The organism is Nocardiopsis ganjiahuensis DSM 45031, from assembly GCF_000341085.1.
GTDB classification, from domain to species: Bacteria; Actinomycetota; Actinomycetes; order Streptosporangiales; family Streptosporangiaceae; genus Nocardiopsis; species Nocardiopsis ganjiahuensis.
Genome location: NZ_ANBA01000017.1, coordinates 56,668 through 172,010, shown reverse-complemented (window position 1 = coordinate 172,010; position 115,343 = coordinate 56,668). Strand labels below are relative to the sequence as shown.

Below are 115,343 nucleotides of genomic sequence, written 5' to 3'. Positions count from 1 at the left end.
CACACCCCACACCAGACATGACCACCCTCCACGGCCGGCTCCCAGGCCACGCCACCGTCCAGTGTGAAGCCCCGCGGCTTCTCCCCCATCGCATGCCGCCACCCTCGTACCGCATCCCCAGCGATACCGAGCCGTGTCCCTCCCTGCCCCAGGGGGCTTCGCCCCGTGTGTCCACCTCGCGCCGTGACCCGTTCCGGGCATGGACGCTTCGAGGGCCAGGCGCCAGTCCAGCCCTGCCCTCGAAAACACATCCTCGGGGAGTGAACCCTCTTGTGTGAGACCGCAGCCCCTCGTTCCGCGCCTTCGCACCCGCTCCAGACGACGTCGGTCCCTCTCCACCGTCCCCAACGCCCGGCGAATCCCATGGAAGAGTCCAGCCGTACCCCGCCCCGAACCGACACCGCGCACCGTCCGGCCCGCAGACGGTTCCCGGGACTGCCCAGCCAGATCGCCTACGCGCGAAGATTTGTCGCGCGACAGCTGGCGGCCTCGCCGGAACAGACCACCGCGACGCTGTTGACCAGCGAGCTCGCCACCAACGCCATCACCCACAGCGCTTCGGGCCGTGCCACCGGGAAGTTCGAGGTGTGCGTGCAGCACGCGCCCGGGTGGGCTCGGGTGGAGGTGCGGGACCTCGGCAGCACGACGGAATCCCCGCAGCCCCAGCACCGGGACCCCTACGACACGGCCGAGCACGGCCGCGGCCTGGACCTGGTCGAGGCGCTCTCCAGCAAGTGGGGCACCGAACCGCGCCGTGACGGCCGGGGCCGCCAGGTGTGGTTCGAGCTCGTGTGGGACGGCGACGACCGGGATGCGGACCGGCCCGAGTGAGAGCCGGTTCGGTCCTGGAACGGGGTGCTGCCGGTCGTGGTGTCCGTGCGTCGCCGTACCGGGGGCGTGCGTCGTCCCTACTCCTCGGGCCCGGTGGTGTCAGCGGGCGCCGCGGCGGCCCCCGCGGTGTCGGCGGCGGGCACGTCGGTGCCCGTGGCGGGTAGTTTGTAACGCTCGTAGAGCTGACGGGCGTAGTCCTTCGCCTCCTGCGACGGCTCGTCACCGAGCTCGTCGCGGACGAGGTCATCCAGGCTCTTCTTCGAATCATCCATGTGAGGCAGCCTGCCTGGACTGCGCGGATAGCACAAATCGACATCCCGGTGACACAGAGGAAGGGACCGGAATCCCCCGTTTCACGGCCCTTTCCGCCCTTCACGCCCACCCCCGCGCCCGGGCGTGTCACCGTCCCCGACCCGATGGGAAAGTGACGATGCGACAGACCCACAGCGGACGACTACCCCTGCTCGTGGCCCCGGCCTTCGCCCTCGTGGCGACGCTGTTGCTGGTGGCCCTCGCGGAGCGGACCGGCCCGGTCCTGCTCTGGGGCGGCCTGGCCACCCTCGTCTCCGCGGTCCCGTTCGCGGTGCCGCAGCGCCACCTCCACCCGGCGGTGTGGGCCTGCGCGGCCCTGGTCACGGTCCTGGTGGTCCTCGGCAGCGCCTCGATCGGCTTCTTCTACGCCCCGGCCGCGATCGCCCTGCCCCTGTCCCGCTACCTCACGGCCGAGCCGGACGGCGGACCCCGGCCCCGTGGTGACGACCCGTGCGACCGGAACCCCCGCGAGAACGCCCTGCGCGACCGGGGCTGACCCCGGGGCGGAACCCGCCTGAAGCTCCGGAACGGCGAAGGGCGCCCCGCACGGATCCTGTCCGGTGCGGGGCGCCCTCGTATCGCGCGGTGGTGGAGCCTACTTGTCGGCGTGCTCCTCGGAGGACTCCTCGGCGTCCTCGTTCCTCCGGACCTCGCCGGCCCCGCTCTCGGCGGTGCTGCCGCGGCCCGACGCGTCGGCCAGGCCCTTGGCCTCGGCCTTGGCGCGGTACCTGGCACGGCGCCGCTCGTGGCGGGCTGCCGCCTTGGCCTCGCGCTTCTCGCGGCGCACCTCCACGAGCTGGTAGAGGACCGGGACCAGGACCAGGGTCAGCAGGGTCGAGGTCACCAGGCCGCCGATCACCACGAGGGCGACCGGGGCGGAGACGAACGCTCCGCCGCCGGCGAGGCCCGTGGCCATCGGCACCAGCGCGGCGATGGTGCCGGCCGCGGTCATCAGGATGGGCCGCAGGCGGTGCCGCGCGCCCTCCACGATGGCCTCACTGAGGTCCATCCCCTTCTTCCGGTTCTGGTTGATCAGGTCCATCAGCACGATGGCGTTGGTGATCACGATGCCGATGAGCATCACCATGCCGATCAGTGCCGCGGCGCCGATCGGGGTGTTGGTCAGCATCAGCAGGCCCAGCGAACCGGTGGCGGCGAACGGGACCGAGACGAGCAGCATGAGCGGCTGCATCAGGCTCTTGAACGTCGCGACCATGATCAGGTAGCAGATGATGATCGCGGCGAGCAGCGCCAGCCCCAGCTGGGCGAAGCCCTCGGTCTGGTCCTGGCTGACACCGCCGAGGCTGGCGGCGGCACCCGAGGGCAGGTCGACGCTGTCCAGGGCCTCGGTGATCTCCATGCTGACCGCACCGAGGTCGGAGGCCGTGGGGTTGGCCGACACCGTGGTGCTGGTGACACCGTCGATGCGCGTGAGCTCCGGCGGCTGCCGGACCTCGGTGACCTCGGCGACCTCGCTGAGTTCGATCTCCTGCCCGGTGGGCGTGGGGATCGGCAGCTCCTCGAGCTCGGCCACGGTCTGCGGCGCGTCCTGGACCAGGACGACGACGTCGCGGCGGATGTCCTCGATGGTGGCCTTGCCGACGTTCTGGCCGTTGAAGGCCGCGGAGACCGTCTGGCCCACCATGGCCTCGCTCAGGCCGAGCTCGGCGGCCTCCTCGCCGTCGACGTGCACCTCGAGCGCGGGCTGCGACTCGGAGATGCCGCTGGTGACGTCCTCCGCGCCGTCGATCCCGCGCAGCTCGTCCTCGATGATCCCGGCGGCCTCGGCCAGGGTGTCCTGGTCCTCCGCGGTCACACGGACCTCGATGCCGGAACCGCCCATACCGCCCGTGGCGTCCAGGCGCGGCTCGTACTCGGTGTCGAGGTCGGCGAAGGTGTCGCGCAGGACGTCGCGGTTGCGGATCTGGTCGGTGTCGGGGTCGGCGGTGATCGTGTAGTCGATCTGGTCGCCGCCCCCGCCCATCATCGGGTTGCCGCCGATGTTGACCTGGTAGGTGTCGATCCACGCCATCCCGGCCAGGGCTTCCTCGACCTTGGCGGCCTCGGCGTCGGCGGCCTCCAGGGACATGCCCGGGTCGAGTTCCTGGATGACCGTGTAGGTGTTCTCCTCGGCCTCGCCCAACCAGTCCGTCTCGGAGTTGGCGGCCATGACGGCGGTGCCGCCGAAGATGGCCACCGAGGCGGCCAGGGTGACCACCGTGGCGGTCTTGCGCTTGGTGGTGATCCAGCGGATGACCGGCAGGTAGGCGCGCTGCAGCGGGGTGCGCATCTCGCGCTTGTAGGCCTCGCGCTCGATCTCCTCGAGGCCGGCGTCCCCGACCTCGGCGGGCCGCAGGAACCAGTAGCACAGGACCGGGGTGATGGTCAGGGCGACGAGCAGCGAACCCCCGAGGGCGAGGCTGCTGGTCACGGCGAACGGCATGAAGATCTCGCCGACCATGCCGCCGACGAACGCCAGCGGCAGGAACACGGCGATCGTGGCCAGGGACGAGGAGGCCACGGCGGTGGCGACCTCGCGGACACCGTCCTTGACGGCGGCCATCCGATCCTTGCCGTAGTTCATGTGTCTGCGGATGTTCTCCAGGACGACGATGGAGTCGTCCACCACCCGGCCGATCGCGATGGTGATCGCCGCGAGGGTGAGCATGTTCAGGGTGAACCCGAACGCCTGGATGCCGATGAAGGCCACGAGGACCGACACCGGGATGGACACCGCCACCACCAGGGTGGAGCGGATGGAGAGCATGAAGACCAGGATCACGATGACCGAGGCGGCCAGACCGTAGGCGCCGGCCTCGAACATGTCGGTGATCGAGTCGTTGATGAAGGGCGCCTGGTCGAAGACGACGGACAGGCTGATGTCGTCACCGAGCAGGTCGGACTGCTTGTCGAGCACGTCCTGGACACCGTCGGAGACCTCGACGGTGTTGCCGTCGGGGGTCGCCATGATCATGAGCGCGACGCTGGGGTTGCCGTCCAGGCGGGCGATGGAGGAAGAGTCCTCGGTCACCATCTCGACGTCGGCGACCTCGGAGAGCTGCACCGGGGAGGGTGCCGGGGCCGGCGGGGCGCCGGGCACGGCCGCCGACGGGTCGACGCCCTGCGAGGGCTGCACCCACACGTCCTCGATCTCCTCGAGGGCGGTGAGCTGGTCGCCGGTGGTGACGCTCAGGCTGCGTCCGTCCTCGTCGATGGTGCCGCCGGCCATGAGCAGGCCGCTGGACTCCAGCGCGTCGGACAGGTCCTGGGTGGTGATCCCGGCGTCCTCGAGCTCGTCCTCGTCGGGAGTGACCTCGACCCGCTGGTCGGGGACGCCCGCCAGGTTGGCCGAGCGGACGCCGGGGACCGACTCCAGCTCCGGGATGAGGACGTTCTCGATCGAGGAGGCCATCGCCTGCTGATCGCCGCTCTCGGTGCTGGCCGCGAGGAGCATCACCGGCATCATGTCCGTGCTCATGGCCATGACGGAGGTGTCGACGTCCTCGGGGAGCATCCCGGAGATCTGGTCGACGGCGACCTGGGCCTCGCGGACCAGGGCGTCCTGGTCGCGGCCGTAGTCGAACTCCGCCATGATCTGCGCGGAACCGGTGCTGGAGGTGGAGGAGATCGAGTCGACGCCCTCCACTCCCTGGAGGGCCTGCTCCAGGGGTTCGGTGACCTGTCCCTCGACCACCTGGGGGGTCGCGCCCTGGTACTGGGCGGAGACCATCACCATCGGGAGGGACATCTCGGGGAAGAGCTCGCGCTTGGCCGAGACCGCGGCGAGGACGCCGAAGAGCAGGACGGCCAAGGTGATGAGGAGGACCAGCGCCCGGTTGCCGAGCGACATGACCGATAGGCGGTTCACGCGTTCGTCCCTTCCGCCTGGTGGACGGAGGCCCCGCGCGTGGGGTGCTCCGCGCAGAGGGCCGTTGAGGCCGTTCTGGACATGAGAGGTGCTCGCTCCTAGCTCGCCGTGTGTGGGACGGCCGGACCGGGATGTGCGGCGTTCGTCTTCGAGCGCGCACTCACTGGCTCGGTCTCGGCACCGATCCGCGAGGACGTGTGTGGGGGGATGCAAGGGTGTTCATCCGCGTGGTGCGGCCCTTGTCGAAGGGCTGCGCATCCGCCGGGCGCACCACTCACCATACGTCGCGTTATATCGGAAGTTCAGCCGACCCAGCCCGGTTCAGGGAACTCTCAGGGACATGTCAGCCTTCTGTCAGGGTTCCCTCCGACCAAAGTTAGGGACGCTCGCTGGAAGTCGGAGATTCCCCGGCCTGAAGTGGGTCTTCGCACCCTCCGAACGAGCCGGGTCCTGTAACGGACATCACATGGCCAGTTTTGGCCCACCGGAATAGTGCACACGGGGTGAGCGCGGCACGGGTACACGGAGCACCGCCCTCCGTACCCGGGGTGACCACACGGGCCCCGGAGGGCACACCCTCAGCAGGCGCCACGGGGAGGGCGGAAGAGGCGGGGGGAGAGCACTCGGCCCGGGCGCGGCAAGGAACCCGGAGGCGGCCCCGGCGGAGTGGTTTCGGACCGGCGCGGCGCGGTGACTCAGACAGCCGGGGCCTGTTCCCCTGGTTTCCTCTGGAGCTCCGGGGCCTCCTGAAGGCCCTGATCCTCCGGGGCCGCCAGGGGCTCGTGGGGCTGCGTGGTGCCCCAGACGACACCGAGGAGGTCCTCCAGGGCGTGGGCGAGGGAGGCGTCGACGAGTTCGTAGCTGACCTGGCGGCCGCGGGCGTGGGTCCGCACGAGGCCGCAGTCACGCAGGCAGGCGAGGTGGTTGGAGACGTTCTGCCTGGTGAGCCCGAGCCGGTCGGCGAGCCCGGCGGGGTAGTCCGGCCCCTCCAGCAGAGCCAGCAGGAGACGGCACCGGGTGGGGTCGGACAGGGCGCGACCGAGACGCTGGATCGCGGAGAGGCGCTGCTCGGAGGTCAACATGAAAATCATTGTACACCGCTTGCTGTATAGACAGCCTTCGCTGTATAAACAGTGAAGGCTGAACTATTGGCCGGGGGCATCAGGGGCGCCGAAGCGGGCGGCACCGAAGCGGCATCCAGAATCGAGGAGGGAACCCATGGGCGCGGGACACGACCACGGACCGATCACCGCCGGGGCCGCCAACAGCAAACGGCTCGCCCTGGTACTGGGCATGATGCTCGTCGTCGCGCTCGTCCAGGTCACCGGAGCCGCCTTCAGCGGCAGCCTCGCCCTGCTCGCCGACGCCGGCCACACCGTCACCGACTCCTTCGGCGTCGCCCTGGCCCTGGCCGCGGTGTGGATCGCCGCTCGGCCCGCCACCAGCAAACGCACCTTCGGCTTCCAGCGGGCCGAGATCCTCGCCGCCGCCGTCAACGCGATCGTGCTGTTCGCGCTGTGCGGGTTCATCGTGATGGAGGCCGTCGACCGGCTCCGTGAGCCCGCCGAGGTCTCCGGGCTCGGGATGGTGGCGGTGGCCGCCTTCGGCCTGGTGATGAACGTGGTGGCGCTGTTCGTCCTGCGCTCGGGGGCCGAGGAGAGCCTCAACGTCAAGGGCGCCTACCTGGAGGTCATGAGCGACGCGCTGGCCTCGGTGGGTGTGATCGCGGGCGGCCTGGTCGTGTGGCTCACCGGCTGGCAGCAGGCGGACACCCTGGTCTCCCTGGGCATCGCCGCGATCATCGTGCCCCGCGCGTGGTCGCTGCTGAAGGAGGCCGTGCACATCCTGCTGGAGGCCACCCCCAAGGGGATGGACCTGAGTGAGGTCCGCGCACACCTGATGGGCCACCCCGCGGTGATCGACGTCCACGACCTGCACGCCTGGACGATCACGTCCGGGGTCCCCGTGATGTCCGCGCACGTGGTGGTCTCCGAGGAGGACCTGCGGGACGGCGGGAGGATGCTCGACGAACTCCACGAGTGCCTGACCGGGCACTTCGACGTGGAGCACTCCACACTCCAGCTGGAGCCGCCCGGGCACGCCGACCACGAGGGCGCCCGGCACCCCTGACCCCGTGCTCCGCCCGGCCTCCGTATCCGAGGTCAGGCGCACTGGAGCCTCGACCGGACCAGCCACCCCGTCTGGCAGAATTGCGCAGGTTCGGTAAGACCCCAGCTAGTGACGACAGGTGAGCACGGGATCATGTGGTGGAGATCCACCACACCCAGGCCGACCAGGACCCGGGTGTTCATGGCAGTATTCGAACGGGTGAGAACCCTCTGGGACCGGCTCCTCCCTCTCCGGAGCAGGCACCAGGGTATGCCGGCGACCCAAAGGGCCCGCACCGCGTGGGGAAAGCCCGCGCGTGCCTTCCTGTTGATGTTCGTCCTGGTCGACCTCCTGGGCACCGGACTCCTCCTGACCCCCGCCGCGACAGCCGGCGACGAGCGGCTGACCCTGGTCGAGGCGATGTTCACCTCGACCACCTCGCTCGCCGTCTGCGGGCTCAGCGTGATCTCCATCGGCCACGACCTCTCCGTCTTCGGTCAGCTCGTGGTCCTGGCCCTCATCCAGGTGGGCGGGATCGGCATCATGACCCTGGCCTCGCTGCTGGGCGCGGCCCTGATCCACCGCTTCAGCCTGCGCATGCAGCTCAACGTCCAGGCGGAGAACCGGGCCCAGGCGGTCGGGGACGTCCGCAGCATCGTGAGCCGGGTCGTCATCGTGTGCCTCACCATCGAGGCCGTGGTCTTCCTCGTCATCACCCCGCGCATGTGGCTGAGCCACGGCCTGGGCCTCGGCGAGGCCCTGTACTCCGGCCTCTTCCACTCCGTGTCCGCTTTCAACAACGCCGGGCTCTCCCTGTACGACGAGAGCCTCACCCGGTTCTCCGGTGACTGGATCATCCTGTTCACCGTCGCGATGGCCGTCATCCTCGGCGGGATCGGCTTCCCCGTCCTCCTGGAACTGCGCCACCACTGGCGGAGCCCCCGGGCCTGGGGGCTGCACACCAAGATCACGATCATCACCAGCGCCCTGCTCTTCGGCGTGACGGCGTTCCTGGTCATCCTCATGGAGTGGAACAACCCGAGGACCCTCGGCGAGCTGCACTGGTGGGCCAAGATCTCCGACGGGTTCTTCCACGGGATCATGCCGCGGAGCGGCGGCTTCAACGTCACCGACACCGGCGCGATGTACGACTCCACACTGCTCCTGACGATCATGATGATGTTCGTGGGAAACGGCAGCGCAGGAACCGCGGGCGGGATCAAGGTCGCGACCCTCGCCGTGCTCTTCCTCGTGGTGTGGTCCGAGGCCAGGGCGCACACCAGGGTGCACGTGTTCGGCCGCAGGCTCGCCCCGGACGTGATCCGGCAGTCACTGAGCCTGATCTTCCTGTCCATGACGGTGGTGGCGATCACCACGGTGTTCTTCCTGCACACCACACCGTTCACCTTCATGCAGACGCTCTTCGAGGTGGTGTCGGCCGTGGGCGTGGTCGGCCTCTCGACCGGGATCACGCCCGACCTCGCCCCCTGGGCGCAGATGACGCTCTCGTTCCTCATGATCGCGGGGCGCATCGGGCCCGTCACCTTCGTCACCGCGCTGGCCTTCCGGGAACGCAAGCGCCGTTACGATCTGCCCGAGGCCCGACCGATGATCGGCTGACGCCGCTCCACCCGCAGGAGCGCCCCACACACAAGAGGTAGGACAGTGCCACAACGCAACAAGGTCTCCGACAAGCGCATCCTGGTCGTCGGGCTCGGCCGATTCGGCAGCTCGTTGGCCCTGGAACTGGTCAACCACGGCTGGGAGGTCCTGGGGGTGGACTCCAACCCCCGTGTCGTGCAGATCTTCGGGGAGTCGCTGACGCACACCGTGATCGCCGACTCCACCGACGACGAGGCGTTGAGGCAGATCGGCGCGGCCCAGTTCAGCAGGGCCGTGGTGGCCATCGGCACCCATCTGGAGGAGAGCATCCTGACCACCTCCCAGCTGGTGGACCTGGGGGTCAAGGACATCTGGGCCAAGGCCACCAGCCGACGGCACGGCCGCATCCTCGAACAGGTCGGAGCGCACCACGTCGTCCTGCCCGAGCACGACATGGGTGAGCGTGTCGCCCACCTGGTCTCGGGCCGCATGCTCGACTACGTGGAGCTCGAGGAGGGGTTCTCCCTCATCAAGACCAAGGCCCCCCAGGCACTGGTCGGCCGCTCTCTCAGGGAAACCAAGGTCAGGCAGCGCTTCGGCATCACGGTGGTGTCGGTGAAACGGGTGGGGGCGTCCTTCACCTACGCCACCGAGGAGACCGTGCTGCACAGGGGAGACGTGATCGTGGTGGCCGGCCGCACGAAGGACGTGGAGGGCTTCGCCGAGAGCGACTGAGCGCCGGACCGGGCGACCGGAGGCGCGCCGTCGGGCCCGAACGCGGCAGGGAGGGCCGGGGGACGGGCCGACGGCGGGCCGAGCGGGGCAGGAGGAACCGGCGGCGGCCCGGGGCGCACCGGTCGTACCCGAGCAGGTCAGGGCGGCCCGGGCAAAGAAGACAAATTGACAACCGTTTTCATTTTCCCGATGATGGACCCATGAGAACTCCCATCGTGCGAGCCGCCGCCCTCGGCGCGGCCACACTCATGATCGCCACCGGGTGCGGAACCGACGGAGGCGGGGCCGACGACAACGGGACCTCCCCCGCCGACGCCGCCCTGACCATCGTCACCGGCGTCTACCCGCTGGAGTGGCTGGCCCAGGAGATCGGCGGAGAGGACGTCGCCGTCGTCCAGCTCACCGAGCCGGGCACCGAGCCGCACGACCTGGAGTTGACCGGACGGCAGATCGCCGAGGTCAGTGAGGCCGACATCGCCTTCTACGTCGAGGGCCTCCAGCCCGCGGTGGACGAGGCGGTCGGCCAGGAGGCCGCCGAGGCCGGCCTCAACGTCGCCGACGTCGTCGAGCTCCGCCCCGCCGAGGGCGCGGACGAACACGACGACGAGCACGCCGAGGAAGACGACCACGGCCATGACCACGGCCACGAGGACGAGGGCGACGAGCACGCCGAGGACGAGGAGCACGCCGAGGAGGACGACCACGACCACGGTGACCACGACCCGCACTTCTGGCTGGACGTCGAGCTCATGACGGAGACCGCCGAGGCCCTCGCCGAGCGGATGGGCGAGGTCAACCCCGACGGCGCCGACCTCTACCAGGAGGGTGCCGAGCGCGTCACCGCCGAGCTCGCCACCATCGGCGATGCCTACGAGGAGCGCCTGGCCTCCTGCGAGCACCGCGAGGTGGTCGTGGGGCACACCGCCTTCACCTACCTCACCGACCGCTACGACCTCGAGCAGATCGGGGTCAGCGGAGTGGACCCCGACAGCGAGCCCTCCCCCGCCCAGATCGCGGCGATCACCGACGTCGTCAACGAGCGTGACATCAGCACGATCTTCACCGAGCCGCTGATGCCCGCCGCCACCGCGGACACCATCGCCGCCGAGACCGGCGCACAGGTGGAGGTGCTCGACCCGCTGGAAGGCGTCACCGACCAGTCACCGGGCGACGACTACCCGTCGATCATGCTCGGCAATCTCGACGCGCTGACCACCGCGCTCGCCTGCGAATAACCCCGTCCCTCCGCGTAACACCAACCCCCGGGGAACATCCCCGAACGTCCCCGAAAAAGCATCGGAGAGAGCGTTCAGGGGGTGTCGTCACCCTCGGGCCCCAGGCCCCGTCGGCACACCGGCGGGGCCTTTTGGTACCACAGGGCATTCGGTACGGGGTGCCCTTTCGGACGTAGGTCCCAAGACCGCTGCTCGCCGTCTGACCTGCGGCGGAGAAGGATCGGACGGGTCCTCGCTCCGCATTCCGATTACATGGCGCTTACATCCTTCCAAACCCCCGGACAAGTGGCTATGGTCACGCTATGCTCGTGAGAGTGGCGGTGCTGATGCACGTGCATCTGTTAGTGCATTAGCACGCCCGTCCCCTCAGAGCAAAAGTCAAGGAGCCAGACAAAAATGACCGCACACAACGGCATCCGCGCGACCGAGCTGACCGAGGCCTCCTGGCAGAAGGCCAAGCGCAGCAACTCGCAGGGCGCCTGCGTTGAGATGGCCCGCCTGACCGACGGTTCGATCGCCATGCGCAACTCACGCTTCCCGGGCGGCCCCGCCCTGGTCTACACCCAGGAAGAGATCGACTGCCTCATCCTGGGCGCCAAGGACGGCGACTTCGACAACCTGCTCGGCCAGTGAACCTCAACTTGTGAGCAGCGCGCCATGGGGTGGCGTGTCATTCGCGGCCTGGTAAGCCGTAACCATTGCTCTCTCCCAGGCCGCAGGGGGGTTCCACACCACTGGAGGGCTCCGCCCGGCGGGCGGGGCCCTCTGCTTGACGCACACCCCGGTCCGCACGAACACGGTCCCGCACGCCCAGGCCCCGCGTCCGGGTTCCCACGCTCGGGTTCACACGAGCTCTCGGACCCCGCGCCCCCGGGTCCACGCACGCGGACCGACGCCCTCCCGGGCCGAGACACGAAAACAGCGCCGGTCGGTACCCGAGGCGCCGCTTCTGAGCTCTTCTGGGGCCAGCCCTCTCGATCAGCCCTCTTCGAGGTCCTTCAGCATGTCCTTGAGCATGGAGAGTGTCTCGTCGGGAGTGGCCGCCGAGACGCTGAGCCTGGTCATGGCCTTGGTGTAGGCCTCGACCGTGGCCGGCTTGTCCATGACCTCGCCGTCGGTGAGCTGTTCGAGGTAGACGATGTCGGAGAGCTCGAACTCGGAGTAGCGCAGGATGGTGAAGGAACCGGCCTCCGCCGCGTGCGCGCCCACCTCGAAGGGGACGATCTGGAGCGTGACGTTCTCGAAGTTCTCGCAGAGGTGGATCAGGTGGCGCAGCTGACCGCGCATGATCTCCCGGCCGCGCTCCTTGCCCCCGATGGGACGGCGCACGGCCGCCTCGTCGAGGATGATCCACATCCGCTTGCCGGCCTCGAGGTGCTTCTGTCTGGTGAGTCTGGCCTTGATCCGCTGCTCGGTCACCTCGTCCGTCTGAACGCCGCCGGAGATGATCTCCCGGGCGTACTCCTCGGTCTGCAGCAGACCGGGGACGAACTGGGACTCGTAGATCCGGATCTGGTCGGCGGCCTCCTCGAAGCCCACGTAGCGGATGAACCACTTGTGGAGGGCGTCGCCGTACTCCTTCCACCAACCGGGCTTGTTGGATTCGGCCACGAGTTCCCGAAATTGCTTCTGGACCTTGCGGTCCGTCACGCCGTACATCTTCAGGAGGTCCTCGATATCGCGGATCTTGAAACCGACCCGGCCGAGTTCCATGCGGCTGATCTTGGAGGCGGAAGCACGAATCCTCTCGCCCGCGGCCTCACTCGTGAAGCCACCGCGCTCGCGATACTGCCTCAGCTGGAACCCGAGGAGCATACGGCGCACGGTGGGGCCACTCCCCTGACGCAATTGAGCGATATCCACCTTCGCCGCCTCTCTGTCATTCTCCGAACAAGGGTATCGGGTCGCTCGGACCCCTTTGCCGTGCGCTCAGGACACTACACGTACACGATATAGCCAGTGCCTCGTTCTGCCCACGGATCGTCCCCGTTCGCCCCTTCGGCCCTCCGGACCGCTGGGTGAGCCGCCCTCGGTGCCCTCCCGCGGGGGGTCACGCCCGAGAACGGGCCTCCTGTCATCGACTCACACGAATTGCGCCCAAACGAACTTTCCGCCGGGCGGTGTGGGAATCACACCCCACTCTCGCGCGAAAGCGCTCACCAGGGCAAGTCCTCTGCCGCCCTCCATGCTCGGATCGGCTTCCCTTCTGCGGGGCAAGCGATCTCCGCCGTCGCGAACGGCGCAGATGAATTCACTACCGCTGCGCATGAGGGAGAGCTGAATACCGGCGTCGCCCTGCCTGGTCAAGGCCAGCGGTCCTCCATGGCGCACCGCATTGGTGACCAATTCGGAAACAACCACTGCCACGTCACCGGACAAGTACTCCATCTCCCATTCGAGGAGCAGAGCCGCGGAAATCTCACGGGCGGCGGAGACCGCCATGGGACGGGGCTCGAAGGTCCACGTCACGGCGTCGTGCCGGTCGCCGCAGACCGGGGTGTTCCAGCGGCGCGAGCCGTGGGTCAGGACCCTGAGCCACCAAGCACCGGTCGGCTTCGACACCGCCTCCGCACACTCCATGCCCTTCACTCCTCACTGACGCTTCGTGCGCCGGGCCGCCAACGAACAGGCGGAAGGCTCGTGCTGGTGCACGCCCCGAATGCACGTGCATCTCGGTCTTGGAGGCAATCGTAGGCCACGCTTGGACAAAGTGCAGGCAAACGCGGACACGAACCCGAAAGGTTTACCGGCCCGCAGGTGAGAGGTATCGCGAAGCTGCTGCGGAAGCGTTACCGCGGCGTTTCGAAAGAGGTCCGCAACCGCCCCCCGGGCACGTACCGACCGGTAGGCATGCGGATAGGATTCCTCCGCGCCCACCACGTGAATTATGGAGGTAACACCATGTCCCCAACGCCTCGTGTGGCGATCGTGACCGGCGCGGCCCGCGGTATCGGTGCCGCGACGGCCGAGCGCCTGGCCCGTGAGGGCCGCGCCGTGGCCGTGCTGGACCTGAAGGAGTCCGACGCCCAGGAGGTCGTGGACCGCATCAAGGCCGACGGTGGCCAGGCCATCGCGGTGGGCTGCGACGTCTCCGACGCCGACCAGGTGACCGCCGCGGTCGACACCGTCGCCGAGCGGCTCGGCCCGCCCGCCATCCTTGTCAACAACGCCGGTGTGCTCCGCGACAACCTCCTGTTCAAGATGTCCCCGGACGACTGGGACACCGTCATGAACGTCCACCTGCGCGGTGCGTTCCTGATGAGCAAGGCCGCCCAGGCCCACATGACCGCCGCCAAGTGGGGTCGGATCGTGAACCTGTCCAGCTCCTCGGCGCTGGGCAACCGCGGCCAGGCCAACTACTCGGCGGCCAAGGCCGGTCTCCAGGGTTTCACCAAGACCCTCGCGATCGAGCTGGGCAAGTTCGGCATCACCTGCAACGCGGTCGCCCCCGGGTTCATCGAGACCGCGATGACCCGCGCCACCGCCGAGCGGGTCGGTGTCGACTACGACGACATGAAGGCCTTCAAGTCCGCCGAGATCCCGGTCCAGCGGGTCGGCTACCCGGAGGACATCGCCAACGCCGTCGCGTTCTTCACCGCTGAGGACGCCGGCTTCGTGTCGGGCCAGGTCATGTATGTCGCCGGTGGTCCCCTGGACTAGGTCTTCCAGGTTCCAGGGGTTCCCACGACCCCGGGACGACCGTGCGAGGCGCCCCGTCGGAGTGTTCCGGCGGGGCGCCGCCGTGTGCGGGGGCGGAGGCCCGGCCCTGCGGCGGACCCGCCTGGCCGGAACCGGCCACCCCCGCCGGTGACGGGTGCGTTCGGTGGTTCGGCGAACATGAGTGTCCGCGGCGCGGGGTACGGTCGCAGACCGACAGGATGAGGAGTGGTTCCATGGCAGTGCGTTGGTACTCCACCGTGATCGAGGCGCGCGACCACCGGGCGCTGGCCCGTTGGTGGGCGGAGGCGCTCGGGTGGCAGACGGCCTTCGACACCGATGAGGAGGTCGTCCTGTGGCCGCCCTGGGCGCAGGAGCTCGGGCCGAAGCTGCCCTTCCACCAGGTACCTCCGGGCCTGGTGTTCGTGCCGGTCGGGCACGACAAGCAGACGAAGAACCGGATCCACCTGGACTTCGCCCCGCATGTGGACGACGACCGGGACGCCGAGATCGAGCGCCTGCTCGCCCTGGGAGCCACCAGGACGGACGTGGGCCAGGGCGACGGGGTCACCTGGGACGTCCTCGCCGACCCCGAAGGGAACGAGTTCTGCGTCCTGTCCTCCCGCGACGTATGACCGCATCGGTCCGGCCCCGTCTCCCCCGTCCGGCTCACCCCCCGGGCATCTGATGAATGCCCTGTAGGAGCTCCCCATGGCAAGCGATTCCACCCCCACGGACCGCGCGCACAGCGTCACGGTCGACACCTCGGTTCCGCACTCCGCCCGGATCTGGAACTACTGGCTGGGAGGCAAGGACAACTATCCGGTCGACCGCGAAGTAGGCGAACAGATCCTGCGGGTCGCACCGGTCGTGGGCGAGATCGCCCGCGTCTCGCGGGCCTTCCTGGTGCGTGCGGTCAGCCACCTGGCAGGAGAAGCCGGGGTTCGCCAGTTCCTCGACGTCGGCACCGGACTGCCTACCTCCAACAACACCCACGAGGTCGCACAGTCCTTGGCCCCGGAGTCCCGCATCGTGTACGTGGACAACGACCCCCTCGTGCTCGCCCACGCGCGCGCCCTGTTGGTCGGCGCCCCCGAGGGCTTCACCACCTACCTCGACGCGGACCTGCGCGAACCCGAGAACATCCTGCGCGCGGCCGCGGACACCCTGGACTTCGAACAGCCGATCGCGCTCATGCTCATGGGCAGCGTGGAGCACGTCACCGACGACGAGGAGGCGTACTCCGTCGTCAGCCGCCTCGTGGACGCCCTGCCCTCGGGGAGTTACCTGGTGTTCAACGACGCCACCAACGTCGTGCACCCGGAGGAGATGGCCAAGCTCGAACAGTTGTGGAACAGCGAGGGGTCGGCGGCGATCGCCCAGCGCACACCGGAGGGCATCGCACATTTCTTCAAGGGGCTCGAACTACTGGAGCCCGGTGTCGTGTCGACCCCGCTGTGGCGCCCCGACTCGACGGACATCGGTGAACCCCGCGCGGTCGACGCCTTCTGCGGTGTGGGACGCAAACCGTAGGTCTTCTCCGAACAGGCCCGTCCCCGGCGGCCGAGGCTGTGACCGGCCCCCGGTACCTACTCGGCGGGCAGGGTCTCCGAGAGATGAACTTGGTCCGCGTCGTCCCGGCTACTGGCGGGCCCCAGGGGGGATCGCAGGCGGGCAACAGCAGCAGCGGAGCAGCGAGTGCGAGGCGGAACCTGCTGGGCGTCATGTGCGGCACCGGTCTCTGGCTGGTTCTCACGGGCGGGTGGGGGACAGAGGTTCCTCCACCGCCCTTCAACGGGTGGGAAGGGCGGCCTCGTCGTGGGCGCCGGGCGCGTCGGCGGTGAGGCCGCCCTCGATGGCTTCGGTGACCTCGGCGACCACCTCCTCCACCAGGCTGACCCCCGTGACGTAGTCGGAGTTGCCGTCGCTGAGGACCGCGATCAGGTACTCGTGGTCGGGGCCGCTGACGTACCCGACGCTGTTGACGTTCCACAGGCCGCCGTTGGAGGGGCGCGGAGTCCAGCCGTTCTTGTTCCCGACGGTGTCCTCGGGGCCGGCCGCCGCGGAGACGCCCCAGGCCTGTTCGGGGGCGACCGCCTCCATGAGCCCGCGGACGTAGGCGCGGCCGTCGTCGGAGAGCGGACCCTCGTCGGTGTACAGGGCGCGCAGCAGACGGACCTGGTCCGACGGGGTGGTCATCGTCGAGCCCCAGCTCCCGCCCGGGTGGGGTTCGGTATCGGTGAACCCGAGGTTGCCCGCGTGGCGGAGGAACCCGTCGGTGAAGCCCATCCGGGAGTAGAGCTCGTCGGTGACGGAGTTGTCGCTGTACCGGATCATCCGCTCGGCCTGGGCGCGTTCTCCTGTGGTGAGTTCACGGTCCTCCTCCTCCGCCCGCATGAGGAGCATGGTGAGGACGGTCAGCTTGGCGACGCTCGCGGTGGGGAACCGCTGGTGCGCGTTGTAGCTGAAGGTCGTCCCGGTGCGCAGGTCCTGGACCGCGATCCCGAACTCCGCTCCGTGCTCGGCGTCGATGCCCTCGATCCGTTCGGTGAGGGCGGCCCGCTCCGTCGCCGGCAGGGCGCTACCGCCCTGCGCGGGCGCGGTGACCGGGGCGAAGGGCACCAGCGGCAGCTGGGTCGGGGCGGCCAGCTGGTTGAGGAACGCCGTGTCGGGGGTCAGGGCGACGTCGTTCGCGGAGAGCGCCCCGGGGAGGGCGAAGGTCATGAGTAAGGCGACGAGGGTGGCCGTCGCGATGGACCAGACTCGTCGGTCGGCGGGGAGACGCCGGATCACACGATCACCGGTTCGTTTACACCGTGGGGGATGTCCTGTGCCGGATATTATTCCCTCGCGCCTGGCGAAAATCACCCATCCGATACTGAATCGGTACCGAGTTCCGCATGCGCACTCACACCCGTGCCCCAGGTGCGGAGCGGAACAAGCGGCACGTTCGCCACGAGGGGATTTCCCGCCACATACGGCACGGTGACCCGGGGGTGCGCAGGGGTGTCCGGAGCCGCGTAGGGGTGTCCGGTGCACGCAGGGGCGCAGAGGAACAGGGGCACAGGGGCGGCGTCCGGCCCCGGAGCCGGTTCAGTCCGTCCGGACCCGGGTGTCCTCGTCGATCCCTCGGGCCACGAGGGCCTCACCGGTGGCGTCGGCCATCCGGAGCAGCTGGACGATCACCGGCACCACCAGCAGGTGCGGGCGGCCGGAGAGCCCACGGGCGCGGTACCCCTCGCGGGCGGCGTGCCAGGCGGTGGCGACCATCGGGATGGAGCGGATGGTCAGGGCCAGGACCAGGGCGACCCGGTCGGGGTTGACGCCCACGTGGCGCAGCGGCCGGGCGAGGCGCTCGAAGAGGTCCAGCATCTCCCGCACACGGGTGGTGAGGGTGACGGCGTTGGCGAGCAGGACCAGCGCGGCGAGCTGAGCGCAGAGCCGCGCTCCTTCGGCCCAGGCGCCGACGAACAGGGTCTGGAACACCCCGATGGCCAGCAGGAACGGCCACAGGGCACGCAGCACCCCGAGCGCACGGCGCGGGTGCAGGCCCACGAGCGGGTACAGGAGCAGGCTCGCGGCGAGGGCGCCCAGGGCCGCCCACAGGTGGGCGGCGATCAGCAGCGCGGCACCGGCGACCAGCAGCGCAAGGAGCTTGGGTCCGGCGGCGATCCGGTGCAGGGGGCCGGTGCCGGGGACGTAGAGGCCGATCACGCTCACTCGCCGGTCCCCGCTCGGGGTGCGGTTGCGGGGCCGGGCTCCCCCGGTTCCAGGGGCTCGCTGTCCATGAGCTCGGTGTAGAAGGCCACCGCGTCGGCGGGGAGGCCGTCGAAGGCCACCCGTCCCTCACTCATGACCAGGACCCGGTCGAAGCCGGTGAGCAGGTCGAGGTCGTGGGTGAAGAGGACGACCCGCTGGTCGAGCCCGGCCAGGGTGCGGTGGACCATGCGGGTGTTGCGCAGGTCGAGCAGGGTGGTGGGCTCGTCACAGACCAGGATCTCGGGCTCGGTGACCAGGACCGAGGCCAGGGCGAGGAGCTGTTTCTGGCCGCCCGACAGCAGGTGCCCGGGGTGGTCCCGGTGGTCGGCGAGGCCGTACCGCTCCAGGACGGCGTCCACCCGGCGGGCGGTCTCGGCGCGGCCCAGTCGCAGGGCGCGCAGGCCGATCTCCACGTCCTCGGCGACCGTCGGCATGATGATCTGGTTGGCGGCGTCGGAGAAGACGAAACCGACGCGGCGCCGGATGTGCTTGGCGTGCCGCCGGGTGTCCCACTCCCCCAGCGACACACGGCCCCGGTCCGGCAGGACGAGCCCGTTGAGGGTGCGGGCGAGCGTGGACTTGCCCGATCCGTTGGCCCCGATCACGCCGACGCGGTGCTCGGCGAGGTCGAGGCTGATGTCGCGCAGGACCGCGCGGCCTTCGTAGGAATGGGAGACCCCCTCGAGACGGAGCATCAGGCGTTCTTCTCCTCCGGGCCCCCGGCGGCTTCGGCGGCGGCGTCCGCGCTCTCGTCGGCGACCGGCCGGCCGGCGGGCGGGATCGGGTAGGCGCGGAAGACGGCGGCGGCGATGGCGGCGGTGACCACGGCCTTGACGATGTCACCGGGGAGGAAGACCGCCATGGACAGGAGCGACGCGAGGACGGCGTCACCGAGGACCAGGGCCATCCAGGGGACACCGATGGCGTAGATGACGACGATGCCGCCGAGGGCGTTGATGACCAGGCCCTGCCAGAAGCTGTACTTGCCCTTGCGGACCATGAGGTCGGTGAGCAGGCCGATGACGAGGGCGGCGAAGACCCAGCTGACGATGAACCCGGCGGAGGGGCCGGCGAGGACGGCGAGTCCGCCGCGACCGCCCGCGAAGAGGGGGAGTCCGGCCAGGCCGAGGGCGAGGAAGGTGACCACGGCGAGGCTGCCGCGCTTCCAGCCGAGGAGGCTGGGGGCGAGCATGACGCCCAGGGTCTGGAGGGTGATCGGCACCGGGGAGAAGGGGATGGGGATGGCGACGGTGATGCTCAGCGCGGCGATGAGCGCGGCGAACACGGCGACGAGTGCGAGGTCGCGCGACGTCAGACCCCGGTAGCGGACGTGGGTCGTCACAGTGGTGGGCATGCGTGGTTCCCCTCGGGGAGGTGTCGGGAGCGGATCACCTTCCATTGTCCGTTATGAGGGGTTGCCGGGGAGGCGGCGGGGCGCACAGAAGAGGAGCGCCGGAGTTGTAGGGGTACGCCTGAGAGCCAGGTCACAGGTGCGGGTGACGCCACCGCCGCCGCCAGCGGCTCCTCCCGCACCCTGGCCCTCGCCGTCCTCCTGACCGTCGGCGGACGGCTCGGGGACGTGTTCGGCACCGGCGTGTGCTGGGAACCGGCATGGCCGGGTTCGTCGCGGCCTCGGTGCTGTGTGCGACGGCCCCGACGGCCGGGTGGCTGGGCGCCGTGACCGCCGTCCGTCGGAGGCGGCGGTCACGGGCTCGCTAGCGGGCTCCCTCGGCGTTGCGGATGCGCTTGATGGGGACGGGCAGCACGCACACGGGGACCGGGATCTCCAGGCGGTGGCCGGTGTCGGCGGGGATCCCGGTGTCGGGGTCGATGCGCAGCGACATCAGGGAGTCGCCGTTCTGGGCCGCCGCGACCAGGTGGTCGGGCTGGCCGTTGTGGCCGCGGACCACGGTGAAGTGGCGGGGACAGGCGCCCACGGGGGTGTCGGCGAGGTGCTCCAGGCGGGCACCCTCGTCGCGCACGGCGAAGGTCGAGATGACGTCGGCGCCCCGGTTGGACAGGTACACGCGGCCCTCGTAGGTGTTGGTCATCGGCAGGGCGTCGCCGTCGGCGATCGCGCGGCCCTCGACCTTGAGCCGGTGCAGGGTGATCTCGGCCGGGAAGTTGGCCTCGGTCACGGCGGCGGTGTGCGCGCCGAGGGCGGGCAGGGAGCCCAGGTGTTCGCCGGTGCCGTTGCGGGGGTTCCAGCGCACGGTGTGCACGCGGGAGTCCAGTTCTCCGGCGACGTAGACGTAACCGCCGTTGACGGCCATGTGCCGGGGACCGGTACCCGAGGGGAGCTGGACGGTGCGGAGCAGCCCTTCCTCGGCTTCGGGGGCCGGCCCCTCGTTCTCCGGGCTCAGGGGCGTGGCGTAGTGGTAGACGCGCAGTTCGTCGGTACCCAGGTCGGCGGCGAGCAGGTAGCGCAGCCGGGGTTCGTGGGAGTCGAGGACGATCGCGGTGCTGTGCGCGTGCGGCCCCTCCTGGCGGTCGGTGACCGGTCCGTGGCCGCGGTGCGGGAGTTCGCGGCCGGGTCCGGTGGGGGTACCGTCGTCCGCCGTGGGCTGGAAGGTCACCACGCCGTTGGCGTAGTTGGCGACCGCCACCTGTTCGGGGCCCAGGTAGCGCACGTGGCAGGGCGAGCCGCCGCCGGTGGGCACGGAGCCGAGTTCGGTGAGGTCGGCGTTCCCGTCGATCCGGAAGGCGGTGAGTGAGCCCTTGGCCTGCTCGTTGACCGCGTACACCGTGGGGGGTTCGGGCCGGAAGGCCAGGAACGAGGGCCCTGTGGTGCGGGCGGCGACACCGTCGGCGCCGAGTTCGCCGGTCTCGGGGTCGAACCAGACCCGGTGGATGCCCTGGCCCTCCCCCGGCGGTTCGGAGTCGGGGGTGTAGGTCCCCACGAGCAGGAGCCGTCGCGGTGTGTCCACCGGGTGCCTCGTTTCCGTCGCCGATCAGCGGGATGCGGTCCATACCACCGGCGGCATGTTACCGTCCCGGTTCCGGCCGGGGAAGGCGATACGCGCACCAGCGGGAATTGTCACCAGGCGTAACCACAGGGGTCCCAAAGCTACTCACCAGTCGCAGATGAGGGCTCTCCGCTACGTAGCGAGTCTGTTACAGTTCCTCCCCAATAGCCCGAGTCGGGCAGGCCAGGGCCGCCTACAGACCATGTGACCCGATTCGGGCCGCCGCGGGACCTCCCGCGCGCCCCGCGGAACAATGCCCGTCCAAGGCCCCGCACCACCCCCGGAAACCGAGAGCGCGCCGCAGCTCTCCCCCTCGGTCCGTGGTTCCCCGCTCACCCGAACACTGGATCAGCCTTGTCCCTTCGCCCGATATCGCAAGTGCCGTTGCCCGACCAGGAGATCATCGACCTGGTCCGTCAGTCAGCCGTCGACGTCCCCCAGGGATCGACGCGACTGGCCAAGAGCTTCTACGACAACCTCTTCAGCATGGTCCCCGAGGTGCGGGCCATGTTCTCGGAGGACATCAAGCCGCAGCAGCAGCGGATGGCCGACGCCCTCCTGGCCGTGGTGCAGCACCTCGACACCCCTGACGAGGTCGCGGACTACCTCCGGCGCCTAGGGCTGCAGCACCGATTGGAACTCGGGGTCCTCCCGGAGCACTACCCGCACGTGGGGCGCGCCCTGGTCCGTGCCGTCAGCGAGATCTCCCCCACCTGGTCCTCCTCGATGAGTTCGGCCTGGGTGCTGGTCTACCAGTGGATCACCGCGAACATGCTGGCCGGGGCGGAGCAGGCCGAGGCCGCCTCCCCGAACTCCGCGGCCCCCTCGCGCGCCCGTCACGCCTCGAGCTCCCCGAACTCCGCGGCCCCCTCCCCTGCCCGTCACGCCTCGGCCTCTCCGCGCTCCGCGCCCTCCTCGTCGCCCTACCGGACGCGCTGACCGGAACCGGCACCGTCCCTGCCCCGTACACCGTCGAAAGCCTTCTTCATGTCACACTCCGATCAGCACCACAGGCCCGGAACAGAAGGGGAGCACTACGTACAGGAGGTCCTGGGCACCAAGGACAGGGCCGACCGCTTCTACCGCGACCAGATGCTGGACCACCTCAACCCGGCGATGAAGGAGTTCATCGCACGCCAGGAGATGCTGTTCATCGCGACGGCGGACCTCCAGGGCGAGTGCGACTCCAGCTTCAGGGCCGGGCCGCCCGGTTTCGTGCACGTCATCGACGACCGCACCCTGGCCTACCCGGAGTACCGGGGCAACGGCGTGTTCGCCAGCGCGGGCAACGTCGTCCAGAACCCGCACATCGGCCTGATGTTCCTGGACTTCGAGCGGGAACGGATCGGCCTCCACGTCAACGGCCGGGTGAAGATCACCGAGGACGAGCGCCTGCGCTCCCACGTCCCGGACCTGCCCCTGCCCCAGGTGCCGGGACAGCGCGCGCTGCTGTGGATGGTGGTCCAGGTCGAGGAGGCCTACATCCACTGCCGCAAGCACATCCCGCACCTGCGCAAGGTCGGCGCCGACGAGTCCTGGGGCACCGACGACGTGCTGCGCAAGGGCGGGGACTTCTTCGGCACCAAGCAGGAGCGCGAGGACCGGGAACGCGCGGCCCGGGAACGCCAGGCCCCCACCCGTACCACCGCCGGAACGGGCTGGCGGTAGGCGCCACCACTCGGCTTGTTCCGCTCAGCGGAGCGTGCCTGCCCCGCCCGGGCTGAGCGGGGCAGGCCGCGGACAAGGGCGTGCCTCGTCTCGCTGCAGGACAAGGCCCCCTTCTCACTTCCGCATTAATTCCGTACAAGTGCCGTACAATCGAGAGCACTCCGGTCTGGGGAGGGAAGCCCGAGCCGGAGCTCCACCGGAAAGGCCCGCCCATGAGCACCGCAACGGAACGGATCGAAGTCAGGGTGACGCCCGAGGACAAGGCACTGTTCCTCGAGGCCGCACGCATCAACCACGAGTCCGCTTCCAAGTTCGTCGCCCGAGCAGCCCGGGAAGCGGCCGAAGAGGTCGTGGAGCGTGAGCAGACCACCAGGGTCCCCGCCGCGTTCTTCGACGCCATGGTCGAGTCCCTGGAAGAGCCCGCGGAGCCGATCGAGGAGCTGGCCTCGGCTGTGCGCAGGCACCGCTCCACAGTGAAGAAGAGGTAGCCCGACCGTGTTCGTCTGCCAGCCCCTCAGTCGGGAGCACGAGCTCGAATCCTTCTCCTGTGGGAAGGAGGAGCTGGACACCTGGCTACGCAGAAGCGCGCTCCACGCGCGTGCGAACAACACCGCCGCCACGTTCGTCTGGTGTGAGGAGGGCAGCAGAGAGGTCGCCGCCTACTACTCCTTCACCTCCACGTCCCTGGAGAAGGAAGAACTGCCCAGGAACCTGGCTCGGGGCAGTACGCACACGATTCCGGCGGTGCTGCTGGCGAGACTGGCGTTGGGCACGCGTTACCAGGGGCAGGGTCTAGGTCCCGTTCTCCTGGTGGATTCCTTCGAGCGGGCCCTGGCCGGGAACGAGATCTTCGCCGTGCGGTTCTTCGTGGTGGACGCTCTGGACGATGACGCCCGCACCTTCTACGAGAAGCACGGTTTCCGCGGCATCCCCGGCAGCATGCGGCTCTATCGCAAGATGAGCGACATCGCCAGGACCATGGTGTAGGCACCGCCCGCGCCCTCAGGAGCACGGAGTGCCCCCGGACCGAGGTCCGGGGGCACTCGCTGGTTCGGGCTACTTCCCGGGCTTCCTGACGGCCTCCAGGGCCTTCATGATGCGTTTGTCCGAGACCGGGTACGCGGTGCGCAGCTCCTGGGCGAAGAGGCTCACCCGGTACTCCTCCAGCATCCAGCGCAGCTCGACCACGTCCGGGTCGTCGGCGCGGCCGGCGGGCAGAACGCCCTTGACCTTGGCGACGGCCTGGCGCATCTGTTCGACCTTGGACATGCCGACCTGGTCGCGGCGCGGGTTCTCCGGGAGCTTCTCCAGCCGGTACTCGATACCGCGCAGGTAGCGGTGCACGTCGTCCAGGCGGGACAGGCCCGCGCGGGTGACGAACCCGTCTCCGACGAGGTCGCCGAGCTGGCCCTGGACGTCGTTGAGGGACGGCAGGACCGCGAGGGACGTGGTGCCCTTGACCTTCTTGGAGACCTTGCGCCACAGCACGAGGATGCGGGCGGCCTTGCCCAGGATCTCGGCGAGGGTATCGCCGAGGTCGGCGCGGACGCGGTCGGCGAGCCGGGCGAAGTCCTCACCGTTCCACACCGGGCCGCCCTCACGGGTGAGCAGGTGGTCGACGGCGGCGGACTCGGCGTCCTCCAGCATCTTGCGGATGGAGCCGTGCGGGTTGTCCGCCAGGGCGAGCTTGTCCGGGTTGTTCAGGCCCTTGCTGACCGCCGTCGCCGGGGACGGGATGTTCAGCATGAGCAGGCGCCGGGTGCCCGCGCGCATCGCGGAGCGCTGTTCGGCCTGGGTGTCGAAGATGCGGATGGCGACGCTCTCGCCCTCGTCCACCAGGGCGGGGTAGCCCTTGACCTTCGGGCCCAGGGCCTTGCGCTCCAGGGTCTGCTCCAGCGGACCGAAGTCCCAGGAGGTGATGCCCTTCCTCTCCACGCCCTTGGCCTCGGTGGCGATCGCCTCGCGCAGCCGGGGTTTGAGTTTGGCGCGCAGCTGTTCGAGGTCCTTGGACTCGGCCAGGGTGCGCCCCCGGTCGTCGATCGCGCGGAACGTGATGCGCAGGTGGTCGGGGACCCGGTCCAGCTGGAAGTCCTCGGCGCGGACGCGCTCGCCGTACGCCATCACGGTGAGTTCGGCGGCCAGCGCCTCGGTGAGCGACCCCTCGTAGGGCGTCAGACCGCCCCGGGCGCGGGCCGCGTTGTCCGGGACCGGCACGAAGTGGCGGCGCAGCGGCTTGGGCAGCGAACGGATCAGCGCGGTGATGAGTTCGTTGCGCAGACCGGGGATCTGCCAGTCGAAACCGGTGTTCTCGACCTGGTTGAGGAACTTCACCGGGATGTGCGCGGTGACGCCGTCGGAGTCGCTGCCCGGCTCGAACTGGTAGGTGAGCGGGAAGACGAACGCGCCCTGACGCCACACGTCCGGGTAGTCGTCCTCGCTGACGATGTCCACGCCGTCGTTGATGAGCTCCTCGCGGGTGAAGTCGAGGAGCGCGGGCTCGTCTCGGCGGGCCTTCTTCCACCAGGAGTCGAAGTGGGCGGCGGAGACGGCGGAGTCCGCGACGCGGCGGTCGTAGAACTCGAACAGGGTGTTGTCGTCCACGACGATGTCGCGGCGGCGGGCGCGGTGCTCCAGGTCCTCGACCTCGTCGAGGAGCTTGCGGTTGTCGTGGAAGAACTGGTGCCGGGTCTCCCAGTCGCCCTCCACGAGGGCGCGGCGGATGAACAGCTCGCGGGAGAGCTCGGGGTCGATCTTCCCGTAGGACACCTTGCGCTGCACGACGATGGGCACCCCGTACAGGGTGACCCGCTCGAACGCCATGACGGCGCCGCGCTTGCGCTCCCAGTGGGGTTCGCTGTAGCTGCGCTTGACGATGTCGGCGCCGAGCTCCTCGGCCCATTCGGGCTCGATCCTGGCGACCATGCGGCCCCACAGCTTGGAGGTCTCGACGAGCTCGCCGACCATCACGAAGCGGGGCTGCTTCTTGAACAGGGCCGAGCCGGGGAAGATCGCGAAGCGCGCCCCCCGGCCGCCCAGGTACTCGTGCTTGTCCGGGTCCTTCAGGCCGACGTGCGAGAGCAGCCCGGCCAGCAGCGACATGTGCACCGAACGCGGGTCGGCGGCCTCCTCGCGCAGCGGCGGGACCTCGATGTCCATCGTGCGCAGCACCTGTTTGAGCTGGCCGTGGATGTCCTGCCACTCGCGTACGCGCAGGTAGTTGAGGAACTCCTCGCGGCACATCCGGCGGAACTGGTTGCCGGACAGCTCCTTCTGCTTGTCGCGCAGGTGGTTCCACAGGTTGAGGAACGCCAGGAAGTCCGATTCCTTGTCGGTGAACCGGGCGTGGGACTGCTGGGCCTGCTGCTGCTTCTCCGTGGGCCGCTCGCGCGGGTCCTGGATGGACAGGGCCGAGGTGATGACCATGACCTCGGCCAGGCAGTCGCGCTTCTCGGCCTCCAGGACCATGCGGCCCAGGCGCGGGTCGATGGGCAGCTGGGCGAGGCGGCGGCCGATCGGGGTGAGGCGGCGCTGCTTGGAGCCCCGCCGGTCCGAACCCTCCTGGCTGTCGGCGCCCTCGCGCTCGGAGGGTTTGGTGGTCTTCGTCTGCGGCGTCTCGGGCTGGAGCGCGCCGAGTTCGGCCAGGAGGTTGACGCCGTCCTTGATCTGGCGGTGGTCGGGGCCGTCCACGAACGGGAAGGCGGCGACGTCGCCCAGGCCGAGGTGGGCCATCTGGAGGATGACCGAGGCGAGGTTGGTGCGCAGGATCTCGGGGTCGGTGTACTCCGGGCGGGAGAGGAAGTCCTCCTCGGAGTACAGGCGGATGCAGATGCCCTCGGACACACGGCCGCAGCGGCCCTTGCGCTGGTTGGCGGAGGCCTGCGAGACCGCCTCGATGGGCAGGCGCTGGACCTTGGTCCGGTGGGAGTACCGGGAGATGCGCGCGGTGCCGGGGTCGATGACGTACTTGATGCCGGGGACCGTCAGCGAGGTCTCGGCGACGTTGGTGGCCAGGACGACGCGGCGGCCGCTGTGCCTGGACCAGACGCGTTTCTGTTCGCCGACCGACAGCCGGGCGTAGAGGGGCAGGACCTCCAGGCCGCGGATCTTCTTCTTCTCCAGGGCCTCGGCGGTGTCGCGGATCTCGCGTTCGCCGCTGAGGAAGATCAGGATGTCGCCGGGCGCCTCGCCGGAGAGCTCGTCGACGGCGTCCAGGATCGCCTGGGTCTGGTCCTTGTCGGTTCCCGGGCCCGGGTTCTTCTCCTCCGGATCGAGGATGTCGTCCGAGATGGGCCGGTAGCGGACCTCGACCGGGTAGGTGCGCCCGGACACCTCGACGATGGGGGCGTCGTCGAAGTGGCGGGAGAACCGCTCGGGGTCGATGGTCGCCGAGGTGATGATGATCTTCAGGTCCGGCCGCTTGGGCAGGAGCTGCTTGAGGTAGCCGAGCAGGAAGTCGATGTTGAGGCTGCGCTCGTGCGCCTCGTCGATGATGAGCGTGTCGTACTGGCGCAGCATGCGGTCGTGCTGGATCTCGGCGAGCAGGATGCCGTCGGTCATCAGCTTGACGAGCGTGCTCTCGTTGGAGGAGTCCGTGAAGCGGACCTTGTAGCCGACCGTCTCGCCCAGCGGGGTGCCGATCTCGTCCGCGATGCGCTCGGCGACCGTGCGTGCGGCCAGTCGGCGGGGCTGGGTGTGCCCGACCGTGCCCATGACGCCGCGCCCCAGCTCCAGGCAGATCTTGGGCAGCTGGGTGGTCTTTCCGGAACCGGTCTCACCGGCGACGATGACGACCTGGTTGTCGCGGATGGCCTCGGCGATGTCCTCGCGCCGGGCGCTGACCGGCAGCTCTTCGGGGTAGCTGAGCTCGGGCACGGCTTCGCGGCGCAGGCCCACACGGAGTTCGGCGCGGTCGATGTCACCCGCGATCTGCGTGGTCACGGAGGCACGGCGGCGCTCGTCGCGGATCCGGGCGAGCCCGTCGATACGACGACGGAGCCGGTGCCGGTCCGCGGGCATGAGGTCGCGCAGCCGGGAACGGAGTTGGTCCGCGGCGGGCGCGGGCGTGGTGGTGCTCATCAGTACTCAAGGTTATGAGGGTCGGCAACCGGTTTTCCCGGCGGGCGGGTTTTCAGCGGGCACGCGTCGGGGCGGGCACGGTTGAGGACGGCAGGGATCGGCGCCGCCGGGCCGGACGGGGAGGGTCCCGGGCGCGCCTTCAGGTGAACGCCGCGGACGGCGGGGTTTGTTCCGGAAAGCGCTGGTGTGCCTCGGTCCTCGCTCGGCGGTCCGAGCGACGCCCGGCTGGGCCCCGACTCCGTCGGCAACGCGGTGCCGCTGTGGCCGGCTCACATGGCGGGGAGCGGCTTGGTGAGCCATTCCTTGAGAACGGGGATCCACGGGCTCTCGGGGGGCAGGTGGGCGTCGTGGAACTCCTCTTCCAGGTCGGCGCGGTGGGTGGTGGGGCGGCGTTCGAACAGTTCCCGTACCTGGGAATCGGTGAAGAGACCGCACTCGGCGAAGACGGCCAGGGTAGGGACCTCCAGCCCTTCCCATTCAGGCCAGCGGGGCTTCTGGAGCCCCTCCATGATCGCTTCCATCACGGCGGGGTCGAAGAGGGGGACGAACCCCTCGGGGGTTTCCTCCAGGTCGGCGGCCCAGGCCTCGCTGAGGACGTCCGGGCCGAGGAAGGCGCGGGCCGCCTCGCGGTTGGGGAAGGGCACCGGCCAGGAGGCGAGGGACCTGCCGATGCGCCGGGCCGTTTCGGGGTCGTCGCCCCCGGCGTGGCCTTCGAGCATCACCAGCCGGTCCACGAGGTCGGGGCGGGCACTGGCGGTGAGCAGGGCGGTGTGGGCGCCCATGGAGTGGCCGACCAGGCGCACGGGCCCTTCGGCCAGCTCCTCGATGACGGCGACGGTGTCGGCGACGAAGGCCGCTCGGGAGGTGTCCCCGGGCCGGGTGGTGCTGAGGCCGTGGCCGCGCTGGTCGACCAGGAACACCCGGAAGAGGGGTGCCAGGGCGCGGGCGGTGGGCAGGAACTCGCGGGCGCTCCCGGCCAGGCCGTGCAGGACCACGACCGGCGGGCCCGCCCCGGCGGTGTCCAGGACGTGCAGGTCCACGCCCTCCCGGTGGACCCACCGGGAGGGCACGGGGGTGTTCCCGGCTACCACAGCGTCCCCTCGAGCCAGGCCTCGACCAGGGCGGCGGTGGCCTCGCCGTGCTCCTCGAGCATGGTGATGTGGTCGCCGCGGGCATCGGCCGGGGTGTGCGGCAGAGGCCACTCGAACCGCCAGTCGTCGCCGCCGATCCGCGTGCCGTCGGCGGTGTGCATGGGGCCGCCGGGGCGCACGGCGAGGGTGGGGACCTCGGTGGGTTCGGGTTTCCAGTCGGCGAAGAGGTGGATGTAGCGGCCCATCGCGGTGACCCGGGTGCCGTCCATCAGGCCGAATCGGGTCTCTCGTTCGAGCACGCCCGCCTGGATGATCGGGCCGGCGGTGGGCTCGTCCGGCATGGGGGTGTCCATGAGGACGACCGCCTCCGCGGGCCTGCCCTGAGCCTCCAGCCGGGTCGTGACGCTGTGCGCCATCCACCCGCCCGAGGAGCGGCTCACGATGACGAAGGGCTCGTCGCCGACGGCTTCGAGCACCGCGCGGGCCTGGGCTCCGACGGCCGCCTCCAGGGTGGCGGGCAGCGGGTCGCCGGGGGTGAAGCCGGGTTGGGGCAGCACCACGACCTCGCGCCGGCCCTGGAAGTGCGCGCCGAAGCGGGCGTACTCCTGGACGCCGGAGACCATCACCAGGGACGGCAGGCAGACCAGGCGGGGAACTCCCGGCCCCCTGGCGATGGTGACCGGGCGGGGGCTCGCTCCGAACTCCTCCGCGGTGCCGAAGGCCGGCCGCAGGTGGGCGGCGGCCTGGATCAGGGTGATGCCCTGGGCGACCCGGCCCTGGAGGCAGGCCTCGCGGAACAGCGGGACGGTCGCCTCGACCGGGTCCCCGCCGTCTCCGGAACCACTGTCCTCCGATGCCGGGCCCGTCCCCGGACCCGCGTCCGGCGCCGCACCGCCCGCCGCGGGGAGTGCGCCGTCGAGGTAGCGGGCGAGCCGGTTCGGGGTGGAGTGGTTGAGCACCACCGACGCGGGCAGGCGCAGTTCGGTGGCGGTGCGCAGTTCGTTGCGCAGCTCCACGGCGGTGAGTGAGTCCATGCCCAGTTCCAGGAAGTCCTGGTCGGGGTCGAGCTCCTCGCCCGGGGGCCGCCCCAGGACGTCCAGCGTGCGGGAGCTGACCAGCGCGAGCAGGGCCTTCTCCCGGGCGGGACCGGCCAGCCCGGCCAGGTCGGAGCCGGTGGCGCCGCCGGAGGACGCCCGGCGGCGCGGCGGGCGGACCAGGGTGCGGAACAGGGGCGGCAGCTGGCCGGTGCGGGCCGCGCGGCCTCGCAGGGCGCCCAGGTCCAGGGGCATGGGCACGAGGTAGGGGTCGCCCGCGGCCAGGGCCGCGTCCAGCAGGTCCAGGCCCTCGGCGTGGCTGAGCGGCCGGGCCATGCCCAGGCGCCGCAGCCGGGAGATGTCGGTGTCGTCCAGGTGCGCCCCGGCCTCACCGACCTGCTCCCACAGCCCCCAGGCGAGCGACTGCCCGGGCAGGCCCAGGGCCCGCCGGTACTGGATCAGGCCGTCGAGGAAGGTGTTGGCCGCCGCGTAGTTGGCCTGGCCCGGGCTGCCGAGCACCCCGGCCGCGGAGGAGAACACGATGAACGCGGCGAGGTCGAGGTCGCGGGTGAGCCGGTGCAGGTGGAAGGCGGCGTCGGCCTTGGGCCGCAGGACCGTGTCCACCCGCTCGGGGGTGAGCGCGGTGAGCACGCCGTCGTCCAGGGTACCCGCGATGTGCACCACGGCGCGCGGCGGGTACCGCCCGATGACCCGTGCGAGGGCTTCGGGGTCGGTGACGTCGCAGGGCACGAAGGTGCCGCGGGCCCCGAGGGAGGACAGTTCCCGCCCCAGTTCCCCGGCGCCCGGGCTGTCCGGGCCGCGGCGGCTGAGCAGCAGGAGGTCGCGGACGCCGTGCCTGGTGACCAGGTGTCTCACGAGCGCCGAACCCAGGACTCCGGTGGCGCCGGTGACCAGGACGCGGCCGTCGGCCAGACCCGGGGCGGCGGGGTCCGACGGGACGTGCGCCGGGGTGAAGCGCGGTGTGCGCGCGACCGCGCCCGGTGCGGACGGGTCGTGCCCGGCGGCGGCGGGGTCGGCCTGCGGGTCGGCGCGGAGCGCGATCTGCGGTTCCCCGGTGGCCAGGGCGAGCGGCAGGAGGGCGGTACCGGCTCCGTCGGGGTCCAGGTCCACGAGGGTGAAGCGGTCGGGCTGCTCGACCTGGGCGGAGCGCAGCATGCCCCAGAGCGGGGCGTGCACCGGGTCCTGCACCCCCTCGTCGCCGGTGGCGACCGCGCCCCGGGTGACGACGGCGAGGCGGTGGTCGGCGGTGCCCTCGTCGGCCAGCCAGGCCTGGAGGAGGTCCAGGGCCCGGTGCAGGGCCAGCCGGGCCTCGCCGGACAGGTCCGTGAGGTCGGGCAGCACCGACACGAACGGGGCCAGCACGGTGGTCCCGCCGACGAGGTCGCGCACCCCGGCGAGGTCGGCGACCGAACGGACCGGGACCCCGGCGCGGGCCAGGTCCTCGGTGAGGCCCGTGGGGTCGGGGCCGAGCACCGCCAGGGCGGTCGTCCCCGGGGCGGAGGGCAGCGCGGTGCGCGGCCAGGAGAGGGCGTACAGCTCGCGGGGTTCCGTCAGCCGGGCCTCCTCCTCGATCCGGTCGGCGGAGACCGCCCGCACCTCCAGGGCGTCGACGGTCAGGACGGGGTCCCCGGCCGGGTCGGTCACGGTGAACCGGTACTCGTCCTCGCCGGTCCGTGCGGCACAGACCCGGACCGAGGTCGCGCCGGAGGCGTACAGGCGGACCCCGGACCAGTTGAACGGCAGGCGGACCTGTTGGTCGCCGTCGTTGAGGACGGCGACGGTGTGCAGGGCGGCGTCCAGCAGGGCGGGGTGGACGCCGTACCCGGCACCGGAGTGGGAACCCGCACCGGACCCGCTGCCTCCGCTGCCCCCGCCGTCCAGCGCGGGCACGGCGGGCAGTTCGACCTCGGCCCAGGCCTCGTCCCCGTCCCGCCAGGCGGCGCGCAGCCCCTGGAAGGCGGGCCCGTAGCCGTAGCCGTGTGCGGCCAGGCGGGTGTAGAGGTCCTCGACGGGGAACGGCTCCGCGGACGGCGGCCACGGGACGGGTCCGGGTGCGGGGGCTCCGGTGTCCGGTCCCGCCTCGGCGGTGAGGAGGCCCTCGGCGTGCACCGTCCACCGGTCGCCGACCCGGGCGTGCACCCGGACCGGACGCGAACCGCCCGGGTCACCGGGGACCGGGCCGTCAGGGCCCGGTTCCCCCGGACCCACGCTGACCCGCAGCACCGCGTCCTCGTCCGGGCGCAGCACCAGGGGTTCGCGCAGCGTCAGTTCGGCCACCTCGGCCAGACCGGCGTGTTCGGCGGCGTGCAGAGCCAGGTCCAGGTGGGCGGCGCCGGGCAGGATCACGGTGTCGCCCACCGCGTGGTCGGCGAGCCACGGGTGGTCGCGCAGGGACAGCTGACCGGTGAAGACGCTGCCGCCGTCCTCGGGGAGGTCCACGACGGCGCCGAGGAGCGGGTGCCCGGAGGGGTCGGCCCCGGTGCCGTGGACGTCGGCAGGGCGGGCCGGGGCCAGCCAGAACCGGCTCCTCTGGAACGCGTACGTGGGCAGGTCCACCAGGCGGGGCGCGTACGGGGCGTGCACCCGCGACCAGTCCACCGCCACGCCGCTCACGTGTGCGCGGGCCAGGGCGAGGAGGAAGTCGGTGCGGGTGCCGTGGCCGCGGCGCAGGGTGGGCAGCACCGCCGCGGTGTCGTCACCGGCGGCCTCCACGGTCTGCTGGATGCCGTAGGTGGTGACGGGGTGGGTGCTGACCTCGACGAAGGCGCTGAACCCGGCGTCGTGCAGATCCCGGACACCGGGCTCGAACAGCACCGTGCGGCGCAGGTTCTCGAACCAGTACCCGGCGTCCAGTTCGGTGCCCTCGATCCGCCGGCCGGTGACCGTGGAGTGCAGGGGTGTGCTGGTGGGCCGGGGCGTGATGCCGGCGAGGGCCGCCAGCAGGTCCTCGCGCAGGGCGTCCACGTGCGGGGAGTGCCCGGCGACGTCCTCGTGCACGCGGCGGACGCGCACCCCGTCGGCCTCGCAGGCCTCGATGATCTCGGCGACGGCGGGTTTGTCCCCGGCGACCACCACGGTGGCGGGGCCGTTGACCACGGCGACGCCCACCTTGCCCTCCCAGGGGCCGATCCGCTCGGCGGCCTCCTCGGCGGAGACGGACAGGGTGGCCATCGCACCCTTGCCGACCAGGCGGGTCAGCAGGCGGCTGCGGGTGATGACGACCAGCGCGGCGTCCTCCAGGCTGAGCGCCCCGGCGACGTGCGCCGCGGCGATCTCGCCCTGGGAGTGCCCGATCAGCGCGGAGGGGCGCAGGCCGTGTGCGCGCCACAGGTCGGCGAGGGCCACCATGACGGCGAAGAGCACCGGCTGGACGACGTCGATCCGGTCCAGGCCGGGCGCACCGGGCTCGCCGCGCAGGACGGCGGTGAGCGACCAGTCCAGGTGGGGGGCGAAGGCCTTCTCGCACTCGGCGATCCGGTCGGCGAAGGCGGGCACGGCGTCCATGAGGGGGACCGCCATGCCGACCCACTGGGAGCCCTGACCGGGGAAGACCAGGGCGGTCCTGGCCTGTTCGCGGACGCGGCCGCGCACGATCGGGCCCGGCCGGTCGCCCGTGTCCGGGTCCCTGCCCTCGGCGAGGGCGCGCAGTGCGGTGCGCAGCTCCTCCGGGTCGGTTCCGACGACCACGGCGCGGTCGGGCAGGTCGGCGCGGGCGGTGTCCAGGGTGTGGGCGACGTCGGCGGGACGCAGGTCGGGGCGGGCGTCCAGGTGATCGGCGAGGCGGGCGGCCTGGGCGGCGAGGGCGTCGGTGCCGCGGGCGGACAGCGGCCAGGCGACCGGCCCCGGTCCGGTCTCCGGCGCCGCCTCCGCGGGTTCCTCGGCCGGTGCCTCCTCGAGGATGGCGTGGGCGTTGGTGCCGCTCATCCCGAAGGAGGACACACAGGCGCGCCGGACGCGCCCCTCGCTCCGGGGCCACGCGCGGGCCTCCATGAGCGGGACGACGGTACCCGCCGACCAGTCCACCCGCGGGGTGGGTTCGGTGAGGTGGAGGGTGCGCGGCAGGGTCTCGTGCTGCAGGGCCAGCACCATCTTGATCACGCCGCTGATCCCGGCGGCGGCGACGGTGTGTCCGAGGTTGGACTTGAGCGAGCCCAGCCGCAGCGGGTTCTCGGGGGTGCGGGCGCGGCCGTAGACGCCGATCAGCGCCTCGGCCTCGATCGGGTCGCCCAGGGCGGTGCCGGTGCCGTGGGCCTCGGCGGCGTCGATCTGGTGCGCCTCCAGCCCGGCGTTGTCCAGGGCCTGGCGGATCACCTTGCGCTGCGCGGAGCCGTTGGGTGCGGTCAGGCCGCTGCTGGCACCGTCCTGGTTGACGGCGGCCCCCCGGACGAGGGCCAGCGCGGGGCGGCCGTGGCGGCGGGCGTCGGAGAGGCGCTCCACCATGAGGACGCCGCAGCCCTCGCTCCAGCCGGTGCCGTCGGCACTGGCGTCGAAGGCCTTGCTGCGTCCGTCCGGGGACAGGGCGCGCTGGCCGCTGAGCCCGGCGAAGAGCGAGGGGTCGGTGACGAGGCTGACCCCGCCGACCAGGGCGCGTTCGCACTCGCCGCGCCGCAGTGACTCCACGGCGGTGTGCAGGGCGGTCAGGGAGGAGGAGCAGGCTGTGTCCACGCTGACCGCCGGGCCCTCCAGGCCCAGGGTGTAGGCGATCCGGCCCACGGCGACGCTGGGCGCGGTGCCGGTGACCAGGTGGCCCGCGCTGCCGTCGGTGGTGTCCACGGCGCGCGGCCCGTACGGGGTGGCGATCACCCCGGCGAACACACCGGTGCGGGTGCCGCGCAGGGTGGTGGGGTCGGTACCGGAGCGTTCGATCGCCTCCCAGGCGCACTCCAGCAGCAGCCGCTGCTGGGGGTCCATGGCGGTGGCCTCCTTGGGCGAGATGCCGAAGAAGGCGGCGTCGAAGTCGGTGGCGCCGTCGACGAAGGAGGCCACCCGTACGTAGCTGCGGCCGGGCTGGTCGGGGTCGTCGTCGAAGAGGTCGCGCAGGTCCCAGTCGCGGTCGTCCGGGAAGCCCGAGACGGTCTCACGTTCCTCGACGAGGAGGTCCCAGAGCTGCTCGGGGGTCTGGACCCCGCCGGGCAGGCGGCAGGCCATCGCGGTGACGGCGATCGGTTCGGTGGCGGCCTCGACCAGGCGCCGGTTCTGTTCGCGCAGGCGTTCGTTGTCCTTGACGGAGGCGCGCAGGGCCTCCACCACTCGGCCGTCGGGACGGCCGCCAGCAGTGTCGTGCATCGTGTCCTCGATCGCTCGGTCAGTCCTGGCCGTACACCATGCGCACCAGGTCGTCGACGTCCATGTCGTCGACCCCCCGGTCCGCTTCGGGCTCCGTCCCGACCCGGTCGGCGGCGGGTTCGGCGGCGGCCGCCCCGAAGGAAGCACCGGGCTCGCCGCCCGGGTCCAGGGCCAGCAGGGCCTCCAGCAGCCCGGCGGCGCGCAGCCCGGCCACGGGGACGCGGGCCAGTGCCGCGCGTACCCGCTCCTCCTCGGCTTCGGGGTCGCTCTCGCGGGCACGGCCCGGGTCGAGCTCCTCGGCCAGGTGGTCGGCGAGGACCCTCGGCGCCGGGTGGTCGAAGACCTTGGCGGCCGACACCTCCAACCCGGTCAGCGCGCTCAGGCGCACTCCGAGGCGCACCGCTCCGAGGGAGTCCAGGCCCATGTCCAGGAACCCCTGGTCGGCGGGGACGTCCCGGGGCGAGGGGTGGCCGAGCAGTGCGGCGGTCTCGCGCCGCACCGCTTCCAGCAGCGTCTCGGCGCGCTCCCGGGCGTCCGTCCCGGCCAGGTCGGCACGGGCCGGCGCGTGACCCGTGGGGCTCGTGAGCCCGGCGGCGGTTCCGGTCCCGGAGCCGTTCACGGCCTCGGCCGTCCGGGCCCCGTCCGGGGCGCCCGTTCCGGTCTCGATCACGATCCGCCCAGCCGCCGGCGGGTTCATCCAGAACCGCCTGCGCTGGAAGGGGTAGGTGGGCAGGGGCACGGTCCCGGCGGTCTCGGGGAACAGCGCGGCCCAGTCCACGTCGGCACCGCGCGTGTCCAGGGCGGCCAGGCCCTCGGCGAGCTGGCGGGTCTCGGGGCGCTTCCCGCCGACCAGGGCGGTGACCTCCGCGTCCCGGTCACCGCTCAGGCAGGCCTGCACCATGGAGCTGAGCACGCCGTCCGGGCCCACCTCCACGAACTCGCTCACGCCCTGGGCGCGCAGGTGGGCGACGCCGTCGGCGAAGCGGACCGCCCCGCGCACGTGCCGCACCCAGTAGTCGCCGGTCAGGATCTCGTCCCCGGCCCGGCCGCCGGTCAGGTTGGACACCAGCGGGACACGCGGCCGGCGGTAGCGCACGTCGGCGGCGACCCGGGCGAAGGGTTCGAGGACGGGGTCCATCAGCGCGGAGTGGAAGGCGCGGGTGACCGCGAGGCGGCGGACGCGGCGCCCCTTGGCGATGAACTCCTCCACGACGGCCAGGACGGCGGCCTCCTCACCGGACAGCACCACGCCCTCGGGTGAGTTGACGGCGGCCACCGACACCACACCCCCGGCCCGCTCCAGGGCGGTGCGCGCCTCGTGCTCGTCCGCCTGGACCGCGACCATCACCCCGCCCTCGGGCAGGTCCTGCATGATCCGGCCGCGGGCGGCGACCAGCGCCACGGCGTCCTCCAGGGAGAACACCCCGGCCGCGTACGCGGCGGCCAGTTCGCCGATGGAGTGGCCGACCACGTAGTCGGGGGTCAGCCCCAGGGACTCCAGCAGTCGGGTCAGGGCCACCTCGAAGGCGAACACGCCCGCCTGGGTGTACAGGGTCTCGTCGAGCAGGGCGGCCTCGGCGCTGCCCTGCTCCGCCCACATCACCGAACGCAGCGGGGTGTCCAGGTGGCGGTCGAAGCCGTCGGCGGCCTCGTCGAGGGCCTTGGCGAAGACGGGGTGGTGCCGGTACAGGTCACGGCCCATGCCCAGGCGCTGGGAGCCCTGCCCGGAGTAGACGAAGGCGGTCACCCCGCCGCCACCGGACCGGCCGCGCACCACGCGCGGGTCGGGGGCACCGGAGGCCAGCGCCTCCAGGCCGCTGACCAGTCCCTCGGCGTCCTCGGCGAGGACGACCGCGCGGTGTTCCATCCGGGCCCGGGAGAGGGCCAGGGAGCGCGCGGTGGCCACGAGTGACCCGTGGCCCGTGCCGAGGTGCCCGGCACCGCTGCTCCCCGGGCCGACCCGGCCCTGGTTCCCGTGAGCCGGCGCGCGCGTGTGCTCGTGCAGGCGCACGGCCTGGTCCCGCAGGGCCTCCTCGGTCCGTGCGGACACCACGAACGCCAGGCTCCCGGGGGCCTCGGCCTCCGGCGACGCCGCGCCTGGGACGGGTCCCGCGGTGGTCTCCGGTGCCGCCTCCACGATCACGTGCGCGTTGGTGCCACTGATCCCGAAGGAGGACACCCCGATCCGGGAGGGCCGGCCTGCGGCCGGCAGCTCGTGCGGCCGGGAGGCCACCCGCAGCAGGCTCTCGTCCCAGTCCACGTGCGGGGTGGGCCGGTCCGCGTGCAGGGTCGCGGGGAGCGTGCCGTGGCGCAGCGCGTACACGGCCTTGAGCACCCCGCTCACCCCGGACGCCGCCTGGGTGTGGCCCACGTTGGACTTGAGCGAGCCCACCAGCAGCGGGTGCTCGCGCTCGCCCCGGTAGGCCTCCATGAGGGACTGCGCCTCGATGGGGTCGCCCAGCGTGGTGCCGGTGCCGTGCGCCTCGACCGCGTCGACCCCTTCGGGGCCGATCCCGGCGTCCCTGAGCGCGGCACGGACCACCCGGACCTGGGAGGGGCCGTTGGGAGCGGTCAGGCCGTTGGACGCACCGTCCTGGTTGACCGCGCTGCCGCGCAGCAGGGCCAGGACCGGGCGGCCGTGGCGGCGGGCGTCGGAGAGGCGCTCCAGCAGCAGGACCCCGGCGCCCTCGGCGAAGCCGGTGCCGTCGGCGTCGGCCCCGAAGGCCTTGCAGCGGCCGTCGGCGGCCAGGCCCTGCTTACGGGTGAACTCGGCGAGCAGACCGGGGCTGCACATGACCGAGGCTCCGCCGGTGACGGCCAGGGAGCACTCCCCCGCCCGCAGCGCGCGGACGGCCAGGTGCAGGGCGACCAGCGAGGACGAGCAGGCGGTGTCCACGGTCATGGAGGGGCCCTGGAGCCCCAGCGTGTAGGAGACCCGGCCCGAGGCGACGCTGAGGGAGGTCCCGGTGAGCAGGTGGCCCTCCTCGGGGCCCTCGGACAGGCGCGGACCGTACTCGGTGGCCGAGACGCCCATGTACACACCGGTGTCGCTCCCGGCCAGGGACGAGGGGTCGATCCCCGCGCGTTCGACCGCCTCCCAGACCACCTCCAGCAGCAGCCGCTGCTGGGGGTCCATGGCCACGGCCTCCTTGGGGGAGATCCCGAAGAAGGCGGCGTCGAAGTCGGCCACGCCGTCGAGGAACCCGCCCCGGTCCATGGCGGACAGGGGGTCCTCCCCGCCGAGCACGGCGTCCAGGTCCCAGCCGCGGTCGGCGGGGAAGGGCCCGACGGCGTCGCCGCCCCGGGCGACCAGGTCCCACAGTCCTTCCGGGGAGTCGATCCCACCGGGCAGGCGGCAGCCCGCCCCCACGATCGCGATCGGCTCGGCGGCGGCCTGGTCGAGTTCGGTGTTGCGCGCCTTGAGCTGGGCGTTCTCCTTGAGCGCCGCGCGCAGGGCCTCGACGAGCCTGGTGTTCTTCTCGCTATCGGTAGCCATCGGCCGCCTCCTGTTCACCGTCGGGTGCGGGAGCCCCTGTCCCCAGGGCCAGCTCCAACAGGCCGTCCACGTCCATGTCGTCGATGCCGGCCCCGTCCTCTTCCGCCCGGTCCTGCGGGGGATCTTCCTGTGCCGGGACCCGCGTCCGCGGCGCGGCCCCCCGCGGCCCCTCCTGTTCCTGGTCCCCTTCCTCGGGGAACATCGTGGCCGCGACGAGCCGGGCCAGTGCCTGGGGCGTGGGGTGGTCGAACACGGCGGTCGCGGGCAGGCGCAGACCGCAGGCGGTGCCCAGGCGGTTGCGCAGCTCGACCCCGGTGAGGGAGTCCAGGCCCAGTTCCTTGAAGGGCCGGTCCGCGGGTACACCGCCGCCGCCGTCACGGCCCAGGACCACCGCGGTCTGCTCGCGTACCAGTGACAGCAGCAGGCGGTCGCGTTCGGCCGGGGTGAGCCCGGCCAGCCGCTCGGCGAGCGCGGGGCCCCGGTCCGCGTCCCCGGTTCCGGGCGCGGCGGCGTCGCCGGCGCCCCCGGAGGTCCCGGAGGACCCGGCGTCGGCGGACCGGTCGACCCCGGCGGTGAGTTCGCGCAGCACCGGCAGGTCCGGGCCGTTCACCAGGTCCAGCAGGGCGGGGGCGAGCACCGCCCGGTCGAGGTACAGGGCGGCGTCCAACCGGGCCAGGGCGCGGTCGGTGGGCATCGGCAGCAGTCCGCCGCGCCCCAGCACGCCCAGGTCGGCGCTGTCCAGGTGAGCGGTCATCCCGCTGGTCTCCCCCCACAGCCCCCAGGCCAGGGAGGTGGCGGCCAGCCCGCGTTCGCGGCGGTGCTGGGCCAGCGCGTCGCAGAAGACGTTGGCCGCGGCGTAGTTGGCCTGCCCCGGGTTGCCCAGGGTGCCGGTCACCGACGAGAACATCACGAACGAGGCCAGGCCGAGGCCGGCGGTGAGCTCGTGCAGGTTCCAGGCCGCGTCCACCTTGGGGCGCAGGACGGTGTCGAGCCGTTCCTTGTCCAGGGACAGGACGGTGGCGTCGTCGAGCACGCCCGCCGTGTGGACCACGGCCCGCAGGGGACGCTCGTCCGGGACCCGGTCGAGCAGTCGTGCGAGGGCGTCGCGGTCCCCGGTGTCGCAGGAGGAGACCGTGACCCGGGCGCCCAGCGCCTCCAGTTCGGCGGTGCGGGCGTCCTGGCCCTCGGCGGCGGCGCCCCTGCGGCTGACCAGCAGCAGGTCGCGCACCCCGTACCCGGTGACCAGGTGGCGGGCGACCCGGTGGCCCAGGGCTCCGGTGCCGCCGGTGATCAGGACCGTGCCGCCGGGAGGGAAGGGCGCCGGGACCGTCAGGACGATCTTGCCGATGTTCTCACCGCGCTGCAGCACCCGGAAGGCCTCCTGGGCCTCGCGCAGTTCGTACACGGTGACCGGCAGCGGCTTCAGGGCGCCGGACTCGAACAGCTCCATCAGCCGGGTGAGCATCTCCCCGATCCGCACCGGGTCCACGTCGGGCAGGTTGAAGGCAGTGTAGGCGCGCCCCGGGTGGGTGGCGGCGACCTCCTCCTCGTCGCGGATGTCGGTCTTGCCCATCTCGACGAACCTTCCGCCCACGCCCGCCCCGTCGGAGGGGGAGCGCAGCAGGCGCAGGGAGGCGTCGACGAACTCGCCGGTGAGCGAGTTCAGGACCACGTCCAGACCCCGGCCCTGGTTCGCGGCGCGCAGGGAGGTCTCGAAGTCGAGGGTGCGTGAGGAGGCCATCCGCTCCCGGGGCACCCCGAGCTCGGCCAGCGCGGGCCACTTGGCGGGGCTGGCGGTACCGAACACCCGGGCGCCCATGTGCTGGGCGAGCTGGGCGGCGGCCATCCCCACCCCGCCGGCGGCGGAGTGCAGCAGGACGCTCTCCCCCGGGCGCACGGCGGCCAGGTCGACCAGGGCGTAGTAGGCGGTGAGGTAGACGATCGGGATCGCCGCCGCCTGCTCCAGGGTCCAGTCCTCGGGGACGCGGACGAGCTTGCGGCGGTCGGCGACCGCCATCGGCCCGAACGCGCCGTCGAACATCCCGGTGACCCGGTCGCCGGGGGCGAGGTCGTGCACGTCGGAACCGGTCTCCAGGACGATCCCGGCGCCCTCGATCCCCATGCCGGTCTCGTTCTCGACCAGGCCCAGGCTCACGACCACGTCACGGAAGTTGACCCCGGCGGCGCGGACCGCCACCCGGACCTCGCCGGCGCCGAGCGGGGCCGCGGCCTCGGGCGCGGGGAGCAGGGCCAGGTCCTGGAGCGATCCGGCCTCACGGGTGTCCAGACGCCAGACGGGGGCGGGCGGAAGCGCCGTCTCCCCCGCTTCCGCCGACACCAGGCGCGGCACCAGGACGCGCCCCTCGCGCAGGACCACCTCGGGTTCGCCCAGGGCCACCGCGGCGGGCAGCACCCGGTGGGAGTCCTCGGAGCCGTCGGAGTCCACGAGCACGAACCGGTCCGGGTGCTCGCGCTGGGCGGTGCGCAGCAGACCCCACACCGGGGCGGCGGCCAGGCCGCTGAGCCGGTCGTCGGGGAGCGCCGCCACCGAACGCCAGGTCACCAGGGCCAGCCGGGCGTGGGCGGTGCGTTCGTCCTCGAGCCAGGTCCGCACGGTCTCCAGCATCGACTCCAGGCCCTCACGCACCGCGACGGGGAGGGTCTCGTGGTCGGCGTAGACAGCGCGCGGCGGGAGTTCGGTGTAGACGACGTCGGGGACGGGTGCGGCGGGGTCGAGCCGGTCCGGGGAGGGCAGCCCCGTGGGGATGTCCTCCGCGGCGGGCGAGACCTCGACCTCGTCCCAGCGCAGCCGGTACAGCCCGGGTTCCTCCCCGGGCACGGCGGGCAGCGCCTCGGCTTCCAGGGGCCGCAGCACCAGTTCGTCCACTCCCGCGGCGAAGCGGCCGTCGGTGTCGTGGGCGGTCAACCGGTAGCGGTCCCCGCCTCGCGGGTCCAGCCGCACCCACAGCTCGGTGGCCGGCTCCTCGGTGGCGGCGACCCGGACCCCGCTCCAGGCGAACGGGACCAGGGGGGCGGACCCGGAGTCCCCGTTCCCGAAGAACAGGGCCGGGTGCAGGGCCGCGTCCAGCAGAGCGGGATGGGGGCCCTGGAAGAGCGCGGGGACAGGCCCCTCGGGCAGGGCGACCCTGGCGAAGAGGGTGTCCTCGTGCCTCCAGGCCTGGCGCAGCCCCCGGAAGAGCGGGCCGTAGGTGTAACCCCTCCGGGAGAGCCGGGTGTAGTCGGCATCGGGTTCGAAGGAGAGCGCGGTCGCCCCCTCCGGAGGACGGCCGCCCTCCGTGTCCGTGTCCGCCGGAGCACCGGCGCCTGACGGGGCGCCGGGGGCCGTGGGTTCGAAGAGGCCCCGGGCGTGGCGGATCCAGCCCTCCTGGACGGGGCCCCGTGAGTACACACTCACCTCGCGGCGTCCTCGGGTGTCGGGTTCGGCGACGCTCACCTGGAGCCTGGCGGTGGTGGCACGGGCCAGCACGAGGGGGGCTTCCAGGGTGAGGTCGGCGATGGCGGGGGTGCCGGTGCGGGCTCCGGCGTGCGCGACCAGTTCCACCAGGGCGGTGCCGGGGACCACGGTGCGGCCCAGGATCCGGTGGTCGAGGACCCAGGGGTGCTCTCCGTCACCGACGCGGCCGGTGAACACCGTGCTGCCGTCCGCCAGTTCCAGTCCCTCCTCGCCGAGGAGGCGCGGGGCGCTCACCACGGGGGCGGGTTCGGGGGCGACCGGGGCCGTCCAGTGCCTGCGGCGTTCGAAGGGCAGGTCCGGCAGGATCACCGGGGCGCCCTCGTCGGCCACGCCCTCGAGGACCAGGTGGGCGTTGGTCCCGCTGATCCCGAAGGAGGACACCGCGGCGCGGCGGGGCCGTCCGGTGTCGGGCCAGGCCTCGGCCTCGGTCAGCAGGCGCACCCCGCTGTCCTCCCAGTCCACCTGCGGGGTGGGCCGGTCGGCGTGCAGCGTGCGGGGCAGGCGGCCGTGCCGCAGAGCCTGCACCGTCTTGATCACCCCGGCCACACCGGCGGCGGCCTGGGCGTGCCCGATGTTGGACTTCAGCGAACCCAGGCGCAGCGGCTCGGCGTCGCCGCGGTCCCTGCCGTAGACGGAGATCAGCGCCTTGGCCTCGATGGGGTCGCCCAGGCGGGTCCCGGTGCCGTGGGCCTCCACGGCGTCGACCTCGCCCGGGGTCAGGCCCGAGGCGGCCAGGGCGGCCTCGATCACCCGCTCCTGGGCCCTGGGACTGGGCGCGGTGAGTCCGTTGCTCGCGCCGTCGGAGTTGACCGCGCTTCCCCGGAGCAGGGCCAGTACCGGCCGGCCGGCGCGGCGGGCGCGGGAGGCGCGCTCCAGCAGGAGGATCCCGGCGCCCTCGGCCCAGGCGGTTCCGTCGGCGTCGGCGCCGAAGGCCCGGCAGCGGCCGTCCTCGGACAAGCCGCGCTGGGCGGAGAACTCCAGGAACATGCCGGGTGAGGCCATCACCGTCGCGCCGCCGGCCAGGGCCATGTCGCACTCACCGCGCCGGAGCGCGCCCGCCGCCTGGTGCAGGGCCACCAGCGAGGCCGAGCAGGCGGTGTCGATGGTCAGCGCGGGCCCGTTGAGGCCGAGCACGTAGGCGATGCGGCCCGAGGCGACGCTGAGCGTGGAACCGGTCAGCCGGTACCCGCCGTCGGTACCGGACGCGGGGTCGGCCAGCCGGGGGCCGTAGTCGCTGGGCATGGCCCCGACGAAGACCCCCACGCGTTCGTCGCGCAGGGCGTCGGTGGACAGCCCGGCGCGCTGGACCGCCTCCCAGGAGGTCTCCAGCAGCAGACGCTGCTGGGGGTCCATCGCGTCGGCCTCGCGCGGGGAGATGCCGAAGAAGTCGGCGTCGAAGAGGTCGGCGTCGTAGAGGAAGCCGCCCCTGCGGGTGTAGGTACGCCCCGGCGTGCCCGGTTCGGGGTCGTACAGGGCGTCCAGGTCCCAGAAGCGGTTGTCGGGGAAGTCCCCGGTGGCGTCCACGCCCTCCTCCACCAGCCGCCACAGCTGTTCCGGGGAGGCGGCCCCGCCGGGCAGGCGGCAGGCCATCGCGGTGATGGCGATGGGGTCGTCCTCCGGCGCGGACGCCGGGCGGGGGGCGGGCGCGGCCGGGACCGCGGTCGCGGCCCGGGCGGCCGGTTGCGCGGCGGGCGCCGGGGCGGTGGCGACCGTGTCGCCGCCGAGCTCCGCGGCGAGGAACTCGGCCAGCGCGGCCGGGGTGGGCACCTCGAACAGGACCGTGTCCTCCAGGCGGACCCCGGTCGCCTCCTCCAGCCCGTCACCGAGTTCGAGGGTCATGATGGAGTCGAAGCCGAGGTCGCGGAAGGCGCGCCCGGTGTCCTCCGGGGCCAGCTCCTCCTGGTCCAGGACTCGCGCGGTGTGCTCGCGGACCAGGTCCAGGAGCGAACCGGTGTGCCCGTTCTCCCGCGGCCCGGCGGCCGCGGCGCCCTCCGGTTCGGCGGCACTCTCCGGTTCGGCGGCACCGCCGGTCCCCGTGGCGGACCGCTGCGCCCGGGACGCGGCGACCAGCTCGTCGGGCCAGTAGCGCTGCCGCTGGAACTGGTAGGCGGGCAGGTCGGTCCGACGCGCCCCGGTGCCCTCGAACAGCATCGACCAGTCGATGTCCACGCCCGCCGTGAAGGCCTGGGCGGCCGCGGTGAGCAGCTGCGCCTGGTCGCCGGCGCCCCGGCGCAGGGTCTCCAGGACGTGTCCGGACACCCCGGCCGCGTCCAGTGCCCGGCGCACCCCGAAGGAGAGCACCGGGTGCGGTCCGACCTCCACGAAGGTCCGGCGCCCGCCGCGGATCAGGGCGTCGACCGACGGGGCGAACAGCACCGGGTTGCGCAGCCCCTCGTACCAGTACCGGGCGTCCAGGGCGGGGCCGTCCGCGCCCAGTTCGGTGCCGGTGAGGGTGGAGTGGAAGGGGATCTGCGGCACGCGGTGGCGCACCTCCCCCAAGCTCTCCAGGAGCTGGTCGCGGATGCGCTCCACGTGGGCCGAGTGCGAGGCGTAGTCCACGTCCACCAGGGCGCCGTGCACGCCCCGGTCCACGCAGTGCTCCACGGCGTCGCGCACCGCGCGGGCGCCGCCGGAGACCACCACGGCCTCGGGTCCGTTGACCGCCGCCAGGTACAGGTCGGGGTCGGCGCCCACCAGCTCCTCGGCCTCCGCCACCGACAGCCCCAGGGAGGCCATGCCCCCGCTGCCGGACAGCTCCGTCAGCGCCCGGCTGCGCAGTGCCACGACCCGGGCCGCCTCCTCCAGGGACAGCGCCCCGGAGACCACCGCGGCGGCCAGCTCGCCCTGGGAGTGCCCGACCACGGCCGAGGGGCGCACCCCCAGCGCCGACCACACCCGGGCCAGGGAGACCATGACCGCCCACAGGGTCGGCTGCACGACGTCCACCCTCGCCCGCGCCCCGACCAGGGGCGGAGCCTGGGCGTCCCCGCGCAGCACGGCCCGGACCGACCAGTCCACGTGCGGTTCCAGCGCCCGCTCGCAGGCCCGGAGCCGGGCGGCGAACACCTCCGACAGCACACCCTCGCCGCCGAGCAGTTCACGGGCCATGCCCGCCCACTGGCCGCCCTGGCCGGGGAAGAGCAGGACCGGTCCGAGGCTTCCGGTGTCCGGGGCGGCGTCGGTGCGGTCCTCCAGGCGGACCGACTCCAGTTCGCGGGCGCCGCCGTCACCGGAGGCGAACACCACCGCGCGGTGCTCGAAGACGTCGCGTGTGGTGGCCAGGGACCAGCCCACGTCGCGGGCCAGCACCCTCGGCCGCGAGGACACGTACGCGTGCAGCGCCGAGGCCTGGGCGCGCAGCGCCTCGGCCGAGCGGGCCGAGAGCACCCAGGGCACCGGGTCCAGCGAGCGGGTGGCCGGGGCGGTGGCGGGGGCGTCCGTGCCGCTGCGGTCCGCCGAGGGCCGGGGGCCCAGGACCAGGTGGCAGTTGGTGCCGCCCATCCCGAAGGACGAGACCCCCGCCAGCGGGGCGTGGGCGGGCCAGGGCTCGTTCCGGGTCTGCACGTCGATCCCGAGCCCGGCCAGGTCGATCCCGGGCGGGGCCTCGGTGAAGTTGAGGGTGGGTGCCAGCTGCCCGCGGTCCAGACTGAGCACCGCCTTTACCAGGCCGACGATCCCGGCGGCGCCCTCCAGGTGGCCGACGTTGGTCTTGGCCGAACCCACCCGGAGCGGTTCGCCCCTGCCGTTCCCCCCGCCGCCCCGGCCCCTGGCGAAGGCCGCGCCCAGGGCGGCGGCCTCCACCGGGTCGCCCGCGGGGGTTCCGGTCCCGTGCAGCTCCACGTAGGCGACCTGGTCGACGCTCTTGCCCGCGTCCTCGTAGGCCGCCCGGATCACCGCCTCCTGGCCGCGGGTGGTGGGCCGGGTCAGGAACTCACCGGAGCCGGAGTGGTTGACCGCGCCGCCGTGCAGCACCGCGTGGACGCGGTCGCCGTCGGCCAGGGCGCGGGTGAGCGGCTTGAGCACCACCACGGCCCCGCCCTCACCGCGCACGTAGCCGTTGGCGCGGGCGTCGAAGGTGTGGCAGCGGGCGTCGGGCGAGAGCCCGCCGAACCGGACCACGCTGCGGGTGCTCTCCGGGACCAGGATGAGGTTGACCCCGCCGGCCAGCGCCACGTCGGCGTCACCCCGGCGCAGGCTGTCCATGGCGAGTTTGACGCCGACCAGGGAGGAGGCCTGGCCCGAGTCCACGGTCAGGCTGGGGCCGCGCAGTCCCAGGAAGTGCGAGACGCGGTTGGCGATCATGCCGCGGTTGGTGCCGGTGAGGGTGTGGTGGGTGATCGCCTCGGGGCCGCCCCGGTCCTGGAGCAGGGCGTAGTCGGAGGCGATGGCTCCGGTGAACACGCCCACCTTCGACCCCCGGAGCGAGCTCGGGGCGGTGCGCGCGTTCTCGACCGCCTCCCAGCTGAGCTCGAGCATCAGCCGCTGCTGCGGGTCCATCGCCAGGGCCTCGCGGGGGGAGATCCCGAAGAATCCCGCGTCGAAGCTCTCCGCGTTGTCGAGGAAGCCGCCCCAGTCCGGGCCGCGCGAGGACGCGCCCCCGGGGTCCGGGTGCCCGGGCGCCAGGCGTTCGGGCGGCGGGGTGATGGCCTCGCGCCCCTCGGTCAGCAACCGCCAGAACGCGTCGGGGGTCCTGGCCCCCGGAAGCCGGCAGGAGATCCCGACGACAGCGACGGGTTCCCAGGTGTCCGGGGCAGTGTGCCCCTCCGATCCATCACTCACGATCGCTGCCTTTCACGTTCGACCGCCCTGCTCGGCCCTCGGGCACCGTGTTCCGAACACGGGTTTCGAACGCGGTGCGCGCCCGTGCATCTGCACGAGATACACCTCTGTGACCAGGCAGGAAACGATATTGCGATGCGATACGGGAGTGCTCACCCACCGGGGCGGGCTACGAACGGGGGCACGAGGAAAACTCCCAGCACCGGCTATTGAGGACTAACGGGCACCAACCAGAAGGATCGTAACGCTTGCTCAGAGGCGACCACAACGGCGGGTGCATTTCGGTCGAGTAATTCGGACATTAACTGGAGCACGTCGGCCCGGACTTCAACAAGTTCCAGTGAGGAATCCCCGTCGTTCACGGCCAGGAGGAATCGCCGAGCTCGCCGGCCCGTGCAAGTCTGACAGCAATGGGTGCTGCGGGCCTTGGGAAGTTTTCTGGTTCGCCCCCGCCCGTCGGGGCGTCGGCGTTAGTGTTTTCGATCATGAAGATCGTCGTGCAGATCAAGCTGCTCCCCGACGCCGCCCAGGAGACGGCGCTGTGGGAGACGTTGAAGCTGTGCAACCAAGCAGCCAACCACGCCTGTCGGCGCGCCCACGAGAGCGGGGTGATGGCCAAAGCGCCGTTGCAGCGGCTGGTCTACGGCGAGCTGAAGGCGATGGGCCTGTCCGCCCAGCCCGCGATCCACTGCGTTCGCAAGACCGCCGGGGCCTACGCCACGCTGAAAGCCAACCTCAAGGCCGGGAACCACGGCCGCCAGGGGTCCAAGCGCCGCAGGAGGGTGGAGAGCACGCCGGTGCGGTTCCGCAAGGACGCCGCGCAGCCCTTCGACGACCGGTCACTGTCCTGGCAGCTGGACGCGCGCACCGTCTCTATCTGGACCCTTCAGGGGCGGATGAAGGGTGTGCCGTTCACCGGCTCCCCGGACCAGTTGAAACTGCTGGCCGAGTACAGGCTGGGCGAGTCCGACCTGATCAGGCGCGGCAAGAGCTGGTACCTGTACGCCACGTGCGAGGTCCCCGAGGCCGAGGAGTTCACCCCGGAGGGGTTTCTGGGGGTGGACCTGGGCATCGCCAACATCGCCACCACCTCCGACGGCACGGTCTACTCGGGCAAGCACCTCAACCACGTCCGCCACCGTCACCGTCATTTGCGCCGAAGGTTGCAGCGTAAGGGCACCAAGTCCGCCAAACGGGTGCTGCGCCGGTTGTCGGGCCGCGAAGCCCGCTTCGCCGCCAACACCAACCACCGCATCTCCCAACGCATCGTGACCGAGGCTCAACGCACCTGCCGCGGTATCGCCCTGGAAGATTTGGGCGGCATCCGCGGCAGGGTACGGCTACGCAAGCCCCAGCGGGTCACGCTGCACTCCTGGTCCTTCGGCCAGCTCGGGGCCTACATCGCCTACAAGGCGAAGCGGGCCGGGGTACCGGTGGTCTACGTGGATCCGGCCTACACCTCCCAAGGGTGCAGCGAGTGCGATCACATCGACAAGAAGAACCGGCCGGACCAGGCCACCTTTGTGTGTACGTCGTGCGGCTTCGCTGAGCACGCCGACGTCAACGCAGCCTGCAACATCTCCTCGCGGGGTGTTGCGGGTTGGGCAGTGAGTCACGCTGCCGACGACGCGGCCTGAGGCGTACCTGCCAGGTATGTGTTGGAGCTGCAAGCTCGGCCCTTCAGGACCGAGAAGCTGACCATGCGTGTAACACAAAGGGCCCGGCGCCCCGAGGGGAACCGGGCCCGCTGCGCGGGGAAAGGGATCTCAGTCGCCGTTCCGGGCCTTGACCTCGGCGATGTAACGCTGTGACACCTCGGGGTCGAACAGCCAGTTCTTGTAGTCCGTGGGAAAGTCCCAGCCCTGAATCCACCGGTCGGCGATCTCCCGGTACTGGCCGGCGGCCGTCATGACGTTGGCGAAGTGCTCGGGAAGGTCCTGCTCCCACATGGTGGAGGCCTGCTCGGCCCAGGCCTGGTTGTCCTGGCCGAACTCCCAGAAACGGTCGAAGGCCCTGACCAGGAACTCCTCGTCGAACTCGCCGTCACCGTGCTCGGTGATGCTCTCGAGATAGGCCTGGGCGCACCGTGTGGAGTTGTTCCACGTCTGGCCGACGAAGGGGTCCATGGTCACCACCACGTCCGCCATCCCCAGCACCAGTCCACCCGAGGGCAGCTTGCCGACCGGGTTGCGGACCTGCGGGGTCAGGTCCTCGACCAGGGTGCTGCGACCGTCGATGAGCACGGCGTCCCGCACGCGCTCGAAGAAGTCCGGGGCGTACTTGCGGGTCAGGTCCTTCATCCTGCGGAGCTGCTCCTCCGGGCCCGGCCGGTCCGGCCAGGCGTCCATCGGGCCGCCCTTCTTGTCCACCATCAGCAGGCTGTGGCAGGGGCCGTCCTGGCTGAGGATGGGGATGAAGATGATGTTCCCGGCCTCCTGCGTGACCGCGGACCAGCCGATGTTCTCGGGCTGCCCCGGGTCCGGCCACACGTCGTACATGTAGGCCTGGGCGATCGCGCGCGGCCGGGCCCCGCTGAACCGGCTGGTGTCGTTGTCGAAGAGCTGACCGAGCTCGCCGTGGCCGACCGCGACGATGATCAGGTCGAACATGCGGGAGAAGTAGTCCAGGTCCGTGACGGTCACGCCGTGGATCACGACCTTGCCGCCGCGGTCCTCGAAGAACTCCAGCCAGTCGGCCATCTTGACCCGGCGGTCGACCGAGACGGTGTAGCCGTTGCCGGGGTGCGAGCTGCCCTGGAGGGAGGCCACCACCTGGCTCTGCATGTACATGAAGAGCTTCTGTTCGCGGATCTGCGGGGACAGCGCGCTCCAGAAGTCGAGGTCGAACTCGCGCTCGCACTCCAGTGCCGTGGGCAGGGTGAACTGGGAGATCGAGGGTTTCCCCGTCCTGATCTCCGGTGAGGACTGCCCCGTGATCACCGTGACGTCGTAGCCACGGGTCAGGAGACCGTGGGCCAGGTGCAGGCCCGCGTGGCCCGCTCCGACGATAAGGATCTTGCGCATTGTGTCGCTAACTCTCCTGGGGAATCTACGGGGCCGTGGGGAGACCAGGGTTCCAAGGGCTCCCCACCCGTCAGGCGACGGGCTCGCTCGCTCGGTTGTGCTCCAGCGCGTACCGCAACAGTGTCTTGAGTACGTCGCCGCCGGACATCCTGTGCCTGGCGTCGAAGTCGATGATCGGGACCTCCGGGCTGACCTCCAGGGCCTCGCGGACCTGCTCGGAGGTGTAGTCCAGGCGCCCCTCGAACTTGTTCAGCGCCACGATGTAGGGGATGCGCTTGTTCGTCTCGAAGTAGTCGACGGCGTCGAAGGAGTCCGCGAGCCTTCTGCAGTCGACCACGACGACGGCGCCCACGGCACCCCGGACCAGCTCGTCCCACATGAACCAGAACCGGGCCTGGCCCGGCGTACCGAACATGTACATGACCAGTTCGTCGTCGATGGTGATGCGGCCGAAGTCCATCGCGACGGTGGTCGTCGTCTTGTCGGGTGTGACCGAGGTGTCGTCGTGCCCGACACTGGCCTCGGTCATGATCGCTTCAGTCGTGACCGGCGGAATCTCCGACACCGAGCGCACCAAGGTCGTCTTGCCGGCGCCGAAGCCACCGGCGATGACGATCTTGCTCGACATCTTCTTGCGATTCGACCTGTTGTCACTGGAAAAGTCGTTCGAGACCACGAAGAGCCCTCTCCAGAACCTGGTTTTCGGACGGACTGCTGCCGGTGATGGTCGGGTGGATGTACACCAGGTCCTGCTCGGCCAGGTCACTGACCAGAACCTGGGTGACGCCCAGGGGGATGTTCAGCTCGGCCGACACCTCGGCGAGAGACCGTGTCTCCCGGCACAGTTTGTAGATACTGATCGACTCCGGCATGAGGGTGCCAGGAGGTTCCTGCCCGGGCTCGGACGTCGAGACCAGGGTCTGCACCATCAGCGGATGCCGTGACCGCGTCCGCCCACCCGTGAAGGTGAACGGGCGAACACGGTTACTCCTTCGCCTGCGGAAGCTCATAGCCGCGGCAACCTCATTCCTGCCGAACCGTTACGGGTCACCGTCGTCAGTTCTGGATGACCTCGCGCAGCTGCGAGCGCAGCTGCGGAGTGAGCACGTGGGCGACGTTGTCCACGAGCTTGGCCATCTGGAAACCGACGATCTTCAGCTCCGTACCGGGTGCGGTGAGCACCGCCATGCAGGAACCGTCACTGATGGCCATGATGAAGAGGTGGCCGTGGTTGAAGCGGACGAGCAGCTGCTCGCACTCTCCCCGCTGGAACAGGCTGGCCCCGCCGACGGCCAGGCTGTGCAGACCGCTGGAGATCGCCGCGAGCTGCTCGGCGTGCTCCTCCGGGAAGTCGCTCGAGTGGGTCAGGACCAGGCCGTCGGAGGAGACCACCACGGCGTGCTCGACACCGCGCACGTCCCGGACGAACCGGTCGATGAGCCACGAGAAGTTCTCAACACTGTCGTTCGTGGATTCAGTCATGCTTGTGCTCTACCTGCCTCGGCCGAGTGTCGGGTTCGCTGGGGGTATGGGGTGTGTGGGCCCGCGCCGGGGGCGCGAGCCGCAGCGTTCGGGGTCATTCCTTGTCGCCCTCGAGCTCCTCGCCCTCGAGAGCGGCGCGTTCCCCGTCGAGGAAGTCGCCGATCTCGTCACGGATCTGCTCCGCCCGGGCTTCACCGGTGAGCTTGGGAGGGGTGTCCTCCCGGCCCTTCGGCGAGGACGGCGGGTTCTCCGAGAGCGCTCCGGGGTGCGGCATCATCCTCAGCGGCGAACCGTGCGGGGTGGCGCTGCGCCGGGGCAGACCGGCGGAGGTCACCGCGGAGTTCCCCCCGGTCTGGGGCGGCGGCGAGGCCTTGGGACCGCCGGACCCGTTGGCCCCCTGGCCGTTGGTGCTCTGCTGCGGGATCGGTCCGGTCGTCGTCACTGGAGCGCTCGCGCTGGGAATCGTGGAGGTTCGGGACTGGCCGGGCTGCCGGGGCGTGGCCACGCGCAGGAGCCCCTTGGGGATGATCGTGTAGGCGCTGACCCCGCGGAAGGACCGGGACTCCAGCCGGGTCTCCAGCCCGTGCTTCTGCGCGATCCGGCTGGCCACGTACAGGCCCATGTGCTTGGGCACCTCGTCGTCCAGGACCGGCTCACCGTTCAACCGGTTGTTGAGCTCGGACAGCTGGGCGTCGGGGATGCCCACCCCCTCGTCCTCGACGACGATCATCAGGCGGCCGTCGTCCATCTCCTGGGCGCTGATCACCACCTGTGAGTGCTCGGGCGAGTTCGCGGTGGCGTTGTCCAGCAGCTCGGCCAGGAGGTGGCTGATGTCGTCGGCGGCCAGACCGGTGATGGAGGTCTGCGGGAGCTTGCCCAGGCTGACCCTGGGGTAGTCCTTGATCTCCGAGGTGGCGGCGCGGGCCACGTCGAGCAGGGGCACGATCTCGTCGTGGGCGTCGGACTCGCCGCCGTCGTGCCCGGTCAGCACCAGGAAGTTCTCCCCGTTGCGCCGCATGCGGGTCGCGAAGTTGTCGATCTGGAAGAGCTTGTCGAGCAGGTCGGGGTCCTGGGCGTCGGTCTCCAGCTCCTCGACCATCTCCAGCAGGGCGTCGACCAGGGAGAGGTCGCGCATGGCCAGACCGGCCAGTGCCTCGTTGAGGAGGTCGCCCTCGGAGCCGCGCAGCGCCTCGGAGACGGCCTGGGCCACCTCGGCTCTGGCTGCCTCCCTGGCGGCGGTGCCCTCGGTGGCGCCCCCGGCCGCGTCCGGGGACCCGCTCGTCCCGTTCTCCCGCTGTGCCGCCTGCGGCCGGGCGGTCTCCCGCTGGGCCGTGTCCTGCTCCGACGGCCCCGCCGTCGTCTGCGTGCCCGGCCCGGTCCCGGTCCGGGCCTCCTCCTGCTCCCGGGCCGGCTCGGCGGCGCTCTCCTCCTCCGTCTCGGTCCCGGAACGGGTGAGCGCCTTGTCCTGGCGCACCTCCTGGGAGACGGTCGGTTCGGTGCGCTCCGCGAACAGTGTGGCGGCCGACTCCGCGGTGACCACCTGCGGCTGCTGCCCCGCGGTGAGCACGATGACGTGCTGGACCGGCTGGCCGTACGGGTTGAACTGGCCGTAGGGGGCGATCTGCCCCGGGTAGGCCATCGGCTGCCCCGGGAGGACGTAGCCGGGCGGCTGGTAGGGCAGCGGGTACGCGCTCTGGTAGGGCAGCGGATGCGGATGCGGATGCGGGTGCGCGTAGGGCACCGGGTAGTGCGGCGCGGGCTGCGGCGGGTACTCGGCCTGCGGGTAGGGGTAGGGCGCGGGCGGCCGGCCCTCGTGGGGCGGGCGCTGGTAGCCGTGCGGGGCGGGTTCGTGGTGGCCCTGGTAGTCGGGGCGACGCTGTGCGCCCTGGTAGCCCTGGGGGTCCTGGTACCCCGGTGCGCCCTGGTTCCCCCGGGGGTCCCGGGGGCCCTGGTGGCCCGGCGTTTCCCGGTAGCCCTGGTCCCGGTACCCGGAGTCCTGGTAACCGGCTTCCTGGTACCCGGAGTCCTGATGACCCGGGCCCTGGTAGCCCTGGGGTTCCCGGTAGCCGTTCTGGTCCGGGTGGCCCTGGTGGCCACGGGGGGCGTAGGGGTCGTACCCGGCGGGTTGCTGGTCCTGTCCCCGCTCCGACCCCTGGGGGTGGGCGGGCGCGGGACGCGGCGGCTCGTAGGGGGCCTGCGGCTGCTGTGCGTAACGCTGCGAGTCGTAGGGTGCCTGCGAGGGCGCCCACTGCCGTCCGGGCGCCGCGGACTCGGCCGCGGGCCACCGGGGTTCGGGCAGCGCCTCGGGGCGCTGTGGCGGGCCACCGTGCGCTTCGGACGTGTTCGCCGCGATCCCGGGCGCTTCGGCCCGGTGGGGTTCTTGGGCCGTGTGCTGTCCCGGCGCGGACCGGTGGTCGGCCGCGGGTTCGGGGGCCGCCGGGGCCGGTGGGGACACAGGGGCCTCGGGCCGCTCTGTGTGCTCGGGCGAGAAGGGGGTGTCGGTCATGGTGTCCGTGGTGGCGGGGATGTGCGGGCTGCGCGGTTCGGGCTCGTCGAGGCCGACGCCGCGCCACTGGCCGACCTGGTTGGCGCCGGTGTCGACGTCGTCGACCTCGACGTTCCTGGTCGTGTAGGGGTTCGGGACGCTCACCCGGGAGGTGGGACGGTAACCGTTCTCGGCGGACGCGGAGAAGGGTCCGGTGGGGGGCTCCGTCGCGGCTGTCTCCTCGCCGTCCGACGTTCGGTCGGGGTTCTGCGAGTGCGGATGCACGGGCTGATGCACGGGATGTCCTTGCTCGGTCTCCGGTGACGGGGGTTCCTGGGACTTGACCATCCGGGAGATGGCCCGGCGGAACCGTCCTTCACGCCTGGCTCCACGCCCATCCTCCGTCGACATCATCTTGGCCAGGGAGTGGTCATCGCGCTCGTGCGGTGACTGCGCCTGTGCCACAATCTCGTCTCCTCGAATCAGGTGGGCGGATTGGCGATGGCCCCGCACCACCGCCCTGACCAGGGAGGAAGTCGTTTCTCGGACCCTTTGCGGCCCTTGACACGACCAGACGCCCCGAACGCCGGGGGGACGCCTCGACGGCTTTCGCGGCGGCGGGAACATGTGTCGCGGCACTTGAACGTGATCGGCGAACAGTACCCGATCCGGAGGACAAGTGTCCGTGCTCCACACAATTCCGGTTCTTCCACCGAGAACCGTCGTTCGGTTCGTCAGACTAACAAAGGACGCCCAGCTTGACAGAAGAATCGGAGAAGCGCCGAAAAAGCATCTGACGGCACCCTTGTGACGTGCGGGAACACTGACAAATAGGCAGCTCGACCCATACGCCACATGGTCGTTTTGTGGCGCTTTGTCCGATTATTGCCGGGTGTCACCTCTCTCACGACGACACCCGGCGTTCGGGGGCGGACCCACCTCAGAGGTCGAGGCCGACCTGCCCCGGAGCGGCGTTGACCAGCGCCGCCATGTTCCCCGGAGGCTGCCGGTTGTCACGCAGCATCTGGTGGGCCTCGCCGATCTCGTCGAAGGCCACCGTCTTGGTCACACACGGATCGAGCTGGCCGCCCGCGACCAGGTCGATCACCATGCGGCACTGCGCGGGAGAGGCGAAGTGCGAACCCTGGAGGCGCTTGAGCCGCATCCACAGGAAGCGCAGGTCGACATCGGCCTGGAAGCCCGAGGTGGCGCCGCAGATCACCACCATCCCGGAGTTGTCGCACAGGTAGAGCGAGGTCGGCAGGGTGTCGGCCCCGGTGTGCTCGAAGACGATCCGGGGAGAGCGCCGCTCCCCCAGCTCCTCCCAGAACTTCTTGCCGAAGGCCCGGGCTCCGCGCATCCACGCGGAGAAGGCCTGGGTGTCGCTCTCGTCGGGGACCCGGCCCCAGTGGTCGAACTCGGTGCGCAGGATCGTGCCCACGGCGCCGAGTTCGCGGCACAGCTCCGCCTTCTCCGGAGTGGAGACCACGGCGATCGGCTTGCCGCCCGCCTGGCGGGCCAGCTGGATCGCCGAGGTGCCCAGACCGCCCGCGCCGCCCCAGATCAGCACCGGGTCCCCCGGACGCACGACGTTGGGGTACCAGCCGAAGAGCTGCCGGTAGGAGGTGGCGGCGCTGACCAGGAAGCCGGCCGCGACGTCCCAGGTCAGGTTCTCCGGCTTGCGGTGGCACTGGACGTCCTGGACGAGGGTGAACTGGCCGAAGGAACCGAAGTTGTGCTCGTAGCCCCACACCCGCATGCTCTTGGAGGCGATGGGGTCGCCGCCCATGCGGATGTCGTCCGAGCTCTCGTCCCACTGGCCCGAGGCGATGATGACGTGGTCTCCGACCTCGACCCCGCGCACCCCCTCCCCCACGGCCCAGACCACGCCGGAGCCGTCGGAACCGCCGATGTGGTACTCCTCGGGCTCCCCGGCCTTCTCCCGCGCGGCGATGACGTCCGCCGGGTGGCCCATGGCCGCCCAGATGTTGTTGTAGTTGATGCCCGCGGCCATCGTGTAGACGAGGACGTGGCCCGGCTTGAGCTCCGGCACCGGGACGATCTCGTGCGCGAAGGCGTCGCGGGGCTCTCCGTAGCGCTCCCGCCGGATGGTGAAGGCGTGCATCCGCTCGGGCACGTGGCCCAGTGGCGGCACCTCTCCGAGTTCGTACAGGTCCTTGGTCATGGCACACCAGTCCTTTCGAGGGCCGGGGGCAGGGGGCGAACGGGGGTGAGAGGGCACCTGGGGTTCGGGGGAGGAGTGCTCCAGGGGCGGCCCGGGGCAGGGGCGGGGTTCGGGAACGGCTACGGGCAGGGGTATCCGCGACGACGGCACGAGTGCGCGTGCGAATGCACGGGAGACTACATTCCCCGGGGCCGAACGCGTACAAACGGACCACGGCACGACAAACTCGCGCATGCCCGTAATGCCCAGGATGCGCGTGCAGGGGCGAGGCCCGAAGGCACTCGCCCCTGCAGAACCCCGGTGCCCCTCCCCCGGGCCGGCCCCGCCGACGCGGGGAGCTCGTTCGGGGAGGGCTGTTCAGGGTCCCCGGAGGCTGGAACCCCCGGGCGGCCCTGAGCGGTCCCGGATCAGTTCCCGACCGCTCCCTGTCAGCTCCGGACCGGGGGCAGCTCGCCCTGGATCAGCGCCAGGATGACGTGGTTGTCCTGGTACTGCTCGTTCTGAGAGGTGGGGGTCTCCGTCGGGAACTCCTCGACACGGATGCCCTCGACCGCCGGGGAGAGGTACTTGTAGGTCCAGATCGGGATACGCGGCAGGAGCTCGTTGAAGACGATCGACAACGTCTTCAGGGCTTCGATCTGCTCCTCCTCGCTCTCGGCGCGCTGGGCGGTCTCGACCAGCTCGGCGATGTCGACGTCACCCTGGGAGGGGCTCTCGACCTGGAGGTCGAACCCCTGGCCCGGGGACTCCTCGGTGCCGGCGTTCTCCGTCAGGAAGTTCATCTGGAAGGCGCCCCAGTAGTCGGGGATCTCCGGGTTGCCCCAGTGGCGGACGGCCACCTCGAAGTCGCCCTCGCCCCAGATGCCCCACGGGTTGTCCTCGGGGACGTTGCGCGCCTCGGTCTTGATCCCGAAGTCGTTCCAGGCCTCCTCCACCTGGGTGGCGGTCAGCTCGAAGTCGCCCCAGCCCGCGACACCGATGACCTCGAAGCTGGCCTCGTCGCCGTTGGGGAGGTACCACTTGCCGTCCTCCTTGGTCCAGCCGGCCTCCTCCAGCAGCTCCGCGGCCTTCTCCTGGTCCTGGTCGAAGGTCTCGAAGTCCGCGAGCTCCTCGGCGCTGAAGATCTCCTCGGCCTGGATGTCGGCCAGGCCCGCGTAGTGCGTGACCCGGCTGTAGGCGTCGCCGCGGGCCACCTGGCCGATCTGGTCGCCGTCGAGGACGTAGGCGAGCGCCTTGCGCACGCGCACGTCCTGGACCTCCGGCTTGGCCTTGTGGTTGAACATGATGCCGGCGCCGTCGTAGCCCGCGTGCTCGATCCAGCGGAAGCCCTCCACGCTCTGGAAGGCCTGCTGGTCGGCGGCGGAGGGCGCCAGGGTGGAGTAGTCGACGTCGCCCGACTGCACCAGCAGGGCCGACTGGCGGTTGTCGCCCTTGTGGATGACGACCTCGTCGAACGCGACCTCGGTGCCCTGGTAGCCGTCCTCGTTGCGCACCAGCGTGATGCGCGCGTCCGACATCTGCGCCTCGTCGAACTTGTACGGGCCGCTGCAGACGATCTCGTCCGGGTTGTACTCGATGAACTCGGCGTTCCACTCGACGTGCTCGTCGTCGCCCTGGCGGACGCCGTCGTTGACCATCTCGACCGCGCGCTCACCGAAGTTCTCGTAGGTGACCTTGGAGACGATGCGGTGCTTGATGATGCTGCGCTCGATGTTCGGGAAGGGGTTCTCGAAACCGAGGCGGACGGTCAGGTCGTCCAGCTTCTCCAGGTCCTGGACCTGGGGGAAGCCGATGCCCCACGGCGGGGCCTCCAGGACGCGCATGGCGTAGCTGCGGAGCATGTCGTCGGCGTTCAGGTCGGTGCCGTCGCTCCACTTCAGATCCGGCTTCAGGGACACCACGAGGTCGTTGCCGTCCCACTCGTGGCCCTCGAGCAGGAGGTAGTCCCACTCGTGCGTGGACCAGTTGAAGACACCGCCCGTGCACAGGAACAGGTCCTTGTAGACGGAGTTGAGCAGCAGCGCGCCGTCCTCGACGTGCACGTTGCGGGTCTGGGAGTCCAGGTCGAAGTCGAAGACCCCGGTGAACTGGGTGGTGTCGGAACTGCCGCCGCCGTCAGCGGCGCAGGCGGACAGGGCGCCGGCGCCCGCCACACCGACGGTGCTGAAGCCGACGGCCTTGAGGAGACGCCTCCTGCTCATGTCGTTCAGGATGGCGTTGTGCGAGGGGGTGGGGGTCATTCTTGACGCTTCCTTTCCAAGAGGACGGCGAGCAGACCGAGGGCGAGGACGGCCAGGCCGATACCGGCGGTGACGACGCTGATCACGAACTCGGCTGTGCCGGGGGAGGTGAAGACGGCGGTGAGGGTGCAGGCGAGGGTGAGGAAGGCTCCGACGAAGAGGCCGAAGCGCCCGATGAGGAGCAGCAACTCACCTCACCCCCGGGTCACGACGTGGCAGGCCAGCAGCCGGTCGTGGCTGCGGACCAGCGGCGGTCGTACGGTGTCGCAGCTGCCCTGGGCGTAGATCGGGCAGCGCGGGTGGAAGTCGCAGCCCGGCGGCAGGTCCGTGAGGTCGGGGATGTCCGCGCTGCGCAGCCGGACCCGCTCCTTGCTCTTCGCCAGGTCCGGGTCCGGTTCGCAGACCGCGGAGACGAGCGCCTTGGTGTAGGGGTGCTGGGGGTCGTTCACCACTCGCGGGGTGGGTCCGTGCTCCACGACCTTGCCGAGGTACATGACCGCGATCTCGCCCCGCCAGGCGAAGTACTTGGCCACGGCGAGGTCGTGCGTGATGAACAGGAAGCTCACCCCGAGTTCGTCGCGGAGCCTGCCCAGGGTGTTCAGGAGGCTCACCCGGATGGACACGTCCAGCATCGACGTGGACTCGTCGGCGATGATCACCTCGGGGTTCATCGCCAGGGCGCGGGCCACGGCGACGCGCTGGCGCTGGCCGCCGGACATCTGGTGGGGGTACTTGTCCAGGTAGTCCTCGGCCGGGGTGAGGTCGACGCGCTCCAGGAGTTCGGTGGTGACGCGGCGGGCCTCGTGGCGGTCCTTGACCATCCGGTGGCGGCGCAGCCCGGCGGAGACCGTGGAGTAGACGGTGCGCACGGGGTTCAGGGAGGCGTAGGGGTCCTGGTGGATGTACTGGACCGAGCGCCGGAAGGCGGCCCGCTCCTTCTTGTCCATCGAGGCCACGTCCTTGCCGCGGAACAGGACCGACCCCGCGGTCGGGCTGGACAGTGCGGCGGCCATGCGGGCGGTGGTGGTCTTGCCGCAGCCGGACTCCCCCACCAGGCAGAGCACCTGGCCCGGCCGGACGTCCAGGTCGACCCCGGCCACGGCGGGGACGTCGCCGCGGGGTGTCCTGAAGACCTGCTGGGCGCCCTTGAGGGTCAGCACGGGGGGTCGGGCGCGGCGCTCGTCGGAGTTGAGGGCCTCGGCCGCGGCGGCGGCGTCGATGACCGTCCCGGCGGCCGGATCGGTAAGGGGGGATCCGGCCGAACCGGCGGAACGCGGGTCGGTGTCGTCGGGTCGCGGTTCGGCGTGGGCGGGGTTGGCGGTCCGGTCAATCACGGGAGGCCCCCTCGGCGTGGAGTTCGGCGTCGGTGCAGCGGAAGCAGGCCGCCGTGTGGCTCAGGCCCGCGTCACGGCGCCGGAGGACCTGGAGCACGGGGCGCTCGGAGGCGCAGACCTCTTGGGCGTGGGCGCAGCGGGGCTCGAAGGAGCAGCCCGGGGGCAGCGCGTTGAGGCTGGGCGGCCCGCCCGGCAGGGACTCGGGCACGTGGAGGTCGCCCACCACCGGCGGCACGGAGTTGATCAGTGCCGAGGTGTAGGGGTGCCGGGAGCGGTAGAAGATGTCCCGGGTCGTGCCGGTCTCAATGAGCCGGCCCGCGTACATGGTGCCGACGCGGTCGGCGAGTTCGGCGGCCAGGCCGAGGTCGTGGGTGATGAAGACCATGGAGAAGCGCAGTTCCTCGCGCAGCTCCGCGAGGCGCTCCACGATGGACCGCTGGGTGAGGATGTCCAGGGCCGTGGTGGGCTCGTCGAGGATGAGCAGCTGCGGTTCGAGGGCCAGGGCCAGGGCGATGAGGCTGCGCTGGCGCATGCCCCCGGAGAGCTCGTGGGGGAAGCTCTTGAGCACCCGGGCCGGGTCGAGCCGGACCGTCTCCAGCAGTTGGGCGGAGCGTTCGAGGATCTCCTTGCGGGGGCGGCGCCGCCCGGCGCGTTCGTGGGCGCGGAAGGTGTCGAGGAAGTGCTCCTCGATCCTCAGCACCGGGTTGAACGCGTTCATGGCGCCCTGGAAGACCATGGCCGCCTCGTTCCAGCGGAAGCGGCGCAGCTTCTCCCGCTCCAGGGTGCGCACGTCCACGCGGGTGCCGTCCTTGCGGCGGAAGAGGATCTGGCCCCGGGGGACGACACCGGTGCGCGGGAGCAGTCGCAGCAGGCCGAGGCCGAGGGTGGTCTTGCCGCAGCCCGACTCTCCGACCAGGGCCATGGACTGGCCGGGGTGGAGGTCGAAGGAGATGTCGCGGACCGCGGTGACGTGGGTCCTTCGACCGGTGCGGTAGCCGACGTCGACGCCGCGGACGGACAGCAGTGCGCCGTTGTCCGTGTCCGGGGCGGCGGGGAGGTCGTTCACTGGGCTCACCTGTCCCGGAGTCGTGGGTTGAGGGCCTGCTCCAGGGAGCGGGTCATGGTGACCAGCCCGATCTGGAAGAGCATGATCATCACCATCGGCGCGACGAGGAAGGGCGCCGCCTGCGGCAGGAGGAAGGCGTTGTTGTCCCAGGCCTGCTGGATCATCAGCCCCCAGTTGTCGGCGGTGCTGGGCAGCAGGCCCAGCAGGTACATGCCGACGACCGCGTAGATGGCGTTGGTGATGGCGATGATGAAGTTGATGAAGATGTAGCCCGCCATGTTGGGCAGCACCTCGACGCAGAGGATGCGGGCGGTGCCCAGGTCCTGGAGGCGGGCGGCCTCGATGAACTCGCGTTCCTTCAGGGTGAGGACCTGTGCGCGGATCGACCGCATCAGGTAGGGCCAGGTGACCAGCCCGATGATGAAGGAGACCACCATCGGGGAGGAGGTCCGGTAGAAGGAGGCGATGACCAGCATCAGGACGATGAAGGGGATGGTCATCGTGATGTCGGTCAGCTGGAGCAGGAAGTGGTCGACCCGGCCCCGGACGTAGCCGGCGACCGCGCCGAGGGTGACGGCGATGGCGACGGTGATGAGGGCGGCCATGAGGCCGACCATGATGGGTTCGCGTCCGCCCAGGACGAGCTGGGTGAGGGTGTCCTTGCCCTCGTGGTTGGTGCCGAGCCAGTGCTCGGCGCTCATCGGGCCCCAGATCCTGCTGACGTCCGTGGGGTTGTGGGTGTCGATGAGGAGCGGGCCCACGAAGGAGAACAGCAGGACGCTGAGGACCAGGCAGAGTCCGATGAACCCGCTCGTGCTGCGGGTGATGCCCTGCCAGATGCTGCCCCAGACGCCTGCGGCGGGCGCGGGGCCGGTTGCGGTGGTGACTGCCATGCGTGCGTCCCCCTACTTCCGGATACGAGGGTCGAGCCTGCTGTAGAGCAGGTCCGCGACGAGGTTGGCGATCACCACGCACGAGGTGATGATGATGAGCAGCCCCTGGAGGAGCGGGTAGTCGCGGTAGTTGACCGCGTCGAGCAGGAGCCCGCCGACGCCCTTGTAGACCAGGACCTGTTCGACGAAGATCGCGCCGCCGACGAGGGTTCCGAAGGAGATCGCGATCTGGGCGACCAGCGGCAGGACGGCGTTGCGGCCGACGTAGGCGGTGGCGATGCGGCCGTCCCTCAGCCCCCGGGCCCGGGCGACGGTCACGTAGTCCTCGCCGAGCACCTCGGTGGTGGAGGCCTTCATGACGAGCATCCAGGTGCCGATGATGGCGAGCACGTAGGTGAAGACCGGCAGGGCCGCGTGGTAGAACGCGTCGCCGATGAAGGTGAGCGAGAACCCGGGTCGGACACCGGGGCTGAGGGTGCCGCGGAGTTCGATCGGGTTGAACCAGCCCAGGTACATGCCGCCGCCGACGACGAGCACCATCGCGATGAGGTAGTTCGGGATGGCGCCGAGCACCGAGGCGAGGACGCTGAGCACGTGGTCGAGCACCTGGTTGCGGCGGTAGGCCATGATCATGCCGAACGCGAGGCCGACGGCGATCGCGATGAGGGTGCCCACGCCGATGCTGAACAGGGTCCAGGGGAGGTAGGCGCCGATGGCGTCGGTGACGCTGAATCCGGGGCGGTTGATGGTGTCGCCGAGGTCGAGGGTGAAGAGCCCGACGATGAACTCCCACCACTGCCGCAGGAGGGGCGCGTCCGGGTCGTAGGCCAGCGAGTGGATCGCGATGGCCCGCGCCTCGTCCATCGACATGCCGCCCTGGGTGAGGCGGCCCGCCATGACGTCGATGGGGTCGCCCGGCATCGCACGGCCGAGGAAGAAGGTCACGTTGGCCACCACGAAGACCACGACGAAGGCCTTGCGGACCTTCACGAAGACGTAGTTGCGCCAGAGCCGTTTCAGGAGGGGGCTGGTCCTACGGGGGGCAGCGGCCCTGGTGTCACCTGTGTCCGGTGGGGGTGGGGAAGCCGCGATTTCGGTGGCCACGGGGCTCCTTCGAGCAAGGGGGCACGTCGGTGGTGGGGGAACCACGTTTTTTATTAGGAAACTTTCCTAATAGAACATCACGGTAACGCCACCCCTGTGGCCCACGCCACCCTCGTGACCAAACGGCGTCTTTTGCGCGACCCGATCGGCATCACAAAAAGAACAGAAGATGACAAAACTGCTCATATAGAGCACTGACACATGGCCGGATGCGGCCACATACCGCCACCCGCGACTTCTCCTGGTGCCACTGCCCGCGAAGAGTGCCGTGCCGACGCGGACATGACGACGGCCCGCGCCATCGGATGGCGCGGGCCGTTCACGTTCCAGGGTGCGGCACCGCCGGAGAACCGGGGCGGAGCCGCCGGATCGGGGCCGTCCGCGGGGGCCGGCTACAGGCTGGAGCCCTCGAGGCTGCCGGTGGTCTGCTCGCCGTCCTGGCCGACGAGGCACAGGTAGTCGCGGTCGCCCTGCTCCCAGCCGTCCTCCATCGGGAAGAGCGTCTGAGGGATCAGGGACGACTCCTCGACGGGGGTCCCGACGAAGGTCTCGAAGACCTCGTAACAGCCCTCGTCGACCAACTCGATGACCGCTTCACGACCCGGGTAGTCGAGGTCGCTGTCCAGGGCACCCCCGTGGTAGACCTCCAGGTCGTGGGGCTCCGAGCAGTCGACGATCGGCACGGTGCTGACGGAGTCGTCGACACCGACCTCCATCTCGTTCAGGCAGTCGCCCACGACCAGAACGGCGACGTCCTGGTCCTCCGGCCCGAAGGGCTCCTCGGTCTCCGCCTCGACCGGTTCGGGCTCCTCCGTCTCCACCGGCTCCTCGGGCTCCGTGGGCTCCGGCTCCGTCACCGCAACGGGCTCCTCACCGCCGCCACTGAACGCCGGCGGGAGGAGGGGCAGGCCGCAGGCCGAGAGGGACAGGGCGGCACCGGCGGCCACGGTCGCCAGGGCGATACGGCCGGGCAGGGGGTGGCGCGCTTCGGACAACATGACGGCTCCACTGGATCGTTGGTCTCTCACCGATGCGGAAGGGCGAATCGGCGGTACCTATCCAGATGCGCCCGGAGAGGAGAAGGTTGCGCCCGTTCGCGAACGGGCCCCGGAAGGCGGTGGTTCCCGACCGGCCGGTCCCGGTACGGGGTCAGCGGTTGGCGCCCTGGAGGCTCTCGCTGATGGGGCCCTCGTCGGAGATGACGTAGCAGAGGATCTCACGGTCGTCGAAGCTGTCCCAGGTCTGGGCCGTCGGCTGGAGGCCGCCGACGTGGATCGCCGAGTCCATGTAGTTCACGCCGACGAACTCCTCGAAGGCGCTTCCGGTGCAGATCTCCTCCATGGAGTCCCCCACGGAGGCGTCGCCGGGGAACTCGCCGTCGGGGAGGTCCTCGACGTGGAAGACCTCGGCGTCGTGCGGCTCGGCGCAGTCGATCAGCGGGATGTTGCTGACCTCCTCGCCGCCGAGGGCGGTCTGCATCGCGGCCTCGTCGAAGCAGTCGCCTACGGCGATGTTCATGACGTTGCCGGTACCGAGGAGGGAGTTGACGAGCCCGCAGGCGGAGAGGCTGACGACCGCACCGGCGGCGAGGACCGCGAGGGAGGTGTTGCGAACGATGGGGGAGAGCGAAGACATGAAGGTACTCCGGGTTTTCTTACTTACGGGGATCCCGCCGGGAAGAGGGGTGGCGAGAAGAAAAGAATTCACCAGTCGGTGACCCTTGTCAATCGCGTTTTGGGAACTCACGAATACGTTGTGAACACATACCCAAAGTGACGGAGTGATGACAGGACAACGGCACTGGCCTGCGAAGGTCCGCTGCTGAGAGCCCTGATCCGGGAGCGGGCACCAGCCGGGAGGAGGCCGCGGAGTTCGAAGAAGGAAGGGCCGGGGGCATCGGCCGAGAGGGAGGACGGAAACTGCGGGGACGGGGAAGCGTGGATTGATTCCCGTGGATTTCTCCGCGTGGAAGGAAATCGGACCACCGGCGATCATCCCCCGGCCCTACGACATACGGGGCGGACGGCACGGGGACGCCGAGGGGCTCTGGACGCGGATCCGGCCGGGGAGGCCCCGGCAGGGCGTGCGGAGTCGGAACGAGAACGGCCCCGGCCGGAGGATGTGGTTTCCTCCGGCCGGGGCCGTTCCTGCACTGCTGTGCGCCATCAGGGACTCGAACCCCGGACCCGCTGATTAAGAGTCAGCTGCTCTAACCAACTGAGCTAATGGCGCCGGTCTCCGCCGGGAACCTCGCGGCTCTCTGCGGCAACGGAGTTAACTCTACCGGAACTTCTGGGCACCCGGAGCCAGATCGGCCCCGATGTGTGCCAGACCACGGAGAAGGCCCTGGTCGGGCCGCGGACACCGCCGAAGGGCCGCGCGTACGGGCAGGGCCCGATCGCGCGGCGGGCGCCCACGAAGAGCCCCGCGCACACGGGAACGGCCCCGGTCGGAGGATGTGGTGTCCTCCGGCCGGGGCCGTTCCTGTACCGCTGTGCGTCATCAGGGACTCGAACCCCGGACCCGCTGATTAAGAGTCAGCTGCTCTAACCAACTGAGCTAATGACGCCGGTCTCCGCCGGGAACCTCGCGGCTCTCTGCGGCAACGGAGTTAACTCTAGCAGGACCGCGGGGTGGCCGCGAACCGGTTTCGGGGCCGGCCGGGGGTCGGCCCCGTCACATCGCGTCCCTCACCCGGAGCAGGCCTCGTCGGCCCGGCGGGCGCGGTCCGTGTGATCCCTGGACCTAGGAGAAGGCCATGACCAGGGCGACGATGATGCCGATGGTCAGGACGACACCAACGCCCGCCAGTACCAGCGGAAGGATCGGGCGGCGCGGAGCCTCCTCGGGCTCGGGGTTGTCGTCGACGAAGCGGCGGAAGTGCTGGGTGGTTCCCGCCGGGTCCAGGTTGGGATCGTTGTTCTGCGTCATGGGTTTGACACTAGCGACTCATCTGACCGCTGAGCACCCCCCGCGACACATCCGGTCGATTTCACTACCCTCCGTTGGGGTGACCGGAACCCGAATTTTCACCAAGCCCTGGTTGCGTCTGCTGCCGCCTTTGCGACCCTTGCGACAGTTGTGGCTGTTCATGCCGTTCGCGAGGGGTTCCTGCGGGTGAAAGCCGACCGTAAGACCGACCGCGAAGACTCAGCCCCGGGGCTCGGAGCCCGGTCGGTACTTCCCCGCGGCCGTGCCCGTCCCCAGGGGCCCGGCACGCAGCACGGCGGCCATCCGGGCCGTGGGCGAGACGCTGTGCGCCGGGTCCACCCCCTCCACCAGCCGGACCAGCTCCGCGGCCGAGCGCTCCGGATGGGCGTCCAACCAGGCGACGGCCATCCGCAGCGACAGGGGCAGGCGGCCGGCCAGTTCGGAGATCCGCCGCAACACGTGCGGCGGGCAGCGGTCCGGCCCGAGCAGGGAGCGCAGCAGGGCGACCGCGTGCTCCTCCGGCAGGGCGGCCACCGGCAGGGCTCTCAGCCCGTCCCTGACCAGGAGGTCGGTCAGCCAGTTGCGGCTCGCCACCACCGCCGAGCTCCCGGGGGTGCCCGGCAGCAGCGGCCGCACCTGGTGGGCGGTGGTGGCGTTGTCGAGCACGATCAGCACCCGCCGACCCGCCATCAGGGAACGGGCCCGGGCGGCCGCCTCGTCGGGTTCGAACGCACCGCCGTCCAGGTTCACGGTCACCGCCCCGGCTGTCAGGGAACGGACCAGGCGGCGCAGGACGTCGGCGGGCTCGCGCGGGCTGCCGTCGGCGCCGCGCAGGTTGACGTAGAGCTGGCCGTCGGGAAAGTGCGTGGCCACGGAGTGCGCCCAGCGCACGGCCAGGGCGCTGCTGCCCGCCCCGGCCGGCCCCCGGACCAGGACACTGCTGGGCGCGGGCGAACAGGGGTCGACGAGGCGGTCGAGTTCGGCCAGGGCCTCGGCGCGGCCGACCAGGGTGCGAGGCGCGGAGGGGAGCTCGGCGGGAACGAGCTCCGCGGCGGAGCCGCTCCTGCGCCGGGCGGCGCAGGGCCGGGTGTCGTGGTGGGCGCGCTGGCGCGGGACGAGGGTTCCCGTCCCGGAGTCACCCGCCGAGGAAGCCCGGAGGCCGAGCCTGGAGTCGAGGTCGCCGCGCAGGATGCCGTGGAAGGTCTCCTGGAGTTCGCGTCCGGGGTCGGCTCCCAGCCGTTCGGCCAGGACGGAACGGGCCCTGGCGTAGACGCGCAGGGCCTCGCTCTGGCGGCCGGAGCGGTAGAGGGCGATCATCTGGACCCGGATGAGGGGTTCCCGTTCGGGGTGGTCGGCCGCGATGGGGCCGACCCGGGCGGCGACGTGTTCGTGCTCGCCCCGGGCCAGGGCCGCGTCGAACCCCTGCTCGGCCACACGGAGGAGCTCCTCGTTCAGCCGGGGCACGTCCTTCGTGTGCAGCAGCGGCGCGGTGACGTCGTTGAGGACCGGCCCCCGCCACAGGCGCAGGGCACGGAAGAGGAGGTCGGCGCGGGCGTCGGACTCCCCGTTGCCGGCGGCGCGGTCCGCCTGACGGGCCAGGGAACGGAAGAGCAGCAGGTCGGAGCGGTGCTCGTCGAGGTCGATCCGGTAGCCGCCCTCGGCGCCCCGGATGAGGGGGTCGCCCAGGTGCTGTTCGAGGAGGGCCCGGGCCCGGGCGACGTGGACCTGGAGGGCGCCTCTGGACGCCTGGCCCGCAGTGGCCCAGACACGTTCGATGAGGTCGTCGGTGGGGACGACCCTGCCCGCGTTGAGCAGAAGCGTGGCCAGGAGGGCACGGCGGCGCTCCCCGCGCAGGCTCAGCGGGACACCGTCGACCTGGACGCCGAAGCGACCGAGGAGACTGACATAGAGGCCCCGGGCGGCGGGTTCCAGGGGGCCCGTCTCCAGAGGCTGGGCCTGCGGGCGCACGGGTTCTGCGGTCGCCTCGCCCCGTGTCCCCGGCGGGTCGAGCAGCGACACGGATCCATCCCCCCTGTGAGGCGGACACGGGTGTGTTGGGTGGAGACGTGCCGCCCCGCCACCCAGGGTGCCGCCTGAGCTGGGATCACGCAATCAGAACAGGGACACTTGCCGCACGGGCCGTCCCTTGAAATCCTTGAATCTCCCGGTTTTTCCCTTCAGTGCGTTGACTCTGCACCACGACCGAAAGAAACTTTCCTCCATGGCGCAAATTCCGAAGCCGTCTGGTGACCGTGTGAACCGGGATGACGTCCCTTCGTCATCGGTCCCCACGACCGTCCTCCGGATCAGGTCGTTGCTTCCCTCGCTCGCTCCCGCGGAGCAGCGTGTGGCCCAACGGGTCGTCGACGACCCCGAACGCGCCGCCGCCTCCTCCATCACGCAGCTCGCCAAGGACTGTGCGACCTCCGAGGCCACCGTCATCCGGTTCTGCCGCACCATCGACTTCAGCGGCTACCGCGAGCTGCGGCTGGCCCTGGCCACCGAGGCCGGGCAGGCCCGCGGCGCGCGTACCAACACCCCCGAGCTGGCCAGCGACATCAATCCCGACGACACCCTCGTCACCGTCGTCCAGAAGATCGCCTACACGGACGCGCGCGCCGTGGAGGAGACCGGCGCCGCCATGGACGTGAACGTCCTGCGCGCGGTCATCGACGCCATGTCGAACGCGCGGCGGATCGACGTGTACGGGGTGGGCGCGAGCGCGTTCGTCGGCGCCGACCTCCAGCAGAAACTGCACCGGATCGGCCTGACGTCGTTCGCGTGGTCGGACGCGCACGTGATGCTCACGAGCGCGGCCCTGCTGGAGGAGGGCGACGTCGCCATCGGCATCTCGCACAGCGGCACCACCATAGACACCGTGCAGGCACTGACCGAGGCGGGGCGCAGGGGCGCGCGGACGGTGGCGATCACCAACTTCCCCCGTTCCCCGATCGGCTTCGCCGACCACGTGCTCACCACGGCGGCACGGGAGACCCTGTTCCGTTCAGGGGCCACGGCCTCCCGGCTGGCCCAGCTGACGGTGGTGGACTGCCTCTTCGTGGGTCTCGCCCAGATCCGCTACACGGACAGCAAGACCGCCCTGGAGACCACCTACGAGGCGGTTCGGGGACTGCGGCTCAGCGACGACCGCAGGCGTCGGCGGAACGAGACCTCCGCCGCCAGGAACAGTCCCGGGGGAACTCCCGGGAGCACACCCGAGGACGCTCCCGGGGAGACGGCCGGGGCCGCACCCGACGACAGCACCGGGAGCTCCACCGACAGCACCACCGGAAACCACGACTAGACAGCTGAGACGACTGACCCGCTACCCGCGTCGGTTCGGCGGTCCGGAGTCCGGGCACGGCCCGGCGCGACCGGACGGAAGGACAGGCACGGGTGCGGACCGAACAGGGGAGCGCAGTGCGCGGCGGCAGGGAACACAACCCGCAGGACCAGGGGCCGGACGGAGAGGACCCGGGCAGCAGTGAGGCCGTGATCGTGCGGGCTCCCACCGAGGCCCGCAACACGGGCACCTACGACATCGACCTGCTTCCGGCGCTGGACGTCCTGCGGCAGATCAACGCCGAGGACACCACCGTCGCGGCGGCCGTGGGCGCGGTGCTGCCGGAGTTGGCGCGCGCCGTGGAACTGGGGGTGGCGGCGCTGGAGCGGGGGGCGCCCATCCACTACTTCGGTGCGGGGACCTCGGGGCGGATCGCGGCGCAGGACGCCGCCGAGCTGCCCCCGACCTACGGCGTCCCCGCCGAGTGGGTGGTGGCCCACCACGCGGGCGGCGGCGAGGCCCTGGCACGGGCCGTGGAGGGGATCGAGGACGACTGGGAGTCCGGTCGGATCGACGCGGCCGGGGTGGTGCCGGGTTCCCTGGTGGTCGGCCTGGCCGCCAGCGGCCGGACCCCGTACGTGGGCGGTGCCCTGGAGGCGGCCCGTGAGCGGTCGGCCGCCACCGTGCTGATCAGCGCGAACCCGGACGCCCCGCTGGCCGCCGGCGCCGACGTGCACGTGGGGGTCTCCACGGGCGCCGAGGTGATCGCCGGTTCGACCCGGATGAAGGCGGGCACGGCGCAGAAGCTGCTGCTGAACGCCTTCTCGACCGCGGTGATGGTGCGGATGGGAAGGACCTACTCGAACCTGATGGTGGGCGTGGACGCCACCAACGGCAAGCTCCGCGGGCGGGTGGTCACCATCCTGGTGGAGGCCACCGGGCTGGACGAGGAGGCGTGCGCCGAGGCGTTGACGGCGGCCGGGGGCGACACGCGGGCGGCACTGGTGTCGTTGCTGGCCGAGGTGGACGCGGAGACGGCCGCGCGGTCCCTGGAGAAGAACCGGGGCCGGGTACGGGCGGCTCTGGCCGATCTGGGCCTGCCGGGGCAGGAGGCCGCGGGGATCTAGAGGTCAGGGGTTCGGAGGACCGGGGGTTCACGGGCCCGGGTGCTCGGCCTTCCGGGTTTCCGGGCGGCACGGGGCGGGCGGAGTGCGCGGCTCCCCCGTGTGTCGACAGAACCACGCATACGCCCGGCCCGCCGGCGCTTTCACCCCGGCCTGCGGACAACCGCCCTCCCGGGCCCCTGCGTGCTCTCAGAGGCCCGGAAGGGCGGTGCTGTCAGCCGTCCAGGGCGGCACCGATCAGCCCCAGCGGCGGCGAGCCGAGCTCCAGCAGCGCGCGGTGGAAGCGCGGCAGGGAGAACTCACTCCCCCACTGCTCCTTCGCGCGCTCGCGCAGCGCCATGATCTCCAGCTTGCCCCAGGTGTAGCGGCCGTAGGTGGGGTCGAAGGTGGCCCGTCGGGCCTCCGAGAGCGCGGCCGGGCCCTGCAGCGGGGTGTCCTCGGAGAAGCGGGCCGCCGCCTCCTCCACCGTCATCGTCCCGGTGTGCATGCCGATGGCCACGGACAGCCGGGTGACGCGGATGAGCGCCTCCAGCCACACACCGACCTCGAAGTGGTCGGCGGTCCAGTCCGGGTCGCCCACGCGTTCGGCCGCGTACGCCCCGAATCCCTCCTCCAGGCACATCTCCTCGGCGTAGTGCGCCCATCCCTCGGCGAAGGTCATGGAGTGCAGGGCCCGGCGGACCGGACTCGGCGCCCGGCGCAGGGCCCGTCCGTGCGAGAAGTGCCCGGGCGCGACCTCGTGGACGCTCACCGCGGGGAGGGTGGTGTGGCTGAACTGCTCCATCCACTCGGCCGCCTCCGCCTCGGACAGCTCGGCGTCGGGCGGGGTGATGAAGTAGAAGGACGGGGTGTCCCGCTCCCAGGGCCCGGACCACGCCATCATCGCGGTCGCCCAGCGCAGCGCGGGCGGCGGCACGTCCACCCGGCACTCGCCGTCGGCGTAGGGGGCCAGTCGGCGCTCCTCGGTGAAGTCGAGGGCGATCCGGGTCCACGTGCGGGCGGCGTCGAGCACACCGTCGGCGCCGGGGTGCCGACGGGTGAGCTCCCGGCTGAACTCCATCGGATCGCGCCCCGGCGCCAGGCGCCCGGCCGCCTCGGCGAGCTCGGCGCGCAGGCGGTCGCGTTCGGCGTCGGCCCGTGCCGCCAGGACGTCGAGGTCGACCTCCATGGCCTCTCCCGTGCCCATCAGCCGTCGGAGCGCCTCGGCGCCCAGCCCCGCGCCGGCCGCGCCGTGCTCTGCGGCGTGCTCCACGTGGGCGAGCAGCTTCGCGTGGGCGGCCAGGGCCTCGCTGCGCACGTCCTCGGGAACGTCGTCCGGAACACCCGCGGCGATCCCGCGGACGGCTCCGAGGAGGGACTTCGCGACGGGTGCGGAGAGCCGGTCCAGTGCGTCGACCGCGCGGTCGGCCAGGGCCGGCCAGAGCTTCAGGTGCCGGATCCGCGCGGCGTCGCGCTCGGCCCCGGGAGCGTACTCGCGTTCGTAGCCGGAGAGGTCCATCTCGCCCGCGTGGTGGAGCGGGTTCGCGCGGTGCCACTCCAGTTCGCCCAGCTCGTAGCGGAGCCCGTTCTCGAAGGCCGCCAGGTGGGCCTCGTCGTGCGGGTCGTCCAGGGGTTCGCCGCCGAGCCCGGCCAGGGCGGCGCGCACCCCTGCCGGGGAGAGGTCGGCGGCCCTGCCGTCGTACTCGTGCATCCCCGCGCCGTCCCGCATGGAACCGGGCATGAGGTCGGCGATCGCCCGCAGCCGCGGGGGGAGTTCGTCGGGCTGTGTGGAGGCGTGTTCCCGTGCGGAACCGTGTGGTCGTACAGACATGCGCAGACTCTAGCCCTCCGGCCCCGCGGCACACACGCGGGTTTTTCGCGACGCTCCGCGGCGTCCGCTCCCGGTCTGTCACCGGTGTGCGCGATCCTGGTTCCGGTGCCGCCCCGCCGGACGACCACCCCTCGGAAGATTGGCGGACGAGTTTGATCCCCGAACCCACCCGGTACCTGCGCACGTCGTGGTCGGAAGACCCCTTCGCGCTGGGTTCCTACTCCTACCTGCCCCCGAACCCGCTCGGGGCCTCCGTCCGCGGGCTCCTGGCCGCTCCGGTCGGCGGACGCCTGTTCTTCGCCGGGGAAGCGACCTCGGAGGAGGCCCCCGCCACCACCACCGGGGCGCTGCTGAGCGGCCGCCGCGCCGCCGAGGAGGTCCTGGAGACCGCCCGGGAGGGCCAGAGCGTCACGGTGGTCGGCGCGGGCTTCGCCGGGCTCGCCTGCGCCCGAGCGCTCGCCGGGGCAGGGCTGCGTGTGACCGTCCTGGAGGCGCGGGACCGTGTCGGCGGGCGGGCCTGGACCACATGGGTGGACGGCATGCCCGCCGAGCTCGGAGCCTCCTGGATCCACGGGCACAAGGGCAACCCAATGACCGAGGTACTGAAGCGCTCCGGAGGCCGGGCTCTGCCGTTCGACTACGACAGCGTCGCCGGGCGCGACCGCTCGGCGCTGCGCGAGCTGGAGCGGATCACCGAGGACATGGACGAGCGGCCCGACGCCGACACCACACCCATCTCCGCCGTGTTGCCCGAGCGCCCCTCCCCCGCGCTGCGCTCGGCGGCCAACATGGTCTACGCGCAGGAGTACGGGGCCGAACCGCACCAGCTGTCCGTCACCGCCGACGAGGAGGGGGTGGGCGGGCGCGGCGGCGACCTGCTCCTGTCCGACGGCTACGACCGGCTGGTCGAACAGGTGCGCGACGGTCTGCCCGTGCGCACCGGCGCGGTCGTCACCGGCGTCGGCCACGGCGCCGACGGAACCGTGGTCCGTCTGCGCGGCGGGGAGGAGGTCCGGGGCGACCGCTGCGTCGTCACGCTTCCGCTGGGCGTTCTCAAGTCCGGTTCCGTGGCCTTCTCCCCGGCCCTGCCGCAGGAGAAACGGGACGCCGTCGACACCCTGGGCGCGGGCCTGCTCGACAAGCTCTGGCTCTGGTTCCCCGACGTCTTCTGGCCCGCCGACGTCGACGTCATCGAGTGGTCGGACCCGGAGGACCCCGGGCTGTGGTCCTACTGGGTGAACGGCCACAAGGCGTTCGGGCAGCCGGTGCTGCTCGGCTTCAACGGCGGGGAGCACGCCCACCGGGTCGCTCGGCTCACCGACCGGCGGGTGGTGGACAGTGCCGTGTCCGCGCTCCGCCGCATGTACGGCTGAGCACGGACCGCGGGTGCGGTGCACCGGGTTCGGGGACGACCGGAACTCCGCCCGTGTCCCGGGCGTCTCCCCTGGTGTGACGATCTCCGAACCCGAGAAGCCCGCCGAGGACCCCACCCCCGGGGCCGCACCCGACGCAACGGCCGCCGACGCCTCCGAAAACGGGGCCGTCGCGACCGCGGAGCCCCCGGAGGCCACCGGCGGCGCCGAGGACTCCGCGTACCCCGAGGGCTCCGCCGGGGCGGAGGACGACACCGGCGGAGCCCGCCCGGGACGGCTTCTGCGCCGCCTGGCCCTGCTGGCCGCGGCCGCGCTCGTCCTGGGGTGTGCGCCGTTCGTGTGGCAGCTGGCCGCCACCGGGGACCAGCGCCACACCGCGGCGTCGGTGCCCGACCGGCCCGTGGCCATCGTCCTGGGCGCGGGGGTCCGTTCCGACGGCCTGCCCACCTACCTGTTGGCCCAGCGTCTGGACCTGGCGGTGGAGCTGTACGAGGCGGGCCGTGTCCGGGCGGTCCTGGTGACCGGTGACAACGGGGTCGAGCACTACAACGAGACCGACACCATGCGCGACTACCTCGTGGCGGCGGGCGTCCCGGCCGACCGGGTGGTCGGCGACCACGCCGGGTTCTCCACCTGGGAATCGTGCGTCCGGGCCAACGAGGTGTTCGGGGTGGAGGAGGCCACGGTCCTCACCCAGGAGTTCCACCTGCCGCGCGCGGTGCGCCTGTGCGAGGCGGCGGGGATCGACACGGTCGGAGTGGGCGCCGCCAGCATGAGCGAACGCGGTGTCGCCACGGTCTACGGGTGGGCGCGCGAGGTTCCGGCAGCGGTGGCGGCGCTGGGCACGGCCGTGTTCCGGCCCGACCCCACGTTCCTCGGCGACTACGAGACCGGAGTGGACGACGCCCTGGCCCTGGCCGACGAGGAGACCCCCTGATTCCCGGCGCTCCCCCGGCGCGGCCTTGCCGCCGGAGGCGGGGCCGGCGCCGATCTCGCCTCTGGTGGCAAGGTCATCGCCGTGCAGGACGAACCCGTTCCCGGGGCCTCCTGCGGCTCCGGGAACGGATTCGTCGCGGCCGGTGGCCGCCAGGGATCAGCGGCCGCCGCCGAAGATGCGGCCGAACAGACCGGTGGGGGCCTGCTGCTGGGCCTGCGGCTGCTGCGGCGCGGCGGCCTCGGCGGACTCCTCGGCCTCCGGCTCGGGCTCCACACCGACCAGGGCGCAGAACTCCTCGGCGTTGTCCGGCAGCGCCCAGGCGCTCAGGGTCGCGGTGAACTCCTCGTCCTCCCAAGCCGTGGCGGGCAGCTCCGCGATGGTCCACAGGACCTTCAGGGTCTCCTCGTCGTACTCGGCCTGGGCGTGCTCCTCGGCCGTGTACCCCTTGGAGCGGGGGCCCAGGACGATCTCCAGGCCGACACCGGTGACCAGCGCACGCGACTCGTCCTCGCCCTTGATCAGGCCGGGCAGGATGTCCAGGCGCAGGCGGCGGGCGCGGTCCCCGGCGCGGCCGAGCGCCAGGAAGCCCAGGACCTGCGGGGAGCGGTTGCCGCAGTGCGGCCACGACTCGTTGAACAGGCCCTCGTAGCCCACGGTGGTGCCGCCGCCGCGTCCGATCCGGCGCAGTCCCTCGCGCGGGGTGTTCTCCCCGTGGATCAGGACCAGCGCCACCGAGGCGGCGAAGGAGTTGTAGAGGTTGCCGCCGGCCATCTGGTGGGTCAGGCCGATGGTGGTGTCGACGTCCTTGGGGTCGGCGACCAGGCCGAGGGCGAACAGCTCGGCGGGCAGCGGCTCACCGCTGTCCAGCCCTTGGGTCATCATCTCGCGCACCGAGGCCGGGGTCTTGAGCGCGGGGCGCAGGTCCTTGGCGAGCAGCATCTGGGAGGCGCCGGTGATCTCGGAGGAGATGCGTTCGGCGTCGTCGGGGAGGAAGCCCAGCAGGTAGCTGACCCATTCCCCCGCGCGGTCGAGGCCGCCGCGGTTGGAGGCGCCCTCGAGGAGGGTGACCAGGTCGGGAACCCGGGCCAGGACGGCCTCGTAGGTGTCCAGCTCGGCCTGGAGGAGCGCGGCGCCGTCATCGGCCTCCAGCACGGCGAGGCGGTTGCGCATCCGGTGGTGGTGCTGCTCGTCGGGCGCCTCCTCCATCCAGGTGCGGTACTGCGCGCGGACCTTCTCGACGTCGTTGGAGACGGCCCAGGCCACCTCGTCACGCCACTGGTCGAGGTCCCGGTTCTGCGGGAAACGGTCCTCGGCGTGCGCGCTGACCAGTTCGAGGAGGAGGCTGAGGGGCCGCCAGCGGTCGGCGGGCGGGGTCTCCTCCGCGATCGCGATGTCGACCAGGCGGTCGACGGCCTCGGGGGCGGCCCGGTGACCGGGTGCGGGGAAGTGGATGATGTCGTGGAGGTCGGACAGCGCGCTGTCGCTGGCCGCGACCTGTTCGAGCAGCTCGGGGATGCGCTCGCCGCCCTCGGGGGCCAGGGCGGCCCAGTCCACGTTCTCCGTGCTGTTGTTGTCTTCGTTTCCCGTGGTCGCGTTCATGGGGCTGATTATCCCGGCTCAGGGCTTGTGCGCGAATCGGCGCCGAGGTCGTGCTTCTCACCGGCCCCGGGGGAACCTTCCGCGCCGGGGCGGCCCGGGCCGTTCGGCGCCGGGCGTTCCCGGGCCGTGGTCCTGGGAGCGTGTCCCTAGGACTCCCTGTCCGTGAGTTCCCCGCGCGCGGGTTCGGGGCGCAGGACGGCGTCCTTCAGCGCCTTGGCCGCCGCGCCGACCTCGCGCGCGTAGCCGATGAGGGTGGACCGGCGGCGGGCGCCGAGGCTGGGGTCGCCCACGCCCACGGCGTCGATCCCGGCCGCGCGGGCCAGGGAGACGGTCCGGGGGAGGTGGAAGGACTGCGTGACCATCGTCGCCGCGTCGACCCCGTAGAGTCCGCGGACCCGCACGCAGGTGTCCCAGGTGCGGTAGCCGAACGGGTCCGCCTCCACCAGATCGGCGGGCACGCCGCGGGCCACCAGGTAGTCGGTCATGGTGTCGGTCTCCCGGCGGGAGACCTCGCGGTTGTCCCCGGAGACGAGGACGCGGTCGACCTTCCCGGCCTCCATCAGCCGTACGGCCAGGTCGAGTCGGCGGGCGAGCAGCGGGGAGGGTCCGTCGTTCCAGGCGGCGGCGCCGAGCACCACGGCGACGGGACGGTGGGGTACGGAGTCGACCGTTCCCCTGCGTCCCGTGCTGGCGAGGTAGGTCCAGGCGAAGGGCGCCAGTCCCAGGGCGCACACGCCCGCACCGATCGCCGCGATCCAGATACCCACAGCCCTGTGTCCTCCCGCCCCGCGCGCGGCCCCTGCCGCGCGGCCCCACCATCATGGCGCACGGCGGGAGCCCGCGGCCCGGATCGCCCGAGGACCGGGAGGCCGCCCGCGAACCACCGGGCCGGCGGTGTCACCCGAAGAGGTCGGTCCAGCCGCCGGACTTCTTGTACCGGACCTTGAGGGAGCCGCCCTGGCACTTGCCGCTGACGACGAAGTGCGGCGTGCCGTGGCGGGGGATGGAGTCGATGTCCGAGCGCAGGCTGCCGAACCAGGAGGAGTCGACGTCGACCTCGGCCGTGGCGCCGTCGGGCAGGATCAGGTCGCCGGAGCCCCAGGAGACGTCCAGCCAGACCTCGATGACCGGGGTGGTGAGCCGGGCCTGGCGGAAGTCGAGCTTGGCCTCGCCGAACCGGGCGTTCACCTCGATCCGGTGGGGGACGGTCCACTCCCCCTTGCGCGCCACGGAGTCGCCCTGTCCCTTGAGGACCAGCGGCTGGCCGCCCACGAGGGGGTTGCGGCCGTAGGAGGCGACCGCCCCGCTCGTCCCGGCCGGGGCGGAACCGGCGGGCGCGGGACCGCTGAAGCCGGAGGCCCCTGCGGGCAGGTCGGCCACGATGGGCTGGAGGTCGGCGTAGGTCTTGGCCGCGTAGACCGCGCTGAGGCGCTCGTCCAGTTCGTCGAGGTCCAGCCGGCCCTCGCCCGCGGCCTCGCGGAGGATCTCGGCGACCTGGTCACGCTCGGTGTCCGAGATGCGCATGCGGTTCATGTCGTTGGGGGCCACGTGCTCGTCCCGCTCCTTCCGCCCTGTTTGTCACCACCAACGTTAGAGCATGGGATCCGTTCCACGTCGCCGCAGGCGCGGGTGACACCGGCCCGATCCGGCGTTCGGGCGCCCGTTTGTCACCCCCGCGGTGGAGGATGCGTGGTGATCCCCGACCTCGTCGGGGGTCGGGCGGGACCGTGCGGGGTTTGCCCGGGCATCGCCGCTTTGGAGGGGACGGGGACTGGGTACCGCTTCTCTAGGGTGGTTGAGGACTCTGCCGGGGTAGGACGGACCCCGGCAGAGTCCTGAACCACACATGGTGTCCCCGGGTGGATACACGATCTCGCGCGTTGCACCCTTCCGCACAGAGCGTGTCCGAAACCGGCCAGAGTGTGAAACCGGCTCCGGGAACCCTCATACCTCCGGCGTTCTCTCGGCCCCGACACAGTCTCGACGCGGCCTCGGGTTTCGGTCACCCTCCTCCCGCCTGTCCGGACGCCCTCCCCTCCCCCACCCTCCTCAGGCGAAGCAGGGCCACCGTACCCAGAGACACGGGTTTCGGTCAGCACCATAACTCTGATTTCGGACACAGGCCTTCCCCGAAGAACCCCAGGTCACGGAGTCCCGGCCCGACTCCCACGAAAAGCCCGCCGAAGATGCTCGAACACCCTTGCGCAAAGCATCCTTTGAACTGCGCAAATACCGCCCTTGAAGTGATGTGGAAACCTGTCGAGAATCGACCTCCGAGCGGCGTTTGCCCAAATTCCACGGCGAGCATGTTTCAAGTGAGAGCGAGGCCCTCACCGGCTTCCCCTCGCACGACACCATCCGTTCCGACCGTCCAGAAGAGCCGCCGGGGTGTGTTCCGTGCTCCACGGAGCGCGCCCGAGGTCGAAGACCGGAGGAATCCACGACGTGTCCGCCCTAGCGATCGCCCCGACGTTTCTCAGCGACTTCACCCGCCTCACGCCCGACGTCCAGCTCAACACCCTGGCCGTGATGCGTGCCTACCAGGCCGGTGACCACCCCGGGCTGGAGTCCGTCGCGGGCGCCGCCGACCCCCGGGTCCGGGTCGTCAGCATCGCCCCCGACTGGTCCGGCGTCATCGTTCCCGACCCCGACCCGGAACACGAACAGGACGAGGAGGAGGGGCCCGAGGACCCGCCCTACCGCCTGCTCACCGTGCGCCCGCGCGACGAGGCCCTCCGCTACGCCCGGAGCCTGCGCCCGCACACCCTGTCCGACCCCCTCGCCGAGGCCGGGACCGGCCGCGCCGACCTGACCCCGATCGGCCCGCCCGAGCTCGCCGGGGCGCTCAGCTCGCCCTTCGCCCAGTGGCAGATCACCCTGCACCCGGACCAGCACCGGATCACCGAGGCGCACTTCAACGGATCGGTCCAGATCACCGGCGGCCCGGGCACCGGCAAGACCGTGATGGCCCTGTACCGCGCCGCGCACCTGGCCGAGGTGGACGCAGCCGCCCACCCCGAGGACACCCGTGAGTCCGTCCTGCTCACCACCTACAACCGCGCCCTGGCCCAGTCCCTGGCCGAGCGCCTCGACCAGCTGCTGCCCGATCCGGAAACCCGGGACCGGGTCAAGGTGGCGACCATCGACAGCCTCGCCCGGTCGATCGTGCAGTCGCACACCAGCATGGCCCCGCGGATGGCGAGCGAGGACGAGCTCGCCCAGCGCTGGCGCGCGGTCGCCCTCGCCGACGGCCTGCCCTTCTCCGGCCGGTTCCTGGTCGACGAGTGGGAACAGGTGATCCTGGCCAAGGGCCTGGAAACGCTGCCCGACTACATCCGCTGCGAGCGCAGCGGCCGCGTCCAGCACCTGGCCCCCGAGCACCGGCGGCAGGTGTGGGAGACGGTGCGGCGCTACGTGGGGGCGATGCGGGTGGAGGGCCTGTGGTCCTACCCCCAGCTGGCCGGTGAGGCCGCCCGTCTGCTGAGCCGGTCCGGCCCGGTGTACCGGCACGTGGTGGTCGACGAGGCCCAGGACCTGCACCCGGCGCAGTGGCGGATGCTGCGCGCCGCGGTCCCGGAGGGCCCCGACGACCTGTTCGTCGTGGGCGACCCGCACCAGCGGGTGTCCGACAACCGGGTGTCGCTGGCCTCGCTCGGCATCAACGTGCGCGGTCGCGGCCACCGGCTGCGGGTCAGCTACCGGGTGACCCAGGAGATCCTGGACTGGAGCATGCCGATCCTGGGCCGCCGGGCCGCCCTGGGGATGGACGACGACGCCGACACCCTGGCGGGCTACCGCTCGCTGCTGCGCGGACCGGCGCCGGTGGTGCGCGGATGCGACAACCGGACCGAGGAGCTCAACGCGTTGGGCGAGTGGGTCCGGGTGTGGCTGGAGGCCGGGGTGAACCCGAGCGAGATCGCGGTGGCCGGGCGCAACCAGTGGGTGGTGCGGGGTGTCACCAAGGAACTGGAGGCCCGTGGTGTGGCGACCACTCCGCTGGAGGGCGCCGTCGACGCCTCGGCGGTCCGGGTCGGCACGATGCACCGGATGAAGGGCCAGGAGTTCCGGTGCGTGGCCCTGATCGGGGTGAGCGACCACCTGCTTCCGCCCAAGGCCGCGATCGAGGCCGCCGACGGCGACCAGGTGGCCCTGGAACACGCCTACCAGCAGGAGCGGACGCTGCTGTTCGTGGCCTGCACCCGGGCCCGCGACGCGCTGTACGTGTCGCACGTGGGCCGGCCCAGCCGGCTGCTCTCGGACCAGTGGTGACACGTGAACAGGCCGCCGGGGAGCCGGTGACCTGAGCCGGTGTCCACCGGAGAACCGGTGACCGGTGCGTGGGAGACGGGGGCGCCGTCGTCGCGGCGCCCCCGTCCTCTGCCCGTCCTCGCCGGGCGGCCCCTCCCCCGGGGCTAGGCGCCCCCTCCGTACTGGCCGTTCAGGTCGGGGATGGTCATGACGTCGGTCGAGGCCATCGGGTTGTCCACGTCCACTCCGGTCACGTACATGAACGGCAGCAGCAGCGGCGGCGGGAAGTCCGGCGTGAAGGTCAGCGGGATGCCGAGAATCGCCACGTGCATGCGGGTCACGTGCATCTCCACGTCACCGGTCATGTTCATGGTGGGCAGTCCGAGGCTCCGGCGGGTACCGAGGTCGTCGAACCACAGCTCGCCGCCCCGGATGTCACCACTGCTCATGCTGAGCTTGATGTAGCGCTGGGGGCCGTCGGCGGTCGGGCACTCCACCACGCCCCGGTACCGGGCTCCGTACATGGTGAGGCTGTCGGCGGTGAGGCCGGAGTCGCGGACCGAACCCCGGAAGCAGTCGTAGTCGGAGTCGACCAGGACCTCCGGGTACTCGTCCTCCTCCTGGGCGGCCTGGCAGGCCAGGACCGCGTCGAGGAAGTCCTCCTCGTCCTCGACGACGGCGGCGTCGCCGACGCGGAGCTCGCACTCCTCGGGGTTGCCCTCCTCGTCGCCCTCGTCCTCCTCGGGTTCCTCCTCGTCCTGGTCGCTCCCGTCCTCGGTGTCCTCGTCGTCCGGATCCTCCGGACCGGCCTCGTCGGGGTCGGTCTCGCCGGGCTCCTCGGAGGCCTCGTCCGAGGGTTCCTCGGAGGGCTGTTCCTCGGACTGTTCCTCGTCGTCACCGGGGAAGAACCAGTCCCAGGGCCAGCCCGCGGCGGGGGCGGGCGCCGAGGCGAGGGTGACGGCGGCGGCGAGCGGCAGAGCGATCGCGGCCAGGTGCCGAGTGGTTCCACGCGGTTCGGAGGCGGGTTCGACCGTTTCGGTCGCGGTGCCGTCGTCCGCCGGTTCCTCGCGGCGGGGTCCGGCGTGTGCGCCGGTGCGGGTGTCGGGGCTGTCCCCGACGGAGTCGTCGCTGTCCTTCGCTTCGGAGTCCGCGGAGTCCTCGGGGCCGTCCGACCGGTCGTCGTCGGTGCCGCTGTCCCCCTCGGGGGCCGAAGCCCCCGCCCGCCGCCGCCCGCGGGAGCGCCGCCGCACGACGGGAGCCCACGCGAACACGAGGGCTCCGCCGACGATGCCGAGCAGCATCCCGATGACGAACCCACCGAAGTTGGAGGTCACGAAGGACACCAGCGCGAGCATGAGCCCGACCAGGCCGAAGAACACGTGCTGTGCGGGCTGGAGCCAGCTCAGCACGCCGAGCGTGATCAGCAGGCCCGCGATGAGGGGGCCGGAGATCCCGGCGATGCCCGCGTAGACGATCAGGTCGATCGGCAGGATCAGGCTCTGCGCGGCCGGCGCGACCAGCAGCTCGATTCCGGCCGCGATGAGGACGGCTCCACCCCAGAACGGACGGGTCCGTCGCCAGTTACGGAACCATCCCCATCCCGAGCGGAGCAGGGTCAGTGCGTGGGCCATGGGATCAGAAGCACTCGTGGTTGCCCGGCTTGATCGCCAGGTGCAGACCGGACAGGCGCAGCGATCCGGAGGTGACCGCCCAGGAGGTCAGTTCCTTGTCGGTCACGGTGATGGTGTCGGCCTGAAGACCGAAACCACCCGCGGGCCCCTGTCCGTTCTCGGCCTTGTCCAGGGTGCTGGCGTCGCGGCCGATCTCGATGGAGCTGAACTCGGCGTTGCCCTGGAGCTGTTCGATGTCGATGACCATGTTGGTGCCGATCACCGGGGATTCGGCCCCGGCGGTGATCACCAGGGTGGCCTCGCCGATGGGCAGGTCCCAGAGGGAGGACATGCACAGGTTGTCCAGCTCGGCGCTGTCGATCGAGGAGAGTCCCACCGGCCGGCTCGACCCGTCCACGGAGTTGGCGACGTCGCCGTACTGCGTGAAGCCCTGGCCCTCCAGCCGGTCCGCGGACATCTTGAAGCTGTCCCCCGAGACGGCGAAGGAGGCCGCGAGGAGCCCCTGTGTGGTCATACCGCCGAGGACCGCGGCCGCCACGAAACCGGGGACCGCGATGAGTGCGAACCTGCGCCAGCGTGTTCCGCCGCTGCCTTCGTGCTGCTCAGGCGTGTCCTGAGGCGCTTCAGGCACCTCATCTGGAGCCTTGGGCATGTGTACCTCCAGTGTTCCGTCGCGGGGAGAGGCGACGAGGGGGAACGAAACTTGCGCCGAAGCACGCCACGCGTGTTACATGGAACACACCTTACTCGGCGGTAGTGACGAACATTACAATAAGTGTTGTCACATTTCTAGATGGCGCATTTTTCGTTGCGGACTCGTATCCGGCGCATTACGGGCAGCCGCTTCAGACCTGGAGAGAGACCAAGCCATGCCCCCTCAGCGCGCAGAAGACCCCGCCGGCAGCACCGCCCCGACGAACCAGACCCGACCGGACGAAGCCCTCCCCGGGGAAGCGAGGCCGAACGAGGCCGAGCCGGGGAAGACCGGATCAGACGACACGTTCGACTACGACGTCGTGGTCATCGGTTCCGGTTTCGGCGGCTCCGTCAGCGCCCTTCGCCTCACCGAGAAGGGGTACCGCGTCGGCGTCCTGGAGGCGGGTCGCCGCTTCACACCCGAGACCCTGCCGTCCTCGTCCTGGGACCTGAAGAACTTCCTCTGGGCCCCGCAGGCCGGCATGTACGGCATCCAGCGCATCCACCTCCTGCGCGACGTGATGATCCTGGCAGGCGCGGGCGTCGGCGGCGGTTCGCTCAACTACGCGAACACGCTCTACCACCCGATGGACGCCTTCTTCGAGGACCCGCAGTGGCAGCACATCACCGACTGGAAGTCGGAGCTGTCCCCGTTCTACGACCAGGCCCGCCGCATGCTCGGCGTGCGCACCAACCCCACCGTCACCCCCTCCGACGTCCACCTGAAGGCGGTCGCCGAGGACATGGGTGTCGGTGACACCTTCCGGCTCACCCCGGTCGGCGTGTGCTTCGGCGACGGGGAGGACGGCGACGGCAGCAGGGCCGCCCCCGGAGAGTCCGTCGGCGACCCCTACTTCGGCGGCCAGGGGCCCGACCGCAAGGCCTGCAGGGAGTGCGGCGAGTGCATGACCGGCTGCCGCCACGGCGCCAAGAACACCCTCACCGAGAACTACCTGTACTTCGCGGAGCGCGGTGGCGCCGAGGTGCACCCCCTGACCACGGTCGAGCGGCTGCGTGAGCGGCCCGAGTCCGAGGGCGGAGGTTTCGCGGTGGACACGCTCCGCACCGACGCGCCGCGGCGCCGGTCGAACGCCCGCACGTTCACCGCGCGCCAGGTCGTGGTCGCGGCCGGCACCTACAACACACAGACACTGCTGCACCGGATGCGGGACAGCGGGATGCTCCCCGGCCTGTCGGAGAAGCTGGGCACCCTGACCCGGACCAACTCCGAGGCCCTGGTCGGCGCCATGAGCAAGCGGGTGCCACCGCCCGAGGACCTCACCCGGGGCGTGGCGATCACGTCCTCCATCCACCCGAACGCGAACACCCACATCGAACCGGTCCGCTACGGCAAGGGCTCCAACGCGATGGGCCTGCTCACCGCGATCCAGGTGCCGGGCGGGGGCAGGATCCCGCGCTGGCTGCGCTTCCTCGGACTGGCCGCGCGCCATCCGTACGTCTTCATGCGCAGCTTCTCCAACCGGCGCTGGTCCGAGCGGACCATCATCGGGCTGGTCATGCAGTCCCTGGACAACTCGCTGACCACCTCGGTCAAGGGCGGCCTGTTCGGCGGGAAGAAGCTCACCTCCCGGCAGGGCCACGGAGAGCCGAACCCCACCTGGATCCCGGAGGGCCAGGAGGCCGCCACACGGCTGGCCGAGCGGATCGACGGCTACCCGGGCGGCACGGTCGGCGACATCTTCAACATCCCGATGACCGCTCACTTCCTGGGCGGCTGCCCGATCGGCGACAGCCCCGAGACCGGGGTGATCGACCCCTACCACCGGCTGTACGGGTACCCCGGGCTGCACGTGGTGGACGGTTCCGCGGTCACCGCGAACCTGGGTGTGAACCCGTCCCTGACCATCACCGCGCAGGCCGAGCGGGCGATGGCGATGTGGCCCAACAAGGGCGAGGAGGATGCCCGTCCGGCGCAGGGTGAGGCGTATCGGCGCACCAGGCCGGTCTTCCCGCACCATCCGGCCGTCCCGAGCGGCGCCTTCGCCGAGCTGCGCTTCACGAAGTCGCTGCCGCTGTCCGTGGCCGACTCCACGGATCTCCCCAGCGGGGACGCCGCGGAGGAGGTCGTCGAGCGGATCCGGGAGAAGGCGGCCGAGATCGTCGCCGAGCCGCCCAAGGGCTGACCCGGCGCCGGGGCTGATCCGCGCCCGGGACCGGATCCAGGGACCGGCCCGGACCCGCGACGCACGCGGGCCCGGACACCTGAGCGGTGTCCGGGCCCGTCATCCGTCCGGGGGTCGCGGGGGTGGAGGGTCGCGGCGGTTCGGCGCCGAGGTCTGCGGAGGTCGAAGCGGTCGGGGGTCGGGGGTCGGGGGTCGAGCCGGGGGCTGGGGAGCGTGGCTCTGCGTGTCGTGGACGTGCTGGTCGCGGCTCCGCGGAAGGCGGTCTCAGAGACCGTCGGGGTCGTCTGCGCCCGGAGGTGTGCGCGCCGCCGTCCGCAGGGTCTCCATGCCCTCGGCGAAGTGGTCGCCCAGGACGTTGGTGAGGTGGTTCGCCATCTCCTGCGCCAGGACCGCGTCCACGGCCTGCTGGGCCAGGGGGCGCACGTGGCGGATGAGTTCGGCGATCTTGGCGATGTCCTCGGCGTCGAGCACGGTCCCCGCGGTGTGCTCGGCGATGATGTGGTCGGCGACCAGGCGGATCATGTGCTCGGAGACGTGACCGATCTTGTCCCGGAGGTTCTCCGCTATGTCCAGCACCGAGCCCACGGTCATCCCGAGCTTGACCAGTTCGACGCCGGCGTGCAGCAGGCGGGGGCTGGGAACCCGGAAGCGCAGGCCGTCGCGCTCCAGCACCTTGAGGTCCAGGGCGCGCTTTATGGTCTTGGGGGTCACCCCCTTGCCGAACAGCTCCCTCAGATCGCCGAGGCTGATGTAGTCGGCGATCTCGTCGCTCCAGGCGTCGCCGACGGCGGACTCGAAGCCGAGGATCTCGGACAGGTCGCCGCCGCGCTCCCACACCTGGAACATCTCGCCGATGTTGGCGAAGGTGTAACCGCGGCGGAGCAGCTGGCCGATCAGCCGCAGACGCGCCAGATGTGCTTCGGAGTAGATGCCCACGCGGCCCTGGCGCCGGGGTGGGGCGAGGAGACCTCTGTCCTGGTACACCCGGACGTTGCGCACCGTCGTGTCGGCGAGCCGGGCGAGTTCGTCAATGCGGTATTCGGCCATGGAACCAGCCTAGAGACCCCGGAGAGCCGTACTCATCAGTAAATCCGCCCCTCGGCACCGTTGAACGTTGTCAATAGAGATTGTAACGTTCTAGGAAATCGGAGTGAACGGGGTCACACCACACGAACCGCCCGTTCGGCGCGCCTCCGACACGGAACACCCCCTGGAGGTACCCATGTCCGTGGGAAACGCGCCGACACCGAAGCTCACCGACCGCGAGGACATCGCCAAACGCCTCCTGCGCGGCTCCGCCAAGGCCTCCTTCGACCCCCTGGTGGAGATCGACTGGGACGCACCGCTGGAGGACAAGTGGGGCATGCGCCCCGAGCGGGTGTCCCTCTACGGCACCCACCTGTGGGACCGGCTCAGCGAGGAACAGCGCAAGGAGCTCTCCCGGCTGGAGATGGCCAGCACCATGGCCACCGGCATCTGGTTCGAGACGATCCTGATGCAGATGCTGGTCCGGCACGCCTACCACAACGACCCCACCACACTCCACGTCCAGTACGCGTACACCGAGATCGCCGACGAGTGCCGCCACACGGTCATGTTCGCCAAGGCGATCGAGAAGCTGGGGTCGAGGGCCTACCGCCTCGACCCGGTCGCGCACGTGCTGGGCAACCTCTTCAAGGCGATCGCGCACGGCCCGCTGATCTTCGCGGGCGCGCTGTTCGTCGAGGAGATCCTCGACCAGCTCCAACGGGAGATGATCGACGACGAGAGCATCGAGCCGGTCGTGCGGTCCACCTCCCGGATCCACGTGATCGAGGAGGCCCGCCACATCCGCTACGCCCGTGAGGAGTTCCACCGCGACTGGATCAGGCGCGGCCCCGTGGACCGGGCGTACTCGCGGCTGGTCCTGGGCCTGGTCACGTACTACTCGGCGACCCGGCTGATCCACACGAAGGTCTACGAGCAGGTCGGACTGGACCCCAGGGAGGCCCAGCGGGCGGCGCACCGCAACCCGCACTTCATCGACAGCAAGACCGAGCTCTCCCACAAGGTCGTCAAGACGCTCAGCACCGCCGGAGCGATCTCGGGCCTGGGCAAGCACTTCTGGAAGAAGGCGGGCCTGCTCGGCCGCTAGACCGCTAGACCGCCAGGCCGCAGGGCCGCAGGGCCGCAGGGCCGCAGGTGAGCACCCCCGGGACCGTGCGCGCGGGCGCGCGGTCCCTTCCGTGTGCGCCACAACGGCGCGGCGCCCCGGAAACCCGGACCTTACTCACGAGTAAATTTCCGGCGACGACCCATTGCATTGTGACAATGCTCGTTGTAACGTTCCGGCAATGACTGTGGAGGAGATCACATGACGACCCCCTTGCCGCGCCACCTGAGCCGGCTGCCCGGCCAGAACGCCATCGTCACCGGCGCCTCCGGGGCGTTCGGCAGCGCCACCGTGGCGGTCCTGCGCCACCTCGGCGTCAACGTCGTCGGCATCGACCGCAAGGCCGGCCCCGGCGTCATCGCCTGCGACATCACCGACGACCAGCAGGTGCGCGAAGGGGTCGCCGAGGCGATCGAACAGCTCGGCGGACGCCTGGACCTGCTCATCCACTACGCGGGGGTCGGCCCCTCCGTGGACATCGGCCACCTGCCCGACGCCCACGTCCACCAGGCCCTCGAGGTCAACCTCCTGGGCTCCTGGCGGGTCACCGCCGCCGCGATGCCGGCCCTGCTCAAGAGCCGCGGCCGCGTGATCGTCACCGCCTCGCTGCTGGCCAACCTCCAGCTGCCCCTGGCCGGCGCCTACACCGTCTCCAAGCGCGCGGTGACCGCCTACGCCGACTCCCTGCGCGCCGAGTACGGCACGCACATCGGGGTGACCACGGTCTACCCGGGCTACGTCGACACCCCCATTCACGAGAGCTCGCGCGCCACCGGCGCCTCGCTCGACGGACTGGTCCCCGCCGAGACCGAGCGCGACACCGTGATGACCGTGGTCCGAGCCGCCGGCGCCAAGCGCGCCCCGCGCGACGTCGCCTGCACGGCCTTCGGGACCGCGGCCCTGCACCTGACCAAGCACTTCCCCGGTACCACCGAACAGATCGTCTCGCTCCAGCTCGGCCTGCTCCTCACGGACGGCGCCTTCGCTGACGCGGAGATCGCCCAGGGGCTCCACGCACGCCACGGTTCCCCGCACGCCCCGACCAGCATTTCTCGAGTCAGCACCGTCTGAGGAGGAACGAGATGACCGCCGAAGTTGTCGCCAAGCCGAAGATCACCGACCGCGAGGACATCGCCAAGCGCCTCCTGCGCGGCTCCGCCAAGGCCTCCTTCGACCCCCTTGTGGAGATCGACTGGGACGCACCGGTCGACCCCGACATGTGGGCGATCCGCCCCGAGCGCATCTCCATCTACGGCACCCACCTGTGGGACCAGCTCAGCGAGGAGAAGCGCAAGGAGCTCTCCCGCCTGGAGGTCGCCAGCGTCGCCACCATCGGCATCTGGTTCGAGACGATCCTGATGCAGATGCTGGTCCGCCACGCCTACCACAACGACCCCACGTCGCTGCACGTCCAGTACGCGTACACCGAGATCGCCGACGAGTGCCGCCACACGGTCATGTTCGCGAAGATGGTGCAGAAACTCGGCTGGGAGACGCACCGGCTCGACCCGGTCACCTTCCACCTCGGCCGCGTCTTCAAGGCGATCGCGCACGGCCCGCTGATCTTCGCGGGCGCGCTGTTCGTCGAGGAGGTCCTGGACCAGCTCCAGCGCGAGGCCGTCCCGGACGAGCAGATCCTGCCGCTGGTACGCGCCGTGGCCCGCATCCACGTCACCGAGGAAGCGCGCCACATGCGCTACGCACGCGAGGAGTTCCAGCGCGACTGGCCCGAGCGCAGCGCGCTGAACAAGGCCTACAGCCGCATCGTGCTGGGCCTGGTCACGTACTACTCCGCGACCCGCCTGATCAACCCGAAGGTCTACGAGCAGGTCGGGCTCGATCCCAAGGAGGCCTACCGGGTCGCCAAGGGCAACCCGCACTGGGTCGAGACCAAGACCTGGGCCGCCCGCAAGGTCGTCGGCACACTGGGCACCGCCGGTGCGATCACGGGCCTGGGGCGCTACTTCTGGAAGAAGGCGGGCCTCCTCGGCCGCTAGACGGCCTGCCCCGCACCCCCGAGTCCAGCAGACCCCCCGAGGGTCCCCGGAGGACCAGTCCCCCGGGCCGCCCCTCCCGAGAACCCCGTCGTCGGAAGGCGAAACGCGCCACGTCTTCCGGCGGCGGTCCCCGAACGCCGGGGGCTGAGAGCGAACGCGCCACGCGCTCAGCCCCCGGCACCCTCCCCCGGGGGCGAAACGCGCCGCGCCCCCGGGGACCCATACTTACCGGTCGGTATGCCGAAGTCCACGGACGGACCGGGCCGCACGAAGGGAACAGCATCGTGACCGAAGCAGTACCGCATTACCGGGTCGCCGTCATCGGCACCGGGTTCGCCGGAATCGGGATGGCTGTCCGCCTCAGGCAGGCCGGCCTCAGGGATTTCGTGATCCTCGAACGCGCCGACGGCATCGGCGGGACCTGGCGCGACAACTCGTACCCGGGTGCCGCCTGCGACGTCCCCTCACACCTGTACTCGTTCTCCTTCGCGCTCAACCCCCACTGGAGCCGGACCTTCTCCCCGCAGCCCGAGATCTGGGACTACATGAAGCGGGTCGCCGGGGAGCACGGCGTCGACCGGCACGTCCGCTACGGCAGCGACGTCAAGGCCGCCCGCTGGGAGCCCGAGGACAACCGCTGGCGGATCGAGACCTCCAGCGGCACCGTCACCGCCCAGTTCCTGGTCAGCGGCGCCGGACCGCTCGCCGACCCGACCTACCCGGACATCAAGGGCCTGGACGCCTTCGAGGGAAAGCTCTTCCACTCCGCCGAGTGGGACCACGACCACGACCTGACCGGCCGCAGGGTCGCCGTCATCGGCACCGGCGCCTCCGCCATCCAGTTCGTACCGAAGATCCAACCGCAGGTGGGCAAGCTCTCGCTGTTCCAGCGCACCGCCCCGTGGGTGATGTTCCGGCACGACCGCGACATCACCAAGGCCGAGAGCTGGCTCTACCGGAACATCCCCGGTGCGCAGCAGATCGCCCGCAAGAGCATCTACTGGGGCCGCGAGAGCTACATCCTCGGTTTCGCGAAGAACCCCAAGCTGCTCGGGATCGTGGAGCGCCTCGGCCGGGCCAACATCAACCGCAGCGTCAAGGACCCGGTCCTGCGCGCCAAGCTCACCCCGACCTTCCGCGCCGGGTGCAAGCGCATCCTGATGTCCAACGACTACTACCCCGCGCTGGCCCGGCCCAACGTGGACGTGGTCACCGACGGCATCGTCGAGGTCCGCCCGAACTCCGTGGTCACCCGGGACTCCTCCGGCAAGGAGACCGAGCACGAGGTCGACACGATCATCCTCGGTACCGGCTTCCAGGTCACCGACCCGCCCATCGCCCACCGCGTGTACGACTCCGAGGGCCGCTCGCTCGCCGAGCACTGGGGCAACGACGTGCAGGCCTTCCGCGGCACCACCGTCAACGGGTTCCCCAACGCGTTCGTGCTCGCCGGCCCCAACACCGGCCTGGGGCACACCTCCCAGGTCTTCATGATCGAAGCGCAGATCCGGTACACGATGGAGGCGCTCAAGTTCGCCTGCAGGAACCGGGTCGACCGCCTGGAGCCCCGCCCCGAGGCCCAGCGCGCCTACAACAAGATGATCGACAAGTCCATGCAGGGCACCGTGTGGGTGACCGGCGGCTGCGACAGCTGGTACCTGAACGAGGAGGGCCGCAACACGACGCTGTGGCCCACCTTCACCTGGAACTACGCGCTGCGCACCCGCTGGTTCGACCCGCACAACTACGACCTGCGCCGCGTGCGTTCGACGAAGAAGCGCAAGGACGCCGTCCCCGCCTGACCGGGTCGGATTCGGAGAAGGAGAAGCAGTATGAGCGGGTTCGACGACGACGAAGAGGAGTACCGGGGCACGGTCACGGTCCTCCTCCAGGACCCCCCGGGAAGCGATGACGCGGGTGACGGCAGCACGGCCGGGAGCTTCGAGGTCCAGGCCCATCTGGCCGGGCACTTCTCCCCGCTGACCGGCGACTACCGCTGGAAGGGCCGCCTGTCGGCCGACCCCGCGCTCACCGAGGCCTACAACAACGGGGCGCGCACCGTCGTCGTGCGCACCCCCGACGGCCACGAGGGCGTCGGCACGCTCGACAGCCCCAACCTGTGGGGCGGCCACCCGGTCAACGGGTCGGGCACCCCGCCCTTCGCCGTCCCCCGGATCGAACTCGACGACTGAGTCCCGGCCGTTCTCCGCGGCCGCCCCCAAGAACGTCCCCTCAGGGCACGCGCCGCCCTGGGGGGACTCCCCGTCTGACTTCCCCCAGAGTGAGAGGTAACCCGATGGCGACACGACACGTGGGACAGGCACAGGAACTCAGGGTGCGCTCCGCCGACGGCACCCGGCTGCACGTCGAAGTACGCGGGCCCGCCGACGGACCGACCGTGGTGTTCTCCCACTGCTGGTCGACCTCCCTGGCCTCCTGGGGCCCCGTGGTCCGCGAACTCGACCCGGGCCTGCGCGTGGTCCTGTACGACCAGCGCGGCCACGGGCGGACACAGACCCCCATCACCCGCGCGGGGTACAGCACCGACAAGCTCGCCGACGACCTCTGCGCCGTCCTCGAAGCCACCGTCCCCGCCGGGCAGAAGGCGCTGGTGGCCGGACACAGCATGGGCGGCATGACCATCATGGCCGCGGGCCCGCGCGCGACCTTCAAGGAGAAGGCCGGCGCCGTGCTGCTGACCAACACCGGCTGCACCGACCTGCCCCGCAGGTCCACCGCCATCCCCCTCCCGGGAGCGCTCGGCACCCTCGGCGCCAAAATCTTCCTGAGCGCGCCGCTCCCCCTGGGCCCGGCCAACGCCGTCAGCGCCAGGATCTTCAAGTTCCTGGTCATGGGCAGGAGTGCCGACAAGGCCACCCAGCGCCTGTGCGCCAAGCTCGTCCACGACTGCGGCGGCGTCCCGCGCGGCGAATGGGGCCGGGTCATGAACAGACTCGAACTCGACGACGCGGCGCGCGAGATCTCCGCGCCCACCGTGGTGGTCGGCGGCGACGAGGACAAACTGACTCCCCCGTGGCACGCCCACCACATCGGCGAGCTGGTGCAGAACTGCGAAGAGGTCCGCGTACTCCCGGGGCTGGGCCACATGGGCCCTCTGGAGGCCCCCAAGACCCTCGCGGAGCTGGTCGGCAAGATGGCGGCCAACCACATCGGCGCGGGTTCGAAAGCCTAGGACCCGGCATTCGAGGGGCGCGGTGCGAAGGGGCGCCGCGCCCCCGCCCCGCGTCGCCAGGGCGGCAGGCGCCGCGGCCCCACGAACCGGGCCCCCGTCGACACGCCGTGTCTGAATAACATGTGGCGGGGATGCGCATGCACGCCCTGTCACTCGGCAACCCGGAGCAGCCCGCCATGAAGTACACCGTCTCGATCGAGGTCGCCCTACCGCTGGAGAGGGTGGTGCAGCTGCTCTCCGACCCGGCGCACATGCCGAAGTGGCTGCGGGGTCTGGTGCTGCACGAGCCGCTGCGCGGGGAGCACGGGCAGGTCGGCACCGAATCGCGGGTCGTGTTCCAGGCGGGGAAGCAGGAGATGGAGTGCACCGAGACCATCACGCGCCGGGAACCGGCAGACCTGCACGGGCTCCCGGAAGGGCAGGTCGTCCACTTCGACCGCGAGATCGTCGCCGAGGGCATGTGGAACGCGGTGCGCGACCGGCTGACCCAGTCCGGCCCGGAGACGACGCTCTGGGTGAGCGAGAACGAATACCGGTTCAGCGGTGTGATGATGCGGCTGGTGGGCCTCCTGATGCCCGGCACCTTCCGCAAGCAGTCCCAACAGCACATGCAGGACTTCAAGGCCTTCGCGGAGCAGGGACGGGACGTCCGCGAGGCGAACTGACCCGCGGTCGGTGTTCGCGTCCCGAAGAGGGCGCAGGGGCCGACGCGGCGGCGGGCCGACCACCGACGCGCCCGGCGGGCCCTGCTGATCGCGGGGAAGGGTTCAGCCCGCCTGCTCGAGAGAGCCGGGGACCACGGCGCCGAGGCTGTTGCGTATGTGCGAGCGGACGAGTGCGCCCGCCCTGGCGCTCTCCCCGCTGACGACCAGCTCCAGGATCTCGTGGTGCTGCCTGAGGTCCAGGGTGCGGGGCCCGTCTCCTGCGGGCAGCCTCGATCCGATACGCCGGTAACGGTCCGACTTGTCCCACACATCGTCCAGGAACCTGATCAGCACCTTGTTGTGCGAAGCCGCGTAGATCGCCCGGTGGAACTCCCGGTGCGCGGTGACGGCTTCCTCTCCCCAGACACGGGTCACCGGCAGGAGCCGGTCCGCGGCCGCCCTCATGCCGGCTATTTCTCCGTCAGTTCTGCGGAGTACCGCCAGCTCGGTGGCCAGAGGTTCCAGCGACAGGCGGACATCCAGTAGCTCACGGGCTTCGTCGGCGTTCACGGGCGCCACACGGACATCCCGGTGGGTGACCACTTCCACCCATTCCTCACTGGCCAACCGTCTCACCGCCTCGCGCAAGGGCGTGATACTCATTCCCATTTCTTCCGCGAGTTCGTACTGGGACAGGCGGGACCCCGGGTCGAGTTCCCCCGAGACAATGCGGCGCCGCAGCTCGCTGTAGGCCGACTCTCCCTTGCTGGAAGCACCTTTCATAACGCTCATCGTACTCTCCGGACAAGAACGGCCGGCTGGGTCGGGCCTGCTCCGAAAGCCTGCGGGACGGACCACAGCCTGCCCGGAGAGCAGCGCCCACCAGGAAAGATCCACCTCGGATATTGTGCCCCGGATCACCCTTGGGTAGCCTGCGAGGATCTTATAAGACTTCGACGCACGGGGCAGAACCTTGAGAATTGTTTCCGCTCGAGCAGGCACCATCCCGATCAGCTCGTCCATGCGCAACGCCTATATCGACTTCAGCAAGATGGACTGCACCGTCGTCGCCCTGGTCAGTGACATGTTCGTGGACGGAAAACCCCTGGTCGGTTACGGATTCAATTCCAACGGCCGTTACAACGCCACCGCGATTCTCGAGGAACGCATACTCCCGCGGCTGCTGAACGCACCTGGCGAGGACCTGCTGGACGAGAACGGGGAGCTCTCTCCCGAAAAGGCCTGGTCCCTCATGATGCGCGACGAGAAGCCCGGAGGCCACGGAGAGAGATCAGTGGCCGTCGGCGTGATGGACATGGCCCTGCACGACCTGGCCGCCAAAGCCGCCGGGGTCCCCCTGTACCGCTGGATCTCCGATCACTACGGAGACGGCGACCCCGATTCCGACGTCTTCGTCTACGCCGCCGGCGGCTACTACGCGCCAGGCAAGACCCTCGCCGACCTCCAGGCCGAGATGCGGGGGTTCCTCGACGGCGGGTACGAAGTCGTCAAGATGAAGATCGGCGGGGCCGGCCTCGACGAGGACCTCCGGCGCATCGAGGCCGTTCTCCAGGTCCTCGACGGAGACGGGGGCCGCCTGATGGTCGACGCCAACGGGAAGTTCGACCTGGACACCGCGCTGGAATACGGCCGGGCCATCGACGGCTACGGCCTGTTCTGGTACGAGGAAGCGGGCGACCCGCTGGACTACCGCCTGAACGCGGTCCTCTCGGAGAGCTACGCGAACCCCGTCGCCACCGGAGAGAACCTGTTCTCGCTCCAGGACGCGCGCAACCTGATCCGCTACGGCGGCATGCGGCCGGACCGCGACTTCATCCAGGTCGACCCGGCCCTGAGCTACGGCCTGACCGAGTACCGGCGGGTCCTGGACATGCTGAAGCGGCACGGCTGGTCCTCCCGCCGCTGCGTCCCCCACGGCGGGCACCAGTTCTCCCTGCACATCGCCGCGGCACTCAAGCTGGGCGGCAACGAGTCCTACCCGGGGGAGTTCCAGCCCACCGGCGGCTTCACCGACGACGCCGTGATCACCGGCGGCCGTGTGGCCCCGGGCGATCTGCCGGGCATCGGGTTGGAGGGCAAAGCGGATTTCCACAAGGTCCTCCGGAACCTGCACAGCTGACCCCCGGGGCCGCGACCGCGCCCCACCGGCCCCGACATCCCCCGGAAAGACTCGCAACGGCACACCGACAAGCAATCGACCCCGCTGAAGAAGGCTGGCCATGACGGCATACTCCCTGGGAAGGGTGTGGGACGAACTATGGGCGTCCCACTACCAGATCAAGAGCCTCCTGACGTTCTCCGCGAAGAAGGAGCCCCGGCCTCCCGAACGGGCGAAGGCCCGCCGGGGCGCGAACTCCGGCGCCGCGACGCCCGGGCCGGGACGGGAGGGGTCCGGGCCCTCGGAGGACGAACGCGGACCACGGGGCGGCTACACGCCCGCCCGCCTCGTGGGCCTGGCCCTGGGGCCCCTGCTCTTCGCGATGACGCTTCTGTTCTTCGACCCCGGGGGCCTCTCCTCGGAGGGAGTGGCCGTACTCGCCGCCACCCTGTGGATCGGGACCTGGTGGATCACCGAAGTCGTGCCCATCCCGGTCACCTCCCTGCTGCCCATCGTGCTTCTGCCGTTGACGGGGGCGATGGAGGGGGACGCCGTCGTGTCCTCCTACGGCAACGACATCGTCTTCCTCTTCCTCGGGGGATTCGCTCTCGCGATCGCCATGGAGAAGTGGAACCTGCACAAGCGGATCGCCCTCTCCATCGTCCTGATGATCGGCACGAGCCCCCGCCGCATCGTTCTCGGGTTCATGGTCGCCACCGGATTCCTGTCGATGTGGGTCTCCAACACGGCAGCGACGATGATGATGATCCCCGTCGGCCTGGCCGTGGCGTACCAGGCCGCGCAGGCGCTGCGCAACGGTGAGCACGCGACGGAGGTCCCGAAGTTCGAGAAGTGCATCGTTTTCAGCATCGGATACGCCGCGACCATCGGCGGCCTCGGAACTCTGATCGGAACGCCGCCGCTCGCGATCCTCGCCGCGACCACCGGTGAGATCTTCGGCCAGACCGTCTCCTTCGCTGGATGGATGCTGTTCGGGGTCCCGGTCGTCGTCCTGCTGCTCGCCTTCGCCTGGTTCTACCTCGCGTTCGTCAAGTTCAGGTTCGGCTTCAAGCACCTCCCCGGCGGCAGGGAGGTCATCAGGGACGAGAAGAAGTCCCTCGGCAGCCTGACGACCGAGGAGAAGGCCGTACTGGCGGTCTTCAGCGGCGCCGCGTTCATGTGGGTGACCCAGACGTTCCTCTGGGAGAGCCTGGTTCCGGGCATCAGCGACGGCCTCATCGCGATCACGGCCGCGGTCGTCCTGTTCCTGCTGCCCACGCGTCACTCGGAGGAACCGCGCATCCTGCGCTGGGAGGACTCCAAGAAGATCCCGTGGGGGATCCTGCTGCTGTTCGGCGGCGGTCTGGCCATCGCGGCCGGATTCACCGAGACCGGCCTGTCGACGTGGATCGGTGAACAGCTCCTCGTCCTCGAGGGGGTCAACATCGTCCTGACCGTGCTGGTGGCGTCCGCCCTGGTGCTGTTCCTGACCGAGATCACCTCTAACTCGGCGACGGGCACCATGATCATGCCGGTCATGGCCGGTCTCGCACTCGCCCTGGGCGTCCACCCCTTCGCGTTGATGGTCCCCGCCGCGATGGCGGCGAACTGCGCCTTCATGCTCCCCGTGGGGACACCGCCGAACGCGATCATGTTCGGAACCGGAAAGATCACCATCATGGACATGGTCCGCATCGGCGTCTGGCTGAACCTCGCGGCACTGGTTCTCATCGTCGCGGCGGTGTTCCTCGTCCTGCCGTACCTGTGGGGGATCGACCTGCTGAGTACACCCGTCGAGTTCCAGCCGGCCGGCGGCTGAGCAGGCGGCCCTCCCCCGGGCCTGGGACTCCGGCAGCGGCCGTCCACCGCCGTCGGTCCCACGACAGAACGGAGGGGCACGGTGCGGGTTCCGCACCGTGCCCCTCCCTCCGGTCGTCCGGGCGCTCGGGTGTTCGGTCGCTCGGGCGTCGGTCCGCCGGAGCTACTCCACGGGGAGGCCGTCCACCCAGGCGGCCGGACCGTCCAGGAAGGGCACGCCGCCCTCCCAGCGGAGCGGGGTGACCCACATGCTCCGGCCGTACTCCGGGTCGCCGACGTGGTCCGGGGGCCAGGCGTGGTGGACGTACCAGGTGCGGTCGTCCACCTCCAGGACCATCCCGTGGCCGGGACCGGCCGCCACCTCGTTGGAGGACATCAGCGGCTCGTCCGACGGTTTGGTCCACGGACCGAGGACGCTGTCCGCCACCGCGTAGCCCACGCCGTACTCCTCCGAGTAGTAGCCGTTCGCGGAGTAGAACATGTAGTAACGGCCCTCGTGCACCCAGATGCTCGCACCCTCGACCAGGTGGCCCTCCCAGTCCTGGTCGTGGGTGACCAGCCGGTGGGGCTCTCCGATGAGGGACAGGCCGTCGGGGGCGAGTTCCTGGGCATGGATCCAGCTCTGCCGGTCAACGTGGTTGCCGTCGTTCTTCCACAGCAGGTAGGGCGTGCCGTCGGCGTCGACGAAGGGACTGGCGTCGATCGAACCGCCCTCGTCGGTCTGGCAGAGCAGCGGCTCCTCGTCGGTGTCGACGAAGGGACCGAGGGGGTCGGAGGCCTCGGCCACGCCGAGGCACTGCAGATCCAGCTCGGGATCACGTGCCGTGTAGTAGGCGAGGAACCTCCCCGGTGCGGACTCGATGACCTCCGGGGCCCAGTGTTTGCCCGGCTCCGACCAGGGAGCCACGTCGGGCATGGAGTCTCCGGCCGGTTCCCAGTGGACCAGGTCGGACGAGGTCAGCACCGGCATGTTGCCGTGCGCTCCGTTGGTGGCGTAGGCGTAGAACGTCCCACCGGACTCGAGGACGAACGGGTCGGGGAAGTTCTCGTCGAAGACCGGGTTGGCGAACCCCACGGGGGCCTCCTCGTCGTCGGTTTCGCGCACCGAGTGGAACTCGACGCTGTGGAACACCGCGTCGACGGCCGGTTCGGCGCCGCCGCCGGCGTACAGCCCGACCCGGGGTTCGGTACCGGCCGGGAAGGTCCACACCGCACCCCAGCGCCAGTTCTCGCCGTCGGTCGAGGTCGACGAACGGTAGTGCGGTTCACCGGTGTCGGGGTCCACCCGGTGGTGCAGGCGCAGCCACATCTCCGGGGCGGTGGGGCCGCCCCAGTGGGATCCGCTGTCGACGCGGCTGTCGGTGGTCAGTTCACGGCTGAACTCGACCGGCCGGGTCTCGTGGAGGGCGAGGGTCCCCAGCCGGGCGAAGTCGTCGTCGTCGACATAGGCGATCAGGCCCGCCTGCTGGTAGTTGCGCCGGGTGTCCTCGCCGAGGTCCAGGGTGAGGTGGGTCTGCATCAGCCACTCGCCGTCGGGGGCGTCCCGCAGCAGGAGCGCGCCGTCGTTGTCCTCGCCCCGGACGTCGCCGCCGTCGACCGGCCAGCGCAGGCCGTCCTCCCCGACCGCGGTGTCACCGGAGTCCCGGACCCATTCCCAGTCCTCGGCGAGCCCGCCGTCGAACTCCTCGGACCAGAGCAGTCGGTCCGCCTGCGGCTCCGCGGCGGCTTCGGTGACGGGGCTGTGCACCTCCGCGACGCTCGGGTTGGCGATCCGGACGGGGGCACCGGAGGCCTCCCAGGCCACCGGCCGCCGCTTCACCACGGTGCGGGGGACGTCGACCACGACCTGGGCCATGGGGTCGCCGAGCCGGCTCTCGCCGAGGGCGGCCCGCACCCGGCCGTCCCGGATCTCCACCTCCAGGGCGGTGAAGTGCTCCGGGTCGAAGATCTCCGGCAGCGGCGCGACCTCGGTGACCGGGTCCCGCGAGGGCGCGGAGACCTCGGTGCGCAGTTCCCGGGCGTCGGTGTCGACCTCGACCGCGATGCCCTGGGCGCCCATCCGGGCCAGGTCGAGCCGGAGGGTCCCCGTGCCGTCGGGGAACCTGAGGTCCGACTCGACACGGGACTCGGCCGCGGCGGGGCGGACGGTCTCCACTCGAGCGGCCTCGTCACCGGAGCCGCCCGGTTCGAGCAGGCCGACGGTCCCGGCTCCGTTGCGCTCCTCCGTGACGGAGGTCCACTCGCCCGACACGGCGCGCAGGGACCGGCCGGCGGCGGGGTCGGCCATGTCGATGTCCAGTGCGGAGCCGACCGTGGGGCCGGTCAACTCGCCTTCGGTGGGGCCCTCTCCGGCGTTGGCGACCGGCCAGCCGTCGATCCAGTCGAGCCGGTCGACGAAGGTCGGGCGCTCGTTGATCCCGCCCGGGCCGTCCAGCCACGGGTCGTCGCGTTCGATGCCGTGGTACAGGATCCAGTCCTGGCCGGTGGTGTCGGTGAAGAACGCGTGGTGTCCGACCCCGATGACGCTGTTCCCGTTCTGGGCCATCACCTGGGTACCGCCGACCCGCGACTCGTTCATGGAGACGCCCTCGTGGTCCAGGAACGGACCGGTCGGGGACTCCGACCTGCCCGCGTAGACGCTGTACCCGGTGCCCGGGCCGTCGCAGCACATCGCCGCGGAGACGGTCAGGTAGTAATACCCGTCGCGCTTGACGACGAAGGCGCCCTCGTACCGGTCCGCGACGGTCAGCCGGGTCGGTTCGCCCACGGCGCGCAGTCCGTCGTCGTCCAGTTCGGTGACCCAGACTCCGCCGATGTAGCCGCCGAAGTACAGGTAGCGGGACCCGTCGTCGTCGGTGAACAGGGCCGGGTCGATCGAGTTGAAGTACCCGCCCGAACCGTTGGGGCGGGGTTCGACCACGGCCTCGCCGGTGTCGGTCCACGGCCCCGCGGGGGTGGGCGCGGTGGCCGCGCCGATGGCGTGGTCCATCGCCCCGTCGCCGTCGGCGGTGTGGGTCACCGAGTAGTACAGGACGTACCGGTCGCCCACGAACCGGATGTCCGGGGCCCAGAACATCGAGTCCTCGTGGGCCCACCCGGGCCGGTTGCCGTCGTCGAAGACGGTCCCCAGGTACTCCCAGTCCTCGAAGTCCGCGCTGCGGGCCGCGTGCATCATCCCGAACTCGCTGGGCGCCTCGGTGAGCGGGTCGCTCGTGGCGTACAGGTACCAGTACCCGTCCTTGCCGCGGATGACGACGGGGTCGGCGTAGGTGTCGGAGAACTGGTCGGAGAGGGGGTTGCGGACCATGGCGGGCTCCGGCTCGGCCGAGCCGGAGTTCTGGTTGACGGGGGTGGCCGCGGATCCGGGTCCGTCCGGCGAGGCCGAGGCCGGGGAGGCTGTCAGGAGGGCGAGGGTCGTGCACAGGGCGATCACGATCGCCGGAGGTCTCATGGGGGGTCAGGAACCTTTCCGGGTCTCGGCAACGGGTCCGTCACCTTCCTAGTCGACTTTTACATCGTTGTAAAGATCCCCTGTGGACCATCCCCAGCATGGAACGCGGTCCCCGCGGCGCTCCGGCGGACCTGCCGGGGCGCCGCGGGGCCGCGCCTAGACGACCGTGCGGATGAGCTTCTTGTTGACGAACTCCTCCATGCCCGGACGGCCGAGTTCCCGGCCGAACCCCGAGCGCTTGACACCGCCGAAGGGCAGTTCAGCGCCCTCGGCACCGACACCGTTGACGAAGACCATCCCGGCCTCGATGCGATCGGCGACGCGCCGGGCCTGCTCGGGGTCGGTGGTGAACACGTACGAACCCAGTCCGTACGGGGTGTCGTTGGCGATCCGGACGGCGTCCTCCTCGTCGGCCGCCGGGAAGACCAGGGCGACGGGACCGAAGAGCTCCTGCCTGGCCTCGGGCACGTCGGTGCCGAGACCGGTGAGCACCCCCGGAGGGAAGTACGCCCCGTGGCGCTCACCGGTGCTGACCAGGCGGGCCCCCTTGGCCACCGCTGCCTCGACCTGGCGGTCCAGGGTCCGGGCCGCGGCGACCGACGACAGCGGGGCACCGGACCACTCGGCCGAGAGCCGCTCCGCGAACCGCTCCACGAAATCGTCGTACAGGTCCTCGACGACGACGAACCGCTTGGCCGCGTTGCACGCCTGGCCGGTGTTGTCGAGCCGGGCGGCCACGGCCGCGTCGACGACGGCGTCGAGGTCGTCGGTGGACAGCACGAGGAAGGGATCGGCCCCGCCGAGTTCGAGGACGACCTTCTTCAGGTGCCGTCCGGCGATCTCGGCGACCGCGGAACCGGCCCGCTCGGACCCGGTGAGCGAGACCCCCTGCACGCGCGGGTCGGCGATCACCGTGGCGATCTGCTCGTTGGTCGCGTAGACGTTGACGTAGGCGCCCTTCGGGAACCCCGCCGCGGCGAACAGCTCCTCCAGGAGCGCCGCGGTGCCCGGGCACTGCGGGGCGTGCTTGAGGACGATGGTGTTGCCCGCCGCGAGGTTCGGGGCGGCGAAGCGGGCGATCTGGTAGACGGGGAAGTTCCACGGCATGATGCCGAGGAGGACGCCCACCGGGGAGCGCCGCAGGACGGCCCCGCCCGGACCGGAGACCACGTCGAGCGGCTCGTCGGCGAGGAACTCCTCGGCGTGGTCGGCGTAGTAGTGGTAGATGTCGACGCAGAAGTCGACCTCGCCCTCGGCCTCGGCCAGCGGCTTGCCCATCTCCCGGACGATCCCCTCGGCCAGGGCCGCGCGGTGCTCGGCGTGCAGGTCGCCCAGGCGGCGCAGCAGGGCGGCGCGCTCGGCCGACGTGCTCGTTCGGCCCCAGGCGGTGGCCTGGTGGGCGAGGTCCACGGCCGCGTCGACCTCGGCGTCCGTGGCGGTCGGATAGGTGGCGAGGACCTCGCCGGTGGCGGGGTCGGTGACGGCGTACATCGGTTCTCCAGAAGGGTGTACGGGTGCGGGGCGGCGATCGGCCTCCGCCGGCGGTCGGACGGCGCCGCCCGGATCGTCCGTGGGCAGCCGCCCGCCGGGGCGGGCCGGTGTCCGTTGCGCGGGAGGCTCCACGGTGGTCCGGAGGTTGCCCGGGGTCTCGGTCAGCCGGGGACGGATCCGTCGCCAGAAGACCGGTACGAGCAGGTCAGACCGTGGTCAGAATTATTGTTCACGCGCTCAATAGACCTGTTGAGTGCTTACCCAATAGCATTCGCGGCATGACGTCAAGACAAGACCGGAAACGGGTGCGCAAGGCCCCCGAGGAACGACGTCAGGAGATCGTCGCCGCGGCCGCCCGGATCGGGCTCACCGAAGGCCTGGAGCGCATCACCCTGCGCCGGGTGGCGGACGACCTTGGTGTGCGCTCCGGCCTGGTCGGCCACTACTTCCCCACGGCCGAGGACCTCGTGACCGAGGCCTTCACCAGCGCCGCGGCGGGGGAACTGGACGCCCTGCTCCCCGAGACCGCCGGGGACCGGTCCCGGGGCAGCGCGGTCCGCGTCCTCCAGAACTTCCTGGCCCGGCTGTCGGGCCCCGTGTTCGACGATGTCAGCAGGCTGTGGCTGAACGCCCGGCACCTCTCGCGCTACCGGCCCGTGCTGAACGAGGGGGTGGTGCGGCAGGAGCTGCTCTGGTGCCGACGGGTGGAGCAGGTCATCGCCGCGGGGGTGGCGCAGGGGTCGTTCCGCTGCGAGGACCCCTGGGAGGCGGCCGTGCGCGTCATAGCCGTCCTCGACGGCGTCAACTCCTACACCAACACGAGCGCCCAGCAGCGGTCGGCACCGCTGATCGACATGGTCCGCACCTTCACGGAAGCCGAGCTGGGCCTGCCCCGGGACGCCCTCCTGCCCCACGGGCCGGCCGCGGACGGCTCCGACCGGGAGCCCCGCCCGGCGGACCGCTGACGGGCGGCCGGGGCTCAGGGCCCGGGGTCCGGGGCGGGTCCGGGGTCACACGTCGCGGACCAGGGTCGGGATCACGTGCTCGGACACCTCGGAGTGGACCTGGTGCAGGCGGGTCTGGACGGCTCTGCGGAGCTTGGCCAGGCACTCGACCAGGGTGATGTCGTCGCCCACGAGCCCGCCCTTGGCGACCACGGGGGTCCCGTCCAGGGGGCCGCCGCTGAGGTGGCCGTGCACGGCCAGCGGGACGACCTCGCCGCCCACGTCGAAGGCGTGCACGTCGAGTTCGTCGAGGAGGCTGGCGGTCAGGTCGCCGCCGGTCAGGTACAGGCCGCTGGGCAGGGCCTGGGCGCCCACCGTGTCGGCGAGCTCGTTGACGACGTCGGCGACCAGGCTCGCGATCCGGCCCGGGAGTTCGGCACGGGCCTGGGCGGGCAGTTCCCGGACGCGTTCGGCGGTGGTGACCACGCGCAGCACGCAGAGTTCGGGGAAGCCCGAGGAGGACAGCTGCCCCGTGAGTTCCTCCGCCACCTCGTCGGGGTGGTCGCTGTCGGGGTCGCTGATGGCGACCGCGTCCACGTCGACGAACCGGACCGCGCCGGTGCGGGCGACCGTGGCGAGCTGGCGGTGGGTGAGCTCGGTGGTGCTGCCCGCGACCGCGAGCAGCGGGCCGCGGGAGCCCGCCTGGCCGCGCAGGCGCAGGGCGTAGGCGAGCAGGGCGCCGGTGGGGCCGGGGTCGACGGCCACCCAGACGGTGCCGTCGGCGTGGTGGGCGGCGGCCGCCGCCTCGGCGATGTCGGTGAGGTGCTGTTCGCTGCTGGCGTCGCAGAGCACGATGGGTTCGTCACCGGCGAGGAGTTCGGCGGTGAGCATCTCCTGGGTGATCTGACGGATGGGCACGTGGCGGACGGCGAGGTCGGTCTGGGCGGCGAGGATGTCCGCGACCACGCTGGTGGTCATCGGGCAGAGCGGGTCGACCGCGAGCTCGGTGCGTTCCAGGGGCATGCCGTTGAGCAGCTGCACGCCGTCCTCGGTGATGCGTCCGGAGCCGGGGAAGGCCGGGGTGAACAGCACCCGGACGCGGGTCCCGACGGGGAGGCGGTCGCGGACGGCGTCGTAGGTGGCCTCGATCTCGGCGCCGACGTTGCCGCGCAGCGTGGTGTCGGTGCGTTTGACCACGAGGCCGACCGGCCAGACCGCCTCGACCACGTCGGTGACCAGGTCGGCGGCCTGTTCCGCCGGGACGTGGCGGCTGTCGAGGTTGGCGACGACCACGTCGTAGTCCCCGGCGACCCGGCTGACGTGCTCGGGCGTCACCGTGGCCACGCGCATGCCGGTGCGGGCGAAGCGTGCGCCGGTGGAGTTGGCACCGGTGAGGTCGTCGGCGACCACGAGGACCTGGGCCACGGCGCTTCTCCTTCGGTGTCGGAAACCCTGGATCTGCCTACTGCCAACATAGGCCCAAAGGCAGGGCCGGGGGCCGGTTCGCCGCGACCGCCCCGGCTGCCGGCTCAGCGTCCGGGCAGCGCCACCACGGAGTTGGTGCGGGCGCTGCGGCGGGCCGCCTCGATGATCTCCAGGCCGTGGACGACCTCGTGCAGGTCCACCGGCAGCGGTTCGCCCTCCCCGACCGCGTCGCGCACCCCGGCGTAGAACTCGGGATAGGCGCCGCGGGCGCTGGGCACCGGCTCCGTCCGGCCGTCGACCCCGAGCAGGCCCCATTCGGCCTCGGGCACCACACCCCAGTCCGCGGCGTCCGGACGCTCGCCCGCGGTGAGCCGGGCCTCCTGCCCGTCCAGACCGTGGCTGGTGAAGGCCGCCTCGTTCCCGAGGACCCTGAACCGGGGGCCGTTCTGCGCGCTGAGGGCGCTCATCCACAGCTGGGAGCGCGTGCCCCGGGCGTGGCTCAGGGACAGGAAGACGTCGTCGTCGGCGTTCACGCCCTCGCGCCGGGCGTCGATCTCGGCGTAGACGGAGGTCACCGGTCCGAACAGGTTGACCGCCTGGTCGATCAGGTGCGGGCCCAGGTCGTACAGCAGGCCGGCGCCGGCCTCCACTCCCCCGCTCTCGCGCCAGGTGCCCTTCGCTTCGGGGCGCCAGCGCTCGAAGCGCGACTCGAAGCGGTGCACCCGCCCCAGGGCGCCCTCCTCGATGAGCTTCCACAGGGTGAGGAAGTCGGCGTCCCAGCGGCGGTTCTGGTAGACGGTGAGCACGCGGCCGAGTTTGTCCGCCAGGTCGGTGAGCTCGCGGGCCTGGCCCGCGGTGAGCGCGAAGGGCTTGTCCACGACCACGGCCAGCCCGGCCTCCAGGGCGGCCCGCGCCAGGGGCGCGTGGGTGTCGTTGGGGGTACTGACGACCGCGATCTCGTAGCGCCCGGCGTCGGCCCACAGGTCGGCGACGGTGGGGTACACGGTGATCCCCGGGTAGCGCTCCTGAGCGGCCCGCCCGCGTTCGGGGGAGCCGGTGACCACCGCGGACAGGCGCAGCCCGGGTACGGCGTCGATGAGCGGTGCGTGGAAGACCTCGCCGCCCTTGCCGTAGCCGACCAGGGCGACGTGCAGTTCGGGTCCGTCATGTCCGGAGATGCCCTGACCAGGGCTGGTGGGTGCGTCAGCCATGTCCTCCAATGTACGGCTCCGGACGCGTGTCCCGACGACCGGCGCACCCTGCCCGGGTCCTAACGTCCTACCTCCACGTCGGTTTCCTACCGCCAAAAGTCCTGACCAGGGCGACACACTGCAATATTTCAGATCGTTACGCAAGAATTTGCGCGAACTATGGACAAGCGCGCCCAATCCGACTTTCATCGAGGAACGCATGACCTGAATCACACCCCCGGCATCGGGGGGTGTGCGTGCCGAAGAGGAGTGAGACCCCCATGCCCAGTTCGGTCAACAGACGTGGCCTGGCCGCAGCCGCGGCAACGGGAGGTCTGGTCCTCCTCGTCTCCGGCTGCTCCTACCTGAGCGGGGGTGACAGCGGCACCGTCGACACCTCCGACATCGACTGCTCCCCCTACGAACAATGGGAGGACACCGGCGGCACCGTCTCCGTCTACGCCTCCATCCGCGACGAGGAGGGCGACCGCCTGGAGGAGTCCTGGGCGGACTTCGCGGCCTGCACCGGCATCACCATCCAGTACGAGGGCAGCGGCGAGTTCGAGGCCCAGCTCCCGGTCCGCCTCGACGGCGGCAACGCACCCGACCTCGCCTTCATCCCCCAGCCCGGCCTCCTGGAGCGCGCCGCCGAGGACGGCCACGCCGTCCCGGTCGCGGACGGGGTGCAGAGCAACGTCGAGTCCGGCTGGAGCGAGGACTGGCAGGGCTACGCCACCGTCGACGGCGAACTGTACGGCTCCCCGCTCGGCGCCAACATGAAGTCGATGGTCTGGTACTCCCCCGCCTACTTCGACGAGAACGGTCACGAGATCCCGGAGACCTGGGACGAGATGATCGAGCTCAGCGACGCCATCGCCGCTGACGGCACCAAGCCGTGGTGTGTGGGCTTCGAGTCCGGCGACGCCACCGGCTGGCCCGGCACCGACTGGATCGAGAACGCCCTCCTGCGCACCTCGGGCACTGACGTCTACCACGACTGGATCGCCCACGACATCCCCTTCGACGCCCCCGAGGTCGAGGACGCCTTCGACCTGGCCGACGGCGTCATCCGCAACGAGGACTACGTCAACGGCACCTTCGGCAGTGTGGACAGCATCGCCGTCACCTCCTTCCAGGAGGCCGGGATGCCCCTCCTCGACGGCGGCTGCGCCATGTACCTGATGGGCTCCTTCTACGGCGCCCAGTTCGAGGACGACGTCGAGATCGGCGAGGACGCCGACATCTACGGCTTCGTGCTGCCCCCGCTGGAGGCCGACGCCGAGATCCCGATCATGGGCGGCGGCGAGTTCGTCGTCTCCTTCGACGACCGCGCCGAGGTCGTCGCCGTGCACGAGTACCTGTCCTCGGGCGAGTACGCCAACCAGCGCGCCGCACTGGGCTCCTGGGTCTCCGCCCACCAGGACCTGGACCAGTCCCTGCTGGCCGACCCCACCGACCAGTTCACCGCCGAGGTCCTCAACAACCCCGACACCGTCTTCCACTTCGACGGAAGTGACGCGATGCCCTCCTCCGTGGGCACCAACGTCTTCTGGAGCGGCATGGTCGACTGGGTGACCGGCGCCGACACCGCCACGGTCCTGGAGAGCGTGGAGTCCGCCTGGCCGTAGCCGTGTTTGTTTTGGGCCTCCGCCCGCCCGTCGCCCGCCACCACCCTCAACGGACGCGCTGGCGCGCGCAGCCCGGCCCCTGACTTCGGCCCGTGTTCGGCGCCTTTGCGGAGGGATCTGGGTTGAGAGCAACACAGCATCCTCGTCTACGCCTGACGCTCGTTCCTCGCTGACGGCTTGGCTCCTCTTGCACTGTGCTTGCTGAAACCCAGACTCCCCGGCGCTCGAACTGACACCCCGGCCGCGCGACTGGTACCACCGGTCGCGCGGCCCGTCCCCTCCCCATCTCCAGGTACCACCAGGGGTCTTCCATGGAGTTCTCCTTCCTGAACGAGCTGCCCAAGCTCGTGTGGATGCTCATCGGGATCGTCGTCTTCCTCGGCGTCATCGGCCTGATGCTCGTCCTGCTCGACGCGCCCCGCAGCAAGCGGGACCGCTGGCAGGCGGCCTTCTTCCTCGGACCGGCGGTGCTCCTGCTCCTCGGCGGGCTCGTCTACCCGGTCGTCCGCACCACCGTGCTGTCCTTCTACGACCGCAGCGGCGACACGTTCGTCGGGCTGGCCAACTACCTGTGGATGTTCCAACGGCCGGAGATCCTCCAGGTCCTGCTGAACACCCTGCTGTGGGTCCTGTTCGCCCCGGCCCTGGCCACCGCGATCGGCCTGCTGTACGCCGTGCTCATCGACCGGTCCCGGTTCGAGTCCCTGGCGAAGTCGCTGGTGTTCATGCCGATGGCGATCTCGTTCGTCGGCGCGAGCATCATCTGGCGGTTCGTGTACGCCTACCGGCCCGCCGACCAGGACCAGTACGGGCTGCTCAACCAGATCGTCGTCTGGTTCGGAGGCGAGCCACGGCTGTGGCTGCTCGAACAGCCCCTCAACACGTTCCTGCTGATCCTGGTCCTGATCTGGGTCCAGGCCGGGTTCGCGATGGTGGTGCTGTCCGCCGCCATCAAGGCGATCCCCACCGAGACCGTGGAGGCGGCCCGCATCGACGGCGCCGGGGCCTGGCAGCTGTTCAGCCGCATCACCCTGCCGTCGGTCTGGCCCACCCTGCTGGTCGTCCTCATCACCATCTCGGTGCAGACCCTCAAGGTCTTCGACATCGTCCGGACCATGACCGGCGGCAACTACGGCACCAGCGTGATCGCCAACGAGATGTACAGCCAGGCGTTCTCCCAGGGCCAGGTGGGACAGGGGTCGGCCCTGGCCGTGTTCCTGTTCGTCCTGGTCATCCCGTTGGTCGTTCTCCAGATCCGGCGCAACCGCAAGGCCAGGGAGTTGGCATGAGCAAGACCGAACCCCGCTCCGCGGCAGAGCCCGGCACCGGCACCGAACGTTCCGCGCCCAAGGACGCGGGCGCCGCGGCCCGGGTCCGCAGACGGCTCAGCGGCGGCGCCGCCAGCCTCGTGGCGCTGGTCATCGCCGTGGTGTGGACGCTTCCCACCGCCGGGCTGTTCGTCTCCTCGTTCCGGCCGGCCGACCAGATCGGCTCCACCGGCTGGTGGACGTTCTTCGGCAACCCCGAGGTGACCCTGGACAACTACCGGGACGTGCTCTTCGGCAGCGCCAACGACGGCCGCCTGGCCAGCCACTTCGTGAACTCGTTCGTGATCACCCTGCCCTCGACGGTGTTCGTCCTGGGCATCGCGGCACTGGCCGCCTACGCGCTGGCCTGGATCGACTTCCGCGGCCGCGACTGGGTGTTCCTCGGGATCTTCGCGCTCCAGATCGTGCCGCTCCAGATGTCCCTGGTGCCGCTGCTGCGCTTCTTCTCCCAGGGGGTGACGGTCGGCGACGCGCAGATCCTGCCCGCCTGGGAGCTCAGCGGCGCGATGGCGTTCACCAACGTGTGGGTCGCGCACACCATCTTCGGCCTGCCGCTGGGCATCTTCCTGATGCACAACTTCATCTCGCAGCTGCCGAAGTCGCTCTTCGAGGCGGCCCGTGTGGACGGCGCCGGGCACGGCACGATCTTCCGCAAGGTGGCCCTGCCGCTGATCGCGCCCGCCCTGGTCTCGCTGGGCATCTTCCAGTTCCTGTGGGTCTGGAACGACCTGCTGGTGGCGTTGATCTTCGCCGGGGGCGACACCGCCACGGCACCGCTCACCGTACGGCTGGCGGAGCTGGCGGGGACCCGGGGCGAGGCCTGGCACCGGCTCACCGCGGGCGCGTTCGTGTCGATCGTCGTGCCGCTGCTCGTGTTCTTCCTGCTCCAGCGCTACTTCGTGCGCGGCCTGCTGGCGGGCAGCGTCAAGGGCTGACCCGGCCCCGGTCCCGCCCGGGCTCCGGGCCACCGCTCAGGAGGTGCGCAACGCGGTCCGCGCGGCCTCCAGAGCGGTGGTCCGGTAGGCGGCGCCGAACAGGCACACGTGCACGAGCAGCGGGTGCAGCTGGTGCAGGGCCACCCGGCCCCGCCAGCCCGACGACAGCGGGGCGACCTCGTTGTAGGCGTCGCGGACCCGGTCCAGGTAGGGCAGCCCGAACAGGGCCAGCATCGCCAGGTCCGCCTCGCGGTGGCCGCCGTGCGCGGCCGGGTCGATGAGCACCGCGTCGCGTTCGCGCCAGAGCACGTTGCCGCTCCACAGGTCCCCGTGGATCCGGGCCGGCGGTTCGGGTTCCCCGGCCAGGTCCTCGACCGAGTCGACCACCTTCTCGACCGCACGCGCGTCGGTGGGGGTCAGCGCCCCCTGGTCCAGGGCCCGGCGCAGGTAGGGGCGCAACCGTTGTTCGGCGTAGAAGCGCGGCCAGTGCCGGGCCGGGGTGTTGTCCAGCGGAAGCGGGCCCACGTAGCCGGGCCAGTCCGCACCGAAGCTGTCCGCTCCGGTCAGGTGGGTGCCGGCGAGCTGTCTGCCGAGCCGCTCGGCCGCGGCCGGCGTGGGTTCGCGCTGCTCCACCAGCGGCAGCACGAGCAGGCGTTCGTCCCAGCCCAGGGGTTGGATCACCGGGGAGCCGAAACACCTCCCGAGCCACTCCAGGCCGCGCGCCTCCGCGAGGAGCACCCCCGTGGGCTCGGACCCGCGCGACAGGGACTTGACGAACAGCCTGGTGCCGTCGGCCAGCTCCGCGTAGGACAGGGTCCAGTCGTGGCTGCTCCCGGCCCGGGCGGCGCGCCGGACCTCTGTGCCGAGCAGGGCGGAGATCCGGTCGGCGAGGGTGCCGGTCAGCGGGTCCCGGCGCGGCCGGTCCGGCCGGTCCCCCCCGCCTCCGGGTCCGAAGGACCGCACGATCGGCTCCCTGTCCACGCGGTCAGGCCTTCAACCGGGTGACGAGTTCCCCGGTGAGGCCCTTGGCGGCGGCCTCGACCATGTTCAGGACGGCGGTGAACCCGTCGTCTCCCCCGTAGTAGGGGTCGGGCACCTCCGGGTTGGGGCCGCTCGCGGGCGCGAAGGAGCGGAACAGCCGCAGTCGGGAGGCGTCGAAGCCGAGCTCCGCGCCCCGTTCGTCGACGACACGGCGCAGGTCGGCGAGGTTGTCCACGTCCATCGCCAGGACCAGGTCCCGAGTGGCCAGGTCCTCGGGCTCGAACTGGCGGGCGGTGTGGTTGGTCAGGTACCCGTGCACGCGGAGTGTGGACGCGGCCCGGGGATCCATTCCGCCGCCCACGTGCCAGTCGCCCGTACCGGAGCTGTCGACCTCGACGAGGTCGCTCAATCCGGCACGTTCGAGGTCTGCGGTGAGCACCTTCTCCGCCATGGGTGATCGGCAGATGTTTCCCAGGCACACCACACTGACGCGGTAGGGACCAGCGGGGTCACGCGGTTGCGGCAGGCTCATGTCCCTTACCGTAACGAAAAACCTCCACACCCACCCGCTCCGGCGCGGTGAGTGCGGGCCCCGTCCCCCGAACCGTGACCCGCGTCAGCCCTTGGGGAGCCGTACGACGGTCACGAAGAAGTCGTCGATCTGCCGCACGACCCGGATGAACTGCTCGAAGTCCACGGGCTTGGGCACGTAGGCGTTGGCATGCAGGCGGTAACTGCGCAGCACGTCCTCCTCGGCTTCCGAGGTCGTGAGCACCACGACGGGGATGTGCGCCAGGTCGTCGTCGCTCTTGACCTCCTCCAGTACCTCCCGGCCGTCCTTACGCGGCAGGTTGAGGTCCAGGAGGATCAGGTGGGGGCGGGGGGCGTCGGCGAACTCGCCTTCGCGACGCAGGAAGCGGAGCGCCTCGACGCCGTCCGAGACCACATGCAGGCGGTTGCCCAGCTTGTGTTCCTCGAACGCCTCCTTGGTCATCAGGACGTCGCCAGGATCGTCCTCGACCAGCAGCACCTCAATGGGATGCACCAACATGACCTCGCTCAAGCTTCCAGACCCCTATACGGGTTCCTCCCCGTGACCGGGTGGAACCGTACCGCCAGCGCCGCCGGGCAGGGGACGCGGTTCCCCGCCGGGTTCGCTACCCGTGGGGGAATCGGCCCTCGGCTCGGTGCCGCTGGACTCTTGTGTGGCCGTCGGTGCCTCGTCCGCGGGGGCGGACTCGGCGACCTCGGTGCCCTCGACTCCGTTATCGGCGTCGTCAGTCGGTTCGGTTCCCTCCAGGGCAACCGACTCTTCCTCCTCCGCCTCGGTGTCGACGGGCAGAGTCCAGCATATGCGGGTTCCGGTCCGTCCGGAGTCCGGGCTGTCGGCGGTTTCGGACTCTTCGGTCTCCTCTTCGCCGGTGTCCAGCCACATGCGACCACCGTGGAACTCGACGATCTTCTTGCACATGGCCAGTCCGATACCCGTACCGGTGTACTTCTCCCTGGTGTGCAGGCGCTGGAAGATGACGAAGATCCGCTCGGCGTACTGCGGTTCGATGCCGATGCCGTTGTCCGCGCAGCAGAAGACCCACTCGTCGCCCTGGCGCTCCACACTGATGTGGACCGTGGGCGCGTCCTCGCCGCGGAACTTGACCGCGTTGCCCACGAGGTTGAAGAAGACCTGGGTGAGCAGGGTGCGGTCGCCCTGGACGGCGGGCAGGGTGTCGCCGGTGATCTCGGCGCCCGCCTCCTCCAGGCGTGTCTCCAGACTGCTCAGGGCGTCGTCCAGAGCCACGTTCAGGTCGACCGGAGCGAAGTTCTTGGTGCGCCCGACCCGGGAGAAGGCCAGCAGGTCGTTGATGAGGGTCTGCATGCGCTTGGCGCCCTCGACGGCGAAGTCGATGTAGGAGTCCGCGCGCTCGTCCAGCTGGCCCTGGTAGCGGCGCTGGAGCAGCTGGCAGAAGCTGGCGACCTTGCGCAGCGGCTCCTGGAGGTCGTGCGAGGCGACGTAGGCGAACTGCTCCAGCTCCAGGTTGGAGCGGCGCAGCTCCTCGGTCTGGTGCTCCAGCAGGGTGGACTGCTCCTGGAGCTTGCGCCGCGCGGAGGCGACCTCGTCCAGGTCCTGCACGATGCGCTCGCGCATGGCGTCCACGTCCTGGCCCAGCTGGACGATCTCCGGCGGCCCGTGCAGGGAGATGCGGTGGGCGTAGTAGCCCTCGGAGACCTGGCGCATGTGCCCGGCCAGCTCCTCCAGGGGGCGCAGCACCCACTGCTGGAGCATCACCCACAGGAAGACCGAGAGGAACACCACCACCAGGCCGACGAGCACCAGCAGGGCCACGACCTGCTGGGTGGCCAGGGTCAGGCCGCTCTGGGCCTCCTCGATCTCGCTCGTGAGGTGGTTCGTGGTGGCGTCGGCGGCGCGGTTGAGCTCCAGGAACAGCGCGCGACCGTGCTGGAGGTCCTCCTGGGTGGGGGTCTCACCGGTGCGGACCTGCTCCAGGACGGGTTCGGCGAACTCCTCGCTCCAGACGTCGCCGGCCTCGATGAGCTCGTTGACCTTGGGCGCGACGTCCTCGTTCTCCTCGGCCAGGGTGGTCAGGGCGCTCCGGTACTCGGCGAGAGCCATGCGCTGCTCGACGAAGGGCTGGAGGAAGTCGCGGTCGCCGGTGAGGATGTAGCCGCGCAGGGCGTGGTCCTGGCTGAGGTAGGCCGAGCGGGTCTGCTCGACGGTGCTCAGGCCCGGGGTCAGGGAGTCGACCTGCAGGACCAGGGAGTCCCGGGCCTGGAAGGCGGCGAGCGTTATCACCGAGACGGCGACCACCAGGACGACGGCGACCACCGTCAGCAGGCTGGTGACCCGGCGGCGCAGGCTCCAGGAGTGTCGGCTGGAGTAGATCCGCCCACCCGGGGTGGCGTTGACGAAGAGGCCTCCCCCGACGGACGCCCGGGAGCCCTCGTCCGGTTCCGGCCCCTCACCTCCGCCCTGTTCGGAAGCGGTCGCGGACTCGGTGTCCATGGTGTGGTGTTCCTCCCCGGTGGGGCTCACTCCGGCTCTCCGTGGTTGATGAGCAGCATCGCCACGTCGTCCTGGAGCGGCCCTCCGTTACTGCGTTCCGCCTCGTCCACCAGGTGTTCGGGCAGGTTGTTCAGGGCCACGCCCTGGCCGAGCGCGCCGTTGACCATCCGGCGCAGGCCCGCGACCTCGAGGCGCGCGGGCGGGCCGCCGTCGTAGGCGTCGACCAGGCCGTCGGTGTAGAAGAGCATGCTGACGCCCTTGGGCAGGACGATCTCGGTGACCTCGTCCTGGTCGACCGGGAAGACGCCCAGCGGCGGCTGCGGTACGGCCTGGATCTCCTCGGCGACGCCGCCGGCGACGATCATGGGCGGCGGGTGGCCGAGGACGCGCACGCGGGCCCGGTCACTGCCGGTGTCGAGGCTGGCCATGCACAGCGTCGCGTACATCTCCTCCTGGGCGCGTTCGCTGACCAGGAGGTCCTCCAGGTTGGGCAGGACGCGCTCCTCCGCGACACCGCTCATGACCAGAGTGCGCCAGGCGATGCGCAGGCTGACCCCGAGGGCGGCCTCGTCGGGGCCGTGGCCGCTGACGTCGCCGATGATGACGTGGGTGGTGCCGTCCTTCTCGACCGCGTCGTAGAAGTCGCCGCCGACCAGAGCGCGCTTGCGCCCGGGCCGGTAGTAGGCGCGGTGGCTGAGGGGCGAGCGGGCGAGCAGGACCTGGGGCAGCAGGCCACGCTCCAGGCGCATGTTCTCCCGGGCCCGCATGCGCGCCTCGCGCAGCTGGCGGGCGTTCTCGTCGGCGCGGCGCCGCTCCAGGGAGTAGCGCAGGCTGCGGGCCAGCAGGGAGCCGTCCACCTGGCCCTTGACCAGGTAGTCCTGGGCGCCCGCGGCGACCGCGGCGATGCCCTCGTGCTCGTCGTCGAGGCCGGTGAAGACCACGACGGCGGCGGAGGGCGCGCTGCCGAGGACCTCCCGCAGGAGGTCGAGGCCGTGCCCGTCGGGGAGGTTGAGGTCGAGCAGGACACAACCACGGAAGTCGGTGAGGTGCTCACGGGCGGCCTTGAGCGTGGAGACCCACGTGATGCGGGTGGCCAGCGCGGTGTCCGCGAGGAGTTCCTCGGCGAGAAAGGCATCGCCGGGGTCGTCTTCGATCAGCAGGACGTCAACCGATTCGACGGTAGCCTCCACCCGGTCGTCCAGGACGGTGTCGTCACCCAGGGCGGCGCTGCCGTGTGTCGCAGCGCCGTTCGCGGCGTGGGCCGCCTCGTCACCGGTGACCGTCACGGGATCGTGCCCTGTTCTCCTGGTATCCACTCATCGCCTCAAGGTCCGTGGGTCCGTGGGGCGCGCTGTCACGCCGGAAGCCCGAGGCGGACACCTCGGGTGTTCCCGGCGGTTCGGACCGCACGACATCCAAACGATAAACGCCCCGGTGACCAGTTGACCAGCAGACGAGACGAGACACATCCAACGCCGGCCCGAGGAACCGCCTTCCGGCCCGTGCGCCGGAAGGCCCGACCCGGTGGGACTTCCCGGCGTGCCCGAGGGTCCCGTGCGTGGTCAGAGCGTGCACGTGCGCGTGCGGAGGCACGTGAATCCTGTGACGCAGGGCACTTGAAGTGGGCATTGTGACCCCTTTTCATGACAGGTCGTCATATCCATCTTGACAACCCTGTCCGCCTAAATGACATGATGTCATAAAGATCCCGAAAAGAGAGGCGGAAAGTGCCGATGAGCGCCACAGCCGAGGCCCCCACACCGGCCTCCCCCGCCGCCGAAGAGCCGTTCTCCGAGCGCCTCAAGGCCGCCACCTGGGGCGATCACTCGGCCGCCGAGAACCACGGCTTCACCAAGGCGCTGCTCGGGGGCGAGCTCTCCCTCGCGGGCTACACCGCCATGGTCGCCCAACACCACTTCGCCTACGTGGCCCTGGAGCGGGTCGGCCGCGCACTGGCCGACGACCCCGTCGCCGGCCGCTTCCACTACCCGGAGCTGGAGCGCGTCCCGGCGCTGGAGGCCGACCTCGAGCACCTGCTCGGCGGCGACTGGCGCGACCGGATCTCCCCCACCCCTGCCACCAGGACCTACGTGGCGCGCATCGAGCAGATGGCCGACCACCCCGCGGGGTTCGTCGCGCACCACTACACCCGCTACATGGGGGACGTCTCCGGCGGGCAGTTCATCCGGCGGATCGCCGCCGAGGCCTACGCCCTCGCCGACGGCGCGGGCGTGGCCTTCTACGTCTTCGACGGCCTGGGCAGCCTGCCCGAGTTCCGCGCCGGGTACCGCGAGCGCCTCGACTCCCTGGACCTCGACCGGGCCGCCGCGGGCTTCCTCGTCCAGGAGACCCGCCTGGCCTACCAGCTCAACACCGAGGTCCTCGCCGACCTCGGCAGGAAGCACGTCTGAGCCCGGGCGTTCCGCCACGCGGCCTC

At 71.1% G+C, this 115,343-nt stretch carries 83 protein-coding genes and 2 tRNA genes; 35 read left to right on the top strand and 50 right to left on the bottom strand.

Annotated features, from left to right (window positions below):
• Window positions 1-363: 363 nt before the first annotated feature.
• On the top strand, window positions 364-831 hold the full coding sequence (locus D458_RS0123960) for an ATP-binding protein (protein WP_193374646.1): 468 nt from the start codon (window positions 364-366) through the stop codon (window positions 829-831).
• Window positions 832-908: 77 nt separating this feature from the next.
• Here the strand turns inward: D458_RS0123960 and D458_RS0123955 are convergent, their stop codons facing one another.
• On the bottom strand, window positions 909-1,103 hold the full coding sequence (locus D458_RS0123955) for a hypothetical protein (protein ID WP_017589266.1): 195 nt from the start codon (window positions 1,101-1,103) through the stop codon (window positions 909-911).
• 158 nt (window positions 1,104-1,261) lie between these two features.
• On the opposite strand from D458_RS0123955, the gene D458_RS0123950 reads away from it, so the two are divergent.
• Entirely contained in the window at window positions 1,262-1,639 is a 378-nt protein-coding gene (locus tag D458_RS0123950; RefSeq protein WP_017589265.1) for a hypothetical protein, read from the top strand.
• Window positions 1,640-1,738: 99 nt separating this feature from the next.
• Here D458_RS0123950 and D458_RS0123945 read toward each other — a convergent pair whose 3' ends face one another.
• Complete coding sequence (locus tag D458_RS0123945) at window positions 1,739-4,993, bottom strand: efflux RND transporter permease subunit (protein ID WP_017589264.1); 3,255 nt, start codon at window positions 4,991-4,993, stop codon at window positions 1,739-1,741.
• 713 nt (window positions 4,994-5,706) lie between these two features.
• A complete protein-coding gene (cmtR, locus tag D458_RS34085) occupies window positions 5,707-6,102 on the bottom strand; it encodes a Cd(II)/Pb(II)-sensing metalloregulatory transcriptional regulator CmtR (protein ID WP_051049772.1) in 396 nt (131 codons plus the stop codon).
• 127 nt (window positions 6,103-6,229) lie between these two features.
• Here cmtR and D458_RS0123935 point away from each other — a divergent pair, with 127 nt between their 5' ends.
• From D458_RS0123935 to D458_RS0123915, 5 genes are all read left to right on the top strand, one after another.
• Entirely contained in the window at window positions 6,230-7,141 is a 912-nt protein-coding gene (locus D458_RS0123935) for a cation diffusion facilitator family transporter (RefSeq protein ID WP_017589262.1), read from the top strand.
• Window positions 7,142-7,390: 249 nt separating this feature from the next.
• Complete coding sequence (locus D458_RS0123930; RefSeq protein WP_239648052.1) at window positions 7,391-8,740, top strand: TrkH family potassium uptake protein; 1,350 nt, start codon at window positions 7,391-7,393, stop codon at window positions 8,738-8,740.
• Window positions 8,741-8,785: 45 nt separating this feature from the next.
• Window positions 8,786-9,457: a potassium channel family protein gene (locus D458_RS0123925; RefSeq protein WP_017589260.1), complete on the top strand. Its 672-nt coding sequence runs from the start codon at window positions 8,786-8,788 to the stop codon at window positions 9,455-9,457.
• A gap of 200 nt (window positions 9,458-9,657) precedes the next feature.
• A complete protein-coding gene (locus D458_RS0123920) occupies window positions 9,658-10,692 on the top strand; it encodes a metal ABC transporter substrate-binding protein (protein WP_040702735.1) in 1,035 nt (344 codons plus the stop codon).
• Window positions 10,693-11,088: 396 nt separating this feature from the next.
• Window positions 11,089-11,325 (top strand): DUF397 domain-containing protein, encoded by a 237-nt coding sequence (locus tag D458_RS0123915; RefSeq protein ID WP_017589258.1) that lies wholly within the window; start codon window positions 11,089-11,091, stop codon window positions 11,323-11,325.
• Between the two features lie 345 nt (window positions 11,326-11,670).
• On the opposite strand, the gene D458_RS0123910 is transcribed toward D458_RS0123915, so the two are convergent.
• Both D458_RS0123910 and D458_RS0123905 read right to left on the bottom strand, forming a co-directional pair.
• Entirely contained in the window at window positions 11,671-12,507 is an 837-nt protein-coding gene (locus tag D458_RS0123910) for a helix-turn-helix domain-containing protein (protein ID WP_017589257.1), read from the bottom strand.
• 267 nt (window positions 12,508-12,774) lie between these two features.
• Window positions 12,775-13,272 (bottom strand): ATP-binding protein, encoded by a 498-nt coding sequence (locus tag D458_RS0123905; RefSeq protein WP_017589256.1) that lies wholly within the window; start codon window positions 13,270-13,272, stop codon window positions 12,775-12,777.
• 321 nt (window positions 13,273-13,593) lie between these two features.
• Here D458_RS0123905 and fabG point away from each other — a divergent pair, with 321 nt between their 5' ends.
• From fabG to D458_RS0123890, 3 genes are all read left to right on the top strand, one after another.
• On the top strand, window positions 13,594-14,352 hold the full coding sequence (gene fabG, locus D458_RS0123900) for a 3-oxoacyl-ACP reductase FabG (RefSeq protein WP_026119637.1): 759 nt from the start codon (window positions 13,594-13,596) through the stop codon (window positions 14,350-14,352).
• A gap of 233 nt (window positions 14,353-14,585) precedes the next feature.
• A complete protein-coding gene (locus tag D458_RS0123895) occupies window positions 14,586-14,984 on the top strand; it encodes a VOC family protein (protein WP_017589254.1) in 399 nt (132 codons plus the stop codon).
• A 76-nt stretch (window positions 14,985-15,060) separates the two neighbouring features.
• Window positions 15,061-15,882, top strand: coding sequence for an SAM-dependent methyltransferase (locus tag D458_RS0123890; protein ID WP_017589253.1), 822 nt, complete (start codon window positions 15,061-15,063; stop codon window positions 15,880-15,882).
• A 258-nt stretch (window positions 15,883-16,140) separates the two neighbouring features.
• Here the strand turns inward: D458_RS0123890 and D458_RS0123885 are convergent, their stop codons facing one another.
• The 5 genes from D458_RS0123885 to D458_RS0123865 form a co-directional block, all read right to left on the bottom strand.
• The gene (locus tag D458_RS0123885) at window positions 16,141-17,142 is read right to left on the bottom strand and encodes a serine hydrolase (protein WP_017589252.1); all 1,002 of its coding nucleotides are present in this window, start codon (window positions 17,140-17,142) and stop codon (window positions 16,141-16,143) included.
• A 300-nt stretch (window positions 17,143-17,442) separates the two neighbouring features.
• A complete protein-coding gene (locus D458_RS0123880) occupies window positions 17,443-18,069 on the bottom strand; it encodes a CbiQ family ECF transporter T component (RefSeq protein ID WP_017589251.1) in 627 nt (208 codons plus the stop codon).
• A complete protein-coding gene (locus tag D458_RS0123875; protein ID WP_017589250.1) occupies window positions 18,066-18,803 on the bottom strand; it encodes an energy-coupling factor ABC transporter ATP-binding protein in 738 nt (245 codons plus the stop codon). Before D458_RS0123875 ends, D458_RS0123880 begins: the two co-directional genes overlap by 4 nt.
• A complete protein-coding gene (locus D458_RS0123870) occupies window positions 18,803-19,462 on the bottom strand; it encodes a biotin transporter BioY (RefSeq protein ID WP_017589249.1) in 660 nt (219 codons plus the stop codon). Before D458_RS0123870 ends, D458_RS0123875 begins: the two co-directional genes overlap by 1 nt.
• 361 nt (window positions 19,463-19,823) lie before the next feature.
• The gene (locus D458_RS0123865) at window positions 19,824-21,035 is read right to left on the bottom strand and encodes a lactonase family protein (RefSeq protein WP_017589248.1); all 1,212 of its coding nucleotides are present in this window, start codon (window positions 21,033-21,035) and stop codon (window positions 19,824-19,826) included.
• A 417-nt stretch (window positions 21,036-21,452) separates the two neighbouring features.
• Here D458_RS0123865 and D458_RS0123860 point away from each other — a divergent pair, with 417 nt between their 5' ends.
• From D458_RS0123860 to D458_RS0123845, 4 genes are all read left to right on the top strand, one after another.
• On the top strand, window positions 21,453-22,013 hold the full coding sequence (locus D458_RS0123860) for a globin domain-containing protein (protein ID WP_017589247.1): 561 nt from the start codon (window positions 21,453-21,455) through the stop codon (window positions 22,011-22,013).
• Window positions 22,014-22,061: 48 nt separating this feature from the next.
• Window positions 22,062-22,742, top strand: a complete 681-nt coding sequence (locus tag D458_RS0123855) for a pyridoxamine 5'-phosphate oxidase family protein (RefSeq protein WP_017589246.1) — start codon at window positions 22,062-22,064, stop codon at window positions 22,740-22,742.
• Window positions 22,743-22,954: 212 nt separating this feature from the next.
• Window positions 22,955-23,230, top strand: coding sequence for a type II toxin-antitoxin system TacA family antitoxin (locus D458_RS0123850; protein WP_017589245.1), 276 nt, complete (start codon window positions 22,955-22,957; stop codon window positions 23,228-23,230).
• Between the two features lie 7 nt (window positions 23,231-23,237).
• A complete protein-coding gene (locus D458_RS0123845) occupies window positions 23,238-23,729 on the top strand; it encodes a GNAT family N-acetyltransferase (RefSeq protein WP_017589244.1) in 492 nt (163 codons plus the stop codon).
• Between the two features lie 69 nt (window positions 23,730-23,798).
• Here the strand turns inward: D458_RS0123845 and hrpA are convergent, their stop codons facing one another.
• The 5 genes from hrpA to D458_RS0123820 form a co-directional block, all read right to left on the bottom strand.
• The gene (gene hrpA / locus D458_RS0123840) at window positions 23,799-27,818 is read right to left on the bottom strand and encodes an ATP-dependent RNA helicase HrpA (protein ID WP_017589243.1); all 4,020 of its coding nucleotides are present in this window, start codon (window positions 27,816-27,818) and stop codon (window positions 23,799-23,801) included.
• A 269-nt stretch (window positions 27,819-28,087) separates the two neighbouring features.
• Entirely contained in the window at window positions 28,088-28,888 is an 801-nt protein-coding gene (locus D458_RS0123835) for an alpha/beta fold hydrolase (protein ID WP_017589242.1), read from the bottom strand.
• 14 nt (window positions 28,889-28,902) lie between these two features.
• Window positions 28,903-35,250 carry a type I polyketide synthase gene (locus D458_RS0123830; protein ID WP_026119636.1) on the bottom strand — a complete coding sequence of 2,116 codons (6,348 nt, stop codon included), beginning with the start codon at window positions 35,248-35,250 and terminating at the stop codon, window positions 28,903-28,905.
• 19 nt (window positions 35,251-35,269) lie between these two features.
• Window positions 35,270-38,746 (bottom strand): type I polyketide synthase, encoded by a 3,477-nt coding sequence (locus D458_RS0123825; protein WP_017589240.1) that lies wholly within the window; start codon window positions 38,744-38,746, stop codon window positions 35,270-35,272.
• A complete protein-coding gene (locus tag D458_RS0123820; protein WP_026119635.1) occupies window positions 38,733-47,000 on the bottom strand; it encodes a type I polyketide synthase in 8,268 nt (2,755 codons plus the stop codon). Before D458_RS0123820 ends, D458_RS0123825 begins: the two co-directional genes overlap by 14 nt.
• Window positions 47,001-47,485: 485 nt before the next feature.
• Here D458_RS0123820 and D458_RS0123815 point away from each other — a divergent pair, with 485 nt between their 5' ends.
• A complete protein-coding gene (locus D458_RS0123815; protein ID WP_017589238.1) occupies window positions 47,486-48,637 on the top strand; it encodes an RNA-guided endonuclease InsQ/TnpB family protein in 1,152 nt (383 codons plus the stop codon).
• 129 nt (window positions 48,638-48,766) lie between these two features.
• Here the strand turns inward: D458_RS0123815 and D458_RS0123810 are convergent, their stop codons facing one another.
• From D458_RS0123810 to D458_RS0123725, 18 genes are all read right to left on the bottom strand, one after another.
• Window positions 48,767-50,023, bottom strand: coding sequence for a styrene monooxygenase/indole monooxygenase family protein (locus D458_RS0123810; RefSeq protein WP_017589237.1), 1,257 nt, complete (start codon window positions 50,021-50,023; stop codon window positions 48,767-48,769).
• Window positions 50,024-50,093: 70 nt separating this feature from the next.
• Window positions 50,094-50,651 (bottom strand): GTP-binding protein, encoded by a 558-nt coding sequence (locus tag D458_RS0123805; RefSeq protein ID WP_017589236.1) that lies wholly within the window; start codon window positions 50,649-50,651, stop codon window positions 50,094-50,096.
• Between the two features lie 22 nt (window positions 50,652-50,673).
• Entirely contained in the window at window positions 50,674-51,033 is a 360-nt protein-coding gene (locus D458_RS0123800; protein ID WP_013151545.1) for a DUF742 domain-containing protein, read from the bottom strand.
• Between the two features lie 46 nt (window positions 51,034-51,079).
• Window positions 51,080-51,505, bottom strand: coding sequence for a roadblock/LC7 domain-containing protein (locus D458_RS0123795; RefSeq protein ID WP_017581967.1), 426 nt, complete (start codon window positions 51,503-51,505; stop codon window positions 51,080-51,082).
• A 94-nt stretch (window positions 51,506-51,599) separates the two neighbouring features.
• Window positions 51,600-54,275, bottom strand: a complete 2,676-nt coding sequence (locus D458_RS0123790; RefSeq protein ID WP_026119634.1) for a sensor histidine kinase — start codon at window positions 54,273-54,275, stop codon at window positions 51,600-51,602.
• A 655-nt stretch (window positions 54,276-54,930) separates the two neighbouring features.
• Entirely contained in the window at window positions 54,931-56,175 is a 1,245-nt protein-coding gene (gene ccrA / locus D458_RS0123785) for a crotonyl-CoA carboxylase/reductase (protein ID WP_017589235.1), read from the bottom strand.
• 428 nt (window positions 56,176-56,603) lie between these two features.
• The gene (locus tag D458_RS0123780) at window positions 56,604-58,415 is read right to left on the bottom strand and encodes an ABC transporter substrate-binding protein (protein WP_017589234.1); all 1,812 of its coding nucleotides are present in this window, start codon (window positions 58,413-58,415) and stop codon (window positions 56,604-56,606) included.
• Window positions 58,412-58,603 carry a hypothetical protein gene (locus D458_RS0123775; protein ID WP_017589233.1) on the bottom strand — a complete coding sequence of 64 codons (192 nt, stop codon included), beginning with the start codon at window positions 58,601-58,603 and terminating at the stop codon, window positions 58,412-58,414. Before D458_RS0123775 ends, D458_RS0123780 begins: the two co-directional genes overlap by 4 nt.
• A gap of 6 nt (window positions 58,604-58,609) precedes the next feature.
• The gene (locus D458_RS0123770) at window positions 58,610-59,749 is read right to left on the bottom strand and encodes an ABC transporter ATP-binding protein (RefSeq protein WP_017589232.1); all 1,140 of its coding nucleotides are present in this window, start codon (window positions 59,747-59,749) and stop codon (window positions 58,610-58,612) included.
• Entirely contained in the window at window positions 59,742-60,815 is a 1,074-nt protein-coding gene (locus D458_RS0123765) for an ABC transporter ATP-binding protein (RefSeq protein WP_017589231.1), read from the bottom strand. The genes D458_RS0123770 and D458_RS0123765 overlap by 8 nt, the downstream gene beginning before the upstream one ends.
• A gap of 5 nt (window positions 60,816-60,820) precedes the next feature.
• A complete protein-coding gene (locus D458_RS0123760) occupies window positions 60,821-61,708 on the bottom strand; it encodes an ABC transporter permease (RefSeq protein WP_017589230.1) in 888 nt (295 codons plus the stop codon).
• Between the two features lie 12 nt (window positions 61,709-61,720).
• Complete coding sequence (locus D458_RS0123755) at window positions 61,721-62,812, bottom strand: ABC transporter permease (RefSeq protein WP_026119633.1); 1,092 nt, start codon at window positions 62,810-62,812, stop codon at window positions 61,721-61,723.
• 392 nt (window positions 62,813-63,204) lie between these two features.
• Window positions 63,205-63,810: a septum formation family protein gene (locus D458_RS0123750; protein ID WP_017589228.1), complete on the bottom strand. Its 606-nt coding sequence runs from the start codon at window positions 63,808-63,810 to the stop codon at window positions 63,205-63,207.
• A 151-nt stretch (window positions 63,811-63,961) separates the two neighbouring features.
• Window positions 63,962-64,447: a septum formation family protein gene (locus D458_RS0123745; protein WP_017589227.1), complete on the bottom strand. Its 486-nt coding sequence runs from the start codon at window positions 64,445-64,447 to the stop codon at window positions 63,962-63,964.
• Window positions 64,448-64,970: 523 nt separating this feature from the next.
• Window positions 64,971-65,044, bottom strand: a tRNA-Lys gene (locus D458_RS0123740).
• Between the two features lie 263 nt (window positions 65,045-65,307).
• Window positions 65,308-65,381: transfer RNA gene (locus D458_RS0123735), tRNA-Lys, on the bottom strand.
• A 176-nt stretch (window positions 65,382-65,557) separates the two neighbouring features.
• Complete coding sequence (locus D458_RS0123730; RefSeq protein ID WP_017589226.1) at window positions 65,558-65,743, bottom strand: hypothetical protein; 186 nt, start codon at window positions 65,741-65,743, stop codon at window positions 65,558-65,560.
• 219 nt (window positions 65,744-65,962) lie between these two features.
• Window positions 65,963-67,762 carry an AfsR/SARP family transcriptional regulator gene (locus D458_RS0123725; RefSeq protein WP_017589225.1) on the bottom strand — a complete coding sequence of 600 codons (1,800 nt, stop codon included), beginning with the start codon at window positions 67,760-67,762 and terminating at the stop codon, window positions 65,963-65,965.
• Between the two features lie 202 nt (window positions 67,763-67,964).
• On the opposite strand from D458_RS0123725, the gene D458_RS34080 reads away from it, so the two are divergent.
• Both D458_RS34080 and D458_RS0123715 read left to right on the top strand, forming a co-directional pair.
• A complete protein-coding gene (locus tag D458_RS34080) occupies window positions 67,965-69,047 on the top strand; it encodes a MurR/RpiR family transcriptional regulator (protein WP_239648050.1) in 1,083 nt (360 codons plus the stop codon).
• A 92-nt stretch (window positions 69,048-69,139) separates the two neighbouring features.
• Window positions 69,140-70,153, top strand: coding sequence for an N-acetylmuramic acid 6-phosphate etherase (locus D458_RS0123715; RefSeq protein ID WP_017589223.1), 1,014 nt, complete (start codon window positions 69,140-69,142; stop codon window positions 70,151-70,153).
• Between the two features lie 211 nt (window positions 70,154-70,364).
• On the opposite strand, the gene D458_RS0123710 is transcribed toward D458_RS0123715, so the two are convergent.
• Complete coding sequence (locus D458_RS0123710) at window positions 70,365-71,960, bottom strand: DUF885 family protein (RefSeq protein ID WP_017589222.1); 1,596 nt, start codon at window positions 71,958-71,960, stop codon at window positions 70,365-70,367.
• 152 nt (window positions 71,961-72,112) lie between these two features.
• On the opposite strand from D458_RS0123710, the gene D458_RS0123705 reads away from it, so the two are divergent.
• Together D458_RS0123705 and D458_RS0123700 are read left to right on the top strand one after the other, a co-directional pair.
• The gene (locus tag D458_RS0123705; protein ID WP_017589221.1) at window positions 72,113-73,333 is read left to right on the top strand and encodes a flavin monoamine oxidase family protein; all 1,221 of its coding nucleotides are present in this window, start codon (window positions 72,113-72,115) and stop codon (window positions 73,331-73,333) included.
• 280 nt (window positions 73,334-73,613) lie between these two features.
• Window positions 73,614-74,270 (top strand): SanA/YdcF family protein, encoded by a 657-nt coding sequence (locus D458_RS0123700; protein WP_083936416.1) that lies wholly within the window; start codon window positions 73,614-73,616, stop codon window positions 74,268-74,270.
• A gap of 156 nt (window positions 74,271-74,426) precedes the next feature.
• Here D458_RS0123700 and D458_RS0123695 read toward each other — a convergent pair whose 3' ends face one another.
• The 3 genes from D458_RS0123695 to D458_RS0123685 all read right to left on the bottom strand — a co-directional run bounded on the left by D458_RS0123695 (window position 74,427) and on the right by D458_RS0123685 (window position 77,417).
• Window positions 74,427-75,869, bottom strand: coding sequence for a hypothetical protein (locus D458_RS0123695; RefSeq protein WP_017589219.1), 1,443 nt, complete (start codon window positions 75,867-75,869; stop codon window positions 74,427-74,429).
• A gap of 146 nt (window positions 75,870-76,015) precedes the next feature.
• Window positions 76,016-76,636, bottom strand: coding sequence for a SanA/YdcF family protein (locus tag D458_RS0123690; RefSeq protein WP_017589218.1), 621 nt, complete (start codon window positions 76,634-76,636; stop codon window positions 76,016-76,018).
• Window positions 76,637-76,766: 130 nt separating this feature from the next.
• A complete protein-coding gene (locus tag D458_RS0123685) occupies window positions 76,767-77,417 on the bottom strand; it encodes a DUF1707 SHOCT-like domain-containing protein (RefSeq protein WP_017589217.1) in 651 nt (216 codons plus the stop codon).
• 897 nt (window positions 77,418-78,314) lie between these two features.
• On the opposite strand from D458_RS0123685, the gene D458_RS0123680 reads away from it, so the two are divergent.
• A complete protein-coding gene (locus D458_RS0123680; protein ID WP_017589216.1) occupies window positions 78,315-80,138 on the top strand; it encodes a UvrD-helicase domain-containing protein in 1,824 nt (607 codons plus the stop codon).
• 143 nt (window positions 80,139-80,281) lie between these two features.
• On the opposite strand, the gene D458_RS0123675 is transcribed toward D458_RS0123680, so the two are convergent.
• Window positions 80,282-81,748, bottom strand: coding sequence for a DUF6114 domain-containing protein (locus D458_RS0123675; RefSeq protein WP_026119632.1), 1,467 nt, complete (start codon window positions 81,746-81,748; stop codon window positions 80,282-80,284).
• Between the two features lie 4 nt (window positions 81,749-81,752).
• Window positions 81,753-82,400, bottom strand: a complete 648-nt coding sequence (locus tag D458_RS0123670; RefSeq protein WP_026119631.1) for a DUF6230 family protein — start codon at window positions 82,398-82,400, stop codon at window positions 81,753-81,755.
• Window positions 82,401-82,617: 217 nt separating this feature from the next.
• On the opposite strand from D458_RS0123670, the gene D458_RS0123665 reads away from it, so the two are divergent.
• Complete coding sequence (locus D458_RS0123665) at window positions 82,618-84,588, top strand: GMC oxidoreductase (protein WP_017589214.1); 1,971 nt, start codon at window positions 82,618-82,620, stop codon at window positions 84,586-84,588.
• Between the two features lie 264 nt (window positions 84,589-84,852).
• On the opposite strand, the gene D458_RS0123660 is transcribed toward D458_RS0123665, so the two are convergent.
• Complete coding sequence (locus tag D458_RS0123660; RefSeq protein WP_017589213.1) at window positions 84,853-85,635, bottom strand: MerR family transcriptional regulator; 783 nt, start codon at window positions 85,633-85,635, stop codon at window positions 84,853-84,855.
• A gap of 175 nt (window positions 85,636-85,810) precedes the next feature.
• Here D458_RS0123660 and D458_RS0123655 point away from each other — a divergent pair, with 175 nt between their 5' ends.
• The 7 genes from D458_RS0123655 to D458_RS0123625 all read left to right on the top strand — a co-directional run bounded on the left by D458_RS0123655 (window position 85,811) and on the right by D458_RS0123625 (window position 92,595).
• Window positions 85,811-86,722 carry an AurF N-oxygenase family protein gene (locus D458_RS0123655; protein ID WP_026119630.1) on the top strand — a complete coding sequence of 304 codons (912 nt, stop codon included), beginning with the start codon at window positions 85,811-85,813 and terminating at the stop codon, window positions 86,720-86,722.
• A gap of 219 nt (window positions 86,723-86,941) precedes the next feature.
• Entirely contained in the window at window positions 86,942-87,811 is an 870-nt protein-coding gene (locus D458_RS0123650) for an SDR family NAD(P)-dependent oxidoreductase (protein ID WP_017589211.1), read from the top strand.
• Window positions 87,812-87,822: 11 nt separating this feature from the next.
• Window positions 87,823-88,737 carry an AurF N-oxygenase family protein gene (locus D458_RS0123645; protein ID WP_017589210.1) on the top strand — a complete coding sequence of 305 codons (915 nt, stop codon included), beginning with the start codon at window positions 87,823-87,825 and terminating at the stop codon, window positions 88,735-88,737.
• A gap of 284 nt (window positions 88,738-89,021) precedes the next feature.
• Complete coding sequence (locus tag D458_RS0123640; protein WP_017589209.1) at window positions 89,022-90,539, top strand: flavin-containing monooxygenase; 1,518 nt, start codon at window positions 89,022-89,024, stop codon at window positions 90,537-90,539.
• Between the two features lie 30 nt (window positions 90,540-90,569).
• Window positions 90,570-90,929, top strand: a complete 360-nt coding sequence (locus tag D458_RS0123635; RefSeq protein ID WP_017589208.1) for a DUF4873 domain-containing protein — start codon at window positions 90,570-90,572, stop codon at window positions 90,927-90,929.
• A 104-nt stretch (window positions 90,930-91,033) separates the two neighbouring features.
• A complete protein-coding gene (locus tag D458_RS0123630) occupies window positions 91,034-91,930 on the top strand; it encodes an alpha/beta fold hydrolase (protein ID WP_040702733.1) in 897 nt (298 codons plus the stop codon).
• Window positions 91,931-92,061: 131 nt separating this feature from the next.
• A complete protein-coding gene (locus D458_RS0123625) occupies window positions 92,062-92,595 on the top strand; it encodes an SRPBCC family protein (RefSeq protein WP_239648049.1) in 534 nt (177 codons plus the stop codon).
• A gap of 102 nt (window positions 92,596-92,697) precedes the next feature.
• Here D458_RS0123625 and D458_RS0123620 read toward each other — a convergent pair whose 3' ends face one another.
• On the bottom strand, window positions 92,698-93,366 hold the full coding sequence (locus D458_RS0123620; protein ID WP_017589205.1) for a GntR family transcriptional regulator: 669 nt from the start codon (window positions 93,364-93,366) through the stop codon (window positions 92,698-92,700).
• Between the two features lie 181 nt (window positions 93,367-93,547).
• Here D458_RS0123620 and D458_RS0123615 point away from each other — a divergent pair, with 181 nt between their 5' ends.
• A complete protein-coding gene (locus D458_RS0123615) occupies window positions 93,548-94,714 on the top strand; it encodes an enolase C-terminal domain-like protein (protein WP_026119627.1) in 1,167 nt (388 codons plus the stop codon).
• 100 nt (window positions 94,715-94,814) lie between these two features.
• On the top strand, window positions 94,815-96,512 hold the full coding sequence (locus D458_RS0123610) for an SLC13 family permease (protein WP_017589203.1): 1,698 nt from the start codon (window positions 94,815-94,817) through the stop codon (window positions 96,510-96,512).
• Window positions 96,513-96,674: 162 nt separating this feature from the next.
• Here the strand turns inward: D458_RS0123610 and D458_RS34075 are convergent, their stop codons facing one another.
• Window positions 96,675-99,962, bottom strand: a complete 3,288-nt coding sequence (locus D458_RS34075; RefSeq protein WP_017589202.1) for a family 43 glycosylhydrolase — start codon at window positions 99,960-99,962, stop codon at window positions 96,675-96,677.
• Between the two features lie 156 nt (window positions 99,963-100,118).
• Window positions 100,119-101,453: an NAD-dependent succinate-semialdehyde dehydrogenase gene (locus D458_RS0123600; RefSeq protein ID WP_017589201.1), complete on the bottom strand. Its 1,335-nt coding sequence runs from the start codon at window positions 101,451-101,453 to the stop codon at window positions 100,119-100,121.
• A 278-nt stretch (window positions 101,454-101,731) separates the two neighbouring features.
• Here D458_RS0123600 and D458_RS0123595 point away from each other — a divergent pair, with 278 nt between their 5' ends.
• Complete coding sequence (locus D458_RS0123595; protein WP_051049771.1) at window positions 101,732-102,418, top strand: TetR/AcrR family transcriptional regulator; 687 nt, start codon at window positions 101,732-101,734, stop codon at window positions 102,416-102,418.
• A 45-nt stretch (window positions 102,419-102,463) separates the two neighbouring features.
• On the opposite strand, the gene D458_RS0123590 is transcribed toward D458_RS0123595, so the two are convergent.
• Together D458_RS0123590 and D458_RS0123585 are read right to left on the bottom strand one after the other, a co-directional pair.
• Window positions 102,464-103,822: a four-carbon acid sugar kinase family protein gene (locus D458_RS0123590; RefSeq protein WP_017589199.1), complete on the bottom strand. Its 1,359-nt coding sequence runs from the start codon at window positions 103,820-103,822 to the stop codon at window positions 102,464-102,466.
• A gap of 104 nt (window positions 103,823-103,926) precedes the next feature.
• On the bottom strand, window positions 103,927-105,033 hold the full coding sequence (locus D458_RS0123585; protein ID WP_026119626.1) for a Gfo/Idh/MocA family oxidoreductase: 1,107 nt from the start codon (window positions 105,031-105,033) through the stop codon (window positions 103,927-103,929).
• 260 nt (window positions 105,034-105,293) lie between these two features.
• On the opposite strand from D458_RS0123585, the gene D458_RS0123580 reads away from it, so the two are divergent.
• The 3 genes from D458_RS0123580 (at window position 105,294) to D458_RS0123570 (ending at window position 108,903) form a co-directional block, all read left to right on the top strand.
• A complete protein-coding gene (locus D458_RS0123580; RefSeq protein WP_017589197.1) occupies window positions 105,294-106,640 on the top strand; it encodes an ABC transporter substrate-binding protein in 1,347 nt (448 codons plus the stop codon).
• A 311-nt stretch (window positions 106,641-106,951) separates the two neighbouring features.
• The gene (locus D458_RS0123575) at window positions 106,952-107,929 is read left to right on the top strand and encodes a carbohydrate ABC transporter permease (RefSeq protein ID WP_017589196.1); all 978 of its coding nucleotides are present in this window, start codon (window positions 106,952-106,954) and stop codon (window positions 107,927-107,929) included.
• Complete coding sequence (locus tag D458_RS0123570; protein WP_017589195.1) at window positions 107,926-108,903, top strand: carbohydrate ABC transporter permease; 978 nt, start codon at window positions 107,926-107,928, stop codon at window positions 108,901-108,903. Before D458_RS0123575 ends, D458_RS0123570 begins: the two co-directional genes overlap by 4 nt.
• Window positions 108,904-108,939: 36 nt before the next feature.
• Here D458_RS0123570 and D458_RS0123565 read toward each other — a convergent pair whose 3' ends face one another.
• The 5 genes from D458_RS0123565 to D458_RS0123545 form a co-directional block, all read right to left on the bottom strand.
• Window positions 108,940-109,884 (bottom strand): fructosamine kinase family protein, encoded by a 945-nt coding sequence (locus tag D458_RS0123565; protein WP_017589194.1) that lies wholly within the window; start codon window positions 109,882-109,884, stop codon window positions 108,940-108,942.
• 4 nt (window positions 109,885-109,888) lie between these two features.
• A complete protein-coding gene (locus D458_RS0123560) occupies window positions 109,889-110,416 on the bottom strand; it encodes a low molecular weight protein-tyrosine-phosphatase (RefSeq protein ID WP_026119625.1) in 528 nt (175 codons plus the stop codon).
• Between the two features lie 84 nt (window positions 110,417-110,500).
• Complete coding sequence (locus D458_RS0123555; protein ID WP_017589192.1) at window positions 110,501-110,935, bottom strand: response regulator; 435 nt, start codon at window positions 110,933-110,935, stop codon at window positions 110,501-110,503.
• A gap of 24 nt (window positions 110,936-110,959) precedes the next feature.
• The gene (locus D458_RS34070) at window positions 110,960-112,936 is read right to left on the bottom strand and encodes a sensor histidine kinase (RefSeq protein ID WP_017589191.1); all 1,977 of its coding nucleotides are present in this window, start codon (window positions 112,934-112,936) and stop codon (window positions 110,960-110,962) included.
• Complete coding sequence (locus D458_RS0123545; protein WP_017589190.1) at window positions 112,933-114,192, bottom strand: PP2C family protein-serine/threonine phosphatase; 1,260 nt, start codon at window positions 114,190-114,192, stop codon at window positions 112,933-112,935. The genes D458_RS34070 and D458_RS0123545 overlap by 4 nt, the downstream gene beginning before the upstream one ends.
• Before the next feature lie 447 nt (window positions 114,193-114,639).
• Between D458_RS0123545 and D458_RS0123540 the strand changes: the two genes are divergently transcribed.
• Window positions 114,640-115,317, top strand: coding sequence for a biliverdin-producing heme oxygenase (locus D458_RS0123540; RefSeq protein ID WP_017589189.1), 678 nt, complete (start codon window positions 114,640-114,642; stop codon window positions 115,315-115,317).
• Window positions 115,318-115,343: the final 26 nt, after the last annotated feature.

What these genes read in the sequence shown, in the direction of transcription:
- D458_RS0123955 (WP_017589266.1), bottom strand. Translation starts at nt 1,103, where the DNA reads ATGGATGATTCGAAGAAGAGCCTGGATGACCTCGTCCGCGACGAGCTC.
- D458_RS0123890 (WP_017589253.1), top strand. Translation starts at nt 15,061, where the DNA reads ATGGCAAGCGATTCCACCCCCACGGACCGCGCGCACAGCGTCACGGTC.
- D458_RS0123670 (WP_026119631.1), bottom strand. Translation starts at nt 82,400, where the DNA reads ATGCCCAAGGCTCCAGATGAGGTGCCTGAAGCGCCTCAGGACACGCCT.
- D458_RS0123895 (WP_017589254.1), top strand. Translation starts at nt 14,586, where the DNA reads ATGGCAGTGCGTTGGTACTCCACCGTGATCGAGGCGCGCGACCACCGG.
- D458_RS0123600 (WP_017589201.1), bottom strand. Translation starts at nt 101,453, where the DNA reads ATGTACGCCGTCACCGACCCCGCCACCGGCGAGGTCCTCGCCACCTAT.
- D458_RS0123805 (WP_017589236.1), bottom strand. Translation starts at nt 50,651, where the DNA reads ATGTCGAGCAAGATCGTCATCGCCGGTGGCTTCGGCGCCGGCAAGACG.
- D458_RS0123950 (WP_017589265.1), top strand. Translation starts at nt 1,262, where the DNA reads ATGCGACAGACCCACAGCGGACGACTACCCCTGCTCGTGGCCCCGGCC.
- D458_RS0123945 (WP_017589264.1), bottom strand. Translation starts at nt 4,993, where the DNA reads ATGTCGCTCGGCAACCGGGCGCTGGTCCTCCTCATCACCTTGGCCGTC.
- D458_RS0123920 (WP_040702735.1), top strand. Translation starts at nt 9,658, where the DNA reads ATGAGAACTCCCATCGTGCGAGCCGCCGCCCTCGGCGCGGCCACACTC.
- D458_RS0123935 (WP_017589262.1), top strand. Translation starts at nt 6,230, where the DNA reads ATGGGCGCGGGACACGACCACGGACCGATCACCGCCGGGGCCGCCAAC.
- D458_RS0123815 (WP_017589238.1), top strand. Translation starts at nt 47,486, where the DNA reads ATGAAGATCGTCGTGCAGATCAAGCTGCTCCCCGACGCCGCCCAGGAG.
- D458_RS0123555 (WP_017589192.1), bottom strand. Translation starts at nt 110,935, where the DNA reads ATGTTGGTGCATCCCATTGAGGTGCTGCTGGTCGAGGACGATCCTGGC.
- D458_RS0123665 (WP_017589214.1), top strand. Translation starts at nt 82,618, where the DNA reads ATGCCCCCTCAGCGCGCAGAAGACCCCGCCGGCAGCACCGCCCCGACG.
- D458_RS0123660 (WP_017589213.1), bottom strand. Translation starts at nt 85,635, where the DNA reads ATGGCCGAATACCGCATTGACGAACTCGCCCGGCTCGCCGACACGACG.
- D458_RS0123825 (WP_017589240.1), bottom strand. Translation starts at nt 38,746, where the DNA reads ATGGCTACCGATAGCGAGAAGAACACCAGGCTCGTCGAGGCCCTGCGC.
- cmtR (WP_051049772.1), bottom strand. Translation starts at nt 6,102, where the DNA reads ATGATTTTCATGTTGACCTCCGAGCAGCGCCTCTCCGCGATCCAGCGT.
- D458_RS0123745 (WP_017589227.1), bottom strand. Translation starts at nt 64,447, where the DNA reads ATGTCTTCGCTCTCCCCCATCGTTCGCAACACCTCCCTCGCGGTCCTC.
- D458_RS0123695 (WP_017589219.1), bottom strand. Translation starts at nt 75,869, where the DNA reads ATGAACGCGACCACGGGAAACGAAGACAACAACAGCACGGAGAACGTG.
- ccrA (WP_017589235.1), bottom strand. Translation starts at nt 56,175, where the DNA reads ATGACCAAGGACCTGTACGAACTCGGAGAGGTGCCGCCACTGGGCCAC.
- D458_RS0123800 (WP_013151545.1), bottom strand. Translation starts at nt 51,033, where the DNA reads ATGAGCTTCCGCAGGCGAAGGAGTAACCGTGTTCGCCCGTTCACCTTC.
- D458_RS0123630 (WP_040702733.1), top strand. Translation starts at nt 91,034, where the DNA reads ATGGCGACACGACACGTGGGACAGGCACAGGAACTCAGGGTGCGCTCC.
- D458_RS0123710 (WP_017589222.1), bottom strand. Translation starts at nt 71,960, where the DNA reads ATGTCTGTACGACCACACGGTTCCGCACGGGAACACGCCTCCACACAG.
- D458_RS0123585 (WP_026119626.1), bottom strand. Translation starts at nt 105,033, where the DNA reads ATGGCTGACGCACCCACCAGCCCTGGTCAGGGCATCTCCGGACATGAC.
- D458_RS0123675 (WP_026119632.1), bottom strand. Translation starts at nt 81,748, where the DNA reads ATGGCCCACGCACTGACCCTGCTCCGCTCGGGATGGGGATGGTTCCGT.
- D458_RS0123730 (WP_017589226.1), bottom strand. Translation starts at nt 65,743, where the DNA reads ATGACGCAGAACAACGATCCCAACCTGGACCCGGCGGGAACCACCCAG.
- D458_RS0123595 (WP_051049771.1), top strand. Translation starts at nt 101,732, where the DNA reads ATGACGTCAAGACAAGACCGGAAACGGGTGCGCAAGGCCCCCGAGGAA.
- D458_RS0123580 (WP_017589197.1), top strand. Translation starts at nt 105,294, where the DNA reads ATGCCCAGTTCGGTCAACAGACGTGGCCTGGCCGCAGCCGCGGCAACG.
- hrpA (WP_017589243.1), bottom strand. Translation starts at nt 27,818, where the DNA reads ATGAGCACCACCACGCCCGCGCCCGCCGCGGACCAACTCCGTTCCCGG.
- D458_RS0123930 (WP_239648052.1), top strand. Translation starts at nt 7,391, where the DNA reads ATGCCGGCGACCCAAAGGGCCCGCACCGCGTGGGGAAAGCCCGCGCGT.
- D458_RS0123625 (WP_239648049.1), top strand. Translation starts at nt 92,062, where the DNA reads ATGCGCATGCACGCCCTGTCACTCGGCAACCCGGAGCAGCCCGCCATG.
- D458_RS0123780 (WP_017589234.1), bottom strand. Translation starts at nt 58,415, where the DNA reads ATGACCCCCACCCCCTCGCACAACGCCATCCTGAACGACATGAGCAGG.
- D458_RS34080 (WP_239648050.1), top strand. Translation starts at nt 67,965, where the DNA reads ATGGCGCAAATTCCGAAGCCGTCTGGTGACCGTGTGAACCGGGATGAC.
- D458_RS0123905 (WP_017589256.1), bottom strand. Translation starts at nt 13,272, where the DNA reads ATGGAGTGTGCGGAGGCGGTGTCGAAGCCGACCGGTGCTTGGTGGCTC.
- D458_RS0123910 (WP_017589257.1), bottom strand. Translation starts at nt 12,507, where the DNA reads ATGCTCCTCGGGTTCCAGCTGAGGCAGTATCGCGAGCGCGGTGGCTTC.
- D458_RS0123570 (WP_017589195.1), top strand. Translation starts at nt 107,926, where the DNA reads ATGAGCAAGACCGAACCCCGCTCCGCGGCAGAGCCCGGCACCGGCACC.
- D458_RS0123610 (WP_017589203.1), top strand. Translation starts at nt 94,815, where the DNA reads ATGACGGCATACTCCCTGGGAAGGGTGTGGGACGAACTATGGGCGTCC.
- D458_RS0123875 (WP_017589250.1), bottom strand. Translation starts at nt 18,803, where the DNA reads ATGCTCCGTCTCGAGGGGGTCTCCCATTCCTACGAAGGCCGCGCGGTC.
- D458_RS0123850 (WP_017589245.1), top strand. Translation starts at nt 22,955, where the DNA reads ATGAGCACCGCAACGGAACGGATCGAAGTCAGGGTGACGCCCGAGGAC.
- D458_RS0123960 (WP_193374646.1), top strand. Translation starts at nt 364, where the DNA reads ATGGAAGAGTCCAGCCGTACCCCGCCCCGAACCGACACCGCGCACCGT.
- D458_RS0123870 (WP_017589249.1), bottom strand. Translation starts at nt 19,462, where the DNA reads ATGCCCACCACTGTGACGACCCACGTCCGCTACCGGGGTCTGACGTCG.
- D458_RS0123655 (WP_026119630.1), top strand. Translation starts at nt 85,811, where the DNA reads ATGTCCGTGGGAAACGCGCCGACACCGAAGCTCACCGACCGCGAGGAC.
- D458_RS0123620 (WP_017589205.1), bottom strand. Translation starts at nt 93,366, where the DNA reads ATGAGCGTTATGAAAGGTGCTTCCAGCAAGGGAGAGTCGGCCTACAGC.
- D458_RS0123915 (WP_017589258.1), top strand. Translation starts at nt 11,089, where the DNA reads ATGACCGCACACAACGGCATCCGCGCGACCGAGCTGACCGAGGCCTCC.
- D458_RS0123650 (WP_017589211.1), top strand. Translation starts at nt 86,942, where the DNA reads ATGACGACCCCCTTGCCGCGCCACCTGAGCCGGCTGCCCGGCCAGAAC.
- D458_RS34075 (WP_017589202.1), bottom strand. Translation starts at nt 99,962, where the DNA reads ATGAGACCTCCGGCGATCGTGATCGCCCTGTGCACGACCCTCGCCCTC.
- D458_RS0123760 (WP_017589230.1), bottom strand. Translation starts at nt 61,708, where the DNA reads ATGGCAGTCACCACCGCAACCGGCCCCGCGCCCGCCGCAGGCGTCTGG.
- D458_RS0123750 (WP_017589228.1), bottom strand. Translation starts at nt 63,810, where the DNA reads ATGTTGTCCGAAGCGCGCCACCCCCTGCCCGGCCGTATCGCCCTGGCG.
- D458_RS0123645 (WP_017589210.1), top strand. Translation starts at nt 87,823, where the DNA reads ATGACCGCCGAAGTTGTCGCCAAGCCGAAGATCACCGACCGCGAGGAC.
- D458_RS0123830 (WP_026119636.1), bottom strand. Translation starts at nt 35,250, where the DNA reads ATGCACGACACTGCTGGCGGCCGTCCCGACGGCCGAGTGGTGGAGGCC.
- D458_RS0123560 (WP_026119625.1), bottom strand. Translation starts at nt 110,416, where the DNA reads ATGAGCCTGCCGCAACCGCGTGACCCCGCTGGTCCCTACCGCGTCAGT.
- fabG (WP_026119637.1), top strand. Translation starts at nt 13,594, where the DNA reads ATGTCCCCAACGCCTCGTGTGGCGATCGTGACCGGCGCGGCCCGCGGT.
- D458_RS0123855 (WP_017589246.1), top strand. Translation starts at nt 22,062, where the DNA reads ATGTCACACTCCGATCAGCACCACAGGCCCGGAACAGAAGGGGAGCAC.
- D458_RS0123540 (WP_017589189.1), top strand. Translation starts at nt 114,640, where the DNA reads ATGAGCGCCACAGCCGAGGCCCCCACACCGGCCTCCCCCGCCGCCGAA.
- D458_RS0123810 (WP_017589237.1), bottom strand. Translation starts at nt 50,023, where the DNA reads ATGCGCAAGATCCTTATCGTCGGAGCGGGCCACGCGGGCCTGCACCTG.
- D458_RS0123575 (WP_017589196.1), top strand. Translation starts at nt 106,952, where the DNA reads ATGGAGTTCTCCTTCCTGAACGAGCTGCCCAAGCTCGTGTGGATGCTC.
- D458_RS0123635 (WP_017589208.1), top strand. Translation starts at nt 90,570, where the DNA reads ATGAGCGGGTTCGACGACGACGAAGAGGAGTACCGGGGCACGGTCACG.
- D458_RS0123795 (WP_017581967.1), bottom strand. Translation starts at nt 51,505, where the DNA reads ATGACTGAATCCACGAACGACAGTGTTGAGAACTTCTCGTGGCTCATC.